The 98,248-nt window shown below is 74.0% G+C and carries 97 protein-coding genes, 1 pseudogene and 1 riboswitch; of the genes and pseudogenes, 52 read left to right on the plus strand and 46 right to left on the minus strand.

Translation table 11 applies throughout. The features are described 5' to 3' along the window. Positions 1-14: 14 nt before the first annotated feature. The 5 genes from aceE to uraD form a co-directional block, all read right to left on the minus strand. Positions 15-2,735 carry a pyruvate dehydrogenase (acetyl-transferring), homodimeric type gene (aceE, locus tag ACYVM4_RS02435; RefSeq protein ID WP_460667601.1) on the minus strand — a complete coding sequence of 907 codons (2,721 nt, stop codon included), beginning with the start codon at positions 2,733-2,735 and terminating at the stop codon, positions 15-17. Between the two features lie 130 nt (positions 2,736-2,865). Next, positions 2,866-4,419, minus strand: a complete 1,554-nt coding sequence (locus ACYVM4_RS02440) for a nucleobase:cation symporter-2 family protein (protein WP_438612836.1) — start codon at positions 4,417-4,419, stop codon at positions 2,866-2,868. 99 nt (positions 4,420-4,518) lie between these two features. Then, the gene (gene pucL / locus ACYVM4_RS02445) at positions 4,519-5,430 is read right to left on the minus strand and encodes a factor-independent urate hydroxylase (protein WP_368822253.1); all 912 of its coding nucleotides are present in this window, start codon (positions 5,428-5,430) and stop codon (positions 4,519-4,521) included. A gap of 79 nt (positions 5,431-5,509) precedes the next feature. Further along, positions 5,510-5,836 carry a hydroxyisourate hydrolase gene (uraH, locus tag ACYVM4_RS02450; protein ID WP_368822254.1) on the minus strand — a complete coding sequence of 109 codons (327 nt, stop codon included), beginning with the start codon at positions 5,834-5,836 and terminating at the stop codon, positions 5,510-5,512. Beyond that, positions 5,833-6,330, minus strand: coding sequence for a 2-oxo-4-hydroxy-4-carboxy-5-ureidoimidazoline decarboxylase (gene uraD, locus ACYVM4_RS02455; RefSeq protein ID WP_368822255.1), 498 nt, complete (start codon positions 6,328-6,330; stop codon positions 5,833-5,835). Before uraD ends, uraH begins: the two co-directional genes overlap by 4 nt. A gap of 140 nt (positions 6,331-6,470) precedes the next feature. Here uraD and ACYVM4_RS02460 point away from each other — a divergent pair, with 140 nt between their 5' ends. The 3 genes from ACYVM4_RS02460 (at position 6,471) to pyk (ending at position 9,353) form a co-directional block, all read left to right on the plus strand. After that, positions 6,471-7,280 carry an SDR family oxidoreductase gene (locus ACYVM4_RS02460; protein ID WP_460667541.1) on the plus strand — a complete coding sequence of 270 codons (810 nt, stop codon included), beginning with the start codon at positions 6,471-6,473 and terminating at the stop codon, positions 7,278-7,280. 222 nt (positions 7,281-7,502) lie between these two features. Beyond that, positions 7,503-7,688: a hypothetical protein gene (locus tag ACYVM4_RS02465; RefSeq protein WP_368822257.1), complete on the plus strand. Its 186-nt coding sequence runs from the start codon at positions 7,503-7,505 to the stop codon at positions 7,686-7,688. Positions 7,689-7,889: 201 nt separating this feature from the next. Then, entirely contained in the window at positions 7,890-9,353 is a 1,464-nt protein-coding gene (gene pyk / locus ACYVM4_RS02470; protein ID WP_460667542.1) for a pyruvate kinase, read from the plus strand. A 225-nt stretch (positions 9,354-9,578) separates the two neighbouring features. Here pyk and bcp read toward each other — a convergent pair whose 3' ends face one another. From bcp to ACYVM4_RS02490, 4 genes are all read right to left on the minus strand, one after another. Continuing rightward, positions 9,579-10,046, minus strand: a complete 468-nt coding sequence (bcp, locus tag ACYVM4_RS02475) for a thioredoxin-dependent thiol peroxidase (RefSeq protein WP_368822259.1) — start codon at positions 10,044-10,046, stop codon at positions 9,579-9,581. Positions 10,047-10,111: 65 nt separating this feature from the next. Further along, positions 10,112-10,294 carry a hypothetical protein gene (locus tag ACYVM4_RS02480; protein ID WP_460667543.1) on the minus strand — a complete coding sequence of 61 codons (183 nt, stop codon included), beginning with the start codon at positions 10,292-10,294 and terminating at the stop codon, positions 10,112-10,114. Between the two features lie 135 nt (positions 10,295-10,429). Then, positions 10,430-11,248 carry a RibD family protein gene (locus ACYVM4_RS02485; protein WP_460667544.1) on the minus strand — a complete coding sequence of 273 codons (819 nt, stop codon included), beginning with the start codon at positions 11,246-11,248 and terminating at the stop codon, positions 10,430-10,432. Between the two features lie 16 nt (positions 11,249-11,264). Next, positions 11,265-11,801, minus strand: coding sequence for a hypothetical protein (locus ACYVM4_RS02490; protein ID WP_460667545.1), 537 nt, complete (start codon positions 11,799-11,801; stop codon positions 11,265-11,267). A 232-nt stretch (positions 11,802-12,033) separates the two neighbouring features. Between ACYVM4_RS02490 and ACYVM4_RS02495 the strand changes: the two genes are divergently transcribed. From ACYVM4_RS02495 to ACYVM4_RS02505, 3 genes are read left to right on the plus strand one after another with little or no spacing between them, the layout of a single operon-like run. Then, the gene (locus ACYVM4_RS02495) at positions 12,034-12,297 is read left to right on the plus strand and encodes a DUF3072 domain-containing protein (RefSeq protein ID WP_368822264.1); all 264 of its coding nucleotides are present in this window, start codon (positions 12,034-12,036) and stop codon (positions 12,295-12,297) included. Between the two features lie 27 nt (positions 12,298-12,324). Next, positions 12,325-13,356, plus strand: a complete 1,032-nt coding sequence (locus ACYVM4_RS02500) for an NAD-dependent epimerase/dehydratase family protein (RefSeq protein ID WP_460667546.1) — start codon at positions 12,325-12,327, stop codon at positions 13,354-13,356. Between the two features lie 46 nt (positions 13,357-13,402). Then, a complete protein-coding gene (locus ACYVM4_RS02505; protein ID WP_460667547.1) occupies positions 13,403-13,660 on the plus strand; it encodes a hypothetical protein in 258 nt (85 codons plus the stop codon). On the opposite strand, the gene ACYVM4_RS02510 is transcribed toward ACYVM4_RS02505, so the two are convergent. The 12 genes from ACYVM4_RS02510 to ACYVM4_RS02565 form a co-directional block, all read right to left on the minus strand. Beyond that, positions 13,620-14,960 carry an MFS transporter gene (locus tag ACYVM4_RS02510; RefSeq protein WP_460667548.1) on the minus strand — a complete coding sequence of 447 codons (1,341 nt, stop codon included), beginning with the start codon at positions 14,958-14,960 and terminating at the stop codon, positions 13,620-13,622. The two genes, ACYVM4_RS02505 and ACYVM4_RS02510, sit on opposite strands and share 41 nt — an antisense overlap. 69 nt (positions 14,961-15,029) lie before the next feature. After that, positions 15,030-15,920, minus strand: coding sequence for a DUF4097 family beta strand repeat-containing protein (locus ACYVM4_RS02515; protein WP_460667549.1), 891 nt, complete (start codon positions 15,918-15,920; stop codon positions 15,030-15,032). Next, the gene (locus tag ACYVM4_RS02520) at positions 15,917-16,621 is read right to left on the minus strand and encodes a response regulator transcription factor (RefSeq protein ID WP_460667550.1); all 705 of its coding nucleotides are present in this window, start codon (positions 16,619-16,621) and stop codon (positions 15,917-15,919) included. Before ACYVM4_RS02520 ends, ACYVM4_RS02515 begins: the two co-directional genes overlap by 4 nt. Further along, positions 16,621-18,042 (minus strand): sensor histidine kinase, encoded by a 1,422-nt coding sequence (locus ACYVM4_RS02525; protein WP_460667551.1) that lies wholly within the window; start codon positions 18,040-18,042, stop codon positions 16,621-16,623. Before ACYVM4_RS02525 ends, ACYVM4_RS02520 begins: the two co-directional genes overlap by 1 nt. Positions 18,043-18,259: 217 nt before the next feature. Further along, a complete protein-coding gene (locus ACYVM4_RS02530) occupies positions 18,260-18,481 on the minus strand; it encodes a hypothetical protein (protein ID WP_368822271.1) in 222 nt (73 codons plus the stop codon). A 147-nt stretch (positions 18,482-18,628) separates the two neighbouring features. After that, positions 18,629-19,564 (minus strand): urease accessory protein UreD, encoded by a 936-nt coding sequence (locus ACYVM4_RS02535; protein ID WP_460667552.1) that lies wholly within the window; start codon positions 19,562-19,564, stop codon positions 18,629-18,631. Further along, positions 19,561-20,214: an urease accessory protein UreG gene (gene ureG, locus ACYVM4_RS02540; protein ID WP_460667553.1), complete on the minus strand. Its 654-nt coding sequence runs from the start codon at positions 20,212-20,214 to the stop codon at positions 19,561-19,563. Before ureG ends, ACYVM4_RS02535 begins: the two co-directional genes overlap by 4 nt. Before the next feature lie 70 nt (positions 20,215-20,284). Beyond that, positions 20,285-21,007, minus strand: a complete 723-nt coding sequence (locus tag ACYVM4_RS02545; RefSeq protein WP_460667554.1) for an urease accessory protein UreF — start codon at positions 21,005-21,007, stop codon at positions 20,285-20,287. Beyond that, entirely contained in the window at positions 20,988-21,476 is a 489-nt protein-coding gene (locus tag ACYVM4_RS02550) for an urease accessory protein UreE (protein ID WP_368822275.1), read from the minus strand. Before ACYVM4_RS02550 ends, ACYVM4_RS02545 begins: the two co-directional genes overlap by 20 nt. Before the next feature lie 62 nt (positions 21,477-21,538). Further along, positions 21,539-23,251, minus strand: coding sequence for an urease subunit alpha (ureC, locus tag ACYVM4_RS02555; protein ID WP_460667555.1), 1,713 nt, complete (start codon positions 23,249-23,251; stop codon positions 21,539-21,541). Next, positions 23,248-23,622, minus strand: coding sequence for an urease subunit beta (locus ACYVM4_RS02560; RefSeq protein ID WP_368822278.1), 375 nt, complete (start codon positions 23,620-23,622; stop codon positions 23,248-23,250). The genes ureC and ACYVM4_RS02560 overlap by 4 nt, the downstream gene beginning before the upstream one ends. Before the next feature lie 25 nt (positions 23,623-23,647). After that, positions 23,648-23,950, minus strand: a complete 303-nt coding sequence (locus ACYVM4_RS02565) for an urease subunit gamma (RefSeq protein ID WP_368822280.1) — start codon at positions 23,948-23,950, stop codon at positions 23,648-23,650. Between the two features lie 196 nt (positions 23,951-24,146). Here ACYVM4_RS02565 and ACYVM4_RS02570 point away from each other — a divergent pair, with 196 nt between their 5' ends. Beyond that, complete coding sequence (locus tag ACYVM4_RS02570; RefSeq protein ID WP_460667556.1) at positions 24,147-24,680, plus strand: substrate-binding periplasmic protein; 534 nt, start codon at positions 24,147-24,149, stop codon at positions 24,678-24,680. Beyond that, positions 24,680-25,663: a cation transporter gene (locus tag ACYVM4_RS02575; protein WP_460667557.1), complete on the plus strand. Its 984-nt coding sequence runs from the start codon at positions 24,680-24,682 to the stop codon at positions 25,661-25,663. The genes ACYVM4_RS02570 and ACYVM4_RS02575 overlap by 1 nt, the downstream gene beginning before the upstream one ends. 82 nt (positions 25,664-25,745) lie before the next feature. Here the strand turns inward: ACYVM4_RS02575 and ACYVM4_RS02580 are convergent, their stop codons facing one another. The 6 genes from ACYVM4_RS02580 to ACYVM4_RS02605 all read right to left on the minus strand — a co-directional run bounded on the left by ACYVM4_RS02580 (position 25,746) and on the right by ACYVM4_RS02605 (position 32,965). After that, entirely contained in the window at positions 25,746-27,329 is a 1,584-nt protein-coding gene (locus ACYVM4_RS02580; protein ID WP_460667558.1) for a thiamine pyrophosphate-binding protein, read from the minus strand. 60 nt (positions 27,330-27,389) lie between these two features. After that, positions 27,390-28,811, minus strand: coding sequence for an NAD-dependent succinate-semialdehyde dehydrogenase (locus tag ACYVM4_RS02585; protein ID WP_460667559.1), 1,422 nt, complete (start codon positions 28,809-28,811; stop codon positions 27,390-27,392). 84 nt (positions 28,812-28,895) lie between these two features. Further along, a complete protein-coding gene (locus tag ACYVM4_RS02590; protein ID WP_460667560.1) occupies positions 28,896-29,552 on the minus strand; it encodes a cyclase family protein in 657 nt (218 codons plus the stop codon). Next, positions 29,539-31,038 carry a purine-cytosine permease family protein gene (locus tag ACYVM4_RS02595; RefSeq protein ID WP_460667561.1) on the minus strand — a complete coding sequence of 500 codons (1,500 nt, stop codon included), beginning with the start codon at positions 31,036-31,038 and terminating at the stop codon, positions 29,539-29,541. Before ACYVM4_RS02595 ends, ACYVM4_RS02590 begins: the two co-directional genes overlap by 14 nt. Then, positions 31,035-31,499 (minus strand): YybH family protein, encoded by a 465-nt coding sequence (locus ACYVM4_RS02600; RefSeq protein WP_460667562.1) that lies wholly within the window; start codon positions 31,497-31,499, stop codon positions 31,035-31,037. Before ACYVM4_RS02600 ends, ACYVM4_RS02595 begins: the two co-directional genes overlap by 4 nt. Then, entirely contained in the window at positions 31,496-32,965 is a 1,470-nt protein-coding gene (locus ACYVM4_RS02605) for a sodium:solute symporter family protein (RefSeq protein ID WP_460667563.1), read from the minus strand. Before ACYVM4_RS02605 ends, ACYVM4_RS02600 begins: the two co-directional genes overlap by 4 nt. Before the next feature lie 179 nt (positions 32,966-33,144). Here ACYVM4_RS02605 and ACYVM4_RS02610 point away from each other — a divergent pair, with 179 nt between their 5' ends. The 10 genes from ACYVM4_RS02610 to ygiD all read left to right on the plus strand — a co-directional run bounded on the left by ACYVM4_RS02610 (position 33,145) and on the right by ygiD (position 44,616). Further along, positions 33,145-33,711 carry a helix-turn-helix domain-containing protein gene (locus ACYVM4_RS02610; protein WP_460667564.1) on the plus strand — a complete coding sequence of 189 codons (567 nt, stop codon included), beginning with the start codon at positions 33,145-33,147 and terminating at the stop codon, positions 33,709-33,711. Between the two features lie 58 nt (positions 33,712-33,769). Next, positions 33,770-34,879 carry an agmatinase gene (gene speB, locus ACYVM4_RS02615; RefSeq protein WP_368822295.1) on the plus strand — a complete coding sequence of 370 codons (1,110 nt, stop codon included), beginning with the start codon at positions 33,770-33,772 and terminating at the stop codon, positions 34,877-34,879. After that, positions 34,876-36,099 (plus strand): aminotransferase-like domain-containing protein, encoded by a 1,224-nt coding sequence (locus ACYVM4_RS02620; protein WP_368822296.1) that lies wholly within the window; start codon positions 34,876-34,878, stop codon positions 36,097-36,099. Before speB ends, ACYVM4_RS02620 begins: the two co-directional genes overlap by 4 nt. Before the next feature lie 140 nt (positions 36,100-36,239). Continuing rightward, positions 36,240-37,007 (plus strand): alpha/beta fold hydrolase, encoded by a 768-nt coding sequence (locus ACYVM4_RS02625; RefSeq protein ID WP_368822298.1) that lies wholly within the window; start codon positions 36,240-36,242, stop codon positions 37,005-37,007. Positions 37,008-37,258: 251 nt separating this feature from the next. After that, positions 37,259-38,776: an ABC transporter substrate-binding protein gene (locus ACYVM4_RS02630; RefSeq protein WP_368822364.1), complete on the plus strand. Its 1,518-nt coding sequence runs from the start codon at positions 37,259-37,261 to the stop codon at positions 38,774-38,776. A gap of 43 nt (positions 38,777-38,819) precedes the next feature. Then, entirely contained in the window at positions 38,820-39,761 is a 942-nt protein-coding gene (locus tag ACYVM4_RS02635) for an ABC transporter permease (RefSeq protein WP_460667565.1), read from the plus strand. Then, positions 39,754-40,596 carry an ABC transporter permease gene (locus ACYVM4_RS02640; RefSeq protein ID WP_368822300.1) on the plus strand — a complete coding sequence of 281 codons (843 nt, stop codon included), beginning with the start codon at positions 39,754-39,756 and terminating at the stop codon, positions 40,594-40,596. The genes ACYVM4_RS02635 and ACYVM4_RS02640 overlap by 8 nt, the downstream gene beginning before the upstream one ends. Beyond that, positions 40,589-42,253, plus strand: coding sequence for a nickel ABC transporter ATP-binding protein NikE (gene nikE / locus ACYVM4_RS02645; protein WP_368822301.1), 1,665 nt, complete (start codon positions 40,589-40,591; stop codon positions 42,251-42,253). The genes ACYVM4_RS02640 and nikE overlap by 8 nt, the downstream gene beginning before the upstream one ends. Then, positions 42,240-43,565 carry an MFS transporter gene (locus ACYVM4_RS02650; RefSeq protein WP_460667566.1) on the plus strand — a complete coding sequence of 442 codons (1,326 nt, stop codon included), beginning with the start codon at positions 42,240-42,242 and terminating at the stop codon, positions 43,563-43,565. Before nikE ends, ACYVM4_RS02650 begins: the two co-directional genes overlap by 14 nt. Positions 43,566-43,737: 172 nt before the next feature. Beyond that, positions 43,738-44,616, plus strand: coding sequence for a 4,5-DOPA-extradiol-dioxygenase (ygiD, locus tag ACYVM4_RS02655; RefSeq protein ID WP_460667567.1), 879 nt, complete (start codon positions 43,738-43,740; stop codon positions 44,614-44,616). A gap of 127 nt (positions 44,617-44,743) precedes the next feature. On the opposite strand, the gene ACYVM4_RS02660 is transcribed toward ygiD, so the two are convergent. The 4 genes from ACYVM4_RS02660 to ACYVM4_RS02675 all read right to left on the minus strand — a co-directional run bounded on the left by ACYVM4_RS02660 (position 44,744) and on the right by ACYVM4_RS02675 (position 48,416). Further along, complete coding sequence (locus ACYVM4_RS02660) at positions 44,744-45,205, minus strand: SRPBCC family protein (RefSeq protein ID WP_460667568.1); 462 nt, start codon at positions 45,203-45,205, stop codon at positions 44,744-44,746. Positions 45,206-45,302: 97 nt separating this feature from the next. Continuing rightward, positions 45,303-46,529, minus strand: a complete 1,227-nt coding sequence (locus tag ACYVM4_RS02665) for an NAD(P)/FAD-dependent oxidoreductase (RefSeq protein WP_460667569.1) — start codon at positions 46,527-46,529, stop codon at positions 45,303-45,305. Between the two features lie 9 nt (positions 46,530-46,538). Further along, a complete protein-coding gene (locus ACYVM4_RS02670; RefSeq protein ID WP_460667570.1) occupies positions 46,539-47,711 on the minus strand; it encodes a type III polyketide synthase in 1,173 nt (390 codons plus the stop codon). A 93-nt stretch (positions 47,712-47,804) separates the two neighbouring features. Next, on the minus strand, positions 47,805-48,416 hold the full coding sequence (locus ACYVM4_RS02675) for a malonic semialdehyde reductase (RefSeq protein WP_368822307.1): 612 nt from the start codon (positions 48,414-48,416) through the stop codon (positions 47,805-47,807). Positions 48,417-48,541: 125 nt separating this feature from the next. Here ACYVM4_RS02675 and ACYVM4_RS02680 point away from each other — a divergent pair, with 125 nt between their 5' ends. From ACYVM4_RS02680 to ACYVM4_RS02690, 3 genes are all read left to right on the plus strand, one after another. Continuing rightward, positions 48,542-48,964, plus strand: coding sequence for a DoxX family protein (locus tag ACYVM4_RS02680; RefSeq protein ID WP_460667571.1), 423 nt, complete (start codon positions 48,542-48,544; stop codon positions 48,962-48,964). Positions 48,965-49,166: 202 nt separating this feature from the next. Beyond that, a complete protein-coding gene (locus ACYVM4_RS02685; protein ID WP_460667572.1) occupies positions 49,167-50,816 on the plus strand; it encodes a S8 family serine peptidase in 1,650 nt (549 codons plus the stop codon). Between the two features lie 232 nt (positions 50,817-51,048). Continuing rightward, on the plus strand, positions 51,049-53,178 hold the full coding sequence (locus ACYVM4_RS02690; RefSeq protein WP_460667573.1) for a S8 family serine peptidase: 2,130 nt from the start codon (positions 51,049-51,051) through the stop codon (positions 53,176-53,178). A 25-nt stretch (positions 53,179-53,203) separates the two neighbouring features. Here ACYVM4_RS02690 and ACYVM4_RS02695 read toward each other — a convergent pair whose 3' ends face one another. The 3 genes from ACYVM4_RS02695 to ACYVM4_RS02705 are packed head-to-tail and all read right to left on the minus strand — an operon-like array spanning position 53,204 to position 55,179. Further along, a complete protein-coding gene (locus ACYVM4_RS02695) occupies positions 53,204-53,752 on the minus strand; it encodes a TspO/MBR family protein (RefSeq protein ID WP_368822311.1) in 549 nt (182 codons plus the stop codon). 3 nt (positions 53,753-53,755) lie between these two features. Further along, entirely contained in the window at positions 53,756-54,379 is a 624-nt protein-coding gene (locus ACYVM4_RS02700) for a hypothetical protein (RefSeq protein WP_368822312.1), read from the minus strand. After that, positions 54,376-55,179 (minus strand): glycosyltransferase family A protein, encoded by an 804-nt coding sequence (locus ACYVM4_RS02705; RefSeq protein ID WP_368822313.1) that lies wholly within the window; start codon positions 55,177-55,179, stop codon positions 54,376-54,378. Before ACYVM4_RS02705 ends, ACYVM4_RS02700 begins: the two co-directional genes overlap by 4 nt. A gap of 38 nt (positions 55,180-55,217) precedes the next feature. Between ACYVM4_RS02705 and ACYVM4_RS02710 the strand changes: the two genes are divergently transcribed. The 5 genes from ACYVM4_RS02710 (at position 55,218) to ACYVM4_RS02730 (ending at position 61,006) form a co-directional block, all read left to right on the plus strand. Then, positions 55,218-55,826, plus strand: a complete 609-nt coding sequence (locus ACYVM4_RS02710; RefSeq protein ID WP_368822315.1) for a MarR family winged helix-turn-helix transcriptional regulator — start codon at positions 55,218-55,220, stop codon at positions 55,824-55,826. 143 nt (positions 55,827-55,969) lie between these two features. Continuing rightward, a complete protein-coding gene (locus tag ACYVM4_RS02715) occupies positions 55,970-56,992 on the plus strand; it encodes a polyprenyl synthetase family protein (RefSeq protein WP_368822317.1) in 1,023 nt (340 codons plus the stop codon). Continuing rightward, complete coding sequence (gene crtI / locus ACYVM4_RS02720) at positions 56,989-59,475, plus strand: phytoene desaturase family protein (RefSeq protein ID WP_460667574.1); 2,487 nt, start codon at positions 56,989-56,991, stop codon at positions 59,473-59,475. Before ACYVM4_RS02715 ends, crtI begins: the two co-directional genes overlap by 4 nt. After that, complete coding sequence (locus ACYVM4_RS02725; protein ID WP_368822319.1) at positions 59,472-59,828, plus strand: lycopene cyclase domain-containing protein; 357 nt, start codon at positions 59,472-59,474, stop codon at positions 59,826-59,828. The genes crtI and ACYVM4_RS02725 overlap by 4 nt, the downstream gene beginning before the upstream one ends. After that, positions 59,825-61,006, plus strand: a complete 1,182-nt coding sequence (locus tag ACYVM4_RS02730) for a prenyltransferase (protein WP_368822320.1) — start codon at positions 59,825-59,827, stop codon at positions 61,004-61,006. Before ACYVM4_RS02725 ends, ACYVM4_RS02730 begins: the two co-directional genes overlap by 4 nt. A 45-nt stretch (positions 61,007-61,051) precedes the next feature. On the opposite strand, the gene ACYVM4_RS02735 is transcribed toward ACYVM4_RS02730, so the two are convergent. Both ACYVM4_RS02735 and ACYVM4_RS02740 read right to left on the minus strand, forming a co-directional pair. After that, positions 61,052-62,491 carry a phytoene desaturase family protein gene (locus ACYVM4_RS02735; RefSeq protein ID WP_460667575.1) on the minus strand — a complete coding sequence of 480 codons (1,440 nt, stop codon included), beginning with the start codon at positions 62,489-62,491 and terminating at the stop codon, positions 61,052-61,054. Then, the gene (locus tag ACYVM4_RS02740; RefSeq protein ID WP_368822322.1) at positions 62,488-63,354 is read right to left on the minus strand and encodes a UbiA family prenyltransferase; all 867 of its coding nucleotides are present in this window, start codon (positions 63,352-63,354) and stop codon (positions 62,488-62,490) included. The genes ACYVM4_RS02735 and ACYVM4_RS02740 overlap by 4 nt, the downstream gene beginning before the upstream one ends. A gap of 160 nt (positions 63,355-63,514) precedes the next feature. Between ACYVM4_RS02740 and ACYVM4_RS02745 the strand changes: the two genes are divergently transcribed. The 3 genes from ACYVM4_RS02745 to ACYVM4_RS02755 all read left to right on the plus strand — a co-directional run bounded on the left by ACYVM4_RS02745 (position 63,515) and on the right by ACYVM4_RS02755 (position 66,408). Then, on the plus strand, positions 63,515-64,708 hold the full coding sequence (locus tag ACYVM4_RS02745) for a glycosyltransferase (protein ID WP_368822323.1): 1,194 nt from the start codon (positions 63,515-63,517) through the stop codon (positions 64,706-64,708). A gap of 196 nt (positions 64,709-64,904) precedes the next feature. Next, the gene (locus ACYVM4_RS02750) at positions 64,905-65,066 is read left to right on the plus strand and encodes a hypothetical protein (protein ID WP_460667576.1); all 162 of its coding nucleotides are present in this window, start codon (positions 64,905-64,907) and stop codon (positions 65,064-65,066) included. A gap of 88 nt (positions 65,067-65,154) precedes the next feature. Continuing rightward, positions 65,155-66,408: an alpha-hydroxy acid oxidase gene (locus ACYVM4_RS02755; protein WP_460667577.1), complete on the plus strand. Its 1,254-nt coding sequence runs from the start codon at positions 65,155-65,157 to the stop codon at positions 66,406-66,408. A 156-nt stretch (positions 66,409-66,564) separates the two neighbouring features. On the opposite strand, the gene ACYVM4_RS02760 is transcribed toward ACYVM4_RS02755, so the two are convergent. From ACYVM4_RS02760 to ACYVM4_RS02770, 3 genes are read right to left on the minus strand one after another with little or no spacing between them, the layout of a single operon-like run. Next, complete coding sequence (locus ACYVM4_RS02760; RefSeq protein ID WP_460667578.1) at positions 66,565-68,097, minus strand: dihydrolipoamide acetyltransferase family protein; 1,533 nt, start codon at positions 68,095-68,097, stop codon at positions 66,565-66,567. Between the two features lie 2 nt (positions 68,098-68,099). Continuing rightward, positions 68,100-69,149 (minus strand): alpha-ketoacid dehydrogenase subunit beta, encoded by a 1,050-nt coding sequence (locus ACYVM4_RS02765; RefSeq protein ID WP_460667579.1) that lies wholly within the window; start codon positions 69,147-69,149, stop codon positions 68,100-68,102. Continuing rightward, the gene (locus tag ACYVM4_RS02770) at positions 69,146-70,321 is read right to left on the minus strand and encodes a thiamine pyrophosphate-dependent enzyme (protein WP_368822329.1); all 1,176 of its coding nucleotides are present in this window, start codon (positions 70,319-70,321) and stop codon (positions 69,146-69,148) included. Before ACYVM4_RS02770 ends, ACYVM4_RS02765 begins: the two co-directional genes overlap by 4 nt. Before the next feature lie 242 nt (positions 70,322-70,563). On the opposite strand from ACYVM4_RS02770, the gene ACYVM4_RS02775 reads away from it, so the two are divergent. The 4 genes from ACYVM4_RS02775 to ACYVM4_RS02790 all read left to right on the plus strand — a co-directional run bounded on the left by ACYVM4_RS02775 (position 70,564) and on the right by ACYVM4_RS02790 (position 74,749). After that, complete coding sequence (locus tag ACYVM4_RS02775; protein ID WP_368822330.1) at positions 70,564-71,016, plus strand: Lrp/AsnC family transcriptional regulator; 453 nt, start codon at positions 70,564-70,566, stop codon at positions 71,014-71,016. A gap of 110 nt (positions 71,017-71,126) precedes the next feature. Further along, positions 71,127-71,248: riboswitch (SAM riboswitch) on the plus strand. Positions 71,249-71,286: 38 nt separating this feature from the next. Continuing rightward, positions 71,287-72,615, plus strand: a complete 1,329-nt coding sequence (locus ACYVM4_RS02780; RefSeq protein WP_460667580.1) for an O-acetylhomoserine aminocarboxypropyltransferase/cysteine synthase family protein — start codon at positions 71,287-71,289, stop codon at positions 72,613-72,615. Positions 72,616-72,623: 8 nt separating this feature from the next. Continuing rightward, positions 72,624-73,817, plus strand: coding sequence for a cystathionine gamma-synthase (locus tag ACYVM4_RS02785; RefSeq protein WP_460667581.1), 1,194 nt, complete (start codon positions 72,624-72,626; stop codon positions 73,815-73,817). 38 nt (positions 73,818-73,855) lie between these two features. After that, positions 73,856-74,749, plus strand: a complete 894-nt coding sequence (locus ACYVM4_RS02790; RefSeq protein WP_460667582.1) for a sulfurtransferase — start codon at positions 73,856-73,858, stop codon at positions 74,747-74,749. On the opposite strand, the gene ACYVM4_RS02795 is transcribed toward ACYVM4_RS02790, so the two are convergent. The 3 genes from ACYVM4_RS02795 to ACYVM4_RS02805 form a co-directional block, all read right to left on the minus strand. Continuing rightward, positions 74,715-76,277 carry an SDR family oxidoreductase gene (locus ACYVM4_RS02795; protein WP_460667583.1) on the minus strand — a complete coding sequence of 521 codons (1,563 nt, stop codon included), beginning with the start codon at positions 76,275-76,277 and terminating at the stop codon, positions 74,715-74,717. The two genes, ACYVM4_RS02790 and ACYVM4_RS02795, sit on opposite strands and share 35 nt — an antisense overlap. 142 nt (positions 76,278-76,419) lie before the next feature. Beyond that, a complete protein-coding gene (locus ACYVM4_RS02800; RefSeq protein WP_460667584.1) occupies positions 76,420-77,535 on the minus strand; it encodes a fatty acid desaturase family protein in 1,116 nt (371 codons plus the stop codon). A gap of 52 nt (positions 77,536-77,587) precedes the next feature. Next, a complete protein-coding gene (locus ACYVM4_RS02805; protein ID WP_460667585.1) occupies positions 77,588-78,631 on the minus strand; it encodes a ferredoxin reductase in 1,044 nt (347 codons plus the stop codon). A 112-nt stretch (positions 78,632-78,743) separates the two neighbouring features. Between ACYVM4_RS02805 and ACYVM4_RS02810 the strand changes: the two genes are divergently transcribed. After that, the gene (locus ACYVM4_RS02810; RefSeq protein ID WP_460667586.1) at positions 78,744-79,952 is read left to right on the plus strand and encodes a PucR family transcriptional regulator; all 1,209 of its coding nucleotides are present in this window, start codon (positions 78,744-78,746) and stop codon (positions 79,950-79,952) included. A gap of 31 nt (positions 79,953-79,983) precedes the next feature. Here the strand turns inward: ACYVM4_RS02810 and ACYVM4_RS02815 are convergent, their stop codons facing one another. Then, a complete protein-coding gene (locus tag ACYVM4_RS02815; RefSeq protein ID WP_460667587.1) occupies positions 79,984-80,799 on the minus strand; it encodes a lysophospholipid acyltransferase family protein in 816 nt (271 codons plus the stop codon). Between the two features lie 244 nt (positions 80,800-81,043). Between ACYVM4_RS02815 and ACYVM4_RS02820 the strand changes: the two genes are divergently transcribed. From ACYVM4_RS02820 to ACYVM4_RS02850, 7 genes are all read left to right on the plus strand, one after another. Continuing rightward, the gene (locus ACYVM4_RS02820; RefSeq protein ID WP_368822340.1) at positions 81,044-81,442 is read left to right on the plus strand and encodes a DUF4870 domain-containing protein; all 399 of its coding nucleotides are present in this window, start codon (positions 81,044-81,046) and stop codon (positions 81,440-81,442) included. Positions 81,443-81,603: 161 nt separating this feature from the next. Further along, a complete protein-coding gene (locus tag ACYVM4_RS02825; protein WP_368822341.1) occupies positions 81,604-81,888 on the plus strand; it encodes a hypothetical protein in 285 nt (94 codons plus the stop codon). 39 nt (positions 81,889-81,927) lie between these two features. Then, the gene (locus ACYVM4_RS02830; protein ID WP_460667588.1) at positions 81,928-82,500 is read left to right on the plus strand and encodes a hypothetical protein; all 573 of its coding nucleotides are present in this window, start codon (positions 81,928-81,930) and stop codon (positions 82,498-82,500) included. Between the two features lie 35 nt (positions 82,501-82,535). Next, positions 82,536-83,108 carry a hypothetical protein gene (locus ACYVM4_RS02835; RefSeq protein ID WP_368822344.1) on the plus strand — a complete coding sequence of 191 codons (573 nt, stop codon included), beginning with the start codon at positions 82,536-82,538 and terminating at the stop codon, positions 83,106-83,108. Between the two features lie 86 nt (positions 83,109-83,194). Further along, positions 83,195-83,599, plus strand: a complete 405-nt coding sequence (locus ACYVM4_RS02840) for a hypothetical protein (RefSeq protein WP_368822345.1) — start codon at positions 83,195-83,197, stop codon at positions 83,597-83,599. Then, the gene (locus ACYVM4_RS02845; RefSeq protein WP_460667589.1) at positions 83,596-85,164 is read left to right on the plus strand and encodes a hypothetical protein; all 1,569 of its coding nucleotides are present in this window, start codon (positions 83,596-83,598) and stop codon (positions 85,162-85,164) included. Before ACYVM4_RS02840 ends, ACYVM4_RS02845 begins: the two co-directional genes overlap by 4 nt. Continuing rightward, complete coding sequence (locus tag ACYVM4_RS02850; RefSeq protein ID WP_460667590.1) at positions 85,134-85,817, plus strand: ABC transporter ATP-binding protein; 684 nt, start codon at positions 85,134-85,136, stop codon at positions 85,815-85,817. The genes ACYVM4_RS02845 and ACYVM4_RS02850 overlap by 31 nt, the downstream gene beginning before the upstream one ends. On the opposite strand, the gene ACYVM4_RS02855 is transcribed toward ACYVM4_RS02850, so the two are convergent. Further along, positions 85,781-86,476, minus strand: coding sequence for a response regulator (locus ACYVM4_RS02855; RefSeq protein WP_368822350.1), 696 nt, complete (start codon positions 86,474-86,476; stop codon positions 85,781-85,783). The genes ACYVM4_RS02850 and ACYVM4_RS02855 overlap by 37 nt on opposite strands. Before the next feature lie 182 nt (positions 86,477-86,658). Here ACYVM4_RS02855 and ACYVM4_RS02860 point away from each other — a divergent pair, with 182 nt between their 5' ends. Beyond that, entirely contained in the window at positions 86,659-86,844 is a 186-nt protein-coding gene (locus tag ACYVM4_RS02860) for a hypothetical protein (RefSeq protein WP_368822351.1), read from the plus strand. Positions 86,845-86,930: 86 nt separating this feature from the next. Beyond that, positions 86,931-88,148, plus strand: a complete 1,218-nt coding sequence (locus ACYVM4_RS02865; RefSeq protein WP_460667591.1) for a sensor histidine kinase — start codon at positions 86,931-86,933, stop codon at positions 88,146-88,148. On the opposite strand, the gene ACYVM4_RS02870 is transcribed toward ACYVM4_RS02865, so the two are convergent. Continuing rightward, a complete protein-coding gene (locus ACYVM4_RS02870; protein ID WP_460667602.1) occupies positions 88,077-89,363 on the minus strand; it encodes an MFS transporter in 1,287 nt (428 codons plus the stop codon). The two genes, ACYVM4_RS02865 and ACYVM4_RS02870, sit on opposite strands and share 72 nt — an antisense overlap. A 56-nt stretch (positions 89,364-89,419) precedes the next feature. Between ACYVM4_RS02870 and ACYVM4_RS02875 the strand changes: the two genes are divergently transcribed. The 7 genes and pseudogenes from ACYVM4_RS02875 (at position 89,420) to ACYVM4_RS02905 (ending at position 94,049) form a co-directional block, all read left to right on the plus strand. Then, positions 89,420-90,058: a DNA-3-methyladenine glycosylase I gene (locus ACYVM4_RS02875; protein WP_460667592.1), complete on the plus strand. Its 639-nt coding sequence runs from the start codon at positions 89,420-89,422 to the stop codon at positions 90,056-90,058. 58 nt (positions 90,059-90,116) lie between these two features. Then, the gene (locus ACYVM4_RS02880) at positions 90,117-90,326 is read left to right on the plus strand and encodes a hypothetical protein (RefSeq protein ID WP_460667593.1); all 210 of its coding nucleotides are present in this window, start codon (positions 90,117-90,119) and stop codon (positions 90,324-90,326) included. Between the two features lie 4 nt (positions 90,327-90,330). After that, positions 90,331-91,164, plus strand: coding sequence for a PhzF family phenazine biosynthesis protein (locus tag ACYVM4_RS02885; protein WP_368822355.1), 834 nt, complete (start codon positions 90,331-90,333; stop codon positions 91,162-91,164). A gap of 41 nt (positions 91,165-91,205) precedes the next feature. Then, positions 91,206-91,358, plus strand: a pseudogene (locus tag ACYVM4_RS02890) (acyl-CoA thioesterase); the annotation flags it as partial. Between the two features lie 22 nt (positions 91,359-91,380). Then, positions 91,381-92,250: an SMP-30/gluconolactonase/LRE family protein gene (locus ACYVM4_RS02895; RefSeq protein WP_460667594.1), complete on the plus strand. Its 870-nt coding sequence runs from the start codon at positions 91,381-91,383 to the stop codon at positions 92,248-92,250. Positions 92,251-92,471: 221 nt separating this feature from the next. Then, positions 92,472-93,266 carry a MerR family transcriptional regulator gene (locus ACYVM4_RS02900; RefSeq protein ID WP_460667595.1) on the plus strand — a complete coding sequence of 265 codons (795 nt, stop codon included), beginning with the start codon at positions 92,472-92,474 and terminating at the stop codon, positions 93,264-93,266. Between the two features lie 84 nt (positions 93,267-93,350). Beyond that, positions 93,351-94,049: a TetR/AcrR family transcriptional regulator gene (locus ACYVM4_RS02905; protein WP_368822358.1), complete on the plus strand. Its 699-nt coding sequence runs from the start codon at positions 93,351-93,353 to the stop codon at positions 94,047-94,049. A 4-nt stretch (positions 94,050-94,053) separates the two neighbouring features. Here ACYVM4_RS02905 and ACYVM4_RS02910 read toward each other — a convergent pair whose 3' ends face one another. Further along, positions 94,054-94,599 carry a GNAT family N-acetyltransferase gene (locus ACYVM4_RS02910; RefSeq protein WP_460667596.1) on the minus strand — a complete coding sequence of 182 codons (546 nt, stop codon included), beginning with the start codon at positions 94,597-94,599 and terminating at the stop codon, positions 94,054-94,056. 131 nt (positions 94,600-94,730) lie between these two features. On the opposite strand from ACYVM4_RS02910, the gene ACYVM4_RS02915 reads away from it, so the two are divergent. Together ACYVM4_RS02915 and ACYVM4_RS02920 are read left to right on the plus strand one after the other, a co-directional pair. Then, positions 94,731-96,866: a 3-hydroxyacyl-CoA dehydrogenase NAD-binding domain-containing protein gene (locus ACYVM4_RS02915; protein ID WP_460667597.1), complete on the plus strand. Its 2,136-nt coding sequence runs from the start codon at positions 94,731-94,733 to the stop codon at positions 96,864-96,866. Between the two features lie 46 nt (positions 96,867-96,912). Then, complete coding sequence (locus ACYVM4_RS02920; RefSeq protein WP_460667598.1) at positions 96,913-98,151, plus strand: acyl-CoA dehydrogenase family protein; 1,239 nt, start codon at positions 96,913-96,915, stop codon at positions 98,149-98,151. The last annotated feature ends 97 nt before the right edge of the window (positions 98,152-98,248 follow it).

A 98,248-nucleotide genomic window follows, 5' to 3' on the forward strand; every position in this document is an offset into this window, starting at 1 on the left:
GTGCTCTCACGGAGTCAGGCGTCGCCGCCGGCGTTGCCGGTGGTGCCGGCGGCGACGTCGTCCAGGCGGTAGCGCTCGAAGGCCTGGGCCGGGGCCGCGGTGTCCACCTCTCCGCGGTCGGCGAGCATCTGCAGGGCCCGGACCACGATGGAGTGCACGTCGATCCTGAACCAGCGCCGGGCGGCGGCGCGGGTGTCCGAGAAGCCGAAGTCGTCGGCGCCCAGGGTGGCGAAGTCGTTCGGGAGGTACTGGCGGATCCGGTCCGGCAGCTCCGAGACGAAGTCCGTCGAGGCGATCACGGGCCCCTCCGCCCCGGCGAGCTGCTGGGCCACGAAGGGCACGCGGCGCGGTGCTCCCGGGTTGCGGAAGGCCTCCTGCTCGGCGGCCAGGCCGTCGCGGCGCAGCTCGTTCCAGGAGGTCACCGACCACACGTCGGCGGAGACGCCCCAGTCCTGGGCCAGCACCTGCCGGGCCTGCAGCGCCCACGGCACCGACACGCCCGAACCGAGCAGCTGGACCTTGGGGCCGGGGTGCTCCGAGCGGGCGATGCGGTGGATGCCGCGCACGATGCCCTCGATGTCGACGTTCTCCGGCTCGGCCGGCTGCTGGTACGGCTCGTTGTAGACCGTGAGGTAGTACATGACGTTCGGGTCCGCCGAGTCCGGGCCGTACATCTGCTCGATGCCGTGCCGGACGATGTGGGCGATCTCGTAGCCGTAGGCCGGGTCGTAGCAGCGCACGGCCGGGTTCGTGCCGGCGAGCACGGGGGAGTGGCCGTCGGCGTGCTGGAGGCCCTCGCCGGTGAGCGTGGTGCGCCCGGCGGTCGCCCCGATGATGAACCCGCGGGTCATCTGGTCGGCGGCGGCCCAGAAGGAGTCGCCGGTGCGCTGGAAGCCGAACATCGAGTAGAAGATGTAGAACGGCACCATGGGCTCGCCGTGGGTGGCGTAGGAGGTGCCGGCGGCGGTGAAGGCCGCGGTGGCGCCGGCCTCGTTGATCCCCGGGTGGAGCAGGACGCCCTGTGGGGACTCCTTGTAGGCGAGCATCAGCTCGCGGTCCACGGAGAGGTAGTTCTGCCCGTTGGGGTTGTAGATCTTCGCGGTGGGGAAGAACGAGTCCATGCCGAAGGTCCGGGCCTCGTCGGGGACGATGGGCACGATCCGGTGGCCGAACTCCTTGCTCCGCATGAGATCCCGCAGGACGCGCACGAAGGCCATGGTGGTGGCCGCCATCTGCTTGCCCGAGCCCTTCTTGCCGGACCGGTAGGCGTCCTCGCCGGGCAGCACCACGGGGGCGTGCCGGGACCGGCGCACGGGCACGCCTCCGCCCAGTTCCTTGCGCCGCTCGAGCAGGTACTGGATCTCCGGGGCGTCGGGGCCGGGGTGGTAGTACGGGGCGCCGTAGAGGTCGTTGTCGATCTGCTCGTCGGTGACCGGGATGCGCAGGAGGTCGCGGAAGGCCTTGAGGTCCTCCAGGGTGAGCTTCTTCATCTGGTGGGTCGCGTTGCGCGCCTCGAAGGAGGCGCCCAGGCCGTAGCCCTTCACCGTCATCGCGAGCACCACCGTGGGTTTGCCCCGGAACTCGGTGGCCGCCCGGTAGGCGGCGTAGACCTTCCGATAGTCGTGGCCGCCCCGCTTGAGGGCCCAGATCTCGTCGTCGCTCATGTCCGCGACGAGCTCCTTGGTGGCCGGGGACTTGCCGAAGAAGTGGTCGCGGATGAACCCGCCGGACTCGGCCTTGAAGGTCTGGAAGTCGCCGTCCAGGGTCTCGTTCATGATCCGGACGAGCTCGCCGTTCGTGTCGGCGGCCAGGAGCGGGTCCCACTCCCGCCCCCACAGCACCTTGACCACGTTCCAGCCCGCCCCGCGGAAGAAGGCCTCGAGCTCCTGGACGATCTTGCCGTTGCCGCGCACCGGTCCGTCCAGGCGCTGCAGGTTGCAGTTGACCACGAAGTTGAGGTTGTCCAGCTTCTCGTTGGCGGCCAGCTGCAGCAGGCCGCGCGACTCCGGCTCGTCCATCTCGCCGTCGCCCAGGAACGCCCAGACCTGCTGGTCGGAGGTGTCCTTGATCCCGCGGTGGTGCAGGTAGCGGTTGAACTGGGCCTGGTAGATCGCGTTCATCGGGCCGATGCCCATGGACACGGTCGGGAACTGCCAGAAGTCCGGCATGGACCGGGGGTGCGGATAGGACGGGATGCCGTTGCCGCCCTTGGACTTCTCCTGGCGGAACCCGTCGAGCTGCTCCTCGGTGAGCCGGCCCTCCAGGAATGCCCGGGCGTACATGCCCGGCGAGGCGTGGCCCTGGAAGAAGACCTGGTCACCGCCGCCGGGGTGGTCCGGGCCGCGGAAGAAGTGGTTGAGGCCCACCTCGTAGAGGGTGGCCGCACCGGCGTAGGTGGAGATGTGCCCGCCGACCCCGATCTCGGGGCGCTGGGCCCGGTGGACCATCACCGCGGCGTTCCAGCGCAGCAAGCGGCGGTAGCGCCGCTCGGTCTCCTCGTCACCGGGGAACTCCGGCTCCTGGTCGACCGGGATCGAGTTCACGTAGTCGGTGGTGACCGCCGGGGTGCCCGTGCTCGTGGCCGCGGGGCGTGGTGCCGGGGACTGCAGGAGGTACTGGGTCCGCTCCCTCACCTGCCTCTCCACGAGGTCCTCGAACGAACCCAGCCACTCCGCGGTGTCTCCCGACGTGCCTCTCGAGGAAACGGGGGCCGACCGGTGGTGGGTCTCAAGCATGGGATCAGAGGTCACGTCAACTCTTTCTCAGTGGTCAGGGGTGGAGAAAAGATATGTCCGATTGTCTTTCTGCGGCGCCGGGGTCCCCGGCGCCGCAGAAGACCAGTGGAGACTTGCTGGTGCCGGGGTGTCAGTGCGCGGAGGAGCCGCCGGGGCTGTCCTGGGGCCTGCAGACCCTTGTGTCGATGATCTCGCCTGCGGCGGTGACCACGGGGACCGGGTTGCCCTCGCAGTCCACGAGCTTGCCGTCCTTGACGGTGTCGCCCTCCTGCAAGTGGTCCTGCAGGTGCTCCAGGCTCTCGTAGCGCACGGCACGCACCGGGGCGTTGGCGAACACGGAGCCTGTGCCCCGCGCGGGGTTGCCGGCGCGGAACTCGTTGTAGAGCAGGTTCAGCAGCACGGCCATCACGGCCGCGGAACTGATGCCGGAGTGGAAGATGGTCTCGAACCAGCCCGGGAAGTTCGCGTAGATCTCGGGGACGGCGATCGGCAGCATGCCGAAGCCGATCGAGGTGGCCACGATGATCAGGTTGGCGCCGTTCTTGTAGTCCACCTTGGCCAAGGTCCGGATGCCGGAGGCGGCCACGCTGCCGAAGAGCACGATGCCGGCGCCGCCCAGCACGGGCGGCGGGACCGCGGCGACGACCCGGCCGAGGACGGGCAGCAGGCCGAGGACCACGAGGATGACGCCGCCGGCGGTGACCACGAAACGGCTCTTGACGCCGGTGATCGCCACGAGGCCGACGTTCTGGGCGAAGGCGCTCTGGGTGAAGCCGTTGAAGATCGGGGCGAGCGCGGAGGCCGCCATGTCCGCACGCAGGCCGTCACCGATGCGCTTCTTGTCGACCTTGGTGTCCACGATCTCGCCGACGGCGATGATGTCCGCCGTGGTCTCGGTGAGGATCACGAGCACCACGATGAACATGGAGAGAATGGCGGCCACCTCGAAGACCGGCGGCCCGAAGGCCAGGGGCTCCGGGAACGCGAAGATGTTGCCCTCGGCCACCTGGCTGAAGTCGGCCTTGCCGAGGACCGCGGCGAGCACCGTGCCCAGGACCAGGCCCAGGAGGATGGACAGCCGGGAGATGGCGGCGCTGCCCACCTTGGACAGCAGCAGGATGATCAGCAGGGTCGCCCCGGCCAGCCCGAGGTTGCCCACCGAGCCGTACTCGGGGGACTGCGCGTTGCCGCCCATGGCCCAGCGGGCGGCCACCGGGAACAGCGTCAGGCCGATCGCGGTGATCACCACGCCGGTGACGACCGGCGGGAAGAATCGCACGATGCTGGCGAAGAAGGGCGTGATGAGGAAGCCGAGGACCGCCGAGGCGATCACGGCGCCGAAGACGGCTTGGATGCCGCCGTCGCCCTGGGCGATCGCGGTCATGGTGGCCACGGACGCGAAGGAGGTGCCCTGCACGAGGGGCAACTGGGAGCCGAAGAATCTGATCCCGTAGGACTGCAGGATCGTGGCGAGACCGCCCACGAAGAGGCAGGCCGCGATGAGCAGGCCCTGCTCCTGCGGGGTCACCCCCGCGACGCCGCCGATGATGAGCGGGGGCGCGATGATGCCGCCGTACATGGTGAGCACGTGCTGCAGCCCGTAGCCGAAGCTGGGGCCGATGCCGAGGTGCTCGTCTTCCGGGCGAGTTGGTGCCGTCCGCTCGGCGGTGTGGGACCTGGTCATGGTGTCCATCCTGTGGAAGTGGGAGGGAAAGCAGGAAAGGTGGAGAGCCGGTGGGTCCGCCGCCTGTGAGGGGTGGCGGACCCACCGGGTGGTGCTGGCTCAGCAGAAGCCGTTGATGCCCATCCAGGCGTGCTCGTTCTCGGGGGCGTCCTTGCGCTGGATCGTCGCCTCGATGAGCCCGTAGGGGCGGTCCGCCGCGTAGTGCGTCTCCTTGTCGTTCTCGAGACCGCAGAAGTCCAGGTTGTACACGAAGTGGTGCTTGTTGGGGCAGGAGAACTTGATCTCGTCGATCTCCGGGTGGGCCTCGATCACGGCCCTGCCCATGAGGTACAGGGTCTCCTGCAGCGCCCGGGAGTAGTGGTCGGTGAACTTGCTCAGGATGATCTTCTTGACGTCGTCGTAGACGGCGTCGAAGTCCACGTCGGTCGTGTTGTAGCGCCAGCGGGTGGCCACGTCCGTGGACATGATCCGGTCCTCGGTCTCGACCAGCGTCGTGTACTGGTCCTTGGGATAGCCCGTGAAACCGGACTCGGTGGACTTCAGGACCGTCAGATCCTTGAACCCGGAGATGACGGTCCGCGACCCGCCCTCCGCCACGACCACCGCCGTGCGCACCTCGTCCTTGTTCTGCACGAAGCAGTGGTCGTGGTCGTCGATCCGGTTCCAGGCGTGCTCCTGGGCGGCCCAGCGACCACCGGTGATCCACTCGAACTCGCCGGTGAAGTGGTCGGCGAGCTTGAGCAGCAGCGCCTCGGGGGAGTCGATCCCGTACTTCTGCGCGAAGGCGAAGACGGTGTTCTTCTGGGTGTCGGTCGGAACGCAGTGGGCGTTGTCGCCCTCCGTGTGCACGGCCTCGAGGTCGCCGCGCAGCTGCGAGGTGACGACGAGGTCGCGGATCTCGTGCCGGTCGGTGTCGCGGTTGACGCGCACGACGTGGTTCTCGGCCTTGCCGTACTGGTTCTTGCCCAGGACGACGGTGTCCGTGGCGGCCCGGGTGGTGACGTCGGTCATGACGTTTCTCCTTGGAGTGTGGAAGGCGGTGTCTGCTGCTCGGGGCGGTCGAAGACGGGCGGGCCCGTCAACTCCTGGGTCAACTGCCCCGGTAGGTGGAAAACGCGAACGGGCTCAGCAGGAGCGGCACGTGGTAGTGCTTTTCCTCGGCCTGCACCGTGAAGTTCACCGTCACGGAGGGGTAGAACGTCGGCTGCTTCCTGCCGGCGAAGTACTGTCCCGTGGCGAAGGTGATCCGGTAGTCGCCGGATTCCAGGGTCTGTGGGCCCAGTTCGGGCACGCGGCCGTCGGCGTCGGTCTCGGCGGTCGCGACGGAGGTGCCGTCGGCGGTCTCGAGGGCCACGGTGATCCCCTGGGCGGGGGTGCCGGTGACGGAGTCGAGGACGTGAGCGGTGACGTAGCTCATGGGGTGACGAGTCCTTCGAGTCGGAGGAGGGCGATCTGGCGCAGCTGGTCGGCGACCACGGCCTGTTCCGTCGCGGGGTCGTTGTCCATCCGGGCGGAGAGGTTCTCGAGGATCTCCTCGGGGGTGCGCCCGGCGGCGCGGATGAGGAACACCTGGCCGAACCGCTCCTCGTAGGCGAGGTTGCCCTCGCGCAGGAGCTGCTGGACATCGGTGTCCGAAGGGTCGACAGCGGCCTGCTCGGCGCGCGACAGTCCGGCCTCCGCGCTGTCGCCCTCGGCCCGCTCTCCGATGCGAGGATGGTGAGCCAGTGCTCCCTCGATCTCCTCGGCGCTGAACGGCTGTGCTGCCGTCCGGGCCGTGTTGCGCAGCGCATCGTGGTGGGCGTACGGCCGGGCGTCGACCACGGCCTCCAGCCAGCGCGGGATGTCGAGCGCCGGCCGGACGACCTCGGCGGCCTGGGTCCTGCTGAGGCAGTTGAACTCGGTGAGTCTCATGGAGTGCGCCTTTCACCTCTCTGTATTCCGTATTGTGGAAGAAAACTTTCACTATGTATAGTGAACTGGCTCACAAGCCCAAAGTCAATGGGTTGACCCAACTTTTAATCGTTGATGACGGACCCTCATCCAAGGACGGTATGAGGTCCACGACCGAGGAGGCAGTAGTGCAGGGAGCAACAGAGACGTCGGGACGGGAGCCGGTGCAGGAGCGGGTGCTCGTGGTCACGGGGGCAGGGTCGGGGATCGGCCGGTCCGTGGCGCGCACCTTCCTTGCGGCAGGGTGGGTGGTCGTGCTGACCGGCCGGCGGCGTGCGGCACTGGTGGAGGCCGCCGCCGGGGCGCCGGGTGCTCGGATCGTGCCGGTGGACGTGGCCGACGCCGAGAGCGTGTCCTCGGCCTTCCGGGAGATCGAGGGGCTGACCGGGCGCATCGACGTGCTGTTCAACAACGCAGGGACCTTCGGGCCCCGCGGCGGGGTGGACGAGGTCGACCCCGAGGAGTGGCAGCGCACCCTGCAGGTCAACCTCACCGGGACGTTCCTGTGCGCCGCGCAGGCTGTCCGGATCATGAAGCAGCAGCACCCCCGGGGCGGACGGATCATCAACAACGGCTCGATCTCCGCGCACGCGCCCCGGCCGCTGTCCGCGGCCTACACCGCGAGCAAGCACGCCGTCACCGGCCTCACTCGATCTCTGGACCTGGACGGCCGCCCCTACGGCATCACCTGCGGGCAGATCGACATCGGCAACGCGGCCACGGAGCTGCTGGCGGGCCTGGGCACGGATGGCGGCGCGCTGCAGGCCGACGGCACGCTCCGCGCGGAGCCCAGCTTCCCCGTCGAGGAGGTGGGGCGGGCGGTGCTCATGATGGCCGAGCTCCCAGCCTCCGCCACGGTGAACTCGCTCGTGCTCACCGCCTCCGGGATGCCGTTCGGCGGGCGCGGCTGAGGGGCCCGGGTGGCGGTGGAGAGCGACGGCGCATTCGTCCGTGTCGTTCCGGCGCCCGGACGGCCGCCCTGGAGGCGGTCGTCCGCCGACCGGGTCTGTCCGGCCGTCCTGGTGCTGTGGGCATTACTCCGGATTGGCGGGTCCCCCTTGACGCACCGGGGCGGGTCCTCTAAGTTTCATAATGTGGAACTTGAATTCCATATTACGAACCCAGGGGGACCCGTGAACCACACCACGCCGTCGACCGCACCCGCATTCTTCGTCGACTACACCGCCATCGACTGCGACCCCGACCTCCGTCGTCCGCTGGACCGGGACCGCAGCACCGTCCCGCTGTGGGTCCTTGCGGTGTCCTCCGCCTGCGTCGGTGCGGTGGTGGGGCGCGTGGCTGCTCGGCGCCACCCGTAGTCCGGTCCCGCGGAAGCCGGAGCGGACCGGGAGCCCGGCTCGCACGGGCGATCCACCACCCGCGGAGAGCCCCGCCGGCTGCCTCGTCGGAGCTGATGCCTCTGGCCCATCGGCAGAGCACGCCCCGACGCAGGCATCAGGGACGAGGTGGCTGACCGGCCGGAATCCCCTTTCCTTCTCGCCCCGATGACAGGAAGTCCGATGAGACGAGCAAAGATCGTTGCCACCTTCGGCCCGGCCGTTGCCAGCTACGCCCAGACCCGGGCGCTGCTGGCGGCCGGGGTCGATGTGGCACGCCTGAACATGAGCCACGGCGATCACCAGGTTCACGACACCACCTACCTCAATATCCGTGCTGCCGCAACGGACCTGGGTCGTGACGTGGGCATCATGGCGGATCTGCAGGGACCCAAGATCCGCCTGGGCCGCTTCGCCGACGGCCCCCACCACCTGGCCGTCGGCGACCGGTTCACGATCACCGTCCGGGACGTCGAAGGCACTCGCGAGATCTGCTCCACCACCTTCGCGGGCCTGCCCCGGGATGTCCGTGTCGGAGACGCACTGCTGATCGACGACGGGAAAGTCGCTCTGCGGGCCACCGATGTCACCGACCACCAGGTGATCACCGAGGTGACCGTGTCCGGGGCGGTGTCGGACCACAAGGGCATCAACCTGCCAGGGGTTCCGGTCGATGTTCCTGCGCTGTCGAGCAAGGACGAGGAGGACCTGCGCTGGGCGCTGGGCCGCGGCGTGGACTTCATCGCCCTCTCCTTCGTGCGGGATGCCTCCGACATCGACCGCGTTCACGAGATCATGGACGAGGAGGGTCGACGGGTCCCGGTGATCGCCAAGATTGAGAAGCCGCAGGCTGTGGCGGCCCTGGAAGAGATCGTCGACGCCTTCGATGCCCTCATGGTGGCCCGCGGCGACCTCGGGGTGGAGATGCCCCTGGAGGACGTCCCGGTGGTCCAGAAACAGGCCATCGAGCTGGCCCGGCGCTGGGCCAAGCCGGTGATCGTGGCCACCCAGGTCCTGGAATCCATGATCGACAGCCCCCGGCCCACCCGCGCAGAGGCCTCTGATTGTGCCAACGCCGTTCTCGATGGGGCGGATGCGGTCATGCTCTCCGGGGAGACCAGCGTGGGCGCCCATCCGGTGGCCGCCGTGCAGACGATGGCCCGCATCATCACCTCCACCGAAGCCCACGGGCTCGAGCGCATCCCACCCCTGGGCAGCGCACGGCAGACCCGCGGCGGGGCGATCACCATGGGGGCGGTGGAGATCGCGGACCAGCTCCGGGCGCACTCCATCTGCACCTTCACCCAGACCGGTGACTCCGCCCGCCGGCTTTCCCGGCTGCGCCCCATCCGGCCGCTCTACGCGTTCACCCCCACAGAGGACGTGCGCAACCAGCTCACCCTCGCCTGGGGCGTCCACCCCCTGCTGACCCCGGCCCCGGCACACACCGATGAGATGACCGCACACATCGATGCCGTGCTCCTGGACGAGGAACTGGCCGCACCGGATGATCTCGTGGTCATGGTGGCCGGTGTCCCTCCCGGGGTCCCGGGGTCCACCAACCTCATCAAGCTCCACCAGGTCGGCGAGCAGGCCGGCCCGGACCGATCGTCGCCCCAGGCTTCCCACCCTCTCCACGGGGTCTGAGCCCACCGCGTCCGGACCCACCGTGCAGGCCGGACTCCTCGCGCTGCTCTCCGTCAGGCCGCGAAGCCCGGTCCTCGTCCCGCACCGCACAGAAGGCCTGGTCCGTGGTCACGGCCGGAGGGCACCGGCAAGGCCGTCCCGGCTCGGCCGGCGGGCGGGTGCCGGCAGACCCGAAGGGCTCCTCCGCGATGTGCGGAGGAGCCCTTCGGGTCTGCCGGACGTGCGTCAGCCGGCCAGCCGGCGCCGGAGGTCGGTCACGTGCCCCTCGGCCTGGACGTTGTACTCCGCGGAGCTCACGGTGCCGTCCGGCTCGATCACGAACGTCGAGCGGAGTGGGCCGACCACGGTCTGCCCGTTGACGGTCTTCTCGCCCCAGGCACCCCACGCCCGGGCGGTCGCCGAGTCCGGGTCGGAGAGCAGCCGGTAGCGGAGGTCGTGCTCCTCGGCGAACCGCCGCAGCGTCTCGGGGTCGTCGCCCGAGACCCCGAGCACAGTGGCTCCGAGTGCCTCGAGGGACGCGAGGTTGTCCCGGAAGTCGCACGCCTCGGACGTGCAGCCGGGGGTGAAGGCCTTCGGGTAGAAGTAGACGATCACCCGGCGGTCGCGCAGGTCGGTGAGCCGCACCTGCCGGCCCTCGTGGTCGGTGAGCGTGAAGTCGGGGGCCGGCCGGTCGGTCTGGATCTGCGGTGTCATGGGTGCTCCTGAGCGCGGTGGGGAGGGATGTGGCGCCGCGGGCGCCGGGGGCGAGCGGGACGGTGCTACGGGCGCCGGGTCGAGAGGTGACCCATGGCGGCCCCGACACAGGCCGAGGACACCGCGAGCACCCACAGCGGGGTGGGACGGGTGTCGGCGTGCGGGGGCAGAGCCAGGTCGGGGTCGCAGTCGGTGCCGGTGTAGCTGAAGAAGGACACGTGGGCGGTGGAGGCCGGGCTGGCGTTCATGGGGACTCCTTCGAGTTCGTGATGCGGAATACAAATTCCGTATAACGAAATCTATCGTCGACCGGGCTCGGCGTCAAGAGGTGGTGCGCTACCCGTGCCGCGGGGGCGGGCCCGCACGGCGGTGATGGGCGAAGCTCAGGGGCGGAAGGTCAGCTCGGTGCAGAGGTCGTCGCCGAGCACGAAGCGGCGCACGGGGGCGCGCAGGGCTCCGGAGAGGTGGTCCGCGCCGGGGAACCGGATGCCGGGCACACCGTCCCCGATGAGCAGGGGTGCGGTGCTGAGGTAGAGGCGATGCAGCGTCCCGGCCGCGAGGAACCCTGAGACGGTGCGTCCGCCGCCCTCCACGAGCACCCGCTGCAGGCCCCGCCGGGCCAGCGCCTCGAGCACGGCCTGCGGGGCCAGCCCGTGCTCGCCCACGGGCACCCGCAGCACCGTGACGTGCGGGCCCGGCGCCGCGGGCACGTCCGCGTGCTCGCCCACGACCCACAGGGTGGGCGCGGCACCGTCCGTGAGCACGGCCGAGGCCAGCGGGGCCCGCGCCGAGGGGTCCAGGACCACCCGGGTGGGATGGGGTCCGGGAACGGCGCGGACGGTCAGCCGGCAGTCGTCGGCGACGACCGTTCCGACCCCCACGACCACGGCGTCCACGAGCGCGCGCAGCCGGTGCAGGTGCTCCCGGTCCTCCGGGCCGGTCACGAACTCGGCGTGCCCGGTGCGGGAGGCGATGAACCCGTCCAGGCTCTGCCCCAGCTGGGCGAGGACCAGGGGACCCCGGTGCGCCACGATCGGTCCGTAGCGCTCGACGAGCTCCGCACCCGGGGACGGCACGGGACGGGTCCGGCCGGTCAGCAGCCCCTCCCAGGCGGCATCGGGGGCGGCGCCGGCTGCGGCGGCGTCGTCGTCCGCGGGCGGTGGGGCGTCCCCGGGGCCGCGGGGCGTAGGAGCGTCGCTCACGGAGCCGGGCACGGGATCAGTCCCGGGCGAGGAACCGGTCCCGTGCCGTCTCCTCGGTGACGGCCCGCAGGCGGTCGTACTGGTCGGCGGCGTCGGCCTCGAGCTTCCGCAGCTCCCCGGCGTCGAGGCGCGGCTCGGCGGGCGCGAGCTCCAGGAGCGTGACCCACATGCTGCGCTTGGCGACCACCAGGGACTGCAGCATCTCGAGCTCGCCGTGGGCGGCGATGCCGGTCCGCTCCCGGATCCGGCTCAGCGGATTCAGCCGGGACGCGATGCCCGTGACGGTCCCGAGCCCCTTGGCCACCTTGCGCCGGCCGGAGCCCAGGCGGTCGAGCATCGCCTCGAGGTGGTCGATGTCGTTCTTGATCTCGCCGACGAACGCGGCGAACTGCTCCTCGTACGGGGTGCCGGCCCACGTGGTGGCCGCCTCGTCGAAGAGCCGCACCCCGGAGAGGGCGCCCATGTAGTGCCCGAGCATGTAGGCCTCGAGCTTGTCCGACTGGACTCCTGTGCCCGCGGTGCCGTTCGGGCCGGTGTGCGGCTGCTCGCTCATCTGCTTCTCCTCGATCGTGGGGAGGACGTCGCCGGGGCGCCGGTCGGGAACCTGCCGGTGACGTCCTGCGGATGCCCTCGGTCTCCCAGCCTACTGATTCCGTTCCCGCCACGGCAGGAGCGCTGCTGCGGGAGTGGTGGGGCTGGAGCGGTGCGGCAGGAGTGGTGCGGGACGACGGATGCGGGGCGACCTCCGGGGCGGAAACCATAAGGGGTGTGACTATCATGGGCGCATGACTGAGAACGCGAGCGGATCCCCGGATCCCGACGAGCAGCAGACCATCGGCGCCTCCAGCCCCGAGCCGGGCAGCGGGCTCGACCGCGACCCGGACGACTGGGCCACCGGCGAGGAGCCGATGACCAGCGCGCAGCGCAGCTACCTCGACACCCTGGCCCGCGAGGCCGGCGAGGAGCTGCCGGCGGACCTCACGAAGGCCGAGGCGTCCAAGCACATCGACCGCCTGCAGGGCAAGAGCGACCGGGTCCAGGACCAGTAGGTTCTGGACCGGCGGAGGGGGAGCACCGTGAAGATCGTCGTCCTGGGAGCCACGGGCAACGTGGGCACCGCGGTGCTCCGCCGGCTGCACGCCGCGCCGGAGGTCACGCACATCGTCGGGGTCTCCCGCGAGGGGCCCGAGCGGGGCGGGGAGCCCTACGACGGCGTGGAGTGGCACACCGTCGACGTCGCCGTGAAGGAGTCCACCGCGGCGCTCGCGGAGATCATGGCCGGCGCGGACGCGGTGATACACCTCGTGTGGCTCATCCGCCCGAACCGGGACTTCGCGCTGATGCACGAGACGAACGTGGACGGCCTCGTCCACGTGCTCGACGCCGTGGTGCTCGCCGGGGTGCCCCAGGTCGTCTACCCCTCCTCGCTCGGCGCCTACAGCCCCGGCCCCAAGGACCGGGCCGTGGACGAGTCCTGGCCGGTCGGCGGGGTCGAGACGTCGCACTACAACGTGCAGAAGGCCGAGACGGAGGCGGTCCTCAACCGGTTCGAGGAGGTCCATCCCGGGGTCGTGGTGACCCGGTTGCGGCCCGGCTTCCTGTTCCAGGCGGACGCCGCCCCCGAGATCGGGGACTACTTCTTCGGAGCCCTCGTGCCCAAGGGGCTGATCGCCCGGCTGCGCCTGCCCGTGCTGCCGTTCCCCGAGAAGTTCCGTTTCCAGACGCTGCACACCGACGACGTCGCGGACGCGTTCTGGCGGGTCATCCAGCACCGGGCGGGCGGGGCGTTCAACGTCGCGGCCGAGCCGGTGCTCGGCGCCGACGGCGTGGCCCAGGTGCTCGGCGCCCGGCGCGTGCTGCCCGTGCCGCCGGCCCTGGTCCGTGCGCTCGTGGCGATCACCTACCGGTTGCGGCTGCAGCCCACCGACCCGGGCTGGATCGACCTCGCCGGCGCCGTGCCGATCATGGACACCACGCGCATCCGCGAGGTCACCGGCTGGTCGGAGACCGTCAGCTCGCTCGAGGCGCTCCGGGAGCTCGTCGACAACCTGGACGGCCGCGAGGGCCTGGGGAACCGGGAGCACCGGCCCAAGTCGCCGCTGGTCTAGCCGGCCGGTCCTTCCCGCTGGAGGCGTCGTGGCGTACGGTGCCGCCATGACCGAGCAGCAGCCGTACTCGACGGTGCGGCACTACCCCGGGTTCGACCTGCGGCACTACCCGGAGCACGTGCTCGCGGAGTTCGAGGTCCGCGGGTCCTTCGAGCGGGCGGTCCGGGAGGCAGGGCTCGTGCCGGTCGCGGCGGCTCGCTTCGCGCGGTTCGACCCGCCGTTCACCCCGGCCTTCCTGCGCCGCAACGAGGTGGTCCTGCCCGTCAGCGACCCCGCCGCTGGAGCAGAGCCAGCACCGCGCTGATCAGGACCATGGCGCAGGCCGCGCCGACCGCGGCGGCGAACGCGCCCCGGTGCCCGGCGGTCTCGGCCAGGAGACCGGCCAGCGCCGCGCCCACGGCGGAGCCGAGGACCACGCCGCTCGCCAGCATCGTCATGACCGTGCCCAGCCGCTCCGGACGAGCCACGTCCCCGCCGATGGTGTAGATCGTGACCATGGCGGGCCCCAGAGGCAGCCCGGCGAGCAGCAGCACCACGAGCATCGGCCCGATCCCGCTGGGCAGCAGGAACAGCAGGCTCAGGGCGGCCATCGCGCCGGAGCTGACCACCCAGCGGGACGCGGACCGGAAGCGCTGCGGCCACCACGCCACGGACAGCGCCGCGGCCGCCGAGCTGATGCCGAGCACGGCGTAGAGCAGACCGGTCGCGCTCTGGATGCCGAACTCGCCGCCGAAGGCGTTGAGTCCGTTCTGCACGGCGCCGAAGAACGCGCCCATGGCCACCATCCCCAGGACGGGGAGCAGCACGAGGAGCCGTTCTCGGCCGGTGACGGGACGGGCCGCCGCCCGGCGCCGGTCCTCCCGCGAGACGGCCGGGACCGCCAGTCGCGTGGGGTGCACGGCGAAGGTCGTGACCATCGTGAGGGTCAGGAAGGCCGCGAGGACGAAGGGGGACCAGGGGGCCACCAGGGAGGCCAGGAGACCCACCAGGGCCGGGCCGAGCACGAAGGTCAGCTCGTCGGCGGTGGACTCGTAGGACAGGGCGGTGTCCAGCTCGCGCCGGTTGCCGCCGACCAGTCCCCGCCAGCGCACCCGGGCCAGCGGACCCACCTGCGGGCAGGTGGCACCCACGAGCAGGGACGCGCCGACGAGCAGCGGCACGGCCGGTGCGCCCGGCCCCGCCGGGGCGTAGGCGGTGACCAGCAGCAGCCCGATGGCCACGGCATGGGCGAGGGCGGAGACCAGCAGCACGTTCCGCTGGCCCAGGCGGTCGGCGAGGTGGCCCATCAGGGGCCCGCCCAGCGCCGACCCGATCCCCACGGCGCCGGCGGCCAGTCCTCCGACGACGTAGGAGCCGTTGACGGCGGTGGCGAGGGTGAGCGCCCCGACGGTGAGCATGGCCAGGGGCAGGCGGGCCACGAAGGCGATCGGCAGGAAGTCGCGCCCGGCGAGCTGCACCAGCCGGGCGTAGCGGCCGCCGGACGAGGGCGTCGTCCGGCGGCCGGTGTCGTGCTGGGCCTCCGCGCGGTGCTCGGCCCCGGGGGCCGGGGCGGTGGGAGTGCGGGCAGCGCGTTCAGCCGTGGAAGAGGTGGTCAGGGGGTTCACAGGGGTCCTCGAAGGATGTGCGCACCGTCCCCCCTCCCGGTGCGCCCGACCCGGACAACAGGGGTCAGTCTACCGCTCGACCGACGCGCCGGCAGGGGTGGAGGATCGGCCGCCGTAGGTGATCTCCGCCGCGCCCACGGCCGAGGAGACGTACAGGCAGGGGCGGTCGCCCGGGGCGGCGGCGCAGACCGTGGCCGCGGTCAGGTCCTCGGGGTCGCGCTCGTCCGCGCCGGCCACCGAGGGGGTCCACCAGTCGGCCTCCGGGACCGCGGCCTCGATGCCCCCCGCCCGGGTCGTGACGGACACGCGCCGTGGGGCCTCGCCGACGAGCCGGACGTCCGTGGCCCCGACCTCGGTGTGCACGTCCAGGTCCTCGCGCACCCGGACCCCGTCGAGCTCCACGGCGCCGAACTCGGAGGCCGCCCACAGGGCGCGGGCGCTGCCGCTCACCTCGACCACACCGGCCTCGGTGTCGAGCCGGACGTCGCCGAAGTCGCCCTCGACGCGCAGGGCGCCGGCGCCCCCGGAGAGCCGCAGGTCCACCGGCTCGTCCCCGGCCGGGACGGTGATCCGCACGTGCATCCCGCTGCCGGCGCCCGGCCAGGAGTTCGACGGGAGGGCGTCGATGCTCAGCCGGCCGTCCTCGACACGGGGGTCGGGGGCGCTCTCGAGCTGGAACCCGGCGTACACGGACTCCACCCGCAGGTCGGGGACGTCGGCCGTCACGACCTCGATGACGGCCGACCGGCCGTCGACCACGACCGTGTCCACGGACTCGGTGACGGTGGTGTCCACCCGGTGCTCCTGGACGGACAGGGACGCGGCCGCGGTCGCGCCGCCGGCGCCCAGCAGGAGGAGGGCGCCGATGCCGCCGAGCACGGCGGTGGGGACGAGCCAGGCCGTGCGCTCGTTCTCGCCGAGGACGTCCTGGGCGGCGGGGTGCTCGGGATGGGTGCTCATGACCGGTGCTCCTGGTGGGACGGGTGGACGGACGGGGTGTGGCCGGGCCCGGGGTCGGGGTAGCCGAGGTAGCGCAGGACCGCGCGGACGCGGCGGTTGCCGCCGTCCTCGTGGGCGAGGCCGAGCTTGGTGAACACGGAGCGGATGTGCTTCTCCACCGAGGACTCGGTGAGGAACAGGTTCGCGGCGATCGAGGCGTTCGAGAGCCCCTGGGCCATGAGCCCGAGCACCTCGTGCTCCCGGGGGGAGAGGAGGTCCAGGTCCTGGCGGTGCCGCGAGCGCACGAGCAGCTGCGAGACGACCTCCGGGTCCAGCACGGTGCCGCCCGCGCCCACGGTCTCCACGGACTCCAGGAACTGGTCGACGTCCGCGACCCGGTCCTTGAGCAGGTACCCCAGCCCGTCCCGGCGGGACGCGATGAGTTCGGAGGCGTAGCGCTCCTCGACGTACTGCGAGAGCACGAGCACCGCGATCCGCGGGTGCTGCGAGCGGACGAGGACGGCGGCGCGGATGCCCTCGTCCGTGAACGTCGGCGGCAGCCGCACGTCCACGAGGGCGAAGTCCGGTGCGTGCTGCTCCACGGCCCTGAGCAGGTCCTCCGCGGTGTCGACGTCGGCGACCACCTCGTGGCCGGCCTCGGTGAGCAGGCGGACGAGGCCCGCGCGCAGGAGGACGGCGTCCTCGGCGATGACGATGCGCATCAGGATCCCGCCCCTCGGGCGACCGGCAGCTCGACGGTCAGCTGGGTCGGCCCGCCGGCGGGCGAGTCGAGGAAGAAGTGCCCGCCCGCGGAGCGGATCCGGTCGGCGATCCCGGACAGGCCGCCGCCGGGGACCACCACGGCGCCGCCGCGGCCGTCGTCGGCGATCCGGGCGACCACGCGGGTTCCTCCCGCGGGGTCGGTCTCGAGGCCCACCCGCACCGACGCGGCGCCGGCCTGGGCGTGCTTGACCATGTTGGCGATGCCCTCGGAGACCGCGAAGTACACGGCGGCCTCGGTCTCCGGCGCCAGCCGCGGCACCCGCACGTCCACGGCGACCGGGACGGGGGACTGGGCGGCCACGGCGGAGAGGGCGGCGTCGAGGCCCCGGTCCTCCAGGACCGCCGGGTGGAAGCCCCGGGCCAGGCGGCGCAGCTCGGCGATCGCGGCCTTCGTGGTGGCGTGCGCCTCCCCGATGAGGTCCTTGGCCCCGGCGGGGTCGTGGTCGATGCGCCGCTGGGCCATCGACAGGTTCATGGCCACGGACACGAGCTGGGGCTGCACGCCGTCGTGCAGGTCCCGCTCGATCCGGGAGCGCTCGGTGCGGGCGCCGCGGACCGCGGTCTCGCGGGCGGCCGCGGCCTCGGCGGCCCGGCGTCGCAGCTCCGCCGCCTCGTCCACCCGCAGCAGCAGCCGGGACAGGCCCCGGTGCGCGGCCACGGCGAGGACCACGACGAGCAGCCCGAGGAGGGTCAGGGCGATCCCGGTCAGGACCACGGCCCAGTCCGGCCACGTCCCGACCACCTCGGAGGGCCAGAGCGGGTTGTTCGGCGCCGCGTACAGCGGCGCGAAGGCCAGGGCCACCGCGGCGCCGGTGCCGGCCAGGGCCGCCACGGCGACCCAGCCCAGGACCGTGGTGAGGACCAGGTGCAGCAGGCCCGTCCAGAACGCGGCGTCGGAGACGTCCAGCCACCACTGGTGGGCGATCCGCCAGCCGTCGGCGCGGGGCGAGCGGCGCCGGCGCGGCGCGGGCAGGTGCAGCCCGAAGGCGGCCTGCGTGCGGCGGCGCTCGACCCACTCGATCCCGCGGACCGCGTAGATCGCGGCCACGAGCAGGACCACGCCCACCAGGGCGGCGAGCGAGGCGAGGCCGGCGGAGACCAGGGAGACGAGGGCGGTCAGCCACAGCGTGCCGAGCGCGGCGTCCACCACGAGGTCGGTGGTGCCGAAGAAGAGGGTCCGGGGGGACCACGGTCCCCACTCCCGGAACCGGGAGGCGTCTCCGGGGCCGGCGGGGCGGGATCCGCCGGCGGGGCGGGGAGTGTCGTCGGGGCCCCCGGCGCCGGGGTCGTGCGGGGGCTCGTGGCCGGGGTCGCTCCACGGTGCGGGTGGCAGGGGCCGGGTGTCGTGCGGTGTGCTCATGCCCTTCACGCTACGGTCGCGCGGGCCTCCCGCACTGCGACGTTCTCCACCTGTTACACCTGTGGTTTTCCCCACCCCTGCTGGGAGCTCCCGGCGCGGACGGGGCTCAGCCCACGCCCAGCAGCCCCACGCCCACGGTCGCCGGCGCGAAGGCGGTGCCCCACAGGAGGGGGGGAGACGACCTGCCACAGGATGAGGGCGCTGCGGGTCCGGGCGGTCAGGCGGTGGTCACCGGCTCGGACCGGCGCAGCCGGTGGTCGCGGACCGAGACCAGCCGCCGGAGCCCCGTGCGGTCCTCGAGGACCCACGCGATCCCCAGCTGCGGAACCACCTCGCTGACCGTGCCGGTGAAGCGCGTCCGCCGGTGCTCCCAGGCCTCGATCCGGTCACCCGGCCGCACCCGGGCCAGGCCCAGGATCCATCTGTTGCTCGTGGTCATGGGGAGCCCCTTCCGTCTCGTGCACCCAGCTCCTCCATCCTCGTCCCGGTCTGTGGCGGGGGCGTTTCGGGAGGATGCCGATCCCATGACTTCTCCTCGACGTCAGCACCGTGCCCGGCCTGTGCCCGGAGGGGGATCCGGCGGGGATCAGTACTTCCGCAGGGCCACGCGGGGCTGTCCCGTCCACCGCGCGCGCAGCAGCGCCGAGACGTCCAGGAGCAGGTCCGTGAGCTCCGCGGAGCCGGGGCCCAGGGCGCGGACCACGAGGCCGGGCACCGGCAGCTCCGAGATCCCGCAGCGCAGCCCCGGCACCCGGGCCTCGGCCGCGGCGAGCAGGTCGTGGACCTCCTCCACCAGTTCCCGGTCCGCCCGGGGATCCACGACCAGCAGGGACCCGAGGTGCGTGCGACCCTCCAGGAAGCCGAGCTCGGCCACGGCGTCCTCCCCGGGGCGCAGACGGAGGTTGTCGAGGACCACCGTGCGCCCGCCCATCAGCACCTCGGTGCGCAGCACCACGCCGTGGTAGCGGAAGACGGTGCCGTCCGGCGCCCACCCGGGGGTGACCACCTCGCCCGCCATCAGGCAGGCGGAGGGGTCCATCGACACGGTCGTGGACTGCACGTAGTCGGCGTCCTCGTAGGCGATGAGCTGGTCCGGGAGGTACTCGAGCACCGCGCCGGGGCCGAGCTCGAACCGCACGTCCTGGCGGGCGGGTGCGGCCGGGGTGCGGTAGACCTTGGTCGCGGACTGGGTGGTGACCAGGGCGGTGCCGGCGGCCCCGACCGTGACGTCCAGCTCGTAGCGGTCCCCGCCGAGGTACCCGCCGCCCGGGTTGACGACGACGAAGCACGGCTGCCCCGACCCGTCCAGGTGGTGCGGGCGCAGCATGCGCAGGGCCCCGGCATGGAACTGGTGGGCGGCCACGGTCCGGTCCCCGCGGGGCGTCAGGACCAGCTCGAGCCGGCCGGTCGGGGCGGCGACCGGCGGAGCGGCCTGCCCTGCGGGTGCCACGGCAGGGGCCACGGCAGAGACGACGGGAGGGACCACGGGAGGGACCACGGCGGCGGGTGCGGCAGCGGTCACGGAGCCATGTCCAGCATGAGCACGTCGTGCCGGATCCACGCGAGGATCCGCTCGAGGCCCTCGTCGGTCCGGAGGTTGGTGAAGCAGAACGGCCGGTCCTCGCGGAACACGGCGGAGTCCGCGGCCATGACGTCGAGGTCGGCGCCGACGTGCGGGGCGAGGTCGATCTTGTTGATGACGAACAGGTCGGACCTGATCATGCCCTGCCCGGCCTTGCGGGGGATCTTCTCGCCCTGGGCCACGTCGATGACGTAGATCGAGAAGTCGACCAGCTCCGGGCTGAACGTGGCGGAGAGGTTGTCCCCGCCGGACTCGACGAACACGATCTGCAGGTCCGGGTGCTCGGCGCACAGCTTCTCGATCGCGGCCTCGTTCATCGAGGTGTCCTCGCGGATCGCGGTGTGCGGGCAGCCACCGGTCTCGATGCCCACGATCCGGTCCAGCGGCAGCACGCCGTTGCGGGCCAGGATCTTCGCGTCCTCGATCGTGTAGATGTCGTTGGTGATCGCGGCCATCGAGACCTCGTGGATCAGCGCCCGGGTGACCCGCTCCACGAGCTGGGTCTTCCCGGCGCCCACGGGGCCGCCCACGCCGATGCGCACGGGGCCGCGGCCGGTCGGCGCGGAGGGGACGGGGGAGACGGTGGTCATGGGGAGCTCCTGGGTCGGTGCGGTCGGTGCGGTCGGTGCGGCCCGGCAGCGGGGCCGGTCCGGCGGTGGGTCAGGACATGAACATGCGGGCCCGCTGCCAGGCGTGGCGCATCTGGGCGATCTCCAGGCCGGGGCTGGTCGCCCCGGCCTCGTGCTCGGCCATGCGCCCGATCCGCTCGACGCCGCGGGCGACGTCCTCGTGCAGGGCGCGCAGCACGCGCTGGCCCGCGTTCTGGCCGAGGGGGATGCCGCGGACGGCGTTCTGGGTCAGGGAGGTGACGGTCGAGAAGAGGTACGCGCCGGCGAGCTGCTCCCAGGCCACGCCGAGGCCGGCGCCCACGAGCGCGAAGGCCACGGCCGGGTTGCCGCGGCTCGTCCCGGCGCGCTGCCGCTCGGCGTAGGCCAGCAGCCGGGGCGAGGGGAAGTTCTCGGCCCCGATGCCGGTCATCCGCCGGCCCATCGCGGTCGCGGCGTCCCGCACCTGGACGGGCAGGGCCTGGGCGGTCAGCAGGTCGTCGGCGCGCCACACGGCGTCGTCGTCGGCCGCCGTGGCGACCGCCCGGACCGCCCAGCCCTCCGCGGGCACCACCTGGTGGTGCAGGCAGTGCCGGACCCACACCAGGAAGCCGGGCTCGTCGCGGACGGTGCCGTCGTCCACGTAGGTCTCGAGCCCCAGGGAGTGGGCGAACGCGCCGGTGGGCAGGGCGGAGTCGGCCAGCTGCAGCACGGCGAGCATCCCGGCCAGCGCCCCGGGGGCGCCCGCGGGGGTGCGCTCAGTGGGTGTGCTCGGCATGGCGGAAGGGGACCTCCATCTGCCGCTCGACGCGCGCGAAGCGCACCCCGGCGTCCCGGAGGAAGGCCTCGGCGGTGTGGTCGTACTGGAGCACCATGACCCCGTCGTGGCCGGGCAGCCCGGCGACGTCGGCCGCGGGGCCGAGGAACTGGGCGGGCAGGTGCCGGTTGCCCAGGGAGTGGGCCACGAAGCCCATCTGCTCGATCGTGGCGGGCGCGACGACCAGGACGTCGGTGGGCAGGGTCGAGACGACCACGGCGTTGTGGCCCTCCCGGTGCAGGATGTCGCCGTCCTTGAGCTCCTGCCGCGCGGTCAGGCGGATCCCCACCTCGGTCCCGTGGTCGGTCACGACCCGCTGGACGCGCCTGCGCAGCTCGGGCCCGGAGAGCGCGACCCGCTCCAGGTGCAGGCCGGCGCGCTCCGGCTCGGTGAGCTCGGCCAGGTTGCCGAGGACGGCTTCGACGATCACGGGTGCGGGTCCTCTCGGGATGCTTTCGGGATGCTGCGGGAAGGGCGGGGCCGGTGGAAGGGTCAGAACAGGAAGTAGCGCTGGGCCATGGCCAGCTCCTCGGCGGGCTCGCACGTGGCGATCTCGCCGTCCACGCGGACCTCGTAGGTCTGGGGGTCCACCTCGATCCGCGGGGTGGCGTGGTTGTGCCGCATGTCCTGCTTGGTCAGGCCGCGGATCCCGCCCACGGGCAGCACCCGCTTGCGCAGGCCCAGCCGTTCGCCGACGCCTGCCTCGACGGCGGCCCGGGACATGAAGGTGATGGAGTTGGCGTGCGGGGCGGTGCCCTTCGCGCCGAACGCGTCCCGCAGCAGCTGCGGCTGCGGGGTGGGGATCGAGGCGTTGGGGTCGCCCATGAGCGAGTGCACGATCTGCCCGCCCTTGAGCACGGCGTGGGGCTTGACCCCGAAGAACACCGGGTCCCACAGCACGAGGTCGGCGAACTTGCCGGGTTCGACCGAGCCGACCACGTCGGCGATCCCGTGCGCGACCGCCGGGTTGATCGTGTACTTGGCGACGTAGCGCTTGAGCCGGGCGTTGTCCCCGCGGCCCGTCTCCTCGGGCAGGGGCCCGGTGCGCCGCTTCATCTGGTCGGCCAGCTGCCACGTGCGCAGCACCACCTCGCCCACGCGGCCCATGGCCTGGGAGTCGGAGGAGGTCATGGAGAACACCCCGAGGTCGTGCAGGACGTCCTCCGCGGCGATCGTCTCGGGCCGGATCCGGGAGTCCGCGAACGCCACGTCCTCCGGGATGTCCGGGTTGAGGTGGTGGCAGACCATGAGCATGTCCAGGTGCTCCTCGGCCGTGTTCCGGGTGAAGGGCAGCGTGGGGTTCGTCGAGGACGGCAGCACGTGGGGCAGGGCCGCGATGCGGATGATGTCCGGGGCGTGGCCGCCGCCGGCGCCCTCGGTGTGGAACGTGTGGATGACCCGCCCATCGATCGCGGCCACGGTGTCCTCGAGGAACCCGCACTCGTTGAGGGTGTCGGTGTGGATGGCCACCTGCACGTCGAACTCGTCGGCCACGGCCAGGGCCGTGTCGATCGCGGCCGTGGTGGCGCCCCAGTCCTCGTGGATCTTGAGTCCCACGGCACCGGCGCGGATCTGCTCCGCGAGGGGCTCGGCGGCGCTCGCGTGGCCCTTCCCGAGGAGCCCGAAGTTCATGGGGTAGCCGTCGAGGGCCCGGAACATCCGGGCGAGGTGCCACGCGCCGGGGGTGACCGTGGTGGCGTTGGAGCCCTCGGCCGGGCCGGTGCCGCCGCCGAACATCGTGGTGATCCCGGAGGACAGGGCCGTGCCGATCTGGTCGGCGCCGATGAAGTGGATGTGGGAGTCGATCCCGCCGGCGGTGAGGATCCGGCCCTCGCCGGCGATCACCTCGGTGGAGGCGCCGATGAGGATGTCGACGCCGTCCATGATGTCCGGGTTGCCGGCCTTGCCCATCCCGCTGATGTGCCCGTCCCGGATGCCGACGTCCGCCTTGTAGATCCCGGAGGCGTCGAGGACCACGGCGTTGGTGACCACGGTGTCCACCACGCCGTCGCCCCGGGTCAGCCGTCCGTTGTGGCCCATGCCGTCCCGGATCACCTTGCCGCCGCCGAAGACCACCTCGTCCCCGGGGACCGTGCGGTCGTGCTCCACCTCGAGGAACAGCTCGGTGTCCGCCAGGCGCACCAGGTCCCCGGTGGTGGGCCCGTAGAGGCTCGTGTACTGGGCGCGGGACATCTCGTGGCTCACGCCTGCTCCTCCCCGGGAGCGCCGGCGCGGGGAGACCCGGTGCCGGGGGCGCCCGTGCCGGGGGTGTCGAGAGGCCCGTTCACCCGGTTCGCGAGGCCGTGGACCTCGCGGCGCCCCGCCAGGGCGACGAGCCGTACCCGCTTGCGGTCGCCGGGCTCGAAGCGCACCGCAGTGCCGGCGGGGACGTCCAGGCGGAAGCCGCGGGCCGCCGCCCGGTCGAACTCGAGCCCGGGATTGGCCTCGGCGAAGTGGAAGTGCGAGCCCACCTGCACGGGGCGGTCGCCGCGGTTGACCACGTCCACCTCCGTGGTGGGCCGGCCGGCGTTGATCACGACGGGCTCGGGCCGCAGGACGTACTCTCCGGGGATCACGGGCGCTCCTTCGGGGCCGGGCGGGTCAGCGGATGGGGTCGTGGACGGTGACGAGCTTGGTGCCGTCCGGGAAGGTCGCCTCCACCTGGACGGAGTGGACCATCTCCGGCACGCCCTCCATGACGTCCGCGCGGGCCAGGATCGTGGAGCCCCAGGACATGAGGTCGGCCACGGTGCGGCCGTCCCGGGCGCCCTCCAGCAGCTCGGCGGTGATCAGGGCGACCGCCTCCGGGTGGTTGAGCCGCAGCCCCCGGGCCCGGCGCCGGCGGGCGAGGTCACCGGCCACGACGACCAGCAGCTTCTCCTGCTCACGGGGTGTCAGGTGCACGGCTCTCCTCGGGACGGCGGGTGCTCAGGGACACTCGTCACCGTAGGGGCTCCGTGTTTCGGCGAGGTTCACCGGTCGTTTCCGGCACGTGCCGTGGTCACGGTCGCGGACCTGCCCTGCTGCGAGGAGACGACGGTGTCCGGTCCGGCCTCCGTCCGTGCCACGGCACGGACGGAACTCCGTAAGCTCGGGACCGATGGAGAGCGCGGTCCGGCGGGACCGCTCCGGTGCTCGGAAAGGTCGTGAGGCGATGTCCTGCTCGGTGCGCCTGCTCGCGGTGGCGGCGCTGCTCGGGGTCCTGGTCACGGGGTGCGGTCCCGGGTTCCCGAAGGACCCGGAGGGCACCCTCGACCGGGTGCGCGGCGGTGAGCTGCGGGTCGGCGTCTCGGAGAGCCCGCCCTGGACGGGAGTCGCCGACAGCGGCCGGCCCTCCGGCGTCGAGGTCGAGCTGGTCGAGGAGTTCGCCGAGCGGATCGACGCGGAGGTCGTGTGGTACCCCGGCGCCGAGAGCCACCTGATCCGCTCGCTCGAGGGCGGTGACCTCGACGTCGTCGTCGCGGGCCTCACCGAGACGTCCCCCTGGGAGAAGCACGCCGCCCTGACCCGCCCGCACACGGAGATCGAGACGTGGGACGGCCGCACCGAGAGGATCGTGCTGGCCACCCGGCTGGGGGAGAACGGCTTCCTCACCGAGCTGGAGACGTTCCTGGTGGACCGGGAGGAGGGGTGATGAGTCGCTCCGAGGCGTCGGCGCGGTTCGGGTCCACCAAGCTCACGGACGGTCAGGCGCGCACCCTGGGGCGCGCGGTGCGCCTGGAGCGGATCACCCTCGGGGTGCTCGCCGTGACCGTGGCCGTCGTGGCGCTCGTGGCCGGGCAGTCCCAGGCCATGAAGGTCGCCTGGATCGAGGACTCGCTCTCGTTCCTGCCGCCCCTCGCCTTCCTCGTGGCGGTCCGTGTCGCCGGCCGGCGCCCCACACCGCGCCACCCCTACGGCTACCACCGCTCCGTGGGCGTGGGCCACCTCGTGGCGGCGGTCGCGCTCCTGACGATGGGCGCGTTCCTCGTGGTCGACTCGGGCTCCGGCCTGCTGGCGGGAGAGCGGCCGCCGATCGGGGTCGTCAGCCTGTTCGGCACACCGGTGTGGTCCGGCTGGCTGATGGTGGCGGCGATGACGCTCACCAGCATCCCGCCGGTGGTCCTGGGCCGGATGAAGACGAAGCTCGCGGAGGAGCTGCACGACAAGGTGCTCTACGCCGACGCCGACATGAACAAGGCGGACTGGATGACCGGCCTGGCCACGGCGGCCGGCGTGCTGGGCATCGGCATGGGCCTGTGGTGGGCGGACGCGGCGGCGGCGCTCGTGGTGTCGGTCTCGATCGTCAAGGACGGCGTCGGCAACCTCAAGGGCTCCGTGGCCGACCTCGTGGACTCCCGGGCCACCACCTACGACGACGCCGCGCCGCACCCCCTCATCCGAGAGGTCGAGACGGTGCTGCGCCAGCAGCCGTGGGTGCAGGACGTGGGCGTGCGGGTCCGCGACGAGGGCCACGTCTTCCACGTGGAGGGCTTCGTGGTCCCGGTCGCCGGGGTCGTCCCGACCCTCGAGCAGCTCGCGGCCGCCCGGAGGCGCTGCACGGACCTGGACTGGAAGGTCGAGGACGTGGTCCTCGCCCCCGTGGCGGAGCTGCCGGAGGGCCAGGTCCCGCGCTGACGCGACCTCCGCCCCCTGCACGAGGGTTCTCCTGCCGGGGCAGTTCGGGCGGTGTTCCCGCAGGACGCCACCCCTCGGCGGGTCAGATCCGCAGGTGGACCAGGCTCGGCCCCTCCACCGCGAGCGCCTCGACGATCTTCTCGGCCAGGTTCTCCTGGGTGGCCCGGAACCCGACCGCGCCGAAGGCCTCCGCGAGCGCCGGCCAGTCCGGCTGCCGCAGGTCCACGGCGAGCGGGTCGATGTCCCGGTCGGTCATGTTCTGCCGGATCTCGCCGTAGCCGCCGTTGTCCACGCACACGATGGGCAGGTCCACGCCGAGCTCCACGGCGGTCATCAGCTCCTGGATCGAGAACATCAGGGCGCCGTCGCCCACGAGGCACAGCACGGGCCGGTGCGGGGCGGCGAGCTTCGCCCCGATCGAGGCGGGCAGGCCGTAGCCCAGGGTCGCGTAGGTCCCCATGTAGAGCAGGGAGTGCGGGAGCCGGGCGCGGAAGAACGTGGTGGAGCCCAGATAGGTGACCTGGGAGGAGTCGCCGCCGATGATCGTGTCCTCCGGCACCACGGCCATGATGGTCTCGTTGAGCGCCGCAAGCTCGGGCGCGGTGCGGCGGCCCTCGTCGTCGAGCCGGGCGAAGACCTCGGTGAGGTCGCGCGGGGGCCGCGGCGGGAGCGGGCCGACCGCCCCGAGGAGCTGCGGGACCACGGCCGCGGAGTGCCCGGGCAGCTCGATGTCCGGGTCGAGGTTGCACAGCATCTGGTCCCGCATGATGTCCACGCGCACGACCGGCCCCCGGGGCGTGATGTCCCCGCCCCACAGCTCGGCCTCGCCGACCTTCGAGCCGATCACCAGCAGGGCGTCGGCGGAGCGCAGGAACTCGTGCGCGGTGGACAGCCGCAGGTCGGCGCCCAGCGAGAGGCGGTGCCGTTCGGGGATCGCGCCCTTGCCGTTGGTCGTGGTGATGACCGGCGCCTCGAGCAGCTCGGCGAGCTCCAGCAGCCGCGCGCCGGCGGCCAGGGAGCCGCCGCCGGCCAGGATGACGGGGCGCTCGGCGCTCCGCAGCACCTCGGCGGCGCGGCGTACGTCGTCGACCGGCGCCGGCTGCGGGGCCCCCAGCCGGCGCGGGGCCACCTGCCGGTCGGTGTAGTCGAGCTCCGCCTCCAGGACGTCCAGCGGGATCTCGATGTGCACCGGCCGGGGGCGGGAGTGGGCGAAGTCCCGGAAGGCGTCGTGGACCATGGTCACGGCCTCGGCCCCGCTGGTGACCCGGCGGCTGCGGCCCACGATCGCGTCCACGGCCGCGGACGGGTTCTTCGTCTCGTGCAGCGAGCCGATGTCCCGGAAGTCGTGGCCCACCGGGCGCCCGGGGGACAGGATGATCATGGGGCGGGACTCGGCGTAGGCCGTGGCCGCCCCGGACAGCGAGTTGAGCAGGCCCGGCCCGGACGTGGTGATGACGACGCCCGGCAGCCCGGAGACCTGGCTCCACCCGTCGGCTCCGTACGCGGCCCCCTGCTCGTGGCGGGTGGTGACCGCCCGGATGCCCAGCTCGCGCAGCGGGCGGTAGAACTCGAGCGAGTGGGTCCCGGGGATGCCGAAGACGGTGTCGACGCCGTAGCCCCGCAGCGTCTCGAGCACGGCACGGGCGGTGGTCCTGCGGGCGGTCATGAGCGGTCCTCCAAGGGGTCTGGGGCGGTGGGGGTCTCGTACGGCGGGGGCGCCGGCGGGTCAGTCCTTCCCGGCGGGCCGGTCCTTGACGTAGAGCAGGCGCTTGTTGACGAACTCGTCCATGCCCAGCGGTCCCAGCTCGCGGCCGTAGCCGGAGCGCTTGACCCCGCCGAAGGGCATCTCGGCGCCCTCGGCCTCGGCGGCGTTGACGGCGGCCATGCCCGAGTCCAGGCCCTCGGCGAGACGCCGGGCGCGGTCGGGGTCGGTGCTGAAGACGGCCCCGCCGAGCCCGTAGGGGGTGTCGTTGGCCAGGGCGAGGGCCTGCTCGTCGTCGGCCACCCGGTAGACCACGGCCACGGGGCCGAAGAGTTCCTCGTGGTGGGCGGCCATGCCCGGGGTGATCCCGGTGAGCACGGTCGGCTCCAGGTACGCGCCCGGGCCCTCGAGCAGCCGCCCTCCGGCGTGCAGGGTGGCACCGGCGTCCACGGCCTCCTGGATCTGGCGGGCCAGCCCCTCGGCGGCGGCCCGGGAGGACAGGGGTGCGTAGGTGCCGGGCGCGTCGGCGGCGGGGTCGCCCGGGGTCAGCGACTGGGCCTGGCGGGTGAGCTCGTCGACGAACTCGTCGTAGACGTCGTCCATCACGATCATCCGCTTGTTGGAGTTGCAGGCCTGGCCGGTGTTGCCCATCCGGGTGGCGAAGGCCGCCCGGGCGGACTCGCGCACGTCGGCGGTGTCGAGGACCACGTAGGGGTCGGACCCGCCCAGCTCCAGGACGACCTTCTTCAGGTTCCGTCCGGCGATCTCGGCGACCTTCGCCCCGGCGCGTTCGGAGCCGGTCAGCGAGACCCCCTGGACCCGCGGGTCGGCGATGATGTCGGCGACCTGGTCGTGGGAGGCGAAGACGTTGCGGTAGGCACCGGCCGGCACCCCGGCGTCGTCCATGAGCTGCTGGAGGGCCAGGGACGCCCGGGGGCAGGACTCGGCGTGCTTGAGCAGGATCGTGTTGCCCAGCACCAGGTTGGGGGCGGCGAAGCGGGCCACCTGGTAGTAGGGGTAGTTCCACGGCATGATCCCCAGCAGCACCCCGACCGGGCGCTTCTGGATCATCGCCCGGCCCCCGCCGGAGGCGGTGATCGGCTGGTCGGCGGCCAGGGCCGGGCCCTGCTCGGCGAAGTAGGCGAAGATCTCGGCGCAGAACTCGACCTCCTCGCGGGCCTCGGCGAGCGGCTTGCCCATCTCCTCGGTGATGGTCGCGGCCAGCTCCTCGACCCGTTCGGTGAACAGCGCCCCGACGCGGGCGACGACGGCCGCCCGCTCCTCGATCGGCACGGCCCGCCACGCACGGAACGCGGCGTCGGCGCCGGCGAGGGCCTCCTGGACCTCGGCGTCGGTGGCGGTGGGGTGCTCGGCCAGCACCCGGCCGGTGGCCGGGTTGACGGACCGGTAGGGGGTCGGGGCGGTGGGGCGGGCATCAGCGGTCATGGTGGTGGCTCCTCTTCGGGGATCGGGTGTCGTCGACGGCGTCGTGGCCCTCGGGGTGGGGAACGGTCAGGGACGGGACGGGGCTCACAGCTGCATCGCCACCGCCCGCACCGGGGAGCCGTCCAGACCGCGCAGCCGCAGCGGCAGGGCGCTCAGCAGCGGGTCCGGCCAGTCGACGGCGTGCAGGTTCGTCAGGTTCTCGAGGATCGCCCCGCCCGCTCCCAGGACCGCCGCGTGCACCGGCAGCTCGAGCGGGCCGGTCGAGCCGGCGTCCGGGGTGCGGTCCGGGTTGAGGGTGTCCGTGCCGAGCACCTGCACGCCCGCGGACAGCAGGTGCTCGGCGATCCCCACGTCCAGCACCGGGTGCGCCAGGTAGCGCGGCGTCCCGAAGTGCCGGGACCAGTCGGTGCGGAACAGGACGATCGTGCCGACCCGGACGTCCTCCAGCTGCGCGCGGACGTGCTCCCAGCGGACCACCTCGTGCTCCTGGAGCCCCGGCACGTGCACGATGCGCGCCGGTCCCACCAGGCGGGACAGATCGAGCTCGTCCACGGCCGGGCCCCCGTCCACGGTGTGCAGGGGTGCGTCCACGTGCGTCCCGCTGTGCGTGCCCAGGTGCAGCTCGGCCACCTGGAAGCCGTCCCGCGGGACGGACGCCGCGAGCCGGGAGTCCACGGCCGGGTCCCCCGGGAACACCTGCATGCCGGCCTCCACGGGGTGGCTCAGGTCAACGAGGCGCATCGGCGGCCTCCTCCGGTTCGTCGGCCGTGCCGGCCGCACCGGCCGCACCGGCTCCACCGGTGCCGTCCGGCGTCGCGGTCCCGTCCGCCGCCTCGGAGAGGTGGTGCTGCGCCGGACGGCCCGCCACGATCCTTCCCGCCGCGAGAGCCCAGCCCAGGTAGAGCGCCGCGGAGAGGACGAACGTGGGCATGGTCGCGCCCACGGGACTCGGGAGCACGTAGGTGAGCACGAGCGAGGAGGCCGCGCCGACGACCCACACCACCACGGCGGCGGGATTGACCCCGCCCCGGTACCAGTACCGGCCGCCGCGTCCCCGCAGGACGTCCGCCGTGTAGGCGCCGCGCTGGACCACGTAGTAGTCCACCAGCATGATCGCGAAGACGGGGATGAACAGCGAGCCGATCAGCACCAGGAACTCGGTGAACTGGTTCAGCAGGCCCAGCCGGGTGGAGCCGAGGACCGACACGGCCCCCAGCACGAGCGCCGTGGGCAGGAAGCGGAGCCTCCGCGAGGGCGTGAGGTTCACCACCGAGGAGACCATGCCATAGACGACCATGGTGTTGGTGGCCATCACCGACAGGAAGACCACCACCGCCAGGGGGGCGCCGAAGGCGGCCACGAGGACCGTCGGGTCGAACCCGACCGCCTCCCCGCCGTCGAGCACCACGTAGGCGATGGCGGTGGCCCCGAGGCTCATGGCCGCGACCGTGGACAGGACGTACCCCGTGCCGGAGCCGATCATGCCCGCGGACTGCCTCCGGGCGAGGCGGTTGAACTCCGCGGAGAGCACGGTCCAGGAGATGGCCGTGGCGATGACGACGTCGAGGACCGCGACGGAGGACCAGCCCGCCTCGGGATCCGCGGGCAGGGCGGCGAAGTCCGCCACCGGGTAGGAGGTGAACGCCACCGTGAAGACCCAGGCCATGATGCCCAGGATCACCACCGCCAGCCACGGCTCCACACGGGCGATGCCCTCGTGGCCGAGGACGGCCAGCGCCACGACCAGCGCCTGGCACAGCACCGAGAACAGCACCGGGTTGGAGAATCCGGTCGCCTGCGCCACGAGGAAGTTCACGGTGACGCCGGCGAGCATCGCCTGCACCCAGCTCCAGCCCATGAGGATGACCACGTTCGCGGCCACCGGCAGGAAGGACCCGCGCAGACCGAACGAGCCCTTGGTCAGGGACATGGTGGCGAGGCCGGTGCGGGTGCCCATGTTCCCCACGAGCACCAGCACCGCCCCGCCGATCAGCGTGCCCAGGACGATCATGCCCAGGGCGGTGGGCCAGGACACCCCCGGCACGAACAGCGTCCCGGTCAGCAGCGTGGTCACCACGAGGTTCGCCGCGAGCCAGATCATCCCGATCCGGCCCGCCCCGAGCGTGCCCCGCAGCGGGCCGTAGCCCTCGGAGTTCTCGTCCAGGTGGTCCGAGAGCCGGGTCCAGGCGGATCTGGGTCCGTCGGCGGTGCGGGGTGTCGTCGTCATGTGCTTGCCTCAGTGGTCGGCGGGACGGGGGAAAGGTGTTCGTGGACGGCGGTGACGGATCCGTCCGCGGTCCGGTGGAAGACGATGGTCTCGCGCTCGGCCGAGGTCTCGGCCACGCCGTGGGTCGCCGTGGTGGTGCGGACGTCGTGGACGAACACCGCGGCTTCCCCGCACAGGCGGACGACGGCGCCGCTGCTCTCGCAGGAGACCACCCGCCAGCCCGCCGCGAGCCATCCTGCCCAGAGCCGCTCGTAGCTGTCACGGTCCGCCAGGCGGCCGGGCTCGCTGTGGAAGACGAAGTCGGCGTCCGGGGAGAAGGCGTCGAAGTAGGCCTCCGTGTCGGTGGCGGCGAACGCCGCGACCAGGGCGGCGGCGGCCCGTTCCACCTCGTCGCGGGTCAGCGGCGCGGGTGTCCGCCCCGGTGCCGCGGCCGCTCCGCGAGGGCCGGGCGCCCCGGTCACGGGCGGACCTCCGCGCGGTCGGCGCCGGCCGGGCCGGTGCCGGCGAGGCGCTCGTTCCACTGCCGCAGCACCCCGGCGTGCGTGGGGCGGGACAGCAGCGAGACGACCACGTAGACCAGCGCCGAGCTCGCCAGGCCCAGGTAGATGGGGGCGTTGGCCAGCACGCCGAACACCGCCATGGAGGCCACGGTCACCACGGACCCGACGAGCATGGACAGGGCCGCGCCGAGGCTCGTGCCCCGCCGCCACAGGAGCCCGCCCAGGACGGCGACGAGCAGGCCGCCCACCAGGATGTCGTAGGCGATGGTCAGGGCGGTGACGGTGTCCGAGACGAAGATCGAGATCACGGTGATCACCACGCCGAAGACGAGCACGTAGATCCGGTCCCCGCGCAGCGCCTCGGCGGTGCCCTCCGGGGCGGGGGCGGCGTGGCGGGTGAGCAGGGACCTCAGGGTCGGCACGACGTCCACCCGGGCGACCGTGGCCGCGGCGATGAGCGCGCCCGAGGCCGTGGACATCATGGCGGCGACACCGGCGGCGAGCACGACCCCGCCGAGCCCGGCCGGGACGTACTGCTGCGCCATCGTGGCGAACGCGTCGTCCGGGGAGGAGAGGTCCGGGGCCACGGCGGCGGCCGTCATCCCGATGACGGCCCCGGCCACGCCGTAGAGCGCCACGTAGGCCGCGGAGGCGAGCCCGCCCCAGCGGGCGACCTGCGGGGAGCGGGCGGTGAAGACGCGCTGCCAGATGTCCTGGCCGATCAGCATGCCGAACCCGTAGACCACGAACTGGGTGATGATCGCCTGCGTGCCCATGCCGTCCCAGGTGAAGAACGTGGCGTCCAGCCGGTCCTCGAGCCCCGTCCAGCCGCCCGCGGCGGACAGGGAGAACGGCAGCAGGATCAGGAAGATGCCGACCGTCATGAACACGAACTGCATCATGTCGGTGAGCGTGATCGACCACATCCCGCCGAGCACGGAGTACGCCACGACCACCACGCCGCCGAGCAGGATCGCCCAGGCCCGGTCGAGCGGGAACAGGACCGAGAAGATCGCGGCGTACGCGGAGGTGGAGGTCACGGAGAGCATCACCGTGTAGGCCAGCATCACGAACGAGGACGCCTTGGCCCCGCCGCGCTCGCCGTAGCGCAGCTGCAGCATCTGGGAGACGGTGAACACCTTGAGGGACTGGATGCGGCCGGCGAAGAACAGGCTCAGCGCGGCCAGGCCCGTGGCGATCGCCACGACCAGCCACATCCCGGAGATGCCGTAGGTGAAGCCGAGGCCCACCCCGCCCACGGTGGAGGCGCCGCCGAGGACCACGGCGGCCATGGTGCCCGTGTAGAAGCCGGGGCCCAGGCGGCGGCCCGCCACCCGGTAGTCCTCGGCGTTGTGCGCCCGGCGGCTGGCCCACAGCCCGACCGCCACCATGGCGACCAGGTAGAGCACGATGATCAGCACGTTCATGGATGTCACTTCTTCCTCGGAGCGCGGGCGCCCACGGGGTGGATCGGGAGCTTCCCCGCCACGAGGTTGCTCGACAAGAAACAAAAGTTGTCCCACATAGTATGATGCAGATCATGTTTTGGGAACGGGTCCCGGTCGTGACGGGCGGGTGAATCCGTCCGGGAGGAGGCGTCGTCGTCGTGAAAGCACTGCCCATCGAGAGCTCCGGGCACACCGCCGCCGTGGGGTCGCGGCTGCGCAACCACCGGCGGCGCAGCCACATGACCATCGACCAGCTCGCCTCCGCCGCGGGCCTCACCAAGGGCTTCGTCAGCCGGGTGGAGCGGGACATCACCTCCCCGTCCGTGGACTCCCTGGTGCGGATGTGCCAGGTGCTGCGGATCGACGTGGGCTCGCTCTTCGCCGGGCCCGCCGACGTGGAGCTGGTCCGGCTCGAGGACGCCCCGCACATCGACCTCGGCGGCGAGGGGATCGAGGAGCAGCTCGTCACGCCCTCGGCCCAGCGCCAGGTCCAGGTCATCCGGGCCCGCGTGGCCGCCGGCGGCCGGGGCGAGGACGCGATGTACAGCATGGACTGCGAGACCGAGGTGCTGCACCTGATCAGCGGCCGGTTCCGGCTCCACGTCCCGGACCGCACCTACGACCTGGAGGCCGGGGACACCGTGACGTTCCCCGGCTCCGAACCGCACACCTGGGAGAACCCCGGCACCGAGGAGGCCGTGCTGCTGTGGATCCTCGGCTCCTGAGCTCCCCGCCCGTCCCGGCCACCACCCCCGTCAGCACCCACCGAGAGGACCCCACGCCATGAACCCCGAGCGCATCACCGGCACTGCCCCGGACGGCACCCCCGTCGTCGGACCCGTCAACGCCGCCCTGACCCCGCGCTGGGCCGGGCTGGGCACGTTCGCCCGCCTGCCCCGCACGGACGAGGTCGAGCACACGGACATCGCGGTGGTGGGCGTGCCGTTCGACGCCGGCGTCTCCTACCGGCCCGGCGCCCGGTTCGGGGCCAACCACGTCCGGGAGTCCTCGCGCCTGCTGCGCCCCTACAACCCCGCGCAGAACGTCTCGCCGTTCGCCGGGGCGCAGGTCACCGACGCCGGGGACATCGTGGCCAACCCCTTCGACATCCCCGAGGCGATCGCCTCCATCGAGGCCCAGGCCACCGAGCTCATGGGCGAGGACACCCGGCTCGTGGCGATCGGCGGCGACCACACCATCGCCCTGCCGCTGCTGCGCGCCGCCCACGCGCGCCACGGCAGGGTCGCGCTGCTGCACTTCGACGCCCACCTGGACACCTGGGACACCTACTTCGGCGCCGAGTACACCCACGGCACCCCCTTCCGCCGCGCGTTCGAGGAGGGCCTCCTCGACACGGACGCCGTGTGCCACGTCGGCACCCGCGGGCCGCTCTACGGCACCGAGGACCTCGACGACGACGCCCGCTTCGGCTTCGGCATCGTCTCCTCCGCCGACGTCATGCGGCTGGGGGTGGACGCCGTCGTCGCGCACCTGCGGCAGCGCGTCGGCGACCGCCCGCTCTACGTCTCGCTGGACATCGACGTGCTGGACCCGGCCCACGCCCCCGGCACCGGGACCCCCGAGGCCGGCGGGATGACCAGCCGGGAGGTGCTCGAGATCCTGCGCGGGCTGCGCGGCACGAACGTGGTCGGCTGCGACGTCGTCGAGGTCGCCCCGGCCTACGACCACGCCGAGATCACCGGCGTCGCCGCCGCGCACGTGGCCTACGAGCTCATCAGCCTCCTCGCGCTGGGCCCCGGCGCGGCGCCGGGCGGGCCCGCCTACGGGCTGGCCGGGCACGTCTACGGGGACGCCTCCCCGGATCCGGCGGGGGAGCCGGCGGGGGAGCCGGCGCAGGACCGGGCGCAGTTTCCGGCGGGGGAGGGCCGGTGACCGGGGGCGCGGCCGTGACCCCCCGGCCCGACCACACCTCGCTGTTCGCCCACCGCTCCGAGGAGTTCCGGCCCTCCCCGGTCCGGGCCGTGTTCGAGATCGCGATGCGCCCCGGGATCATCTCCCTCGCCGGCGGCAACCCGGACATGAGCGTCCTCCCGCACGACGTCGTGGCCGCGATGACGGCGCGGATCCTGACCGAGCGCGGTCCCGAGGTGCTCCAGTACGGCTCCGGGGCCGGGATCGAGCGCCTGCCCGGGCTGGTCGTCGACCTCATGCGCCTGCAGGGCGCCGAGACCACGCCCGACACGATCCAGATCACCGCCGGGTCACAGGCGGGTCTCGACCTCGTGACCAAGCTGTTCTGCGACCCGGGGGACGTGGTCGTGGCCGAGGGCCCCACCTACGTGGGGGCCCTCGGCGTGTTCGGCAGCTACGAGGTCGAGGTCGCCCACGTGGACGTCGACGACGACGGACTGGACCCCGAGGCGGTCGCCGAGCGGATCGACGGGCTGCGGACCGCCGGCCGGAGCGTGAAGTTCGTCTACACCGTCCCGAACTTCTCCAACCCCACGGGCGTGACGACCACCGAGGAGCGGCGCCGCCGGCTCGTGGAGGTCTGCGCCGAGCGCGGCGTGCTCATCCTCGAGGACGACCCGTACGCGCTGCTCGGCTTCGACCGGGACCACCGGCTCCCGTCCCTGTACTCGCTGGACCCCGGCACCGTGATCCACCTGGGCAGCTTCTCCAAGATCTTCTCGCCCGGGCTGCGGGTCGGCTGGATCGCGGCGGTGCCGGCGGTGCGGGCCCGGCTGCAGATCGCGGCCGAGGCCGTGACCATCCACCCGTCCGTGCTCGGCCAGGAGCTCGCCGCCGAGTACGTGGGCAGCGAGCACTGGCGGCCCGCCCTGGACCGGGCGGTGGAACGGTACCGCTCGCGCTGCGCCGCCATGATGGACGCCCTCGGGCAGTTCATGCCCGAGGGGGTGCGCTGGACGCGTCCCGCCGGCGGTTTCTTCACGTGGCTGGACCTCGACCCGGCCCTCGACCACGGGGACCTCCTGGGCCGGGCCATCGGGCACGGGGTGGTGCTGGTGCCCGGCGGCGCCTGCTACGCGGACGGGCGCGCCTCCACGAGCCTGCGCCTGGCCTACTCCGCGGCCTCGGAGGAGGACATCACCGAGGGGGTCCGGCGGGTGGGGGAGATGCTCCGCGACTGAGCCGGGGCCCCGCTGAGCCGAGGCACCGTGGCGACCGGCACCGCGGACCGCGCGCCCCTCGGCCCCGTGCCGCTGCGGTGCCGCTGCGGTACTGCTCGGGCTGCTGTTGCGGTGTCCTCGGGAGGGACGATACTGGCCCCATGAGCGAGGAGCGGACCGGCCCGGCCGGGGGACTGTGGGCCTGCGCCCGGGGGAGCGGGCCGCAGTTCGTCCTGCTGCACCCCGGTGGCACGGACTCCCGGGCACTGGGTCCGCTGGTGGAGGAACTGGCGGGCCGGTACCGGGTGATCACCCCTGAGCAGCGGGCCCACGGTCACACCCCCGACCGAGAGGGCCCGCTCTCCTACGCGGCGATGGCCGAGGACACGATCGCCTTCCTCGACGAGGAGGCCGGTGCGCCGGTGCACCTGCTGGGCTACAGCGACGGGGCCGTCATCGCCCTCACCGTGGCGCTGGAGCGGCCCGACCTGGTCCGGGACCTGGTGCTCGCGGCCGGGGTGCACCACCGCGACGGGTGGGAGCCCGGGGTCCTGGAGGGCGAGGCGCAGGTGCCGGACTTCATGGTCGACGCCTACGCGGAGGTCTCCCCCGACGGGCGCGAGCACTACGACCGGGTCGTGGCGAAGCTGCGGCAGATGCACGCGGGGGAACCAGCCCTCACGGACGCGGACCTCGCGGGCCTCGACCTCCCCGTCCTCGTGCTCGTCGGCGACGACGACGAGGTGCGGCTCGAGCACGCCGTGGCCACGTACCGCGCCCTGCCGCACGGGGAGCTGGCCGTGGTCCCGCACGCCTCCCACGGGGTGCTGGTCGAGAAGCCGCAGCTGTGCGCGCGGTTGATCACCGACTTCCACGCCGCCGACAAACCGGCCACCTTCGCCCCGCTGCGGCGCCGCCCCGGGCCCTGACGCGGCGGCATCGGCGGGAGCAGCTCCGCAGGGCATGACGGCCGGAACGGACCACCAGCACATCCGTGGCGGACGCCGGACCCCGCCGGTCCATGACGCTTCCCGCGGGTCGAGTGGACCTCGGACTGAGGTTAGCCTAACCTCTCCTCCGGGGGATTTCCCGATCATTCACATGTCGTCGGCGGACGCTCTGTCCGAGGACGCCGAACTGAGGTGGTTCTGTGCGCACTGTGCTCCGGGCATCGGCATCGATGGGTGTCGTCGCCGTTCTCACGTTGTCGGGTTGCGGCTTCAGCGGGGGGGACGGGCAGGGCGAGCAGGCGGCGGACCCGGACCAGCGGATCGTGGTGGACAACTTCCGCGCCCCGGTGGCCGACTGGGCCCTGGAGAGCGACGCCGCCTACATCCTGTCCCTGTCCGGGTGCCTGGAGACCCTGACCCGTTACGACGAGGCCCAGGGCGAGATCGTCCCGGCCCTGGCCACGGAGTGGCGCCAGGTCTCGCCCACGGAGTGGGACTTCACCCTGCGGGACGGCGTGCAGTTCCAGGACGGCACCCAGCTCACCGCTGACGCGGTGGTGACCTCGCTGCAGAACGTCCTGGACGCGGAGGTCCCGGCCCGGGCCTTCAGCCCGGCCGTCGTCAGCGGCGTCGAGGCCGTCGACGAGCGCACGGTGCGGGTCACCACTCCTGCCGAGAGTCCCCTGGTCCCCTACCGACTGGCCAGTGTCAACACCGGAGTGCTGGCTCCGGCCGCCTTCGAGGGCGGGACGGTGGACCCGTTCGGGCACTGCACCGGGCCGTTCACCCCCGTCTCGGAGCAGCCCAAGCAGTCCCTGACCCTGGACCGGAACGAGGACTACTGGGGCGGGCCGGTGCAGCTCGCCGGGGCCGAGGTGCGGTTCATCACGGACGGGGCGACGCGTGCGACGCAGGTGCGGACCGGTGAAGCCGATGTCTCCCTGTCCATCCCGGTCGCCGAGCTGTCCGCGCTGGAGGCCGATGCCGACGTCGAGGTCCTCAAGGCCGAGTCCCCGCGGACCGCGACGCTGTACATGAACAACAGCAGGGCGCCCTTCGACGACGTCGACTTCCGCCGGGCCGTCCGCTCGGCGCTGGACCTGGAGGCCCTGGCCGGCAGCGTCTACGAGGGCGCGGCCCTGCCGGGCACCGGGCCCTTCGCCTCGTCCGAGCCCTGGGCCGTCGAGGGCGCCGGGACACCGCCGCGGGACGTGGAGGCGGCCAAGGAGCTGCTGGCCGCCGCCGGCTACACCGCCGAGCGGCCGCTGGAGATCATCGCGATCGTGGAGCGGGCGGAGTTCGCCGACGTGGCGACCGTCGTCCAGGAGAACCTGGAGAGCGTCGGCGTCCCCGTCACCATCACGACCAAGGAGTACGCCGCGGTGGAGCCGGACCTGCTGTCCGGGGACTACGACATGGTGCTCAGCCAGCGCAACCGGCTGATCGACATCGCCGACCCGATCGGGTTCCTCACCGCCGACTACACCTGCGAGGGCAGCTACAACCTCAGCCACTTCTGCGACGAGGACTACGACGCGCTCATCGCCCGGGCCGCCGAGACCGCCGACACCGAGCAGCGCTACCAGCTCTATGCCCAGGCCGGGAAGATCCTCGAGGAGCAGGCCGTGAACGTCTGGCTGGTCAACGAGCAGGCCATCGACGCGGTCCGCACCGACCTGCAGGACTACGTCCAGGACCCGCTGTCCCGATACGTTCTGCGCGCGGAGACGACGAAGTCCGGCTCGTGAGCACGACCAGCACCTGCACAGCCCCCCGGGCGCGGGGGCGTCGATGACGGCGTTCCTCGCCAGGAGGACGGCGACCCTGGGGATCACCGTCCTGCTGGCGTCCTTCGTGGTCTTCCTCATCCCGTACGTCACCCCGGGGGACCCGGTGCGCAAGATCATCCGCTCCCGGGTGGCGGGGGAGGTGGTCGACGACGCCGCCGCCCAGGGGCTGGCGCTCGAGCTGGGACTCCACGACCCTCTCGCGGTGCAGTACCTGCGATGGCTCGGCAGGCTCGCCGGCGGCGACCTGGGCCTGTCCTACGCCAGCCGGACACCGGTGATCGAGCAGGTGCTGCCCGCCCTGTGGATCACGCTGAGCCTGGTGGTCGTGACCCTCGGGCTGGCGGCCACGGTGTCCGTGGTGCTGGGGGTCGTCGCGGCCCTGCAGGAGGGGCGCCCGGCCGACCGGGTGATCACCACGGTCACCCAGGCCTTCATCGCGATGCCCGAGTACTGGCTGGCCCCGCTGCTCGTGCTGGTCTTCGCGCTGCAGCTGTCCCTGCTGCCCTCCGCCGGGTGGGAGAGCCCTGCCTCCGCGGTCCTGCCGGTGGTGGTCCTGGCCCTGCGCCCGATCAGCTACTTCACCTCGGCGGTGCGCGAGGGGATGCTCGAGGCGCTGAGCGCCGAGCACGTCGTCGCCGCCCGGGCCCGGGGACTCAGCCACGCGCAGGCCGTGCGGAGCCACGTGATCCCCAACGGCCTGCTGCCCCTCACCACACTGGTGGCCGTGTGGTTCGCCGGTCTGCTGGGCGGGTCCGTCATCGTGGAGGTCGTCTTCGCGATCCCCGGCATGGGCAGGCTGCTGTTCGACGCCGTCCGCAACAGCGACATCCCGCTGGCCCAGGGCGGCGTGGTGGTGGTCGTGGGACTGGCGGTCGTCCTGACGACCGCGGCGGACCTGGTGCACGGCGTCCTCAACCCCCGGATCAGGGGGCGTCATGCGTGAGCGGCCCGTGCTGGTCCGGACGGCGGCGGTGGTCCTGGCCCTGATCGTGCTGTCCGTGGCCGTCTCGCCCTGGATCGCACCGTACCCGCCCGCCGCCCAGGACCTCACCGCACGGCTGGCCCCGCCCGGGCCGGCCCACTGGCTGGGCACGGACCACCTCGGCCGGGACACCCTGAGCCGGCTGCTCGACGGCGGCCGGTTCTCCCTGGTGACCGCCGCAGCGGCCACCGTGCTGACCGCTGCGATCGGCACGGGGATCGGCGTGCTGAGCGCCCGCCGCCGGGGCTGGATCGACGAGCTGCTCACCCGGACCAACGACGTCCTGCTGGCGCTGCCGGAGATGGTGGTGGCCCTGTTCCTGGTCGCCGTGCTGGGCCCCGGACCCCTGTCCCTGCTGCTGGCCCTGACCGTGACCGGCTGGACACCCTTCGCCCGGCTGGCCCGCGCACTGGCCTACGACGTCTCGTCCCGCGGCTTCGTCGAGGCCGCCCGCGTCCTGGGGTGCTCGCCGTCCTTCGTCGTCCTCCGGCACATCCTGCCGCACCTGGCCGGACCCCTGCTCGGGCAGGCCGCGCTGCGGTTCGGTCAGTTCCTGATCACCGTCGGTGCCCTGTCCTACCTGGGACTGGGGGTGCAGCCGCCGCAGTCGGACTGGGGGGCGATGCTGGCCGCGGCCCAGCCGTACGCCGACAGGGCTCCGGTGACGATCCTCGCCCCGGGCCTGGTGGTCTTCACCGTCGCGCTGTGCGTGACCCTGGTCGGCCAACGGCTGGCGCACATGAGCAGCACTCGCATGCTGCTGCCGGCGTCGTCACGGACGGAACGGGATGTCTGAGCACCTGGTCGTCGAGGGCCTGCATCTCAGCCACCGGCCTGTCCTGGCCGCGCGCGGTCCCGGAGCCGGGACCGCGGACGGCGCCGGTGGCCGTCCCATCCTGTCCGGGATCGACCTCACGGTGGCTCCGGGGGAGTTCGTCGCGCTGGTGGGCGCCTCCGGGTCGGGCAAGACCCTGACGGCCATGTCCGTCCTGGGCCTGCTGCCCCCGCAGGTGCACCGCGACGCCGGGACGATCCGGCTGGGCGGGACGGACCTCACCCGGGCCGGCGAAGCGGAGCTGAACCGCGTGCGCGGCGGCCGGATCGGCATGCTGTACCAGCAGCCGAAGCGGATGTTCAACCCGCGCCGGACCGTCGGAGAGCACCTGCGGGAACCGCTGAGGCTCCATGCCGGGCTGCGCGGCACGCGGGCTCGAGCACGGACGCTGGAGCTGCTGGCCGAAGTGGGGTTCGAGGACCCCCGGTGGTGCGCCCGGGCGCATCCCCACCAGCTCTCGGGCGGCATGGCCCAGCGGGCCATGGTGGCCCTGGCCCTGGCCGGCCGCCCCGGACTGCTCCTGGCCGACGAGCCGACGTCGGCCCTCGACACGGTGCTCGAGCGGCAGATCCTGGAGCTCGTCGACCGCGAACGGCGCGACCGCGGACTGGGGGTCCTCTACATCACCCACAACCTGGCCACGGTGTCCGCCTACGCCGACCGGGTCGTGGTCATGGACGCCGGACGCGTGCAGGAGTCGGGGCCGGCCGGCACCGTGCTCAACCAGCCCCGGAGCGCGTGCACGAAGGCCCTCCTGGAGGCGTCGGCCCTCACCCCCACCGGAACACCGCCGGCCGCCGAGGGGGCGCGCCCCGTGGTGGTGCTGGACAGCCTCACCAAGCGATTCGGCTCGAAGCGGCGCGATGCCCGCCCCGCCGTGGACCGGGTGTCCCTCGACCTGCGGGAGGGCGAGATCCTCGGGGTGCTGGGGCAGTCCGGATCCGGCAAGAGCACCCTCGCACGGCTGATCGTCGGACTCGAGACACCGGACAGCGGCCGGGTCACCGGCACCGCGGGCGCCGACCGTGGTGGCACCGGCGCGGCGGCCTCGCACGTGCAGCTCGTCTTCCAGGACCCGCACGACTCCTTCGATCCCCGCATGCGGCTGCGCACCAGCCTGGAGGCCCCTCTCCTGCGGCACCGGAACGGCACGCCCGAGCAGCGGCGTGACCGCATCCACGGGGTCGTGCGGGAGGTGGGACTGGAGCCCGGGCTGCTGGACCGATATCCCGGCCAGTGCTCCGGAGGCCAGCTGCAGCGTCTCACCATTGCCAGAGCACTGCTGCTGGAGCCCGCGGTGCTCATCTGCGACGAGGCCACCTCGGCCCTGGACGCGGTGACCCAGCGCACCGTCCTGGACCTGCTGCTGCGCCTGCACCGTGACCGGCGCCTGTCCCTGGTGATGATCTCCCACGACCTGAGCGTCGTCCGCTACATGAGCCACCGGGTCGCCGTGCTCTTCCGGGGTCGTCTGGTGGAGCTCGCGGAAACCTCTGAGCTGTTCAGCCGCCCACGCCACGAGCACAGCAAGCAGCTGGTGGCAGCGGCACTGCCCCAGGTGTGCGCGATCCTGGACACGCACCGCCGGCCCGAGGAGCACCTCGATGCCCTTCCGTGACCACCGGCCCGAGACGCGCACCCTGCTGGGCGCCCAACTGGTGTTCAACATCGGCTTCTACGCGGTCGTGCCCTTCCTGGCCGGGGCCATGGGCACCGAGTACGGCCTGGACGCCGCGGCGATCGGACTCGTGCTGGGAGCTCGGACCTTCAGCCAGCAGGGCATGTTCCTGCTCGGCGGGATGCTGGCCGACCGGTGGGGTGCTCGCCGGGCCATCCTCACCGGCTGCCTGGTGCGCATCGTCGGCTACGCCACGCTGGCGGCGGCGTCCGGCTTCGCCCTGTTCCTCCTCGGCGCGGTGCTCACCGGCGCAGGAGGCGCCCTGTTCTCGCCCGCCCTGGAGTCCCGGCTCTCCCACGCCGACCGGCCGGCCGGGACGACCGGATCCGGTGCCGGGCGGGGGAGCCGGCGGTCGGTGTTCGTGTGGCTGGCGATCACCGGAGAGATCGGCGCCGTGCTGGGCCCGGTCGTGGGTTCGTTCCTCCTGGGGTGGGGGTTCGACGCGGCCCTGACCATGGGGATCGGGGTGTTCGCCGCGGTGACGGTCCTGCTGTGGTATCTGCTCCCGGCCGAGCCGGACCACCTGCCGCCGGATGGGGAAGCAGGGGTGCCCGCGGCCGCACCCTCTGCGGCCGGTCCCCGGTGGGCCTGCCTGCGCGACCGGCGCTTCGTGGTGTTCTGCGCACTGGCCGGCATGAACATGCTGGCCTACAACCAGCTCTACTTCGCCGTGCCCGTCGAGCTGAGCCGACGCGGTCTCGACGGCGCCTGGCTGGGCGCGCTGTTCCTGCTGGCCTCGGTCCTGACCCTGCTGCTGCAGCTGCCGGTCTCCAGCGCCGGTCTGCGCATGGGGCCCGGCCGTGCCCTGGCGGTCGGCTTCGTGCTGGAGGCCGGCGCGTTCACCCTGGCCGCCGTGACCTCGGTGCACCCCGGGACCGCTCCCGGGTCGATGGCGCCGCTGATGGGCACCGTCACCGTCCTGATCCTGGGCCACATGCTCCTCACCCCCACGATCCTGTCCCTGATCCCCTCGTTCGTGCCCGCGCACGGACCTGCCCCGGGGCGGGGCGCCTACTACGGGCTGGCCGCCACCTGCGGCGGCGTCGCCGTGCTGGCCGGCAATGCCGTGCTCGGGCAGCTGCTCGACCTCACCGACCGGCACTCCTGGTGGCCCGGCACCCCCTGGGTGCCCCTGAGCGCGCTCACGCTCCTGGCCGCCGCCGCGCTGCCGGCCGTGCTCCGCGGGCACCACAGCACCACCCGTCCCGCTGACTCGTCCGCCGCCACAGGGCCTGCGGGCGGGACCCGCTGACGGCCGACCGGCCACGGACCCTGCTCCTCGACCGGGGCCGGGGCGTGCCACGCCCGGTCCTGTCGCCGGGGCCCGGCGCCGCCTTGGCAGGAGCCGCACCACAGGGCAGGATGGCCGCAACGGACCACTGTGGCACCGCGCGCCCCTCGGGGAGCGGCGCCGAGGAGGCGGGATGAGCGCTCAGAGCTCCAGTGCGAACGTCGTGATGCCGGCGGCGTTCTTCGGGCACGGCAATCCGATGAACGCGCTGGAGTTGAACCGGTACACCTCCGCCTGGCGGGCGTTCGGGGCCTCGGTGCCGCGGCCCCGGGCGATCCTGGTGGTGAGCGCTCACTGGTACATCAACGCCACCGCGGTCACCGCGATGCCGGCCCCGCGCACCATCCACGACTTCTACGGCTTCCCGCAGGAGCTGTTCGACGTGCAGTACCCGGCGCCCGGTCTGCCGGGCCTGGTCGAGGAGATCAGCGACACCGTGCACCCCACGTGGATCGGGGCCGACGTCGACAGCTGGGGGATCGACCACGGCACCTGGTCCGTGCTCACCCACGCCTTCCCGGACGCCTCGATCCCGGTGCTGCAGATGAGCATCAACGCCGACAAGCCCCTGGACTACCACCTGGACCTCGGGGCACGCCTGGCGCCGCTGCGGGAGGCGGGCGTGCTGATCATCACCAGCGGCAACATCGTGCACAACCTGGGCGGGATGGACTGGACCCTCACCGACGACGGCTACGACTGGGCGAGACGCTTCAACGAGGACGCCAAGGAGCGCATCCTCACCGACCCCACCGAGCTGGCGGCCCTGGACGCCCACGGGGACTGGGACCTCGCCGTGCCCACCCCCGACCACTTCATCCCGTCCCTCTACCTGGCCGGGCTCGCGGGGGCCGCCGGATCCCCGGACACCGGCGTGCTCGTCGACGGGTACTCCTACGGCTCCCTGTCGATGACCGCCTACACCCTGGGCATGGACTGCCCGCCGGCGGCCGGTGGGGACGGCTCCTCCCGGCCGCCGGCGGACCTGCCCCCGGACGCCTCCAACATCTGAGGCCGCCCGGGCCGGGGAACCGGCATGGACCGGAACCCGTGGCCGGCCGACGACCGGTTCAGGACCCGGCGGCGCGGGATCCTCCTGGCGGCCGCCGGGTCGCCGCAGCCGCTCTCCCGGGGCGGGTTCACCCCTGCAGCCAGCCGGAGAGGTTCGCCAGCGACGAGGCGAGACCCGCCGCGTGGTCCTCCGCGGAGATGCCGGCGGGGACGTCCTCGGCGCGCAGGTCCACGCGGGTGCCGCCCTCGACCCGGGTGAGCTCCCAGGTCATGGTCATGGTGCCTGAATGGGCCGGGTCGTCGGAGACGAAGTCCACGGCCTGCACCACGCGCACGCCGGGGACGAGGTCCACGAAGCGGACGTCCACGACGTCGGAGTCGGCGGTGGCCTTGCCGGGGGCGGCCGAGGCGTCGGCGTAGCGGAGGACCATCCGGTACGACCCGCCCGGCCGGGCGTCGAACCGTTCGAAGCGACCGCTCATCCCCTCCGGCGGAAGCCACGCCGCGAGCGCGTCCGGGTCCACCAGGGCGGCGTAGACGCGTGCGGGGGAGGCGGCGACCACTCGTGCGGCCGTGTCCGTGCGTGCCATGGCGACATCGTAGGGCCCTGTCCCTCGACGCGCCCGGGGACGGTGGTTCCCGGTCCCGCCACGGAGGCGACCGGCGACCGGCGGAGGGAGTCCGGACTCAGGCCAGCAGGGCCTCGGCGGCGCGGCGCCCGGAGTGCAGGGCGCCCTGGGTCGAGCCGTTGGTGCGGTGGTCGCCGCACACGTACAGGCCGTCGCCGAGGGTGGCGGGCCGGTCGGTCACGAGCCCGGGCGGCTGCTCCGGCAGCGCCCGGCGCACCTCGTGCACGGTCAGCAGGTCCCAGGCGGCGGTGTCGGCGGACCAGATCGTGCCCAGCTGCCGGCGGACGTCGGCCTCGGCGGGGAGCTCGGCGCCCCGCGGCAGGAGGGCGGTCGCCTGGATCAGCGCCCGGCCGTCCGGGGCGTAGCTGGGGGCGGCGTTGCTGACCACGGCCGTGTCGATGAGAGGGCCGGCGGACTCGCCCGGCAGGACCAGGCACCCGAGCTCCGAGGGCGCGGACTCCGCCGCGAACCACCAGGTCGCCTCGCCCTTCATGGGGGTGTCCGGCAGGTCCAGGAGCCGGGCCGCCGCGGGGCCCTCGGTGGCCACGACCACGGCGGGCGCCCGCCAGGCGGCGTCGCCGGCGCCCACGGTCCACCCGTTCCCGGTGCGCTGGATCGCGTCCACACGGGTGTCGAGGACGGCCGGGGCCCGGAGCCCGTCGTGGATCCAGGCCGGGAGGGCGCCCATGCCCCCGGTCGGAAGGCCCGGCGTGCCGAGCAGGAACCAGCCGACGAGCTCGCGCACGAAGGCCGCCGAGGTGCGGCCCTCGTCCTCCAGGATCACACCGGCCAGGAACGGCTCGAGCACCAGGTCCCGCAGCGGTCCCCGCACCCCGGCGGCGTCGAACGACTCGTGCCAGGCCCGGTCCCGCTGCTCCTGGCGCCGCGCGCGGGGGTCCAGCCCCGGGGCGAGCCACGCCGCCAGGGCGGGCAGCCGGCGCAGCTCCACGAGCGGGCTGCGCAGCGTTCCGGGCAGCCGGGACGGGACGCGCCGCGGATCGGCGAGGACGTCGATGCCGTCGCCGCGGCGGACCCCGGCGGCGGCGTCGAACTTCTGGATGCCCAGCGCCGCGACGTCCACGCTGCGCCGCAGCTCGGTGTAGGCGGGGTTGAGCACCTGGAACCCGCGGTCGCACCGGTGGCCGTCGACCGTGTCGGTGCGGATCCGGCCCCCGACCCCGTCGGAGGCCTCCAGGACCACCACGTCCAGTCCGTGCCGCTCGAGCAGGTGGGCGCACTGCAGGCCTGCGAGTCCGGCGCCGACGACGACGACATCGTGGTCCACGGGAACCTCCTAGCGGATCGGGACGGCCGCGGCGGGATCCAGCTCCGCGGCCGGTGCCGCGGCCCGGGCGGGGATCGTGAACAGCGCCGACTCTACGGTCAGGCCCGGTCCGAACGCCAGGGCGCAGACGGTGCGGGTCTCGTCGGCGGGGGCCGCGTCGATCACCTGGCGCAGGACGTGCAGGACGGTCACGCTGCTCATGTTGCCGCGCGTCGCGAGCACGTCACGGGACTCCCGCAGGGCCTCGGGCGGCAGCCCCAGGGTGTCCTCGAGCTTGTCGAGGATGCCCCGGCCGCCCGGGTGGAGGGCCCAGTCGGTGATGCTGTCCCGGTCCACGGCCCCCTCCGGCCCGTCCAGCAGCGCCGCCAGGGCGGTGTGGATGTTGTCCTCGAGGACCTGGGGCACCGCGGCGCCGAGGATCATCTCGAACCCGGAGTCCCCGATGGTCCAGGCCATGGCGTCCTCGCCGTCGGGGATCACGAGGGTGCGGAACCGGTCGAGCTCGAGCAGCGGGGTGACGCCCTCGGGCGTCCTCGCGCTGACCACGGCCGCCGCCGCGCCGTCGGCGAAGAGGGCGGCCCCCCGAATGGTGTCGGTGTCCCGGGCCGGGCGCAGGTGCAGCGTGCACAGCTCCACGGCCACGAGCAGGACGACGGCGTCCGGGTCCGCCGTGGCGATGGCCGCGGCCTGGCGCAGTCCGATCAGCCCGCCGTGGCAGCCCATGAAGCCGATGTGCGCGCGCCGGACGGCCGGGTCGAGGCCGAGGTCCCGGACCAGCTGGTAGTCGGGGCCCGGGGCGAAGAAGCCGGTGCAGGAGACGGTCACCACGTCGGTGACGGCCGCGGGGTCGAGCCCGGGGCACCGCGCGAGGGCGTCCCGGGCGGCCTCGGCGAACAGCGCGGGGGCCCGCTCCACGTAGGTCCGGTTCCGGACGCCGGTCAGGGGGGCCAGGAACCGGCCGTCGGCGGTGATGTACGGGGACCCGGCGCGGGCGTCCGCCTCGACCAGCTCGGAGAGCACCGTGTGCCGGCGCTCGACCCCGGAGGCGCCGAAGACCGTGCGGAGCAGCCGGGCGTTGAGCCGGTCGGTGCCGGGCTGGGCCTGGTAGAGGTCCTGGGCGTCGGTCTGCTCGAGCACGTGCGGCGGGAGGGCCGTGCCGAGGGACAGGAGTGCGGGCGTCATCCCGTCCAGTATCCGTCCTCGGGCCGACAGGTGCCACGGAGGGCGCGCGGGGGCCGGACGGACCCGCCGCGCGCGGGCCCGTCCGGGACGGTCTCAGACAGTGGTGGTCGCGGCATCGAAGTCCAGGCGCGGCAGCCGCTCGTGGCGCGGGGCGGCGGGGGTGCCGATGTTCACGACCATCAGCGAGCGCAGGCCCGTGCCGGCGTGGAACTCGGCGTCCACCCCGGCGGCGTCGAACCCGGCCATCGGTCCTGCGGCCAGGCCCACGGCGCGCACGGCCAGCACGAAGTACCCGGCCTGCAGGTGGGCGTTGTCCCGGCCCATCTGCGCGCGCAGCTCCTCGTTGCCGGCGAACATCTCCTGGTTGCCGGCGGCCGGCGGGAAGACGACGGGCAGGTGCTCGTGCCAGTCGACGTCGTAGCTGAGCACCGCGACGACGGGCGCGGCGGCGGTCTTCGCCCGGTTGCCCTCGGCCATGTGGGGGAGCAGGCGCTCCCGGGCCTCCGCGGAGCGGATCCACGTCACGCGCAGCGGCTGGATGTTCATGGCGGTGGGGCCCATCTTGGCGAGCTCGAAGGCCGCCCGGAGCTGCTCGTCGGCCACGGGCTCGCCGGAGAACTCGGAGGCCGTGCGGGCCTCGCGGAAGAGCAGGTCGGCGGCGAGGGCGTCGAGGGTCGGCTGGTCCTGCAGGGTCTCGGGAGCCACGGGATGTCCTTTCGGGGGCACGGTCATGTTGATGTACATGTCAACAAAACAGGTGCGGGGTCTATGCCGGGACGGACTGTGCCGTCCGTCACGTCGCGGCACGTCCCGCTGGGTACCCTGACCCCATGCCCCTTCGTCCCCCGCAGACCCGGTCCGGTGCGGATCCCCGCGGCGTCCGCTCCGGCGCCGCGGCGGCCCGTGCCCTGCGCATGGGTGCGGCCCTGTGCGGGGCCGGCGTGCTGCACCTCGTCCGGCCCGCACCGTTCGACGGGCTGATCCCGCGGTCGCTGCCGGGGTCCGCCCGGGCCTGGACGGTGGGCTCCGGGGTGGCGGAGCTCGGCGTCGGGGCGCTGCTGCTCCACCCCGGCACCCGCCGCGCCGGCGGCTGGGCCGCGGCCGCCCTCTTCGTGGGGGTGTGGCCGGGCAACGTCACCATGGCCTGGCGCGCCCGCCGGGGCTCCCGGGTGCGGCGGGCCGTGACGCTCGTGCGGCTCCCGCTGCAGGTCCCCCTGATCGCCGGAGCGCTGCGCATCGCCCGGGCGGGCTGAGCGCCCCTCGCCCGGCACGGGGCGCCCTCCCGTCCCCGGACCGCGGGGTTCGCATTCGGTCACACGCGCACACCCTCCCTACGCTGGGCAGAGCACAGGAGTGGGGGCTCCGTTTCCGCAGGGGGATCTCTCTCGCTCCAGTCCATCGGGGGGTGGGCTGTGTGCACCATGCCGCCTCCCGTCCCGACGGCCGGAGGATTCCTTGACGACCACCCGCAGCACCACCGCTTCCCTCGCGCTCGCGGCCGCCCTCGCCCTCGTCCCGCTCGGCTCCGCCGCGGCGGCGACCGGGGCCGCCGCGCCCGCCACCCAGCCGGTCCCGGAAGCCGCCGGCACCGCTCCCGGTACTGGTCCCGGAGCGGGAACGGCGGCGACCGACCGCGTCGTCGTGAAGTTCCGGGACGGCGCCGCCCCCGAGGACTCCCGCGACAACGTGTACGCGCAGGCCGCAGACCGGTCCGGGGACGCCGGGCTCGTGGAGACCGCCGCCACCGCGGACGGCGCGCAGGTGGTGCGCACCGACGGGATGCTGGCCGGCGCCGAGCTCGAGGCGCTGACCACCGCCCTGGAGCAGGACCCCGCCGTGGAGTACGCGGAACCGGACCTCCTGGCGACCACCGCCGCGGTGCCCAACGACCCGTCCTACGCGGCGCTGCAGTGGAGCCTGTGGGACGACCCGGCCGGCCTGGGCATGCCCCTCGCGTGGGACCGGGCCACCGGCGCCGGACAGACCATCGCCATCGTGGACACGGGCATCACCTCGCACCCCGACCTGGACGCGAACGTCCTGCCCGGCTACGACTTCGTCTCCACGGCCCCGAACGGCCGGGACGGCGACGGGTGGGACCCGGACCCGACCGACATGGGCGACCACCCCGACGCCGTGCTGTGCCCCAACAGCCCCATGCCCCCGAACTCCACGTGGCACGGCACCCACACGGCCGGCATCGCCGCGGCCGACGCGAACAACGGCCTGGGCATCTCGGGGGTGGCCCCGGACGCGAAGATCCTCCCGGTGCGCGCCGTGGGCGCCTGCAGCCAGGGGTACATCACCGACGTCGCCGCCGGCGTCCTGTGGGCCGCCGGCGCCCCGGTGGCCGGCGCGGCCGCCAACCCGAACCCCGCGACGGTCATCAACCTCAGTCTCGGCGTCCCGGGGGAGTGCCCGGCGGTGCTGCAGTCCGCGATCAGCGAGGCCCTGAACCGGGGGATCCCCGTGGTCGTGGCCGCGGGCAACCAGGGCACGGACGCCGCGCAGTCCGCCCCGGCCAACTGCGCCGGCGTGATCTCGGTCGCCGCGACGGACGTCTCGGGTGCCCTGGCCCCCTACTCCAACTCCGGCACGGTCACGCTCGCGGCCCCGGGCGGGGATCCGTACGCGCAGATCCTGTCGACCGGCAACGCCGGGGTCCAGGGTCTCGGCGCGCCCACGTACACGGAGCGCAACGGCACGTCCATGGCGGCGCCGGCGGTCTCCGGCGCCGTGGCGCTGCTCCGTGAGGTCTCGCCGGGACTGGGCGTGGCGGGCCTCCGGGACGCGCTGACCTCCACGGCACGGCAGGCCCCCGGCGGGTGCGCGGCCGGGTGCGGCGCCGGCATCGTGGACCCGGTCTCCGCGCTGGTCGCGGTGCAGGGCGGCGAGCCCTTCACCACCGCGGGCGGCATCGGGGCGCTGCACCGGAAGATCAGTGCAACCACCGGCGAGCCCCGCTCCCGGGAGCTGTGCGCCCTGGGCGGCACCCCGTGCTTCCAGGAGTTCGCCAACGGGTGGATCGTCTGGAACGCCGGTCTCGGCGCCCGCTGGCAGCAGGTCCTGCCGGCCCAGTGGTGGGCGAGCCCCTCCGCAGGCTGATCGACCCGCCCGGCGGCGCCGTCCACCTCCCGGGGTGGGCGGCGCCGTCGTCGTCCCCGGGGGGTTCCTCCGGGACGTCCCCCTAATTCATCGCAAAACATGGATCTTCCCATTCGGTAACAGAAGCAACCGCTCCGTACGCTGAGCGCAGCGGCGCCGACTCCCCGCTTCCCGTGGTCGGTGCACTGCAGCTGCCCGCTGCGCGCTGCACCCCCCACCGGCTGGAGAGTCCATGACGTCCTTCCACGGCCGTGCCCTGGCGGCCGCCCTGGTCCTGATCCTGGCCGGTGCCGCGGCGCCCGCGGCGGTCCAGCCCCCGGCGGAGGCCGTCGAGCCGGCCGCGCCCGCGCCCGCGACGGGCGGACCACGGAGCCCCGGCGTGACCGACCGGGTGATCGTCAAGTTCACGGACGGCGCGGAGCCCGCCCTGCGGACCCGCGAGCGCGTCTACGCGGAGGCCGCGGAGCGGATCGCACCCCGGGGCGCGGCGGCGGCGGGCGGGCACCCGGAGGCGGCGCCCCTGCTGGACGAGATCAGCGAGACCGTGGACTCCGCCAGGGTCGTGGCGGCGGACGAGCTCCTCGACGCGGCGCAGCTCGAGACCCTGATCGCCGCCCTCGAGGAGGACCCGGCCGTCGAGTACGCCGAACCGGATCACCTCGCGAGCATCACCGCGGTGCCCGACGACCCCTACTACGCGACGTCGCAGTGGAACCTCCAGGCCACGGCGGCGGGCCTCGACCTGCCCAGCGCCTGGGACCGGGCGACCGGCAGCGGCCAGACCATCGCGGTCGTCGACACCGGGATCACCTCTCACCCCGACCTGGACGCCAACGTCCTGCCCGGCCACGACTTCGTCTCCCTGCACGCCGGCGGTGTGCAGCCGGGCCACTCCCGCGACGGCGACGGCTGGGACCCGGACCCGCAGGACGAGGGCGACTACGCCGGCCCCGGCGAGTGCGGGTCCGGCTCCGCCGCCCGGTCCTCCTCCTGGCACGGCACGCACACGGCCGGCACCGCGGCGGCGCGGGGCAACAACGCGACCGGCGTGGCCGGTGTCGCCCACGGCGCGAAGCTTCTGCCGGTGCGCGCCCTCGGGGCCTGCGGGGACGGGTACGTGTCCGACATCGCCGTGGCGATCGCCTGGGCCGCCGGCGACGACGTCGACACCGTCCCCGCGAACCCCCACCCGGCGACCGTGGTGAACCTCAGCCTCGGCTTCCTCTCCAGCACGTGCCCGGCCGCCCTGCAGGAGGGCATCGACCGGGCGCTGTCCCGCGGGGCGAGCGTGGTCGTCGCGGCGGGCAACAACAACCGTGACGCCCGGCTGGAGTCCCCGGCCAACTGCCGGGGGGTGATCGCCGTGGCCTCCACCACCGCCCACGGCGCCCGCGCCGGGTACTCCAACTGGGGCAGGGTCACGCTGGCCGCCCCGGGCGGGGACCCCTCCCGGCAGATCCTGTCCACCGCCGACGCCGGGCGCGCCCGGCCCGGGGGCGGCACCTACGCCTACAAGTACGGCACCTCGATGGCCAGCCCCACGGTCGCGGGGGTCGTGGCCCTCGTTCGTGAGACGGACCCGACCCTCTCCCCGGCCCAGGTCAAGGAGGTCCTGGTCGCCACGGCCCGGCCCCTCCCCGGGCCCTGTCCGGGCGGCTGCGGCGCCGGCCTCGTGCACCCCAGGGCCGCCGTCGCCCGGGCCACGCTCCAGGAGGGCTACACCACGCAGGGCGCCATCGGCGCGCTCCACGCCCGGATCGGCGCCGCCACGGGGGCGCCGCGCTCGCACGAACGGTGCGGCCTCGCGCAGGACGGCTGCTACCAGGAGTTCGAGCGCGGAGCCATCTACTGGAGCGCGGGCTCGGGCGCCCGGTGGGTGCACGGCAGCGTGCGGAGCACCTGGAACCGGGCCGGCGGCGTCAACGGCCTCCTCGGCTACCCCCGGACCCAGGAGACGGGCAACGGCGCCGGCGGCGTCCACCAGCGCTTCCAGCGGGGCACGGTCGTCTGGAGCGCCGGGACCGGTGCGGCCGCCGTGCGCGGCGCCATCGGCGCGCGCTGGGGCGCCCTGGGCGGGGAGACGGGTCCCCTGGGGTGCCCGCTGGGCGGCGAGCGCGGCGGACTGCCCGGCGGCGGGGCGCACCAGGCCTTCGAGCGGGGCCGGATCCTGTGGTCGCCCGCCACCGGCGCGCAGCCCGTGCGCGGGGCGATCGGACGCGCCTACGCCGACCTCCGGGGCGAGCACGGCCGTCTGGGCTACCCGGTGACCCCGGAGCACCGCTCCGGGGACTCGGTCCTCCAGCGCTTCCAGGGCGGATCGATCGGCTACCGCCACGGCGCGATCACGATCTCCGCCCGCTGAGCGGGCCCGGGCGGCCCGGACCGGCTCAGGTGTTGAGCCGGTGGATGCGGGCGCTCAGGACGGTGGCGAAGCCGCACCAGCCGACGTAGGGGAGCAGGGCGGCGCCGTGCAGCGGGCGTGCCTGCGCGGCCCGGCGTGCGAGATCGGCGGTGCTGGCGGTCAGCGCCGCGGCCGTGACCGCGGCCAGGGCGGTGTCGTGCTTCGTGAAGAAGACCCAGCTCCACCCCGCGTTGAGGGCGAGGTTCAGTGCCAGCGCCCGCCGGTAGCCGCGCTCGCGCCGCGCCGCCTCCGACGGTGTGCACCCCGGACGCCGGATCGTCCGCACCCGCGGGCCGCGGCGGTGCAGGCCCGGGCGGGTCTGCCGCTGCAGCTCGGTGAGCACGGCGGCCGAGGTGACCGCGAGGTCCGTGTAGAGCGCGGTCCACACGACGGGGAACACGGCGGGCGGCGGCTGCAGCTCTGGTTTCCGCAGGTCCCGGTACCAGGGGCTGTCCACCCCGGCGGAGGCCGCGGTGCCGGCCGCGGCGGCCGCCCCCGTCTGCGCGGTGGTCTTGAGCAGGTTCGTCCAGAACATGGATCAGTCCTTCCTCTCGGTGGTGTCCGGGTTCTCGGTGGCGCGCGGTTTCCCGACGGCGTCCCGGTGGCCGGCGGCGTCCCCGGGCGCGCGGGTGCCGCCGGGTGCGGCCGCCCGCTGCCGGGTCCAGGTGCCGAGGATCCCGGCGACCACCGCCCCGGCGTGGCCGGCGGCCAGATCCCCCATGGTGTCCAGGTAGCCCACGTTCACCTGGGGGTCCACGAGGTAGTAGCCGGCGAACTCGAGGTACTCCCACACGAGGGCCAGCGCCGTGCCCAGGGAACTGACCAGGACCACGTGGGACACCGGGCCGGGGGACGCGAGCCGGGACCAGCGCCCGAGGGCGCGGAACGCGAGCTCGGCCAGCACCGCGGTGGCGGCGAAGTGGATCACCAGGTCCCAGTGCTCCAACCTCTCGTAGAGCAGGAACACCGAGCTCCACGCCGCGAGCAGCAGCGTCAGGTCCGTGGTGATCTCGAGGGCCGCGGGCAGCCGGGCCCGCCACGTGATGGTGATGGCCAGGCACACGAGCATCATCACGGAGGCGCCCACGGCGTCGAAGAACAGGGCGGTGAGCAGCACGGAGAGCGGGCCGAGCCACCGCACCGCGAGGGCGAGCCGGCTCATGCACGGCCCCCGCGCAGCCGGTGTCCCAGGCGGGCCTGCCACCGCTCCCACGGGCGCTCGTCCGCCCAGTTGAGCCGGATCGTCCGGAAGGCGCGCGCCAGCCGGACGACGGCGGGGCGCCCGCCCCGCAGCGCCCGGGGGGACATGCCCACCGACAGGCCGGGCCGGAACAGGATCCGGTGGGCGGGGTCCAGCCGGAAGCTGAGGTCGAGGTCGTCGTGCAGCTCCGGGTCGTCGCGGTGGACGCGGTCCCGGACCTCGAGCCACCACGACCGGCGCATCGCCATGTTGGTGCCGAACAGGGGCGGGTGGGCCAGTGCGGCGGACGTGGTGAGCACGTACAGGCCGATGTAGAGCGAGGACAGGAGCCGGTCGATGCCGGGCGGGAGGCCGTGGAAGCGGCCCGGGCCGGCCACGGCGACCACGTCCGGACGCGACTCGAGGGCCGCCAGCAGCCCGGCGATCCACTCCGGGCCGGGGAGGCTGTCCGCGTCGCAGCGCACCACCACGTCCCCCCGGGCGGCGTCGTAGCCGGCGGCGGCGGCGGGAGGAATGCCCCGCACGGGCTCGAGCACCACGCGGGCCCCGGCGGCCCGGGCGACGTCGGCGGTGCCGTCGCTCGAGGCGTTGTCCACCACCACGATCTCGTCCGGCGGACGGGTCTGCGCGGCGAGCAGCCGCAGGCACCGCGCGAGGTGCACGGCGTCGTTCCGGGCCGGCACGACCACGGACACCGCCGGGGCGCCGGCCGTCCCCGGCGGCGGGAGGTCCGGTCCGGTGTGGTCTCTGCGCTCCGTCATGGCCCCATTCTCTCGTGCCCGCGCCCTAGAATCGGCACATGCAGTCCGACGAGGGCACGATCAGCACGCCCGGCGCCGCGGCGCCGGGCGGCAGCGCGCACCAGGGGCGGCGGGGATTCGACGTGCTCTTCCTGCTGCAGCAGTTCAGCACCGAGGCCGAGCGGTACGCGGACCAGGTCCGCCGCCGCTTCGGTCTGGCGCACAAGGACGTCCACGCCCTCAACGAGGTCATGCAGGCCAACCGCGCCGGACGGCCGATCCGCGCCGGGGACATCGCCCGCCGGCTCGTGCTGAGCGGCTCGGCGACCACGACGGTCATCAAGCGCCTGGTCGCCGCGGGACACCTGGTGCGCGCGGTCGATCCCCGCGACCGGCGGGAGGTCAGCCTCCAGGCGACCGAGCACGCCTACCGCTCCGGCCGCCGGATGTTCTCGGCCATGGGCGAGGAGGTCCTGGCGGTGCTCGACGACTGCACCGACGAGGAGATCGACGTCCTGCGGCGGCGCCTGCCCCAGCTCACCGAGGCGGTCCGCCGGGCCGGCCAGCGGGCGGGGGAGGGCGCGCGCGAGGACGGGGCGACGCCGGGGGCGCCGGTCCCGCCCGGGACGGCTCCGGAAGCACCCGGGACGGCTGCGCGCACGGCGTGACCCAGATGATTGATTCGATTTTCGAAGGACTGTGGTGGAATGGGGGAATGGTGACGGTCTTCTCTCGCGAATCGGCCTTCTCGAGCGCTCGTCCGGGCACCGGGACGCGTACCGGGCACGGTGGGGGGAGAGAGCCTGCCCGGGTGCCCGTCCTGGAGGAGTTCCTCGCCGAGGCCACCGGCCGCGCGGCGGCCGTGGACCCCGGGTTCGCCCGGCTGTGGGGCGAGGTCTCCCGGCTCAGCTCCGGCGGCAAGCAGATCCGCCCGCACCTCGTGCGCCTCGCGGCCGGCGCCTATCCGGCGCCCGAGCCGGAGCCCGTGGTCGAGGCCGTCGGCGCGGCGTTCGAGCTGCTGCACACCGCCCTCATCGTGCACGACGACGTCATCGACCAGGACGACCAGCGCCGGCACCAGCCCACCATCAACGCCGCCGCGGCCTCCCGGGCGTTCGCCTCGGGCTCGGGGCCGGACCAGGCACGCCAGTACGGCGCCAGCGTGGGCGTCATCGCCGGGGACCTCGCCCTCGCCGGCGCGTACCGGCTCGTGGCCCGCTCCGGGCTCTCGCCCGAGCGGCTGCCCCGGCTCCTCGACCTGCTCGACGCCGCCCTGTTCTCCTCGGCCGCGGGCGAGCTGCTCGACGTGGACCACACGCTGCCCGGGGCCCGTCCCGGCCGCGAGCAGATCCTCGCGGCCACGTGCCTGAAGACCGCGGTCTACTCCTTCGAGACCCCGCTGCAGGCCGGCGGGGTGCTCGGCGGGGCCCCCGACGGGGACGTGGAGGTGCTCGGGCGCCTGGGCCGGACCGTGGGCACCGCCTACCAGCTCGTGGACGACCTGCTCGGCGTCTTCGGGGACCCGGAGGCCACGGGCAAGTCCGCGGTCAGCGACCTGCGGGAGGGCAAGCGGACCATGCTCGTCGCCGCCGCGCAGCGCACGCCCGCCGGGGAGGAGCTCGACGCGATCCTGGGCCGCCACGAGATCAGCAGCGAGCAGGCCCTGCGGGCCCGCGACCTGCTCGAGCAGTGCGGGGCGCGGCAGGAGGTCGAGGACATGGTCGCCGAGTGCGCGGACGAGGCCCGGGCCCTGCTCGACGCCGCGGGGCTGCCCGCGTCCCTCGAGCGGGACCTGCGCCGCATCGTGGCCGGGGCCACGGAGCGCGTCCGGTGAGCGCCGCCCAGCACACCGGGTCACCGGCCGAGGCCGCCGCCCGGTACGACGACACCGCCCGGCAGGCCGCCGCGACCGTCATCCGCCGCTACTCCACGTCCTTCGGCCTCGCCTGCCGGCTGCTGGGCCCGGAGATCCGCCCGCACGTCTACGCCGTCTACGCCCTCGTGCGGATCGCCGACGAGATCGTCGACGGCGCCAGCGCCGGCGCGGGGGTCCCGCCCCGGGGGTCGAGGGAGCTGCTCGACGGCCTCGAGGACGAGACGTACGGGGCGATCGAGCGCGGCTTCAGCAGCAACCTCGTGGTGCACGCCTTCGCCCGCACGGCCCGCCACGCGGGGATCGGCCCCGACCTCTTGCGCCCGTTCTTCGCGTCGATGCGCGCCGACCTCAGCGAGGACCGGCACAGCGCCGACTCCCTCGACGAGTACGTGTACGGCTCGGCCGAGGTCGTGGGGCTGATGTGCCTCCAGGTCTTCCTGGCCGGCCGTCCCGTGCCCGAGCAGCGCCGGGCGCAGCTCGTGGCGGGGGCCCGGCGGCTGGGCGCGGCGTTCCAGAAGGTCAACTTCCTGCGCGACCTGGCCGAGGACTACGGGGAGCTCGGCCGCGTGTACTTCCCCGGCGTGGAGCCCGGGGAGTTCTCCGAGACCGAGAAGAACCGCCTCCTCGACGACATCGACGCCGACCTCGCGGCCGCCCGCGCGGTGATCGGGGACCTCCCCGGGTCCTCCCGCGCCGCCGTCCTCGCCGCCCACGACCTGTTCCGGGAGCTGTCCGTGCGGATCCGCGCCACCCCTGCCCGGGAGCTGCTGAGCTCCCGCATCCGCGTGCCGAACCCCCGCAAGGCCGGGCTCGCCGCGGCCGCCGTGGTCAAGGCGCGCACCCGCCGCCGCCCCACCGGGCCCCGCGGGCGGCACGCCGTGGTGGTGGGGGCCGGGATCGCCGGGCTCGCCGCCGCGGGCCTGCTCGCGAAGGACGGCTGGGAGGTGACCGTCCTGGAGCGCGGCACGACGACGGGCGGGCGCGCCGGGCGGCTCGAGCGGGACGGCTTCCGCTTCGACACCGGGCCCTCCTGGTACCTCATGCCCGAGGTCTTCGACCACTTCTTCCGGCTCATGGGCTCCAGCGCCGCCGAGGAGCTCGAGCTGCTCCGCCTGGACCCCGCGTACCGGGTCTGGGGCGAGCGCTACGAGGAGCCGATCGACATCCGCTCGGACCTCGAGGACACCGTGGCGCTGTTCGAGTCGGTGGAGCCCGGTGCGGGCGCACGGATCCGTGCGTACCTGGCCTCGGCGAAGCGGACCTACGAGCTCGCCGTCGACCACTTCCTCTACACCTCCTACGCCTCGTTCACCCCGCTGCTCACCCGCCCGGTCGTGCGGGGCCTGCCGGAGCTCGCCCGCCACCTCACCGGCTCCCTGCACGACTTCGCCGCCGGCACCGTGCGGGACACACGGCTGCGGCAGGTGCTCGGCTACCCGGCCGTCTTCCTGGCCAGCGCGCCCCGGATGACGCCGTCGCTGTACCACCTCATGAGCCACATGGACCTCACGGACTCCGTCCAGTACCCGCAGGGCGGGTTCCGCCGGGTCGTCGAGGCCGTCGAGCGGCTCGCCCTCGCCCACGGGGCACGGATCCGGACGGGGGCGGACGTGCTGCGGATCAGCACCTCCCCGGCCGCCGACGGCCCGGTCCGGGCCACCGGCGTCGTGTGGCGGGACGCGGACGGGGTGGAGCACCAGCTCGCGGCGGACGTCGTCGTCTCGGCCGCGGACCTGCACCACACCGAGACCGCGCTGCTCCCGCGCGAGCTGCAGAGCTACCCGCAGCGGTACTGGGACAAGCGCCAGACCGGCCCCGGCGCGGTGCTCGTGATGCTCGGGGTGCGCGGGGAGCTGCCCGAGCTGCCGCACCACAGCCTGTTCTTCAGCGAGGACTGGGACACGAACTTCCGGGCGATCTTCGAGGTGCCCACGAGCGTCCCGGACCCCGCGTCCGTCTACGTCTGCAAGCCCTCGGCGACCGACCCGGACGTGGCCCCGGAGGGGCACGAGAACCTCTTCGTGCTGATCCCGGTCCCCGCCGACCCCGCGCTGGGCGCGGGCGGCCCGGACGGCACCGGCTCCCCGCGGGTCGAGGCCGTCGCGGACCAGGTGATCGACCAGGTCGCGGCGTGGGCCGGCGTGCCCGACCTGCGGGAGCGCATCGTGGTGCGCCACACCGTGGGCCCGGAGGACTTCCGGCGGGACTTCAACTCCTGGCGCGGCAACGTGCTGGGACCCGCTCACGTGCTCAAGCAGTCCGCGTTCTTCCGGGGCGCCAACCGCAGCCGGAAGGTCGCGGGCCTGCACTACTGCGGGGCCTCGACCATCCCCGGCATCGGCCTGCCGATGTGCCTGATCAGCGCGGAGATCCTGCTCAAGGACCTGCGCGGGGACACCTCCACCGGACCGCTGGCAGAACCCCTGGTGCCGCGCGGATGAGCTTCGTGTACCTCGGCTTCCTGCTGTTCAGCCTGGCCGGGATGGTGCTCCTCGACGTGCGCGAGAGACTGTTCTTCGCCCACGACGCCCGCCGGGCGGCCCTCGTGCTGCTCACGGGCCTGGTGTTCTTCCTCGCCTGGGACGTCGCCGGGATCAGCCTCGGGATCTTCGTGCACAGCCAGAGCGCCTGGGCGACCGGCTGGATGGTCGCCCCGCAGATCCCCGTCGAGGAGGTCGTGTTCCTCGTGTTCCTCTGCTACCTGACCATGAACCTGGTCCGGCTCACGGAGCAGGTGCTGGCGCGCCGCTCCGCCGCGGCCGCTCCGGCCCCGGGGGATGCGGACGCGCCGTGACCTACGCCCTCGTCATCCCCGTCTTCCTCGCGCTCGCCCTGACCCCGGCCACCCTGCTGGTCCGCAGGCCCTCCCCGGCTCCGCCGCGGCGCCGGGCCCTGGCCGTGCTCGGGATCTCCTTCGCGGTGCTCGCGGTGCTGACGGCCGTGTTCGACAACCTCATGATCGCCGCCGGGTTCTTCGACTACGGGGCCGGGCACATCACGGAGCTGCGGATCGGCCTCGTGCCCGTCGAGGACTTCGCGTACCCGCTCGCCGCGCTGCTGCTGCTGCCCTCGCTGTGGTGGGGGCTGGCCGAGCGCGGCCGGCTCACCGCCACCGTGCGCACCCTCGTGGCCACCTCCCGGCCGGTCTCCTGGGTCAACACCGCCTACCCCTTCGCGGCGGCCGTCGTCCTGACGACCGGCCGGGTGGACCTGCCGCTCGTGGTGGGGACGCTGTTCTTCCTCTTCCCGTACAACCTCCTGATGTACGGCATCAACGACGTCTTCGACTACGAGTCCGACCTCCGCAACCCCCGCAAGGGCGGTGTCGAGGGCGCGCTCGTGGACCGGTCCGAGCACCGCACGATCCTCGTGGGCTCGGTGCTGACGGCCCTGCCCTTCCTGGCGTACCTGTTCCTGGCCGGCCGGGCCGCCGCGGCGGGGGTGCTCGTGCTCAGCCTGTTCGCGGTGGCGGCCTACAGTCTCAAGGGGCTGCGCTTCAAGGAGGTCCCGTTCCTGGACTCGGCGACCTCCGCCACGCACTTCGTGTCCCCGGCCGTCTACGGCCTGGTGCTCGCCGGAGCGGACTGGTCGCCGGGACTCGTGGCCCTGTGCGCCGGGTTCTTCCTGTGGTCGATGGCCTCGCAGGCGTTCGGAGCCGTGCAGGACGTCCAGGCGGACCGGGAGGGCGGGCTGTGCTCGATCGCGACGGTCCTGGGCGCCCGCCCCACGGTGTGGGCCGCCGCGGCGCTCTACCTCGCCGCCGGGGTGCTCCTGCTGCTCACGGCCTGGCCCGGACCGGTGGCGTCCCTCCTGGTGCTGCCCTACCTCGCCAACCTCGTGCCGTTCCTGACCATCACGGACGCCGGCTGCGAGCGCGCCAACCGGGGCTGGCGGCGGTTCCTGTGGCTGAACTACCTCACCGGGTTCCTCGTGACGCTGCTGCTGATCTGGGCGTGGGAGCTCGCCCGCTGACCGTCCGCCCGGACCGTGGCCGCAGGCCTGCCGGGGGCTCCCGCCCTACCCGAGGCGCTTCAGCAGCTTGTCGGTCGAGATCATGGCGCCCCCCAGCACTGCGGGCAGTCCGCCGCCCGGGTGCACGGAGGCACCCACCCGCCACAGCCACGGCCGCAGCGGGGTGCTGTGGGCGGGGGCGTGGAACGGGCCGCTGCGCCACGCAGGACGCACCGCGCCGTACAGCGCCCCGCCCTCCGAGCCGTGCGCGGCGAAGTACGCGGGGTCCAGGATCTCCGTGCTCCGGAAACGGTCCGTGATCGGCCCGGGCAGCCCGAGCACCCGTCCCGTGCGCTCGAGCTCGCGCGCGACGAAGGGGTCCTCGAGGGTGTAGGACCTCCCGTTGGCCGGCGCGGTCAGCAGCAGGGCGAGCGTGGCCGCGCTGTGGGGATCGCCCGCGCGCGCCGGGTAGTGGTTCGCGAAGGCCATGGTCTGCTCGGGATCGGACCCGGCCTCCAGATCGGCGTAGAGGTCGGCGGGACGGTCGGGCAGCACGACGCCGTGCCGGGGCGTCCCCTCGGGCAGCTCGGAGTCGAGCACGGCGTAGACCGCGATCGCCGAGCAGCTGAGCCGGCGCGGGGCCCGGGGGGCGCGCCCCGCCAGCAGCCCGTCCAGCCGGTGCGCGTCGACCCCGCTCACCACGGCGTCGGCCGGATACGCGCCCCGGGCGGTCAGGACGCGCCGGCGGGCGACGGAGGTCACCGGTTCCCCGGTGCGGAGCTCCACCCCGGCGTCCACGGCGAGGCGCCGGAGTGCCTCGACGAGCTCGTAGACACCGCCCCGGGGGATCCAGACGCCGTCGCGCGCCATGACCGCGGGCATGCTCGCGTACAGGGCGGGGGTCCGTGCCGGGCCGACACCGGCGTTGAGGGTGTGGATGGCGATGACCTCGCGCAGGCCCTCCGGCATCCAGGTGAGGCTGTCCAGGTAGGCGCGGGTCGTGAGCCGGCGCCCGTACAGCTTCCCGAGCCGGCCGAGCGCGGGATGGGCCGCCCGGTCCAGCACGTCGGTGGTCAGCAGCCGCGTGATGTCCGGGCCGAGCACCCCGTGCTCGGCCTCGAAGCGGGCCCAGGCCTCGTGCCACGGGTGCCCGGGCGGGACGGGCAGCGCGCACCGGGCGCCGCGGTAGTAGTAGGTGCCGACCTCGGGCAGGCGCTCCAGCACGAGCCCGGCCGTCTCCTCCGCCCTCGGCGCCCGGACCCCCGTCCGCGCGGTCCCGGCGTCCCGCAGGCGGTCCAGGCGGCGGAGGAGCTCCTCCCACACGCCCGGGAAGGTGAAGAGGGACGGCCCGGTGTCCAGGCGCTGCCCCCCGGTCTCGAGGCGGCGGCTCTTGCCGCCCAGGTGGTCGGCGGCCTCGAGCAGGGTGACGCGGTGACCGGCGTGGCCGAGCAGGACGGCCGAGGTCAGCCCGCCGATGCCACCGCCGACGACGACGACGCGGCTCACGGGTACAGCCCGAAGTACAGTGCCACCGTCAGCTGCACACCGGCCACGGCGCCGGCGACGTACGGGAAGGCGATGGAGTGCCGGTACAGCCGGTGCCCGGTCTCGGGCCGCGGGTCCCGCAGGAGGGAGGCCACGAGCCACCCGGCGATGAGGGCGTTGACCGCGGCCACCGGAAGGCTGACCAGCGCGAAGCCCAGCGTGGACGCGGCCCACCAGCCACCGCTCCACAGGGCCGTCCCGCGCGGTCCCAGCCGGACCGCCGTCGTGGTGATGCCCACCGCGCGGTCCTCCTCGATGTCCTGGACGGCGTCGAACGCGTGCTTGGCGACGCTCCAGGCCATCAGGCCGAGCGCCGCGGGCCACACGGGAGCCGCCCCGAGCGCGGAGGGGACGAAGACCAGCGGCAGCGCGTAGGCGGCGTTGCTCAGCGAGTCGAGGTACGCCCGGGCCTTGAAGCGCAGGGGAGGGGCCGAGTAGAACACGAAGACCAGGACGTACAGCGCGATCCAGCCCAGCGCGGCCGGGGGCAGGGCGACGGCGAACCAGACGACGAACGGCACGTTGGTGACGAGCACCGCGGTCAGGATCGTGCGCACCTCGGAGGAGTCGATGAGGGCTCCCTCGAGCGAGCCCTTGCGCGGGTTGAGGGCGTCGGTGTCCTGGTCGAAGACGTCGTTGACGCCGTAGATCAGCAGGTTGAAGGGGAGGGTGAGCCACAGCAGGAGCGGCAGCGCCTCCCACCGCCAGAGCGAGCCCGCCAGCCACATGCCCACCACACCGGTGCCCAGGGCGTTGATCCAGAGCACCGGCCGCGAGATGTGGACGATCCGCTGGAGCGCGGGGGCGGATCCGGCCTGGGGCACGGCGGCGGACCTCCTCGGACGTCGGGCGACCCGGGGGTCCGGGTGCACCCCACATTACGTCGGATCCGGGACCGGCGCGGCGGCGGGCGCAGGGGCCACCTGGACCAACGCCGGTCCGGTCGTGCTCCGTCCCACCGCGGGGCAGACTGTGGGGGTGCGCATGATGCTGCTGACCTCCGGAACCCGCGGCGACGTGGAGCCGTTCGCGGCCCTGGCCCGGTACGCCACCGCGCAGGGCCACCGGGTCCGGCTCGGGGTGCCGGAGAACTCCGGGGTCGACCTCTCCGGGCTCGACACCGTGAGCCTGGACGTGGACTTCCACCGGCTGATGGACGCCCCCGGGGCCTCGCCGCGGGCGGCGGTGCACCACGTCCGCGCGGAGGTCCGCCCCGGGATGCGGAGGATGTTCTCCGCGGCGGTGCGGGAGACCCTGGAATTCGGCCCGGACCTGGTCCTGCACCACCCGCTGATCCTCACCGCACCGGCCGTGGCGGACGCCCTCGGCGTCCCCCGCGCGCTCGCCGAGTTCGTGCCGGTGGCGACGCCCACGCAGGAGTTCTCCGCGCCGGGCGGGCCCACGGTCTCGAAGGACCTCGGGCGGTTCAACCGGGCGACCTACGCGGTCCCCCGCAGCGGCGCCCGGCTGTTCCGGCGGGACGTCGAGCGCGCGTGCCGGCAGCTGCCGGGCGGCCGGGCGGCGTCGACCCCCGCGGCGTCCCGGGCCACGCTGATGGGGATCAGCCCGCAGCTGCTGCCCCGGCCCGCCGACTGGCCGGCCCGGGTGCACCTGACCGGTTCCTGGCACCCCGGAACGCGCCTCCCCGCCCCGGACCCGGCGGTGGCCGGGTTCGTCCGGGACGGGCCGTGCCTGGTGGCGACCTTCGGCTCCATGGCGGCCGGAGACCCGTCGGCGCGGGGGAGGACGGTCGTGGACAGCGCGCGCGCCCACGGGCTGCGGACCCTCCTGGTCACGGGCTGGGGCGGGCTGGCCCTGCCGGAGGACCGCCGCGGCGAGGACGTGCTCGTCGTGCCGGCCGCGCCGCTGGACGCCCTGCTCCCGGACGCAGCCCTCGCGGTCCACCACGGCGGGGCGGGAACGGCGCACACGGTGGCCCGCGCGGGCATCCCGTCCGTGGTGGTGCCCTTCCTCGTCGACCAGCCCTTCTGGGGCCGGCAGCTGCACCGGCTCGGCATCGCCGCGGCCCCGATCCCGCACCGGAGGCTGACGCCGGAGACACTGGTTCCCGCGGTGGGCGACGCCCTCGCCCGCCGGGAGCAGGCCCAGCGCGTGGGGCGCGCGGTCCGGCAGGAGCGGGGCCTGCGGGCCGCCCTCGACGTCCTCACCGGGCTCTGAGTCCGGGCGGCGGGCACAGCGCCCCGGGGCAGGCATCCAGGGCCTCGTGACCGGCCGGGCGACCACAGCCGGACCCATCAGACGGACTGACGGGTCAACCTCGGAATCCGTCGCTGTTCCTCACGGGTGGTGCCCTCGATACTGGAAGGACCGGGCGACGCCCCGCCCGCCACCACCCCTCCCGGAGGACAGCACCATGACCGTCGACCTGCTCCCGTCCCGCTCCCCCCAGGCCTCCGCGCGCCCGGACGAGGTCTCCGACTGCGGGTCTGCGGCGCGGATCCTCCGGGGCGGCCGGCGCAGCTGGTCCGACGTCGAGCAGTACTGCCCGTACTGCGCGGGTCCCGAGACCGACTGAACGGCGCACCGTCCGGGGCACGGGCCCCGGCGGTAGGGATCCCCGTCGTAGTGTGGTCGGGAGCACCCCGACCGTCAGGAGGTCCGCCATGGAACGGCGAATGCCCCAGTGGTCCGAGCTGCGCCCGCTCCTGCAGTTCGAGACCCCCGTTCTGGACCGCCGCGCGGCCCGTCTGGCCAGGGCCGCGGACCTCTGGGACCTGCGCCGGATCGCCCGACGCCGCACCCCGCGCCCCGCGTTCGACTACGCGGACGGCGCCGCCCAGCGCGAACTGACCCGCCGGCGCTCGCGGGAGGCGTTCGACGCGGTCGAGCTGCTGCCCCGGATCCTGCACGGCATCGCCGCCCCTGACCTGTCCACGCCCATCGCCGGATCCCGGTCCGCGCTGCCGTTCGGCATCGCCCCGACCGGCTTCACCCGTTTCATGCACGCGGAGGGCGAGATCGGGGGAGTCCGGGCGGCGGAGAAGGCCGGCATCCCCTTCACGCTGTCCACCATGGGCACCCGCTCGCTGGAGGAGGTCGCCGCGGCCGGCCCGGACGCCACCCGCTGGTTCCAGCTCTACCTGTGGAAGGACCGCGCCCGGTCCCTGGACCTGCTGGAGCGCGCCGCGGCCGAGGGCTACGGCGCCCTGCTCGTCACCGTGGACACCCCGGTGGCGGGCCAGCGGCTGCGGGACGTGCGCAACGGCATGGTCATCCCGCCGAGGCTCACGCTGCGGACGGTGGCCGACGCCTCCTACCGGCCCGAGTGGTGGTTCAACTTCCTGACCACGGACTCCCTGAAGTTCGCGTCCCTCTCCAGCACGAGCGCCGACCTGCCCACCATCACGAACTCGATGTTCGACCCGACCCTGTCCTACGAGGACCTCGAGTGGATCCGCTCCGTGTGGCCGGGGAAGCTGTTCGTGAAGGGTGTGCTGACCCGGGACGACGCCCGGCAGTCCCTGGCCGCCGGGGCCGACGGGCTGGTGGTCTCCAACCACGGCGGCCGCCAGCTGGACCGGGCCCCCGCCTCGCTGCACGCGCTGCCCGAGGTGCGGGAAGAGGTGGGCGAGGACGTCGAGCTGATCCTGGACTCCGGGGTCATGAGCGGCGCCGACGTCATCACCGCCCTGTGCGCCGGAGCGGACTTCGTGCTGATCGGCCGGGCCTATCTCTACGGGCTGATGGCCGGCGGGCAGCAGGGCGTGGAGCGGGCGATCGAGCTGCTGGCCGAGGAGGTCCGGATCAGCATGCAGCTGATGGGCGCCGAGACGGTCGCCGACCTGGGCCCGCACCTGCTCGGCACCCGCCGCCACCCCGACCTCTCCCGCAGGGACGCGCCGGCCGACCGGCGCTGAGCCGCCGGCCCCGGCGCCGAGGGCTCGCGTTCCGCTGCGGCTCCCTGCCGAGCGGTCGCGTTCCGCCGGCCTGCGGCAGACACACCGGCGGAACGCGACTCCTCGCCGCGGGGAGAGCACGGAACGCGACCCCTCGCGGGCGGGGCTGCGGGGCGGCTACAGGTCCGCGAGCACCGACACCGGGTTCTCCACGGCGTCGGCCACCATGCGCAGGAAGCCGCCGGCGGCCCCGCCGTCGCACACGCGGTGGTCGAACGCGAGGGAGAGCTGGGTGACCTTGCGGACGGCCAGCTGCCCGTCGACCACCCACGGGCGGTCGATGATCCGGCCGATCCCGAGGATCGCGACCTCCGGGTGGTTGATGATCGCCGCGGCCCCGTCCGTGCCGAACACCCCGTAGTTGTTGAGGGTGAACGTGGAGCCGGACAGCTCGGCGGGGCCGGCCCTGCCGGCGCGCGCGAGCTCGGTGAGCCGCCGGAGCTCGGCGTCGAGCCCGCGGGCGCTGAGGGTGTGCGCGTTGCGGATGTTCGGCACCACGAGCCCGCGGTCGGTCTGCGCCGCGAAGCCCAGGTTCACGCCGTCGAAGCGCACGATCTCCTGGCTGCCGTCCTCGAGGGTCTCGATCCGGGTGGCCAGCTCGGGGTGGCGGGCCAGGCCGGCGAGCACGAACCGCGCGATGAGGGCCATGAGCCCCGGCGCGGTCGCGGGGTCCTGCGCCTTGAGCTCGGCGCGCAGCTCCACCAGCTTCGTGGCGTCCACGTCCACCCAGACGGTCGCCTCGGGGATCTCGGCGCGGGAGCGGGTCATGGCCTGCCCGATGACCTTGCGGATCCCGGAGACCGGGAGCCGCTCGGCCACCCCGAGCCCCGTGCGGGCGTCCACGGCGGACGGTGCCGCGCCGGACGGTTCCGGGGCCAGGGACGACGACGGCGCGGCGCTCTCCCGCGGGGCCGGCGCCGCCGGGGCGTCCGCCGCGGCCACGACGTCGCGGCGCAGGATGAGCCCGCCGGGGCCCGAGCCGCGCACGGTGGAGATGTCGACGCCGCGGTCCTTGGCGAGCTTGCGCACGATCGGCGAGACGACCGTGGGCGCCAGGCGCGGGGCCGAGGCCATCGCGTCGTGGGCGGCACCCGCGGCCTGCGCCGCCTGGGCCGCCGTCTGCTCCGCCGCCTGCGCGGCGGCAGGCCCGAGGACGGAAGCGGCGGGGGCACCGGCGGCGGAGCCGGCCCGCTTCGGCCGGCGCCGGCGCCCGGCCGTGCCGCCGGCGGGCGTGCCGTAGCCGATGAGCACGCTGCCCGATCCGGCGTCGTCGTCGGAGGCCCCGGAACCCCCTGAGGCCACGGAGGCCTCGGCGGCCGCCGCGGGGTCCGCCCCGGCGCGCTCCTCCTCCCGGTAGGACTGCCCGCCCTTGGGCCCGCCGCCCTGGGGGGCGGGGGTGCCGGCCCGGTCCCCGGTGTCGACGGAGATCAGCGGCGCGCCCACGTCGAGGGTCTGCCCCGAGGCGCCGTGGAGCTGGTGCACGGTCCCGGCGAACGGGCAGGGCACCTCCACGGCGGACTTGGCGGTCTCCACCTCGGCGATCGGCTGGTCCACGGCGACGGTGTCGCCCACCTGCACGAGCCAGCTCACGAGCTCGGCCTCGGTCAGTCCCTCGCCGAGATCCGGCAGGGTGAACGTCTTCACGGTCATGGTCAGTCCTCCCACTGCAGGTCGTCCACGGCGTCGAGGATGCGGTCGACGCTGGGCAGGTGGTGCTCCTCGAGCTTGGGCGCCGGGTACGGGATGTCGAACCCGGTCACGCGGCGCACGGGCGCGGCCAGGGAGTGGAAGCAGCGCTCCTGGACGCGGGCCACGATCTCGGCCGCCACGGACGCGAAGCCCGGGGCCTCGGCCACGACCACCACGCGCCCGGTCCTCCGCACCGACGCGCCGACCGTCTCGTCGTCGAACGGGACGATGCTGCGCAGGTCCACGACCTCGAGCGAGCAGCCCTCGCCGGCGGCGGCCGCGGCGGCGGCCAGAGCGGTCGGCACGGACGGCCCGTAGGCCAGGATCGTGGCGTCCTCACCGGCGCGGGCGACGACGGCGCGGCCCTCCCGGCGCTCGGGCGACCGGTTCTCGTAGCGGTCCTTGAGCTGGGCCAGGTCCACAGGGGCCTTGGACCAGTAGAGCTTCTTGGGCTCGAAGAACACGACGGGGTCGTCGGAGTCGATCGCCTCGCGCAGCATGAGGTAGGCGTCCTCGACCGTGGCGGGGGTGAAGACCTTCAGGCCAGGGGTGTGGGCGTAGTAGGCCTCGGAGGAGTCGCAGTGGTGCTCCACACCGCCGATGCCGCCGGCGTACGGGATCCGGATGACGATCGGCAGGCGCACGGCGCCGCGGGTGCGGTTGTGCATCTTCGCGATGTGCGAGGCGACCTGCTCGAAGGCCGGATAGGCGAAGGCGTCGAACTGCATCTCGATCACGGGGCGCATCCGGTTCATCGCCATGCCCACGGCCATGCCGGCGATCCCGGACTCGGCCAGCGGGGTGTCGAAGCACCGGGTGCGGCCGAAGCGCTTCGTCAGCCCGTCGGTGATGCGGAAGACGCCGCCGAGGGTGCCGACGTCCTCGCCGAAGACGACGACGGCGTCGTCGGCGGCCAGCGCGTCGGCCAGAGCGGTGTTGAGCGCCTGGGCGAAGGTGGCGGGCGCGACCGCCGGGGCCTCGCCGGCCGGGGCGGGGGCGTGCAGGGTGCTCACTGTCCGGTCTCCTCTCGGGCGAGCTCGGCGGCCAGGAATCGCTCCTGCTCGGCGAGCTGCGGGGTCTGCTCGGTGAAGACGTGGCGGAACAGCTCGAGCGGGTCGATCTCCACGTCGGCGTTCATGCCGTCGCGCAGCACCGTGGCGACGTCCTCCGCGGCGGCGGCGATGCGCTGCTCCACGGCGTCGTCGAGCACGCCCTCGGCGCCCAGGTAGGCGCGCATCCGCGTCACCGGGTCCTTGGCGATCCACTCCTGCACCTCGGCGTCGTCCCGGTAGCGGGTGGCGTCGTCGGCGTTGGTGTGCGCCTGCATGCGGTAGGTGTGCGCCTCGACGAGAAGGGGCTCGGACTCGGAGCGCGCCAGGTCCACGGCGCGGCGCAGGGTGGCGAGCAGCGCCACGAGGTCGTTGCCGTCCACGCGCTCGCCCGCCATGCCGTAGCCGACCGCCTTGTGGGCGAGGCTCGGCGCCGCGGACTGCTGGGACAGGGGCACGGAGATCGCGTAGCCGTTGTTCTGCACGAAGAACACGACCGGCAGCTTGAACACGGCCGCGAAGTTCAGGGCCTCGTGGAAGTCGCCCTCGCTGGTGGCGCCGTCGCCGCACATCGCCAGGACCACGGTGTCCTCGCCGCGCAGCTTGGCGGCGTGGGCCACGCCCACCGCGTGCAGCAGCTGGGTGGTGAGCGGGGTGGACTGGATGCCCACGCAGTGCTCGTACGGGTCGTAGCCGCTGTGCCACTCGCCGCGGAAGATCGCCATGACCTGCATCGGGTCCACGCCCTTGGTCATCACCGCCACGGTGTCCCGGTAGGTGGGGAACAGCCAGTCGCCCTCCTCGAGGCACAGGGCGGCCGCCACCTGGCAGGCCTCCTGGCCGTGGCTGGACGGGTAGACGGCCATCCGGCCCTGGCGGACCAGAGCGGAGTTCTGATCGTTGACCCGCCGTCCGACCACCAGCTTCTCGTAGGCGTCCAGCAGGACGTCCCGGGCGGGCAGCGGGTACTCGTGGCCGGGGCCGGTGCCCTGCTCCTCGGGGGCGAGCAGCCTCCCGCTCGGGTCGACCATGCGGATCTCGCCGCGGGCCGGGAGCATGTACTGCTCCGGCGTGATGCCGAAGGTCTGGGAGGCCCGGAGGATGGGGTCCCCGGGGGTCTCGACGGTCTGGCTCATGGTGTCCCCTCGGTCGGTCCCCGGTCCGCTCGCGGGCCCGGGGAGGCAGGAAGGCTGGTGCAGCTCTGTCTCCCCAGTATGGGAACCGGACATGGTTCGTATCCACAGAGCCGGGAAAATGCAGAAGACTGAGACAGACAGTGCACTACGCGTGGACGAAATGTTCTAGTGTGGCGTGGAGCACACGCATTCGTCCGGCACGTTCCGGACGCTGCGACCGACCCGCCCCGAAGGAGCCCGCCGTGCCCTCGACCCCCGTGCCGCTGGACGAGACCGACCGGAAGATCCTCGCGGAGCTGTCCCGGGACGCGCGGCAGTCGGTGACCTCGATCGCCGCGGCCGTGCACGTCTCCCGGGCCCACGCCTACGCCCGGATCAACCGGCTCCGGGACGAGGGGGTGATCCTGCGCTTCAGCACCGTGATCGACCCGGTGCGGGCGGGCCTGCAGGCCTCCGCCTACGTGACGCTCAAGCTCCAGCAGAACACCTGGCGGGAGCTGTGCGCCCAGCTCCGGGCGATCCCGGCCGTGCACCACATCGCCCTGGTGGGCGGGAACTTCGACGTCATGCTCCTCGTGCGGGCCGTGGACACCGTGCACCTGCGGCAGGTCATCTTCGAGCACGTCCAGCAGCTGCCCGGCGTGGTGGACACCCAGACGTTCCTGATCTTCGAGGACATCGACACGCGGGCCTGACGCCCGGGCCCGGCACGTCCGCCGCGCACGGCCGGCGTCATGAACCGTCACGGTCGTCATCTTCCGTCGCGGAGGGACAGCCACTACCTCTGCGCATAGTGTTGTTCCAGCTTCACGAGACGTGACCGCCAAGCTCCGACTTGGTCACGCACCAACCCCATGCTCATTGGGTGGTTCGGATGAGGAAGCGGCCTGCATCTTCCGCGGCGTGCCCACCGGGCCCGAGCGGATGACCGGTGCGGGTAAGAGCAAGCGCACAGGAGCAGCGCCATGTCCACCCCCGTGACCGATCACGACCTCGCGACCCGGCAGATCCACGCCGGCACCCACGACCAGGTCACCCAGCGCACCCTGACGGTGCCGATCTACCAGACCGCGGCGTTCGAGTTCCCGGACTACGAGGCGGCCCGGCAGATGTTCGCCCAGACCCGGGCGGGCTTCACCTACACCCGCACCGGCAACCCCACGGTGGCCGTGCTCGAGCAGCGGATCAGCGACCTCGAGGGCGGCGCGGGCGCCGTGGCGACCGGCTCCGGGCAGTCGGCCGTGGCCGTCGCGCTGCTGGCCCTGCTCGGCCAGGGCACCGGCAAGCACCTCGTGGCCTCCGAGAAGCTCTACGGCGGGACGGTGGACCTCCTCACCGACTCCTTCGCGGACTACGGCATCGAGGTCTCCTTCGTGGACCCCACCGCCCCGGGGGCGTGGGCCGCGGCCGTGCGCCCCGACACCCGCGCGTTCCTGCTCGAGTCCATCGGCAACCCCCTGGCCACCCTCCCGGACCTGCCCGGGATCGCCGACGTCGCCCGGGCCGCCGGGGTGCCCGTCGTCGTCGACAACACCCTCGCGTCCCCGGCCCTGTACCGGCCGCTGGAGAAGGGGGCCGACATCGTGGTGCACTCGGCCACCAAGTTCCTGGGCGGGCACGGCAACGCGCTCGCCGGGGCGGTCGTGGACGGCGGGACCTTCGACTGGTCCGCGCGACCCGACAAGTGGCCGCAGTTCACCCGGGCCCGCGCCCGCTGGGGAGGGCTGAGCCTGGTCGACAAGTGCGCCGGGGCCAGCCCCTACCTGCACCTCGTCCGCGCCAAGTACGTGCACGACCTCGGGACCACGCTGTCCCCGTTCAACGCCAGCCAGATCCTGCAGGGCACCGAGACCCTGGACCTGCGCGTGGCCCGCCACACGGCCTCCGCGCTGGCGGTGGCCGAGTTCCTGGCGGAGCACCCCGCCGTCGCCCGCGTCCACCACCCCGGCGTGCCCGGGGACCCCGGCGCCGGGATCGCGGCCCGCGACTTCCCGCGCGGGACCGGCTCCGTGTTCTCCTTCGACCTCGCCGCCCCGGACGACGCCGTGGGACCGTTCATCGACGCGCTCCGGCTGTTCAAGCTGGTCGCCAACATCGGCGACACCCGCAGCCTCGTGGCCCACCCGGCGGCGATGACGCACTGCCGCCTGACCCCCGAGCAGCGCCGGGCCGGCGGGATCGCCGAGACCACGATCCGGCTGTCGATCGGCCTCGAGTCCCCCCAGGACCTCGTGGCCGACCTCGGCCAGGCCCTCGACACCGTCGTCGACACCGTCCAGACCTCCCGGAAGTGAGCACCGCCATGACATCCTCCACCGAGACCCGCACCCGCCACCGGGGCTTCACGACCACCGCCGTCCACGCCGGCCAGGAGCCCGACCCGCTGACCGGGGCGGTCATCCCGCCGATCTACCAGACCTCCACGTTCGCCCAGGACGGGATCAACGTGCTCCGCGCAGGGCACGAGTACAGCCGCGGCTCCAACCCCACCCGCAGCGGCTTCGAGGAGCAGCTCGCGGCCCTGGAGCGCGGCGAGCGCGGGTTCGCGTTCGCCTCGGGGATCGCCGCCGAGGACGCCCTGCTGCGCGCGGTGCTGCGCCCGGGCGACCACATCGTACTCGGCGCCGACGGCTACGGCGGCACCAACCGGCTGATCACCACGGTCCTCGCCCCGTGGGAGATCGCGCACACGCCCGTGGAGATCACGGACCTCGACGCGGTCCGCGCGGCCGTGCGGCCCGGCGCCACGAAGGTGCTGTGGCTCGAGACGCCGTCCAACCCGCTGCTCGGCATCGCCGACGTCGCGGCCTGGGCGCAGCTGGCCCGGGACGCCGGGGCGCTGCTCGTCGTCGACAACACCTTCGCGTCCCCGTACCTGCAGAACCCCCTCGAGCTGGGCGCGCACGCCGTGGTGCACTCCACCACCAAGTACATCGGCGGGCACTCCGACGTGCTCGGCGGCGCCGTGGTCGTCGGGACGGCCGAGTGGCGGGGCGCCCCGCTCACGGAGGCGGTCGGCTTCCAGCAGTTCGCCGCTGGCGCCGTGGCGGGCCCCCAGGACAGCTACCTGGCCGCCCGCGGGCTCAAGACCCTGAGCCTGCGGATGGAGCGCCACCAGGACAGCGCGCAGCGGATCGCCGAGTGGCTCCTCGAGCGCCCGGAGGTCTCGCGGGTGCTCTACCCGGGGCTGCCCGAGCACCCCGGCCACGCGCTCGCCGCCGCGCAGATGCGCGGATTCGGCGGCATGGTCTCCTTCCGGCTCGCCGGCGGGGAGGCCGCCGCCCGCGCGGTGGCGGAGGGCACCCGGCTGTACTCGCTGTCGGTGAGCCTGGGCGGGGTGGAGTCCCTGATCTGCTACCCCTCGGAGATGACGCACGCCTCCGTCCGGGGCACCGCGCTGGCCGTGCCCGTGGACCTGGTGCGGCTCTCGGTGGGCATCGAGGACGTCGAGGACCAGCTGGAGGACCTCGAGCGCGCGCTCGCGGGCGTCTCCTGACCCGGCGGCCCGCCGCGGACGGCGCTAGCCTGGGGCGCATGAGCACCGGCACCCCGCAGGACGGCACCCCGCTCGAGCCCCCCGGGCCCGTGGTGAGCACCCACTGGCTCGCCGAGCACCTCCACGACCCCCGGCTCGTGCTCGTGGACGCGAGCTCCACGCTGAACCGGGCCCAGGAGGCCCTTCCCGGGGCCGTGCTCCTGGACCTGGACGGGGCCTTCTCGGACCCGTCCTCGGAGCTGCCGCACACGGCGCCCCCGGCCGAGCAGCTGACCGCGGCGGCCCGTGCGCTCGGCATCTCGCGCACGAGCACGGTCGTGGCCTACGACGCCAAGGGGATCTTCGCGTCCGCCCGGGTCTGGTGGATGCTGCGGACCGCGGGCTTCGACCGGGTCGCCGTCCTCGACGGCGGCCTCCCGGCGTGGCTCGCCGAGGGGCGGCCCACCGGGGCGCACGCCGCGCCGCCCGCCGAGCCCGGGGACGTGGTGCTCGTGCCCCGCGCGGGCAGCTTCGTCGGGGCGGAGGACGTCGCCCGCGCGCTGGGCGACCCGGGCGCCACCGTCCTGGACGCCCGCTCCGCCGGCCGGTTCGCGGGCACCGAGCCCGAGCCGCGGCCGGGTCTGCGCCCCGGGCACATGCCGGAGGCCGTCAACCTGCCGTACACCGACCTGCAGGACGCGCACGGGCGGTTGCTGCCGCTGCCGCAGCTGCGGGAGCGGATCGCGGCGGCCGCGCCCGAGGGCCGGCGGATCGTCACCAGCTGCGGGTCGGGCCTCACGGCGTGCGTCCTGGCGCTCGGCGCCCACCTGGCCGGCCGCGAGGACGTCGCGGTCTACGACGGCTCCTGGAGCGAGTGGGGCCGTCCCGGCCCCCGGCCCGTGGCGGGCCCGGAAGGGGTCAGTCCCGGGCCGGGGTCTCCGCGGCAGGAGTGATCCGCGCGGCCGCCTGGTCCGCCGGAGTCGACTGCTCCGGGGCGCCGGGCCCGGGCTCGTCCAGCGCGGCGGCGGTGGCGAGGATGTTGCGGGCCATCGACGGGAAGATGAACCCGTGGAAGGGCCACACACCCCACCAGTAGAGCCGGCCCGGCAGGCCCCGGGGGAAGAAGATGGCCCGCTGCGTGTACCGGCTGCCGTCGTCCGCGGGCTCCACGGACAGCTCGAGCCACGCCCGGCCGGGGGCGCGCATCTCGGCGTGCAGGAGCAGCTTGTGCCCCTCCTCCATGGCCTCGACGCGCCACCAGTCCACGTACTCGCCCACCTGCAGGTCCGTGGCGTCGCGGCGGCCGCGGTTCAGGCCGGCCCCGCCCACGAGCTTGTCCATGACCCCGCGGACCTGCCAGGCCAGGGGCAGCGAGTACCAGCCGTTGCGCCCGCCGATGGACTCGATGACCCGCCACACCTGCTCGGGCCGCGCCGGGCCCGTGCGGCTGCGCTCGTCCACGAACACCGTGCGCCCCGCCCAGTCCGGGTCCGAGGGCAGCGGGTCGGCGGCGGCCTCGGAGGAGCTGTAGTGGACGTCCCACGTGGTCTCCACGGAGTTGTCCTCGATCTTCTTCAGCGCGAGCGCCACCGCACGGCGGTAGCCGGCCAGTCCCTCGGGGGGCGGCGGGATGTGGTCGTCGATGTCGTGCTCGCCCGCCACGGCGTCGTGCTGCAGCGACTGCACGAGCGGCACGGCCAGGCCCAGGGGGATCGGGGTGACCATGCCCACCCAGAACCCGGACAGCCGGGGCGCGGGGAGGGGGAGGTGGAAGACCACCCGCCGGCGCAGCCCGGCGACCCGGGCGTAGCGGCGCATGGCGTCCGCGTAGGTCATGACGTCGCGGGAGCCGATGTCGAAGGTGCGGTTGAGGTCCTCCGGCAGGTCCATCGCATGGATCAGGTAGTACAGCACGTCGCGGACGGCGATGGGCTCGATGCTGTTCGTCACCCAGGACGGCGCCGGCATGACCGGCAGGGTGTCGCCGAGGTGGCGGATCATCTCGAAGGACGCCGAGCCGGAGCCGATGACCACACCGGCCTGGAAGACGACCGCCGGGACGGGACTCTCGAGCAGGATCTCGCCCACCCGGACCCGGGAGCGCATGTGCTGGGACAGCTCCACGCCCTGGGGGTGCAGGCCCGAGAGGTAGACGATGCGCCGCACCCCGGCCCGCTCCGCGGCCCGGGCGACGGTCCGGGCCATCTCGGCCTCCTCCTCCTCGAACTGCTGGGAAGCGCCCATGGAGTGCACCAGGTAGTACAGGGTGTGCACGTCCTGGCACGCGGCGGTCATCCCGTCGAGGTCGTTGAGGTCCGTCTCTGCGACCTCCACCCGGTCCCGCCACGGCACGGCGTGCAGCTTGCCGGGGGACCGGACGGCGACGCGCACGGTGTGCCCGGCCTCCAGCATCCTGGGCGCCAGGCGCCCTCCGATGTAACCGGTGGCACCGGTGATGAGGACGCGCTGGGGAGAGCTCATGGCCTGCCTTTCGTGCGGGTCCCGCGAGCCTACCAACGCCGCCCGACAGGCACCCGGCCGGGCCCCGCCTGGGCTCCGGCATGCGGAACGGCCGCGTGCCGGAGCATCGCGGCCGTTCCGCCGGTCGTCGTGCGGGGACGGATCAGGGCAGGGCCAGGCGGAACACCTTCGCCCACGCCGAGGCGACCTGCTTCGGCAGCGGCCCGGTGGTGTAGGGCAGCTCGTAGCGCTCGCAGATCTCGCGCACCTTGACGGCGACCTCGGCGTAGCGGTTCGAGGGCAGGTCCGGGAACAGGTGGTGCTCGATCTGGAAGGACAGGTTGCCGGTCATGAGGTGCATCAGCTTCGACCCGGAGATGTTGGCCGAGCCGATCATCTGCCGCACGTACCAGTCGCCGCGGGTCTCGCCCTCGATCTGCGCCTCGGTGAACGTGTCCGCGCCGGCGGGGAAGTGGCCGCAGAAGATCACGGCGTGCGCCCAGATGTTCCGGGCGGCGTTGGCGGTGAGGGTCGCGGCCAGGGCCTGCTTCCCGGAGCCGGTCAGCGTCGCGGCGACGGGGGTGGCCACGTAGTCCTTGGCGGCCTGCTTCAGGAACTTGGCGCCCAGGGCCTTCACCCCGCGCATGAGCTCCGCCTTCGGCTTGCGGCCCTCGCGGTACTCGTCGAGCTCGAGGTCGTAGATCGCGATCCCCCACTCGAAGACCGGGGCCAGCAGCGCGTTGTAGATCGGGTTGCCGAGGTTCCGGGGCGTCCACTCCTGGTCCTCGTCCATGCGCAGGATCGTGTACCCGACGTCCCGGTCCTTGCCGACCACGTTGGTCCAGGTGTGGTGCAGGTCGTTGTGGGTGTGCTGCCAGGCCTTGGACGGGGTCACGAAGTCCCACTCCCAGGTGGTGGAGTGGATGTCGGGGTCGCGCATCCAGTCCCACTGCCCGTGCAGCACGTTGTGGCCGATCTCCATGTTCTCCAGGATCTTGGCGACGGTCAGCATGCCGGTGCCGGCGAACCAGGCGGGCTTGTGCTTGGCGAGCAGCAGCGTGGCGCGCCCGGCCAGCTCGAGGGAGCGCTGCGTGGCGATGACGCGGCGGATGTAGGCCGCGTCCTTGGCCCCGCGGGTGGCGATCACGGACTCGCGGAGCGCGTCGAGCTCGCGGCCCAGCTCCTCGACCTGCTCGTCGGAGAGGTGGGCGGCGGCGGAGGGCTTGGTCGACTCGGCGGGTCGGCCGGAGTCGAGCAGGAACGGGGTGACGATCGTCATGGTGTCTGTCCTTCGGGAACGGGGTCGGGGGACAAGTGCTGGGGGTCTCGGGTCAGGCGTCGAGGCTGACGGGACCGGCGGCCGTGGACACGCAGGTCTGGACGAGGTGGCCGGGCTCGCCGTGGACCTCGCCGGTGCGGGTGTCCCGGACCTGCCCGGAGAGCAGCGGGGTCACGCACGCGTGGCAGATGCCCATGCGGCAGCCGCTGCGCATCATCAGGCCGGCCTCCTCCCCGGCGGCGAGGAGTGTGGTGCCGCTGTCGGCCTCGACCTCCGTGTCGGACTTCTCGAACGTCACGCGCCCGCCCTCCCCGCCGGAGCCGGGGGCGACCACGGCGGCGAAGCGCTCGACCCGCAGCTCGCCCTCCTCCTGCTGCCAGAGGGCTTCGGCGGCGTCGAGGAAGTCGGCGGGGCCGCACGCGTAGGCGGCGCGGTCGCGCCAGTCGGGGCACGCGGCGTCGAGGTCGGCGGTGGCCGTGAGGTCGAGACGGCAGCCGCGCTCGCCGGTGAACCACTGGACGAGGCGGAAGCCGGGGAACTGGTCGGTGAGCTCCAGCAGCTCCTCCCGGAACAGGGACTCCTCCGGGGAGCGCGAGGAGTGCACGAGCACCAGATCGGCGTCCGCGCGGCGGGGGACGAGGGTGCGGATCATGGACATGACCGGCGTCAGGCCGCTGCCGGCGGTGAGCATCAGCAGCGGGCGCGGGCTCTCGGGGAGGACGAAGTCGCCCTCGGGCGGGGCGAGGAACAGGACGTCGCCGGGCCGGGTGCCCCGGACGAGGGCGGTGGAGACCTTGCCCATCGCCGTCACCGTGATGGCCGGGTCCTGGCCGGCACCCGTGCTGAGGGAGTAGGAGCGCCAGTGCCGCACGCCGTCGATCTCCACGCCGATGCGGGCCCACTGGCCGGCCTCGTGCGCGTTCCAGCCGCGGCCGGGACGGAAGCGGATCGTCACCGAGTCCGCGGTCTCGGGCACCACGGAGGTCACCAGGCCGCGCAGCTGGCGGGCGCTGGCCAGGGGGTCGATGAGCCGCAGGAAGTCCTCGGGGGAGCGGGGTGTGGTGAAGGCCGAAGCCAGGCAGGTGAACAGTCGCATTTGGGGCACCTAATAACTGTGCCCCAAATCGGGCCGTGGTTCTCGTCCCGTCGCGTACTCTTTCAGCAGAGAAATTGTGGTGTCGGAATGAAAGCGGGGGATCGTGGAGCGCGTGGACCACACGACGGAGCACGCGCGGACGGCGGGGCGGGCGGACCGGGAGCTGCCGTGGACGTCGTTGCCGCCGGCGCTCACCCCCCTCCTCGTCCCGCACCTGCCCGCGGTGACCGAGGAGCTGCTGGACGCCGTGCGGCTCGACGTCCCGGTCTACGCCCGGCCGCTGGAGGGCCTGTTCGGCGACAGCATCCGGCGCGGGGTCGAGGTGGCCCTGAACCGGTTCCTGCAGCTGCCCGGCACCCAGCAGCCGGCGCTGATGGGCGACGACCGGCGGGTCTACGAGGGGCTCGGCCGCGGCGAGGTGCGGGAGGGGCGTCCGATGGACGCCCTCTTCGCGGCCTACCGCTCCGGGGCGCGCACCACGCTGCGCTCGCTCTCCCGCGTGGCCATGGACGCGGGGTTCGAGGCGTCCGTGCTCATCGGCCTCGCGGAGTCCGTGTTCGCCTACATCGAGGAGCTCTCCGCGGCCAGCGCCGAGGGCTATGCCATGGAGCAGTCCGAGCGCGCGGGGGAGCAGGACCGTCTGCTGGACGTGCTCGCGGACATGCTCGTCCGCGGCCACGTGGCGGAGGACGCGGTGCGCACCGCCGCCGCCGCCGCGGGGTGGCCGGTGCCCGACCGGGTGGTCGTGGTGACGCTGGCCGCCGACCGGCGGGTGGGCCTGCGCTCGCGCCTCGGGGAGCGGGCGCTGCTCACCTCCCGCCCGGGCGACGTCGTGGCGGTGGTCCCCGAGCCCTCCTCGCCGACCGGCCGCCGGGAACTGGAGCGCGCGCTCACCGGGCGGGGCGCCGTGATCGGCCCGGGCCGGCCCTGGTACGCGGCCCCCGACTCCCTGCGCCTGGCCGTGCTGACCCGGGACCTGCTGCAGAGGGAGGAACCGGCCGACCCCGGTCCGCTGTGGGTCTCGGAGCACCTCATGGAGCTCGTCCTGCACAGCGAGCGCAGCGTGGTCGAGGACCTCGCCGCGCAGTGCCTCGCCCCGCTGGAGGACCTGAAGGCCGGTCAGCGGGAGCGGCTGGCCGCGACCCTGCTGTGCTGGCTCGAGCACCACGGGCAGCGCGCCGCGATGGCCGCGGAGCTGAACATCCACGAGCAGACGGTGGGCTACCGGGTGAACCAGCTCCGGGAGGTCTTCGGGGACCGGCTCAACGACCCCAAGAGCCGGTTCGAGCTCGAGCTGGTGCTGCGCGCCGGATTCCGGTGAGTCGGTGGGCGGCCCTGCGCACCCGCCGGGCTCAGCCGGTCCGCTTGTAGGCCTCCCGCTCCCGGGCGTCGGAGTCGATCTGCTCCTGGACCGTGATCGCGCTGCCGCCCAGGTGCGCCGGCATCCACCACGCGCCGGGCTCCGGGGTGACGGGGTAGCTCTCGATGCACCGGTCGATCCCGTCCTGCAGGGCCGCGCGCAGCCGGGCGCTCGCGGCGCGGACGTCCTCGTCGGGCTCCACCTGCAGCACCGGGCCGACGTGGACGCGCACCGGCGTGCGCCACGCGTCGCGCAGCCGGATCCCGCCGCGCCCCCGGGTGAGCATCCGGTGGCCGCCCCACACGGAGACCGGGATGACGGGGGCGCCGGTCTCGGCGGCCATCCGCACGGCGCCGGTGCGCAGCGGGCGCACGGTCCAGCTGCGGCTGACCCCGCCCTCCGGGAACACCGCGAGGAACTCGCCGCGGGCCAGCTTCGCCACGGCCTCGGCGTAGGCGGGGGCGCCGTCGGCGCGGTCGACGACGACGTGGTCGCACAGCCGGCACACCGCCGTGACGAGGGCGCTGCCGGTGTGCTTGCGGGTGATGAGGAAGCGGGAGTGGGCCCGCAGCCGGCACCAGACCACCAGCTGCGCGAAGACGAAGTCGAGGTAGCCGAAGTGGGTCACCGCCACGACGGCGCCCTTGCCCGGGCGGATCTCCCGGTGCAGACCGTGCACCACCTGGTCGGTGGGCAGGTGCTCCTCGCCCGTGGCCAGCAGGGGCACGCGGAAGAGCTTCACCGCGGCGAGACCGGCGAGCACGATGGCCCGGTAGGCGTACCTGTTGGGGCGCAGCTGCGGGGCCACGGGCCTCCCTCGGGAAGAGGCCCGTCAGGAGGCGGGCCGGGAACGGTCTGCAGAGAATCGTAGACCAGGGTGCGGGGCGGCGCCCCCGCAGGGCGTGACGGCGGGGAACCGCCGCCGTGGAGTGCGGTCATCCCCCATACCGGGCGCGGGCCCGGTCCCGATACGCTGGCAGCACCGCGCCGGTCCGGCGTCCGCGGCACCGGGTGCCGCGACCGGTTCCGTCTCTGCCCACCAGGAGAACCCGATGTCCTACCTTCCACCGTCAGCACCCCGTCCGCAGTACCGGGCGCAGGGGGACGACCGCACCATCGCGGTCCTCACCCACCTGTCCGGCCTGATCGGCGCGCTGGTCTCCGTCGGGTGGCTCGGCTTCGTGGGTCCCCTCGTCGTGTGGCTCGTGTACAAGGACCGGAACCCCTTCCTGCGGGCCACCTCCGCCGGGTCGTTCAACTTCAACCTGTCCATGTGGCTGCTCAACGTGGCGGCGTGGGTGTGCCTGTTCACCGTGATCCTGATCCCCGTGGCGGTCGTGCTGTGGATCCTCGCCGCGGTGCTGCTCGTGGTCTGCCACGTCCTGGCCGTGCTCAAGGCCAACAAGGGCGAGGTGTACCGCTACCCGCTCCAGCTGCCGGTGCTGCAGTGACCTCCTTCCGGACCGGCCGGCGGCGTCCTTCGGCCGGTCCGGAACCATTCCTTCGGCCGATGGCCGCGGCCTCCCGGCTCTCGTAGATTCTGAGCCATCACCCGGGGAACCCACCGGATGATGCACCCCCCACAGAAACCTCGGGAACAGAGGAGCTCTTCATGACCACCCCCCACACCCCCTCCGTCCGCACGGTCCTGCCCGTCTCGGCCGCCGCCTCCATCGCCGTCCTCGGCCTCGTCCTCGGCGGTGTCGGCATCGCCTGGGTCGCCGGCTCCCTCGGCATCTCCGCCGCGTCCGCGAGCCAGATCGTGGCCGCGGTCGAGGCCGGCGGCTGGGCGCTGACCCTCGTGGCCGCGATGTTCGGCTTCGGCATCGGCGGCGCGATCGTCGGCACCATCCGCTGGTACCTGTCCAAGAAGGCCCGCAACCTGGCCATCGCCTGAGCCGCCGCCCCCGCCGCTGACCCTGCCGGGACCCCCGCCATGAAGACCGTGCCGACGGACCTCCGCACCCCTGCCCGCGACGACCGTGCCGCGCGCCGAGCCCTCGGGTGGGCGGCGGCAGCCGCCACGGCGCTCTTCGTGGCGGGGTTCCTGGTGGGGTACGAGAGCATCTCCCGAGTCCCCGCGACCCTGCAGGACACCGCCGGCGCCGGTCAGGACCACGACGGCTCCTTCGGCTCCATCGTGATCCGCAACCTCGGCGCCGCCGCCCTGCTCTACAGCGGCGTGCTCACCGGCGGCCTGCTCACGGGCACGTCCCTGGCGCTGCTGTCGGTCTACGTGGGGGCCACGGCGAAGATCGGCGTGCTCAACGTCGGCGCCGCCGCGCTCGTCGGTGCGGCCGGGTGGTACGCGGGACTCGAGTTCCTCGGCTGCCTCGTGGCAGCGACCGCAGGGCTGCTCCCGCTCACCACCGCCCTGACCGCCCGCCGGCACGGCCTGGTGCACAGCTACCTCACGGCGCTGCCGGCCTCCCTCGGCGTCCTCGCCCTCGCCGTCGCCCTCCTGTTCGCCGCCGCGGGGATCGAGGCGGCGCTCATCGCCCGGCGGTGAGCACCGCCGTTCCCCCCGCTACCGGAAGGACCCCGATGTCCACCCTCCACGTCTCCGCCCACCCCGGCGCCGGAGCCTCCACCCCCCGTCCGCTGCCGGCGACCACCCGGCTCGTCCGGACGGTCCTCTGGGCGATGGGGCTCGGGCTGCTGCTGCTGCGGCTGCCGGCGACCACCGACCAGATGCACGACCAGGCCGCGACGGCCGTGACCGACGAGCTGCAGGGGGTCGACCCCTCCCTGATCGGGCTCTCCGTCAACGTCGCCGTGCTCGTCGGCGTCCTGGTCTTCGCCGTGGTCCTCGCCCTGTACCTCTGGTTCGCCGGGCTCCTCGAGAGCAGACTCCTCCCGCAGGGCCTGCCGCTCGGCGGCGGGCAGCGGATCGGGCTCTACACGCTGGTGGCCGGCGGCCTCACGGTCCTGTCCCAGGGCTGGGCCCTGGCCACCGGCCGGATGGCGGAGGGGCCCGCGGAGGCCGCCGCGGTGCTGGCCTTCGCCCTCGCCGCGGCGCTGCTCTACCGCCGCCGGTGGAGGTCCTGCAGCGCCGGCCGGCAGGTGCTCGTGGTCGTCGTCGCCGTCGCGACCGCCGCGCTCGTCGCCATGGTCTGACCCCGCCACGGTTCCCGCCGCCCCCGAGCCCACCGTCAGCCCCGCCTCAACCCCTCATCAGCCCTCGACCACCAGGAGTGCCCGCCGTGCCGACCCTCACCCAGAACCACGTCCGACTGGTCCTCGTCACCGTGGCCGTCCTGGGCGCCGCCGCCCTGACCGCGATCCTCCTCCAGGGCCGGGGCACCAGCACCGTCCCGGTCGGGCTGTGGTCCCTCCTCGTGGGGGCGCTGGCTGTCGCGGGCGTGCTCCTGCCGCTCGTGGCCGCCGCGACCCCGCTGTCCCGGCCGCGCTCCGTGGCGCCGGCCGTGCTGCTGTTCCTGGCCATGACGGCCCACGCGACCTTCCTCGACGAGCGGCTGAGCGGGTTCCCCGTGGGCTGGCTGTGCACGATGGGAGTCGTCGCCTCGCTCGCGGGCACGGTCGTGCTCCTGTTCAACGCCCTCGGGCTCCGGCGGGAGCGGTCCGAGACGCGCAGCAGGCTCTCGTGACGACCAGCGCGACCGTGCGCCCGGCGAGCGGGTCGACCGGCCCGGTGCGGCGGCGGACGCCCGCCCCGCCGGCCCGCCGCCGTCTCCGGCTCCTGGCGGACCTGCGGATCGCGGACCTGCTGCAGGCGCTGGGCACGTCCGTGCCGGTGGACACGGCCCGCCGCATCCTGGTCGGAGCCGCGGCAGGGGCCGTCCTCCTGGCCCTCGCGGCCGGGATCGTCGCGGCGCGCGCGGCCGCGGTGCTGGCGCCGGGCGCGGGCGTGGTCGGGCTCTTCGTGCTGCTCTGCGCCTACGCCGGGCTCGGCGCCCTCGCGGGCGAGACCCTCGGCCGGTTCCGCAGCTGCGTCAGCGACCACCCGCAGCGGGACTTCTTCGTGGGTCTCGACGTCCGGGCCGCGGACGTGTTCGTCGTCCACGCCCTCCCGCGCGTGGCCGTGGCGAGCGCCGTGTGGGGCGCCGCGGGCCTGGGGGTGCTCGCCGGGTCCGTCCTGGCCGGGCACGGGCCCGGCGCCGCGGGGACGGTGCTGCTGCTGGGGACGCCCGTGGCCTTCGGCGCGCTGACGGCCGCCGGCGCCCTGCGCTCCGCCGCCCGCCCCGAGAACGGGCGCCGGCACTTCCCCACGGTGCTCGCGGCGGCGTCCGTCCTGGCCGGGGCCGGGGCGCACGGGGCGGTGCTGCTGCTCACCCCCCTCGTCCCCGGTGCCCTCGGCCCGGTGGCCGGTGCGGCGACCGGTCCCGCGCCGGGGCTGCCGGAACCCGTCCTCCTCGCCGGCCTCACGGCGGTCGCGGGCGTCGGTGCGGTCGGTGCCGTCGCCGGCCGCCGCGCCCTCGCGGCGGTGTCCTTCCCGGCCCGGCGGGCCGCGCCCCTGGTGCGCCGGCCGCGCCTGAGCGGTCCCGCGGTCCTGCAGTTCGCCCGCGTGCTGGGCGTCCAGCGGGCGCACGGGTGGCGCCTGCGGGCCCAGCAGCGGATCACCGTCGCGGTCGCCGCCGCGACCGCGGCGCTGCTCGGTGCGACCTCCGCCGGCCTGCGGATGCCGCCGCTGCCCGCCGTGTCGGACGCGACGTGGGAGGCGGCGCTGCGGCCCACCCTGGGCTTCGTCGCCCTCATGACGGGCCTCGCGCTCGCGGAGCTCGTGAGCTCGGACATCGGCGCCTTCCGCTACGGCCGCCACCTGCGCACCGCCGTGGAGTCCGGGGCGGCCCGCTCCTCCGTGGCGCTGGGGCACCTCACCGCGCTCACCCTGCCGCTGCTGCTGCCGGCCCTGCTGCTCGTCGTCGCCGCCGGGGTGCTGACGGGGACCCTGTCCGCGGCGCCCGCGGCCGTGGTGCTGGGCGCGGTGTGGGCCGCGACCGTCGCGGAGCACCTGCTGCCGCCACCGCGCACGGTCGAGGGGACGGGCGCGGACAGCCCGCTCACGGGTGTCCTCACCGTCGTCCTCGCCGCCGCGCCCGTGGCCGTCCCGCTGACCTTCCCCGCCACCGACCCGTGGATCGTCCCCCTGCTCGCCCTGACCCTCGCCGGAGGTGCCCTCACATGCCTGCACCGCTCCCTCACCCACCGCTGATCCACGTCGAGGCGGTGAGCGCCGGCTTCGACGCCGGGCGCCCCCTCCACCGGGGGCTCACGCTGCAGATCGAGGCCCCCGGGCTGACGCTCCTGCAGGGCCCCAACGGCTCCGGCAAGTCGACGCTCGTCGAGGTCCTCAGCGGGCACCTGCCGCAGACCGCGGGCACGGTCACGCTCGCGGGCGTGGACGCACGCTCGCCGGAGGCCTCCCGGGTGCGCCGGATCTGCCGCACCGAACCGGCGCTCTACCCCACGATGACCGCACGGGACCACGTGGTGTTCGCGAGCGGCTGGTGCGGCGCCGACCCGCAGGAGGGGCTGCGCCGCGCGGCGCGCCACGGGCTCGGACCGTGGCTGGACGAGGCCGCCGAGCACCTGTCCACGGGCAATCGGCGCAAGCTGTGGACGATCGTGTGCACCAGCGGCGACTTCGACGTCGTCGTCCTGGACGAGCCGTTCAACGGACTGGACGGCGCGTCCACGACGGTGCTCTGCGAGGAGCTCACGGAGTGGGCGGCGCGGCGCGCGGTCCTGGTGGTGGCCCACCGCCCGCCCGCGCAGCTGGCGCCGGACGCGGTGCTGACCCTCCCCGGCGGCGCGGACCCGCGGACGGCTCAGGACGACGGGATCGTCACCAGCCCGGTGCGGTAGGCCTTGATCACGACCTGCACCCGGTCCCGCACCTCCATCTTCGTGAGGATGTGGCTGAGGTGGGACTTGACGGTCGGCTCGGACACGAAGAGCGCGGCGGCGATCTCGCGGTTGCTGAGGCCCTCGCAGAGCAGGGCCACGACCTCGCGCTCCCGCGCCGAGAGTCCCTCCACCGCGGCGACGTCCTCCGGCCGCGGCCCCGTCGGCTCCGGGTCCGCGACGACGCTGCGGACGAGGGTCGCGGCCACCCGCCGGGAGATCGCGGCCTCCCCGGCCAGCACGCTGCGCACGGCGCCCACGATCTCGTGGGGCTCGGAGTCCTTGACCACGTAGCCGCTCGCCCCGGCCCGGAGCGCGGGGATCACCCAGTCCTCCGAGTGGAACGTGGTCACGGCCAGCACCTTCACCTCCGGGTGCTCGTGCGTGATCGCACGGGTGGCCTCGATGCCGTCGAGGACCGGCATCTGCAGGTCCATGACCACCACGTCCGGGCGCAGGGCGCGGCACTGCTCGACCGCAGCCCGGCCGTTGCGGGCCTCGCCCACGACCACGAGATCCGCCTCCGCGTCGATGAACACGCGCAGGGCCCGGAGCATGAGCTGCTGGTCGTCGACGATCAGGACCTTGACGGGGCTCGCCACCGGCGCGTGCTCGTTCATGGCTCTCACCGTAGCGGAGAGCGGCCACGGCGCCGGCGGGACGGGGCCGCGCGGCGCACGCCTCCGCCCAAGGAATGACCCGCGACCATCCTCCCGGATGACCCCGCGGGCCCCTGCCCTCGGCGACCATGGTTCACGACCGCACACCGATCGGGTGCGGCGCCCTGCCGGAAGGACCCCCCGTGAAGACGCTCTCCGCCGCCTCGCTGCTCGCCGCCGTGCTGCTGACCGCCGGCGGTGTTCCCCCCGCCGCGGCCCAGGCGTCGCCGGTCGCCCTGGCGCCGGTCCTGAAGGTCGACCCCGGCACCGACAGCCCGGACGGGCACACGAGCCGCGGGTGCTCGTTCCTCTTCCTGCGCTGGTGCTGACCCGGCGCGCTCCCGGACGGGCCCGGCGCCCGCGGCTATCCTCCGAGGTGGACCGAAGCACCGGGCCACCGCACCGGAAGGACCGCATGGCACGCCGCGCAGCGCAGCAGGACCGCCGGCCCGGCCTGGGCACGCTCCTGCCGCAGGGGATCGCGCGGGCCCGCCCCCTGCACCGGTGGGTGCGGGTGGCCCTGCTGCTGTTCATCACGGTGAGCGCCCTGGACGCCGTCCGGCTCGTGCTGACCGGCCCGGGTCTGGGGTTCGGGGACCGGGACTACGAGCTGCTGCTCGTGGTCCTGGAGGCCGCCACGGTCGCCGTCCTGGCGCTGCGCTCCAGCTGGACGTGGCTGCCGCTCGCCGCGCTGCTGGTCCTGCTCCACCCCCAGACCAACCCGGGCAGCTACATGGTCGTGATCCCGCTGGTCCTGGCCTTCACCGCGTACGGAGCGGCCCTGCCCGGACTCGCCGCGGCCGTCGGAGCCTTCCTCGTGTGGCAGATCTCGTGGGCCGTCAACGTCTCGGTCGTGGGCCCGCAGTTCCTCTGGAGCTACGTGCCGCTGACCCTGGTCCTCCTCCTGCCCGGTCTCGTCCTGCGGGCCCTGAGCGCGCAGCAGGAGCTGGACCGCGTCGAGATCGCCGCGGGCCAGGAGCGCACGGCGCACGCCCTCGAGCAGCAGCGCCTCGAGCTGGCCCGGGAGCTGCACGACATCGTCGCCCACGACCTCACGCTCATCGCCATGCAAGCGCGCTCAGGGGCCTACTCGCGGGACCCGGAGACCATGAAGGAGGCCCTGGACGTCGTGGGTGACTCCTCCCGCGCGGCCCTCAAGGACCTGCGCCGGCTGCTGGGGATCATGCGCGTCGAGCCGGGCGCCGGGCTCGCACAGGACTCCAGCGCCGCCGCGGCCGTCGACACGGGCCGGGGCCTCGACGAGGTCGCGGCCGCGCTGCGGGAGGTCGGCTTCCGCACGGACACCCGGGTGCGGGGCGACCTCGCGAGGATCCCGGAAGGGGTGCGGCCCACGGTCCAGCGGGTCCTCCAGGAGGGGTCGACGAACATCATGAAGCACGCGCCCGCCCGGACGAGCTGCGTGCTGGCCGTGCAGGTCGAGGAGGTCGACGTCGTGATCGAGGTGCACAACGCCGCAGGTCCGGGCTCCGGGCCCGGCCTCCCGGCCTCGGGGTACGGGCTGCTCGGGCTGCGCGAGCGCGTCCAGCTGCTCGGCGGGGAGCTAGCGGCGGGACCGGCGGACGGCGGCTGGCGCGTCGGCGCCCGCATCCCGCTGGGCCCGTCCACCGTGTGAGACCACCACGACCGTCACGAGGACGAGCAGGGCCGCGCTGAGCCCGTCGAAGCCGATCAGTGCCAGCACCGGTCCCGCGAGCGCGCCGCCGGTCGCGCCGGCGAGGTTCATGAACAGGTCCGAGACGCCCTGCAGCTTCGGCCGCTCGGCCGGCGCGACGGCCTCGGCCACGAGCGTGGAGCCCGCGACCGTGGAGGCGGACCAGCCGAGACCGAGCAGGACCAGGCCGACCGTCACCAGCACCGGGGACGTCGAGCCGAGCCAGGACAGGACGAGGGCCGCCACGAACAGGGCCTGGCCGAGCAGGACGGTGGAGCGGCGGCCGGCCCGGTCCGCGAGCCAGCCGAACACGGGGGCGAGGGCGTACATCCCGGCCACGTGCAGGCTGATGGTCAGGCCCACGACGCTCAGCGACGCGCCGTGCAGGGTCAGGTGCACGGGCGTCATGGACATCAGCGCCACCATGACGGCGTGGCTCAGCGCCACGGTGAGCACGGCACGGCGGGCGGGCGACGAGGACCGCAGCGCCGCCAGCCCGCCCGCGGGGGAGGGCTTGTCCCTCCCCGCGGCCTCGCCGTCGGCCACCGCCAGCAGCAGGGGGTCCGGCCGCAGCGCCGTGAGGTAGACCAGGGCCCCGAAGGCCTGCGCCACGAGGGCGATGACGAACCCGCCCGTGAGCTCCGGCAGGCCCAGGGCCCGCCCGATGCGCTCACCCGGCTCGAAGAGGTTGGGGCCGAGCACCGCGCCGATCGTCGTGGACCAGACCACCAGGGACAGGTCCCGGGCGCGGGTGTCGTCGGCGGCGAGGTCGGTCGCCGCGAACCGGGACTGGAGGTTGAGCGCCGAGCCGGCGCCGAGCAGCGCCAGGCCCGCCAGCAGGACGGGGAAGCTCGCGAGGACGGCGGCGCCGATCGTGATCGACGCGCCCGCCATGGCGGTGAACGCCCCGGTGCTCAGCGAGATCCGCCGGCCGCGGGCCTGGGCGAGCCGGGCGAGGGGGACGGCGAGCAGGGCCGCGCCGAGGGTGTTCATGGTCGCGGCCATGCCCGACCAGGCCGAGGAGCCGGAGACCTCGGTGACGAGGAGGGCGCCGAGGGCCAGGGTGGCGCCGACGCCGAGCCCGCCGAGGACCTGGCCGAGGGCCAGGACGCGGACGACTCTCCGCTGGAGGGCGCGCCGGTCCACGGTGGAGTTCGTCGGGTACATGACCGCCATCATATACCCCAGGGGGTACTTCTCAGGGGTGTGCCGGAGCCCTCCGGTGTGGTTCGATGCTCGGCATGAGCTCCCTGCCCGATCCCGCGACCGGCCTCGTCCTCGGCGAGGACGGGCTCGCCCGCCCCGCCTGGGCGGCCACGGACCCGCTCCTGCGCGCGTACTACGACACCGAGTGGGGCGTGCCCGTGCGGGACGAGCGGGGGCTCTACGAGCGGATCTGCCTCGAGGGCTTCCAGGCCGGACTGTCCTGGGCCACGATCCTGCGCAAGCGGCCCGCCTTCCGGGCGGCCTTCGCGGACTTCGACCCGGACACGGTCTCCGGCTTCGGCCCGGACGACGTCGACCGACTGCTGGGCGACGCCGGGATCGTGCGCCACCGGGGCAAGATCGAGGCCGCCGTCGGCAACGCCCGCGCCACCGTGGCCCTGCGCGGCGAGGGCGGGCTGGTCGAGCTCGTGTGGTCGTTCCGCCCGGCGCGGACCCCCCGCCCGCGCACGGCGGACGAGGTCCCGACCCGCTCCCCGGAGTCCGAGGCCCTGTCCCGGGCACTGCGGGGGCGCGGCTTCCGCTTCGTGGGACCGACCACGATGCACGCGCTCATGGAGGCGGTCGGGATCGTCGACACCCACCTGGTCGGCAGCCACCGCCGGGGCAGCTCCGGGGTGTGGCCGGAGGCGCCGGAGGGTGCGTAGGATTCCTGGCACCGAACCCGACGACGCCCCGCGTCGCCTTCCGGCAGGAGGCCCGGCCATGTACGACAACAGCGAGCAGCGCAGCGCGGTGCTGCCCCTGGTGCTGAGCACCGTGGGCTCCGTCCTGGTCGGCATGGTGGTGCGGAGGCTCCGGGGGAACCGGGCGGCGGCCCGCGGCGAGACCGCCGGCAGGACCGCCGGCAGGGGCGGCCGGCGGGCGGGGCGGGCCCGGACCGCCCGCAGGAACGCGCGCGGGCCGGTGCTCTGAGACCGTGACGAGCCACGCGATCAGCTGGGTGGACGTCTTCTCGGCGGCGCCGCTGGGCGGCAACCCGCTCGCCGTCGTGCACGGGGCCGACGCCCTCGGCGAGGACACGATGGCGCGCTTCGCCCGCTGGACCAACCTGTCCGAGACCACGTTCCTGCTCGAGCCCACGGTCCCGGGCGCCGACTACCGGGTGCGGATTTTCACCCCCGGCGGGGAGCTGCCGTTCGCGGGGCACCCCACGCTCGGGACGGCGTCCGCCTGGCTCGCCCTCGGCGGGGAGGCCGCGGGCGAGGACGTCGTCCAGGAGTGCGGGGTGGGGCTGGTGACCGTCCGGCGCCGAGGGGACCGGCTCTCGTTCGCCGCCCCGCCCCTGCTGCGCTACGAGCCCGTGGCGGAGCCGGGGCTGCTGGACCGGGTGGCACGGTCCCTGCGGCTGGACCCGTCCGCGATGCTCGACGTCTCCTGGGTCGACAACGGTCCCGGCTGGATCGGCGTGCGCGTGGCCGACGCCGGGACCGTCCTGGGGATCCGCGCGGACTGGTCCGCCATGGCGGGGCTCAAGCTCGGCGTGGTCGGGCCCCATCCCGAGGGCGCGGAGTGCGCGGTGGAGGTGCGGGCGTTCGTGGGCGACTGGGTCGTGGAGGACCCGGTCACGGGCAGCCTCAACGCCGGCCTGGCCCGGTGGCTGACCGACAACGGGTGGGCCCCGGACCGCTACGTCGCCGCCCAGGGCACGGTGCTCGGGCGCACCGGGCGCGTGGTGGTGGAGCGGGACGCGGAGACGGTCTGGGTCGGCGGGCACGTGAGCCCGGTGGTCCGCGGAACCGTCGAGCTGTAGCCGGCGGCGCACGGGACGCCGGCCCTGACTATCGTGGGGGCATGACGACCCAGGACATCTCCTTCCGCACCCGCCCGTGGGTCGAGCCGGAGGACCTCAACGCCAACGGCACCCTGTTCGGCGGGAGTCTGCTCCGCCGGATCGACGAGGAGGCGGCGATCTACGCCCTCGTCCAGCTCGAGAACGGGCCTGCTGCACACGGGACGGGACGCTGAGATGGCGGTGCGGCGGCTGAGCGCCGAACGGATCACCGACTCCGTCACCTACCACGGCGAGGGACCGTGCTGGTCGGAGTCCTGGGGCGGACTGCGGTGGGTCGACATGCTCGCCGGGGACGTGCTGTCCTTCGGCGCGGACGGCGAGGTGCTCCGCAAGCACGTCGGGGACGTCGTGGCCTGCGTGCGCCCGCGCGCGACCGGGGGCGCGGTGCTGGCCGTCGAGACGGGCGTGGCCCTCGAGGACCCGGACGGGACCGTCCACCCGGCCGAGCTGCTCTGGGAGCCCGGAGCGGTCCGGATGAACGAGGGCGGGGCCGGCCCGGACGGCTCCTTCTACGTCGGTTCCATGGCCTGGGACCAGGCCGAGGGCGCGGCCACGCTCTTCCGCGTGGACCCGGACCTGCGGTGGGAGCCGGTCCTGGAGGGCGTCACCGTCTCCAACGGCATCGCCTGGTCCCCGGACGGCACCCTGGCCTACTACAACGACACGCCCACCGGGAAGGTCGACGTCCTCGACTGGTCGGAGACCGCGGGGCTGCACGGCCGCCGCACCTTCGTGGTGCCCGAGCTCGCGGAGGGGGACGTCCACCCCGACGGACTGACCGTCGACGCCGACGGCGCGGTGTGGGTGGCCCTGCACGGGGCCGGGCAGGTGCACCGCTACACGGCCGACGGCGCCCTGGACACCGTCGTGGAGGTCGGAGCCCGCCAGACCACCGCGTGCTGCCTGGGCGGGGAGGACCTGCGCACCCTCTACATCACCACCTCCCGGGAGGACCTCGCCGCGGACGAGGATCCCGCCGCCGGCTCCCTGTTCGCCGTCCGGGTCGACGTCCCCGGCCTGCCCGTCCTGCCCTTCGAGGGCTGACCGCGGTGCGGAACCCCCGGCGCACCGCCGGACTGCTGTGGCTGCTCGTGCTCGTGTGGGTCGTCGCCCTCGTGGGCTCCCTGCTCAGCGGGGGACCTCGTCGGCGCTCTCCTTCGCCGTGCTCGCCGTGCTGTGCGCCGCCGGGGCGCTGGTCCTCGGCCGCAGGGCCCGGCCCTGACGGGCTTGACCCTCACGCGGCGGGAGGGCCCAGGATGGAGGGCATGGACGGACAGCGGCCGGCAGCGGCGGACGAGCGGCTCACCGTGGGGCAGGTCGCGGAGCGCTTCGGCGTCACCGTGCGCACGCTCCACCACTACGACGACGTCGGCCTGCTGCGCCCGAGCGAACGCTCGGCGGGCGGGTACCGCCTCTACACCGAGGACGACCTGCTCCGGCTGCGGCACGTCGTGGTCTACCGCCGGCTCGGCTTCCCCCTCGAGCGCATCGAGGAGCTGCTGACCGCGGAGGAGCCCGGGTCCGTGCGGGCGCACCTGCGCCGGCAGCGCGATTCCGTCCTGGCGAGGCAGGCCGAGCTGGCCGACCTCGTCACCGCGATCGACCGAGCACTGGAGAAGGACATGACCGGGATCGACCTGACCCCCGAGGAGCGCCGCGAGCTCTTCGGCGACGGCTTCAGCGACGAGTACGCGGCGGAGGCCGAGCGCCGCTGGGGCGGCACCGACGCGTGGGAGCAGTCCCGCCGCCGCGCGGCCGGGTACGACCAGGAGGACTGGCGGCGGATCGCCGCCGAGACCTCGGCGATCAACGAGCGGTTCGCCGCGGCCCGGCGCGCCGGACTGCCCGCCGACTCGGCCGAGGCGATGGACGCCGCGGAGGCCGCCCGGCGCCAGATCCACGAGCGCTTCTACGACCTCTCGCCCGAACTCCACCGGGCGCTGGGGGACATGTACGTGGGGGACCCGCGGTTCACGAAGACCTACGAGGACCTGGAGCCCGGGCTGGCGCAGTACGTCCGCGACGCGATCCACGCCAACGCCGACCGCGCCGCGGGCTGAGGCCCCCGCCGCGGGCGGCGGTGCGGAGGGCTGCGGCCAGGAGGTGGGAGGCCGCCGGTCTAGGATCGCAGCGAGGAGGAACCCATGACCGAGACCCCCCGGGCGGCCCCGGACGTCGTCACCGGTTCGATCCGCCTGCTCGCGGAGCAGGGCTGGGAGGCCACGACCGTGGACCGGCTCGCGCTCGCCGCGGGCATCAGCCGGGCCACGTTCTTCCGCAAGTACGGGTCCAAGGAGGACATCGTCTTCGCGGACCACGCCGCGAACCTCGAGCGCCTCGAGCAGCAGCTGGCCCGGGCGGCCGACGAGCCGGGCGCCGACCCGGCCGTCGCGCTGCGGGACGGCGTGCTGCTGGTCTTCCGCCACCACCTCGACCACCGGGAGCGGGCCCTGGCCCGCAACGCCCTGCTCCGCCAGGTCCCGCAGCTGCGGGACCGGGAGCTCATCACGTCCCACCGCTACGAGCGGGTCCTGCAGCGCTACCTGCGCTCCGCGCTGCCCGACTCGCCGGGGCGGACCACGCTCGCCACGGCGCTGTCCGCCGCCGCGGTGGCGGTGCACAACGCCGCCCTGCGGGCCTGGCTGCGCGCCCCGGACACCGACCCCTCGGCCGAGCTGGCGGGGCAGCTGGAGCGCCTCGCGCGCACACTCGTCTCCGGCTACGAGGACGGCGCGGCGCGGCCGTCCGCCGCCGGGGCACGACCCGCCGTCGTCGTCACCGTCCTGGACCCCGGCGCGGACACGGAGGAGATCCTGGCGTCCGTGCGGGACGCCCTGCGCTGAGGTCTCACACCTCGCCGGCGAGGATCGCGTAGATCAGCTCGTCGCGCCACTCGCCCAGCTGGTGGTGGCTCTCGCGCAGGGTCGCCTCCAGGCGCATGCCGATGCGCTCGCAGACCCTGGCGGAGCTCACGTTGAGGGCGTCCAGGCTCGCGCAGACCCGGTGCGCGCCCAGCTCGGCGAACGCGAACTCGATCGCGGCGCGGGCGGCCTCGGAGGCGATCCCGCGGCCCGCGTGGCCGGGATGGACCACCCAGCCGATCTCGACCTGCGCGGCCGCCGCGTCCGTCAGCGTCAGCACGACCTCGCCCGCGAGCTCCCGCGAGCCCCGGGGGGAGACGGCGAAGCGGACGTGGTCGCCGTCCCGGCCCCAGGGACGCATGCCGCTGTTCTCGGCCAGGGTCCGCTCGCACTCCTCGCGGGTGCGCGGGCCCCGCCACGCGTACTGCGCGTAGTCCTCACGGCTCTGGTAGGAGTGCATGGGGTCGAGGTCCGCGGCGTCGAAGCGGCGGAACGCGAGGCGTTCGGTCTCTGGAGGCAGCACGTCGATCATCACCGGCCAGACTACGGCCTGCACCCCCGGGAGCCGGACGCCGCACGACGACACTGAGACTCAATTCCTTGACCTGATACTCAGTATCAGTCAGAGTGGTGGCGATCACACCACTCGTCAGGAGTCCGCCCATGGCACCCGCCGCGTCCGCCCCGTCCTTCCCCTCCACCGTCACGGTGGACGTCGAACAGCTGGTCCTGCCCGGCCGGTCCGCCCCCGTCGCCCTGGTGCGGCTGGACTCCACCCCGCCGGGCGGGCTGATCATCTGGGGCTCCGAGGCGCTGGAACAGCTCCGGGACGTCCTGCAGTCGATCGACCAGTCGGCGGTCGAGGCGATCGTGGTCACCGGCAACGCCCGGTCCTTCGGCGCGGGGGCCAACCTCAAGGAGATCCGCCACGCCCAGCTCGCCGGCGTCTCCGACCGGTACGTGGGGCTCGGCCACGAGGCCTTCGGCGTCCTGGCCGACGCGGGCGTGCCCACGTTCTCCCTGCTCACGGGGCAGGCCCTGGGCGGGGGCCTCGAGCTCGCCCTGCACACGGACTACCGCGCGGCCCATCCGCGCACCGGCCCGCTCGGACTGCCCGAGTGCCGGCTCGGCTTCTTCCCGGGCTGGGGCGGCGTGCACCTGCTCCCGCACCTGATCGGCCCGGCCGCGGCGCTGCGCGTCATCGTGTTCGACTCCCTGCGGGGCCGCAGTGCCAAGGCGGCGGAGGCCCTCGAGCTTGGCCTCGTGGACGTGGTGCTCGACGCCGCCCCGGGGACCGGGGAGTGGGACACCGCCTGGCAGCGGTGGGTCGCCGGCAAGCTCACCGCGCTCGACGACGGGGAGGCCCGCCGCCGCGCGGGCACGCCCGGCGACACCGGGGAGCAGCAGTGGCACGACGCCGTGGAGCAGGCCCGGGACCGTGCCGAGCGCACGTGGCACGGCGCGGCGCCGGCCCCGCTCGTGGCGATAGACCTCGTGGCGGACGCCCGGACCGAGACCCGCACCGAGAACGGGACCAAGGCCGTGGCCGCCTTCGCCGAACTGGTCCGCGGGGACGTGGCCAGGGCCTCCCTCTACGCGTTCGAGCTCGTCTCGGCACGGTCCCGGCAGGCCGCCGACGTCCCCACCGCCGAGCCCGTGCCCCTGCGCAAGGCCGCCGTGATCGGCGCCGGCCTGATGGCCGGCCAGCTCGCCTCGCTCATCGCGAGCGGCGCCCGGATCCCCGTGGTCATGACCGACCTCGACGACGAACGCCTCGCCGCCGGCGTGGCCCGGACCCGGGAGCGCTTCGCGGCCCAGGCGGCCCGGGGCAGGATCAGCGCGGAGCAGGCCGAGCAGCTCGGCGCCCTCGTCACGGGGGCGAGCGGGCCGGAGGACCTCGCCGACGCGGACTTCGTGATCGAGGCCGTCTTCGAGGACCTCGACGTGAAGAAGCAGGTCTTCGCCCAGTGGGAGCGGGTCGTGCGGCCGGACGCGATCCTCGCGACCAACACGAGCTCCCTGTCCGTCACCGCCATGGCGGAGGGCCTCCGGCACCCCGAGCGGGTGGTCGGCTTCCACGTCTTCAACCCGGTGGAGGTCACCCCGCTCCTGGAGATCGTCGCCGGGCGGCGGACCGGCGACGCCGCCCTCGCGACCGCCTTCGAGCTCGCCGCGGCGCTGCGCCGCACGGCGGTGCGCGTCCGGGACGCCCCCGGCTTCGTGGTCAACCGCGTGCTGACCCGGCTGTTCGACGTGATCGTCCAGGCGATCGACGCGGGCACGGACGTGGCGGCCGCCGACCACGCGCCCGATCCGATGGGCCTGCCCATGACCCCGCTGCGGCTGCTCGACTTCGTGGGCCCGGCCGTGCTGCACCACGTGGACGAGACCATGCACCGGGCCTATCCCCAGCGCTTCGCGCGGTCCCCGTGGATGGACGCGGTGGTCGAGGCGGGCCTCACCCACGTGCTCCCCACCGAGCAGGCCCCGGAGACGGGCGCGGACGGCTACCTCGCCGCGGACGCCGCGCGGCTGCTCGAGCGGACCCGGGCGGAGCGCCCCGAAGGCAGCCCGGACGCCCCCGCCGCGCCGGAGGAGCTGCTCGCGCGGGTCCAGGACGCCCTGGCCGAGGAGATCGGCGCGATGCTGGCCGAGGGCGTCGTCGCCGGGCCCGAGGACGTGGACCTGTGCATGGTCCTCGGCGCCAACTACCCCTTCCACCTGGGCGGCATCACCCCGTACCTCGACCGCACCGGCGCCTCCGAGCGCGTCCTCGGCCGCCCCTTTCACCGGGACTGACCGCGTCCCCGACCTCCCGCCAGCCCACAGAACGAAGGATCCTTCCATGACCGCCACCCCTGAGACCGGCGCGAACCTGTTCCCCGCCGGCACCGTGGAGCCCGACTACGTCCTCGACCAGGCCCTCGACACCGACGCCGCCGGCGCCTTCGACGCGGTCTCCGGCACCGACCGCGAGCACTGGATGCGCGCCCGCCGGTTCGTCCAGGAGGACCTGCTGCCCGTCATCGCCGAGCACTGGGACCGCTCGGAGTACCCCCTCGACCTCGTCCGCCGGCTCGGGGAGCTCGACCTGCTGCGCGACGGCGTGGCCGTCGACGGCCACGAGGCGATGTCCAAGACCGCGGCGGGGCTGATCAGCATGGAGCTCTCCCGCGGCGACGGGTCCATCGCGACCGTCTCCGGCGTCCAGGGCGGGCTCGCGATGCGCTCGATCGCCATGTGCGGCTCCGAGGAGCAGCGGCAGCGCTGGCTGCCGCGGATGGCCACCGGCGAGCTCCTCGGCGCGTTCGCCCTCACGGAGCCCACGCACGGCTCGGACTCGGTGAGCCTCGAGACCCGTGCCACCCCGGTGGACGGCGGCTGGCTGCTCAACGGGGAGAAGAAGTGGATCGGCAACGGCTCGATGGGCGGGATCACCGTGGTGTGGGCCCGCTCCGACGAGGACGGCCAGGTCCGGGGTTTCGTGGTCCCGCAGGAGAGCGAGGGCTACACCGGCACGACCATCCGCGGCAAGCTCGCCCTGCGCGCCATCCACCAGGCGCACCTGCGGTTCGAGAACGTCTTCGTGCCGGAGGAGAACGCGCTGCCCGCGGCACGGTCCTTCAGGAACACCGCCGACGTCCTGTTCGCGACCCGCATCAGCGTGGCGTGGGGTGCGGTGGGCCACGCCCAGGCCTGCTACGAGACCGCCGTGCAGTACGCGGGTCAGCGCGTGCAGTTCGGCCGGCCCCTCGCCGCCTCGCAGATCATCCAGGAGCGGCTGGCCCGGATGCTGAGCGAGCTCACCCAGATCCAGCTGCTCGTGGCGCGGATGACCGAGCGGGAGGAGGCCGGCCGGCTCACCGCCGAGCAGGCGTCGCTGGCGAAGTACACCTCCACGCGCACGGCCCGCTCGATCGCGGCCAACGCCCGGGACCTCATGGGCGGCAACGGCATTCTGATCGAGAACCGCGTGGCCCGCCACTTCGCCGACATCGAGGCGCTGCACACCTACGAGGGCACCGAGACCGTGCAGGCCCTGATCATCGGGCGCGGCATCACCGGCATCTCCGCCTTCGCCTGACCTCTCGCCCTTCCGCACGACGACGGCGGGGATCCCGCACCCGGGAGCTCGAGCAGCGCCACCCCTGAGGACGGGACGGCCGGGGTCGGCCCGGGAA

The organism is Kocuria himachalensis (genome assembly GCF_054784195.1).

Excerpts from the sequence above, each read along its gene's own strand:
- nikE (WP_368822301.1), top strand. The coding sequence starts at position 40,589 with ATGTCTGAGCACCTGGTCGTCGAGGGCCTGCATCTCAGCCACCGGCCT.
- ACYVM4_RS02905 (WP_368822358.1), top strand. The coding sequence starts at position 93,351 with ATGACCGAGACCCCCCGGGCGGCCCCGGACGTCGTCACCGGTTCGATC.
- speB (WP_368822295.1), top strand. The coding sequence starts at position 33,770 with ATGAACCCCGAGCGCATCACCGGCACTGCCCCGGACGGCACCCCCGTC.
- ACYVM4_RS02660 (WP_460667568.1), bottom strand. The coding sequence starts at position 45,205 with ATGGCACGCACGGACACGGCCGCACGAGTGGTCGCCGCCTCCCCCGCA.
- ACYVM4_RS02570 (WP_460667556.1), top strand. The coding sequence starts at position 24,147 with ATGGAGAGCGCGGTCCGGCGGGACCGCTCCGGTGCTCGGAAAGGTCGT.
- uraD (WP_368822255.1), bottom strand. The coding sequence starts at position 6,330 with ATGAGACTCACCGAGTTCAACTGCCTCAGCAGGACCCAGGCCGCCGAG.
- ACYVM4_RS02480 (WP_460667543.1), bottom strand. The coding sequence starts at position 10,294 with ATGAACGCCAGCCCGGCCTCCACCGCCCACGTGTCCTTCTTCAGCTAC.
- ACYVM4_RS02920 (WP_460667598.1), top strand. The coding sequence starts at position 96,913 with ATGACCGCCACCCCTGAGACCGGCGCGAACCTGTTCCCCGCCGGCACC.
- ACYVM4_RS02505 (WP_460667547.1), top strand. The coding sequence starts at position 13,403 with ATGACCGAGCAGCAGCCGTACTCGACGGTGCGGCACTACCCCGGGTTC.
- ACYVM4_RS02770 (WP_368822329.1), bottom strand. The coding sequence starts at position 70,321 with ATGAGCCAGACCGTCGAGACCCCCGGGGACCCCATCCTCCGGGCCTCC.
- ACYVM4_RS02700 (WP_368822312.1), bottom strand. The coding sequence starts at position 54,379 with ATGAGCCGGCTCGCCCTCGCGGTGCGGTGGCTCGGCCCGCTCTCCGTG.
- bcp (WP_368822259.1), bottom strand. The coding sequence starts at position 10,046 with ATGACACCGCAGATCCAGACCGACCGGCCGGCCCCCGACTTCACGCTC.
- ACYVM4_RS02870 (WP_460667602.1), bottom strand. The coding sequence starts at position 89,363 with ATGGCGGTCATGTACCCGACGAACTCCACCGTGGACCGGCGCGCCCTC.
- ACYVM4_RS02750 (WP_460667576.1), top strand. The coding sequence starts at position 64,905 with ATGACCGTCGACCTGCTCCCGTCCCGCTCCCCCCAGGCCTCCGCGCGC.
- ACYVM4_RS02580 (WP_460667558.1), bottom strand. The coding sequence starts at position 27,329 with ATGACCGCCCGCAGGACCACCGCCCGTGCCGTGCTCGAGACGCTGCGG.
- ACYVM4_RS02900 (WP_460667595.1), top strand. The coding sequence starts at position 92,472 with ATGGACGGACAGCGGCCGGCAGCGGCGGACGAGCGGCTCACCGTGGGG.
- ACYVM4_RS02640 (WP_368822300.1), top strand. The coding sequence starts at position 39,754 with ATGCGTGAGCGGCCCGTGCTGGTCCGGACGGCGGCGGTGGTCCTGGCC.
- ACYVM4_RS02495 (WP_368822264.1), top strand. The coding sequence starts at position 12,034 with ATGACTGAGAACGCGAGCGGATCCCCGGATCCCGACGAGCAGCAGACC.
- aceE (WP_460667601.1), bottom strand. The coding sequence starts at position 2,735 with ATGCTTGAGACCCACCACCGGTCGGCCCCCGTTTCCTCGAGAGGCACG.
- ACYVM4_RS02785 (WP_460667581.1), top strand. The coding sequence starts at position 72,624 with ATGACATCCTCCACCGAGACCCGCACCCGCCACCGGGGCTTCACGACC.
- ACYVM4_RS02530 (WP_368822271.1), bottom strand. The coding sequence starts at position 18,481 with ATGACCACGAGCAACAGATGGATCCTGGGCCTGGCCCGGGTGCGGCCG.
- ACYVM4_RS02910 (WP_460667596.1), bottom strand. The coding sequence starts at position 94,599 with ATGATCGACGTGCTGCCTCCAGAGACCGAACGCCTCGCGTTCCGCCGC.
- uraH (WP_368822254.1), bottom strand. The coding sequence starts at position 5,836 with ATGAGCTACGTCACCGCTCACGTCCTCGACTCCGTCACCGGCACCCCC.
- ACYVM4_RS02695 (WP_368822311.1), bottom strand. The coding sequence starts at position 53,752 with ATGTTCTGGACGAACCTGCTCAAGACCACCGCGCAGACGGGGGCGGCC.
- ACYVM4_RS02755 (WP_460667577.1), top strand. The coding sequence starts at position 65,155 with ATGGAACGGCGAATGCCCCAGTGGTCCGAGCTGCGCCCGCTCCTGCAG.
- pucL (WP_368822253.1), bottom strand. The coding sequence starts at position 5,430 with ATGACCGACGTCACCACCCGGGCCGCCACGGACACCGTCGTCCTGGGC.
- ACYVM4_RS02710 (WP_368822315.1), top strand. The coding sequence starts at position 55,218 with ATGCAGTCCGACGAGGGCACGATCAGCACGCCCGGCGCCGCGGCGCCG.
- ACYVM4_RS02515 (WP_460667549.1), bottom strand. The coding sequence starts at position 15,920 with ATGAGCACCCATCCCGAGCACCCCGCCGCCCAGGACGTCCTCGGCGAG.
- ACYVM4_RS02820 (WP_368822340.1), top strand. The coding sequence starts at position 81,044 with ATGTCCTACCTTCCACCGTCAGCACCCCGTCCGCAGTACCGGGCGCAG.
- ACYVM4_RS02780 (WP_460667580.1), top strand. The coding sequence starts at position 71,287 with ATGTCCACCCCCGTGACCGATCACGACCTCGCGACCCGGCAGATCCAC.
- ACYVM4_RS02545 (WP_460667554.1), bottom strand. The coding sequence starts at position 21,007 with ATGCCGAGCACACCCACTGAGCGCACCCCCGCGGGCGCCCCCGGGGCG.
- ACYVM4_RS02460 (WP_460667541.1), top strand. The coding sequence starts at position 6,471 with ATGAGGTCCACGACCGAGGAGGCAGTAGTGCAGGGAGCAACAGAGACG.
- ACYVM4_RS02855 (WP_368822350.1), bottom strand. The coding sequence starts at position 86,476 with ATGAACGAGCACGCGCCGGTGGCGAGCCCCGTCAAGGTCCTGATCGTC.
- ACYVM4_RS02595 (WP_460667561.1), bottom strand. The coding sequence starts at position 31,038 with ATGACGACGACACCCCGCACCGCCGACGGACCCAGATCCGCCTGGACC.
- ACYVM4_RS02525 (WP_460667551.1), bottom strand. The coding sequence starts at position 18,042 with ATGAGCACACCGCACGACACCCGGCCCCTGCCACCCGCACCGTGGAGC.
- ACYVM4_RS02790 (WP_460667582.1), top strand. The coding sequence starts at position 73,856 with ATGAGCACCGGCACCCCGCAGGACGGCACCCCGCTCGAGCCCCCCGGG.
- ACYVM4_RS02575 (WP_460667557.1), top strand. The coding sequence starts at position 24,680 with ATGAGTCGCTCCGAGGCGTCGGCGCGGTTCGGGTCCACCAAGCTCACG.
- ACYVM4_RS02520 (WP_460667550.1), bottom strand. The coding sequence starts at position 16,621 with ATGCGCATCGTCATCGCCGAGGACGCCGTCCTCCTGCGCGCGGGCCTC.
- ureG (WP_460667553.1), bottom strand. The coding sequence starts at position 20,214 with ATGACCACCGTCTCCCCCGTCCCCTCCGCGCCGACCGGCCGCGGCCCC.
- ACYVM4_RS02865 (WP_460667591.1), top strand. The coding sequence starts at position 86,931 with ATGGCACGCCGCGCAGCGCAGCAGGACCGCCGGCCCGGCCTGGGCACG.
- ACYVM4_RS02650 (WP_460667566.1), top strand. The coding sequence starts at position 42,240 with ATGCCCTTCCGTGACCACCGGCCCGAGACGCGCACCCTGCTGGGCGCC.
- ACYVM4_RS02635 (WP_460667565.1), top strand. The coding sequence starts at position 38,820 with ATGACGGCGTTCCTCGCCAGGAGGACGGCGACCCTGGGGATCACCGTC.
- ACYVM4_RS02805 (WP_460667585.1), bottom strand. The coding sequence starts at position 78,631 with ATGCGACTGTTCACCTGCCTGGCTTCGGCCTTCACCACACCCCGCTCC.
- ACYVM4_RS02670 (WP_460667570.1), bottom strand. The coding sequence starts at position 47,711 with ATGACGCCCGCACTCCTGTCCCTCGGCACGGCCCTCCCGCCGCACGTG.
- pyk (WP_460667542.1), top strand. The coding sequence starts at position 7,890 with ATGAGACGAGCAAAGATCGTTGCCACCTTCGGCCCGGCCGTTGCCAGC.
- ACYVM4_RS02760 (WP_460667578.1), bottom strand. The coding sequence starts at position 68,097 with ATGACCGTGAAGACGTTCACCCTGCCGGATCTCGGCGAGGGACTGACC.
- ACYVM4_RS02680 (WP_460667571.1), top strand. The coding sequence starts at position 48,542 with ATGCCCCTTCGTCCCCCGCAGACCCGGTCCGGTGCGGATCCCCGCGGC.
- ygiD (WP_460667567.1), top strand. The coding sequence starts at position 43,738 with ATGAGCGCTCAGAGCTCCAGTGCGAACGTCGTGATGCCGGCGGCGTTC.
- ACYVM4_RS02795 (WP_460667583.1), bottom strand. The coding sequence starts at position 76,277 with ATGAGCTCTCCCCAGCGCGTCCTCATCACCGGTGCCACCGGTTACATC.
- ACYVM4_RS02585 (WP_460667559.1), bottom strand. The coding sequence starts at position 28,811 with ATGACCGCTGATGCCCGCCCCACCGCCCCGACCCCCTACCGGTCCGTC.
- ACYVM4_RS02690 (WP_460667573.1), top strand. The coding sequence starts at position 51,049 with ATGACGTCCTTCCACGGCCGTGCCCTGGCGGCCGCCCTGGTCCTGATC.
- ACYVM4_RS02745 (WP_368822323.1), top strand. The coding sequence starts at position 63,515 with ATGATGCTGCTGACCTCCGGAACCCGCGGCGACGTGGAGCCGTTCGCG.
- ACYVM4_RS02875 (WP_460667592.1), top strand. The coding sequence starts at position 89,420 with ATGCTCGGCATGAGCTCCCTGCCCGATCCCGCGACCGGCCTCGTCCTC.
- ACYVM4_RS02895 (WP_460667594.1), top strand. The coding sequence starts at position 91,381 with ATGGCGGTGCGGCGGCTGAGCGCCGAACGGATCACCGACTCCGTCACC.
- ACYVM4_RS02825 (WP_368822341.1), top strand. The coding sequence starts at position 81,604 with ATGACCACCCCCCACACCCCCTCCGTCCGCACGGTCCTGCCCGTCTCG.
- ACYVM4_RS02850 (WP_460667590.1), top strand. The coding sequence starts at position 85,134 with ATGCCTGCACCGCTCCCTCACCCACCGCTGATCCACGTCGAGGCGGTG.
- ACYVM4_RS02880 (WP_460667593.1), top strand. The coding sequence starts at position 90,117 with ATGTACGACAACAGCGAGCAGCGCAGCGCGGTGCTGCCCCTGGTGCTG.
- ACYVM4_RS02440 (WP_438612836.1), bottom strand. The coding sequence starts at position 4,419 with ATGACCAGGTCCCACACCGCCGAGCGGACGGCACCAACTCGCCCGGAA.
- ACYVM4_RS02725 (WP_368822319.1), top strand. The coding sequence starts at position 59,472 with ATGAGCTTCGTGTACCTCGGCTTCCTGCTGTTCAGCCTGGCCGGGATG.
- ACYVM4_RS02830 (WP_460667588.1), top strand. The coding sequence starts at position 81,928 with ATGAAGACCGTGCCGACGGACCTCCGCACCCCTGCCCGCGACGACCGT.
- ACYVM4_RS02605 (WP_460667563.1), bottom strand. The coding sequence starts at position 32,965 with ATGAACGTGCTGATCATCGTGCTCTACCTGGTCGCCATGGTGGCGGTC.
- ACYVM4_RS02835 (WP_368822344.1), top strand. The coding sequence starts at position 82,536 with ATGTCCACCCTCCACGTCTCCGCCCACCCCGGCGCCGGAGCCTCCACC.
- ACYVM4_RS02915 (WP_460667597.1), top strand. The coding sequence starts at position 94,731 with ATGGCACCCGCCGCGTCCGCCCCGTCCTTCCCCTCCACCGTCACGGTG.
- ACYVM4_RS02800 (WP_460667584.1), bottom strand. The coding sequence starts at position 77,535 with ATGACGATCGTCACCCCGTTCCTGCTCGACTCCGGCCGACCCGCCGAG.
- ACYVM4_RS02630 (WP_368822364.1), top strand. The coding sequence starts at position 37,259 with ATGGGTGTCGTCGCCGTTCTCACGTTGTCGGGTTGCGGCTTCAGCGGG.
- ACYVM4_RS02705 (WP_368822313.1), bottom strand. The coding sequence starts at position 55,179 with ATGACGGAGCGCAGAGACCACACCGGACCGGACCTCCCGCCGCCGGGG.
- ACYVM4_RS02590 (WP_460667560.1), bottom strand. The coding sequence starts at position 29,552 with ATGCGCCTCGTTGACCTGAGCCACCCCGTGGAGGCCGGCATGCAGGTG.
- ACYVM4_RS02625 (WP_368822298.1), top strand. The coding sequence starts at position 36,240 with ATGAGCGAGGAGCGGACCGGCCCGGCCGGGGGACTGTGGGCCTGCGCC.
- ACYVM4_RS02490 (WP_460667545.1), bottom strand. The coding sequence starts at position 11,801 with ATGAGCGAGCAGCCGCACACCGGCCCGAACGGCACCGCGGGCACAGGA.